This window comes from Mycolicibacterium bacteremicum (assembly GCF_002086115.1).
Taxonomy (GTDB): domain Bacteria; phylum Actinomycetota; class Actinomycetes; order Mycobacteriales; family Mycobacteriaceae; genus Mycobacterium; species Mycobacterium bacteremicum.
Genome location: NZ_MVHJ01000011.1, coordinates 54,926 through 168,077, shown reverse-complemented (window position 1 = coordinate 168,077; position 113,152 = coordinate 54,926). Strand labels below are relative to the sequence as shown.

119 protein-coding genes and 1 tRNA gene (2 of these 120 cut by a window edge) are annotated in these 113,152 nt (G+C 68.3%); 59 read left to right on the top strand and 61 right to left on the bottom strand.

What is annotated here, in order from left to right:
• Positions 1-151, top strand: partial view of an MFS transporter gene (locus BST17_RS15505; RefSeq protein WP_083059550.1) — the final stretch only. 1,220 nt of this gene lie to the left of the window's left edge; only the last 151 of its 1,371 coding nucleotides appear in the window; the start codon falls outside the window, past its left edge; its stop codon occupies positions 149-151.
• Positions 152-196: 45 nt separating this feature from the next.
• The gene (locus tag BST17_RS15500; RefSeq protein WP_083059610.1) at positions 197-1,117 is read left to right on the top strand and encodes a TAXI family TRAP transporter solute-binding subunit; all 921 of its coding nucleotides are present in this window, start codon (positions 197-199) and stop codon (positions 1,115-1,117) included.
• 61 nt (positions 1,118-1,178) lie between these two features.
• Here BST17_RS15500 and BST17_RS15495 read toward each other — a convergent pair whose 3' ends face one another.
• Entirely contained in the window at positions 1,179-1,979 is an 801-nt protein-coding gene (locus tag BST17_RS15495) for a crotonase/enoyl-CoA hydratase family protein (protein ID WP_083059548.1), read from the bottom strand.
• Positions 1,980-2,048: 69 nt separating this feature from the next.
• Between BST17_RS15495 and BST17_RS15490 the strand changes: the two genes are divergently transcribed.
• Genes BST17_RS15490 through BST17_RS15480 form a run of 3 tightly spaced genes read left to right on the top strand, consistent with a single transcriptional unit; the run spans position 2,049 to position 5,432 of the window.
• Complete coding sequence (locus tag BST17_RS15490) at positions 2,049-3,701, top strand: medium/long-chain-fatty-acid--CoA/3-oxocholest-4-en-26-oate--CoA ligase (protein WP_083059547.1); 1,653 nt, start codon at positions 2,049-2,051, stop codon at positions 3,699-3,701.
• Positions 3,698-4,819, top strand: coding sequence for an NAD(P)H-dependent flavin oxidoreductase (locus tag BST17_RS15485; RefSeq protein ID WP_083059545.1), 1,122 nt, complete (start codon positions 3,698-3,700; stop codon positions 4,817-4,819). The genes BST17_RS15490 and BST17_RS15485 overlap by 4 nt, the downstream gene beginning before the upstream one ends.
• 49 nt (positions 4,820-4,868) lie before the next feature.
• Entirely contained in the window at positions 4,869-5,432 is a 564-nt protein-coding gene (locus tag BST17_RS15480) for a helix-turn-helix domain-containing protein (RefSeq protein WP_083059544.1), read from the top strand.
• Here the strand turns inward: BST17_RS15480 and BST17_RS15475 are convergent.
• Complete coding sequence (locus tag BST17_RS15475; protein WP_083059542.1) at positions 5,394-6,368, bottom strand: NAD-dependent epimerase/dehydratase family protein; 975 nt, start codon at positions 6,366-6,368, stop codon at positions 5,394-5,396. The genes BST17_RS15480 and BST17_RS15475 overlap by 39 nt on opposite strands.
• A 27-nt stretch (positions 6,369-6,395) precedes the next feature.
• Between BST17_RS15475 and BST17_RS15470 the strand changes: the two genes are divergently transcribed.
• A complete protein-coding gene (locus BST17_RS15470) occupies positions 6,396-7,577 on the top strand; it encodes an NADH:flavin oxidoreductase (protein ID WP_083059541.1) in 1,182 nt (393 codons plus the stop codon).
• The gene (locus BST17_RS15465) at positions 7,574-8,143 is read left to right on the top strand and encodes a hypothetical protein (RefSeq protein WP_234807690.1); all 570 of its coding nucleotides are present in this window, start codon (positions 7,574-7,576) and stop codon (positions 8,141-8,143) included. The genes BST17_RS15470 and BST17_RS15465 overlap by 4 nt, the downstream gene beginning before the upstream one ends.
• On the opposite strand, the gene BST17_RS15460 is transcribed toward BST17_RS15465, so the two are convergent.
• From BST17_RS15460 to BST17_RS15440, 5 genes are all read right to left on the bottom strand, one after another.
• Positions 8,140-8,859 (bottom strand): envelope biogenesis lipoprotein LpqN, encoded by a 720-nt coding sequence (locus BST17_RS15460; protein WP_083059539.1) that lies wholly within the window; start codon positions 8,857-8,859, stop codon positions 8,140-8,142. The genes BST17_RS15465 and BST17_RS15460 overlap by 4 nt on opposite strands.
• A 151-nt stretch (positions 8,860-9,010) precedes the next feature.
• Positions 9,011-9,826: an SDR family NAD(P)-dependent oxidoreductase gene (locus BST17_RS15455; RefSeq protein ID WP_083059538.1), complete on the bottom strand. Its 816-nt coding sequence runs from the start codon at positions 9,824-9,826 to the stop codon at positions 9,011-9,013.
• 19 nt (positions 9,827-9,845) lie between these two features.
• The gene (gene fadD17 / locus BST17_RS15450) at positions 9,846-11,345 is read right to left on the bottom strand and encodes a long-chain-fatty-acid--CoA ligase FadD17 (RefSeq protein ID WP_234807689.1); all 1,500 of its coding nucleotides are present in this window, start codon (positions 11,343-11,345) and stop codon (positions 9,846-9,848) included.
• A 2-nt stretch (positions 11,346-11,347) separates the two neighbouring features.
• Positions 11,348-12,445, bottom strand: coding sequence for an acyl-CoA dehydrogenase family protein (locus BST17_RS15445; RefSeq protein WP_083059536.1), 1,098 nt, complete (start codon positions 12,443-12,445; stop codon positions 11,348-11,350).
• A gap of 8 nt (positions 12,446-12,453) precedes the next feature.
• The gene (locus tag BST17_RS15440) at positions 12,454-13,635 is read right to left on the bottom strand and encodes an acyl-CoA dehydrogenase family protein (RefSeq protein WP_083059535.1); all 1,182 of its coding nucleotides are present in this window, start codon (positions 13,633-13,635) and stop codon (positions 12,454-12,456) included.
• A gap of 158 nt (positions 13,636-13,793) precedes the next feature.
• Between BST17_RS15440 and BST17_RS15435 the strand changes: the two genes are divergently transcribed.
• From BST17_RS15435 to BST17_RS15380, 12 genes are all read left to right on the top strand, one after another.
• Positions 13,794-13,985: a ferredoxin gene (locus BST17_RS15435; protein ID WP_083059533.1), complete on the top strand. Its 192-nt coding sequence runs from the start codon at positions 13,794-13,796 to the stop codon at positions 13,983-13,985.
• Positions 13,986-13,999: 14 nt separating this feature from the next.
• On the top strand, positions 14,000-14,929 hold the full coding sequence (locus tag BST17_RS15430) for a 3-oxoacyl-ACP reductase (protein WP_083059532.1): 930 nt from the start codon (positions 14,000-14,002) through the stop codon (positions 14,927-14,929).
• 273 nt (positions 14,930-15,202) lie between these two features.
• Complete coding sequence (locus BST17_RS15425; protein WP_083059606.1) at positions 15,203-15,967, top strand: MlaE family ABC transporter permease; 765 nt, start codon at positions 15,203-15,205, stop codon at positions 15,965-15,967.
• Between the two features lie 11 nt (positions 15,968-15,978).
• Positions 15,979-16,821 (top strand): MlaE family ABC transporter permease, encoded by an 843-nt coding sequence (locus BST17_RS15420; protein WP_083059530.1) that lies wholly within the window; start codon positions 15,979-15,981, stop codon positions 16,819-16,821.
• Between the two features lie 7 nt (positions 16,822-16,828).
• A complete protein-coding gene (locus BST17_RS15415) occupies positions 16,829-18,031 on the top strand; it encodes an MCE family protein (protein ID WP_083059529.1) in 1,203 nt (400 codons plus the stop codon).
• 70 nt (positions 18,032-18,101) lie between these two features.
• A complete protein-coding gene (locus BST17_RS15410) occupies positions 18,102-19,139 on the top strand; it encodes an MCE family protein (protein ID WP_083059527.1) in 1,038 nt (345 codons plus the stop codon).
• Positions 19,132-20,190 (top strand): MCE family protein, encoded by a 1,059-nt coding sequence (locus tag BST17_RS15405; RefSeq protein WP_083059526.1) that lies wholly within the window; start codon positions 19,132-19,134, stop codon positions 20,188-20,190. Before BST17_RS15410 ends, BST17_RS15405 begins: the two co-directional genes overlap by 8 nt.
• Positions 20,187-21,572, top strand: coding sequence for an MCE family protein (locus BST17_RS15400; protein ID WP_083059524.1), 1,386 nt, complete (start codon positions 20,187-20,189; stop codon positions 21,570-21,572). The genes BST17_RS15405 and BST17_RS15400 overlap by 4 nt, the downstream gene beginning before the upstream one ends.
• Entirely contained in the window at positions 21,569-22,732 is a 1,164-nt protein-coding gene (locus tag BST17_RS15395; RefSeq protein WP_165762285.1) for an MCE family protein, read from the top strand. Before BST17_RS15400 ends, BST17_RS15395 begins: the two co-directional genes overlap by 4 nt.
• Complete coding sequence (locus tag BST17_RS15390; RefSeq protein ID WP_083059522.1) at positions 22,732-24,513, top strand: MCE family protein; 1,782 nt, start codon at positions 22,732-22,734, stop codon at positions 24,511-24,513. The genes BST17_RS15395 and BST17_RS15390 overlap by 1 nt, the downstream gene beginning before the upstream one ends.
• Positions 24,514-25,218 (top strand): Rv1363c family protein, encoded by a 705-nt coding sequence (locus tag BST17_RS15385; RefSeq protein WP_083059521.1) that lies wholly within the window; start codon positions 24,514-24,516, stop codon positions 25,216-25,218. It begins immediately after the preceding gene.
• Positions 25,218-25,703 (top strand): mammalian cell entry protein, encoded by a 486-nt coding sequence (locus BST17_RS15380; RefSeq protein WP_083059519.1) that lies wholly within the window; start codon positions 25,218-25,220, stop codon positions 25,701-25,703. Before BST17_RS15385 ends, BST17_RS15380 begins: the two co-directional genes overlap by 1 nt.
• Here the strand turns inward: BST17_RS15380 and BST17_RS15375 are convergent.
• Together BST17_RS15375 and BST17_RS28770 are read right to left on the bottom strand one after the other, a co-directional pair.
• Positions 25,700-27,160, bottom strand: a complete 1,461-nt coding sequence (locus BST17_RS15375) for an alpha,alpha-trehalose-phosphate synthase (UDP-forming) (RefSeq protein WP_083059517.1) — start codon at positions 27,158-27,160, stop codon at positions 25,700-25,702. The two genes, BST17_RS15380 and BST17_RS15375, sit on opposite strands and share 4 nt — an antisense overlap.
• Positions 27,161-27,325: a hypothetical protein gene (locus BST17_RS28770; protein ID WP_109750150.1), complete on the bottom strand. Its 165-nt coding sequence runs from the start codon at positions 27,323-27,325 to the stop codon at positions 27,161-27,163.
• Positions 27,326-27,468: 143 nt separating this feature from the next.
• Between BST17_RS28770 and BST17_RS15370 the strand changes: the two genes are divergently transcribed.
• Positions 27,469-28,302 carry an SDR family oxidoreductase gene (locus BST17_RS15370; protein ID WP_083059602.1) on the top strand — a complete coding sequence of 278 codons (834 nt, stop codon included), beginning with the start codon at positions 27,469-27,471 and terminating at the stop codon, positions 28,300-28,302.
• 68 nt (positions 28,303-28,370) lie between these two features.
• On the opposite strand, the gene BST17_RS15365 is transcribed toward BST17_RS15370, so the two are convergent.
• The 6 genes from BST17_RS15365 to BST17_RS15340 form a co-directional block, all read right to left on the bottom strand.
• Positions 28,371-28,691 (bottom strand): DUF732 domain-containing protein, encoded by a 321-nt coding sequence (locus tag BST17_RS15365; protein ID WP_083059516.1) that lies wholly within the window; start codon positions 28,689-28,691, stop codon positions 28,371-28,373.
• A gap of 78 nt (positions 28,692-28,769) precedes the next feature.
• Entirely contained in the window at positions 28,770-29,258 is a 489-nt protein-coding gene (locus BST17_RS15360) for a (2Fe-2S)-binding protein (RefSeq protein WP_083059514.1), read from the bottom strand.
• A complete protein-coding gene (locus BST17_RS15355; RefSeq protein ID WP_083059513.1) occupies positions 29,251-30,126 on the bottom strand; it encodes an FAD binding domain-containing protein in 876 nt (291 codons plus the stop codon). The genes BST17_RS15360 and BST17_RS15355 overlap by 8 nt, the downstream gene beginning before the upstream one ends.
• Positions 30,123-30,812, bottom strand: a complete 690-nt coding sequence (locus tag BST17_RS15350; protein ID WP_083059511.1) for an SRPBCC family protein — start codon at positions 30,810-30,812, stop codon at positions 30,123-30,125. Before BST17_RS15350 ends, BST17_RS15355 begins: the two co-directional genes overlap by 4 nt.
• Before the next feature lie 3 nt (positions 30,813-30,815).
• Positions 30,816-33,140, bottom strand: coding sequence for a xanthine dehydrogenase family protein molybdopterin-binding subunit (locus BST17_RS15345; RefSeq protein WP_083059509.1), 2,325 nt, complete (start codon positions 33,138-33,140; stop codon positions 30,816-30,818).
• A gap of 111 nt (positions 33,141-33,251) precedes the next feature.
• Positions 33,252-34,400 (bottom strand): XdhC family protein, encoded by a 1,149-nt coding sequence (locus BST17_RS15340; RefSeq protein ID WP_083059507.1) that lies wholly within the window; start codon positions 34,398-34,400, stop codon positions 33,252-33,254.
• Positions 34,401-34,446: 46 nt separating this feature from the next.
• Between BST17_RS15340 and BST17_RS15335 the strand changes: the two genes are divergently transcribed.
• Positions 34,447-35,313, top strand: a complete 867-nt coding sequence (locus BST17_RS15335; protein WP_083059506.1) for a DKNYY domain-containing protein — start codon at positions 34,447-34,449, stop codon at positions 35,311-35,313.
• Here the strand turns inward: BST17_RS15335 and BST17_RS15330 are convergent.
• The 8 genes from BST17_RS15330 to BST17_RS15295 form a co-directional block, all read right to left on the bottom strand.
• Positions 35,310-35,774, bottom strand: a complete 465-nt coding sequence (locus BST17_RS15330) for a hypothetical protein (protein ID WP_083059505.1) — start codon at positions 35,772-35,774, stop codon at positions 35,310-35,312. The two genes, BST17_RS15335 and BST17_RS15330, sit on opposite strands and share 4 nt — an antisense overlap.
• Before the next feature lies 1 nt (position 35,775).
• Positions 35,776-37,845, bottom strand: a complete 2,070-nt coding sequence (locus tag BST17_RS15325) for a glycoside hydrolase family 183 protein (protein ID WP_083059503.1) — start codon at positions 37,843-37,845, stop codon at positions 35,776-35,778.
• A gap of 120 nt (positions 37,846-37,965) precedes the next feature.
• Positions 37,966-38,331 carry a hypothetical protein gene (locus tag BST17_RS15320; RefSeq protein ID WP_083059501.1) on the bottom strand — a complete coding sequence of 122 codons (366 nt, stop codon included), beginning with the start codon at positions 38,329-38,331 and terminating at the stop codon, positions 37,966-37,968.
• 39 nt (positions 38,332-38,370) lie between these two features.
• Positions 38,371-39,378, bottom strand: a complete 1,008-nt coding sequence (locus tag BST17_RS15315; protein WP_083059498.1) for a zinc-binding dehydrogenase — start codon at positions 39,376-39,378, stop codon at positions 38,371-38,373.
• Entirely contained in the window at positions 39,354-40,928 is a 1,575-nt protein-coding gene (gene phnE / locus BST17_RS15310) for a phosphonate ABC transporter, permease protein PhnE (RefSeq protein WP_083059496.1), read from the bottom strand. The genes BST17_RS15315 and phnE overlap by 25 nt, the downstream gene beginning before the upstream one ends.
• Entirely contained in the window at positions 40,925-41,725 is an 801-nt protein-coding gene (phnC, locus tag BST17_RS15305) for a phosphonate ABC transporter ATP-binding protein (protein ID WP_083059494.1), read from the bottom strand. The genes phnE and phnC overlap by 4 nt, the downstream gene beginning before the upstream one ends.
• Position 41,726: 1 nt before the next feature.
• Positions 41,727-42,683, bottom strand: a complete 957-nt coding sequence (locus BST17_RS15300; RefSeq protein WP_083059492.1) for a phosphate/phosphite/phosphonate ABC transporter substrate-binding protein — start codon at positions 42,681-42,683, stop codon at positions 41,727-41,729.
• Positions 42,684-42,696: 13 nt separating this feature from the next.
• A complete protein-coding gene (locus tag BST17_RS15295) occupies positions 42,697-43,374 on the bottom strand; it encodes a phosphonatase-like hydrolase (protein ID WP_083059490.1) in 678 nt (225 codons plus the stop codon).
• Positions 43,375-43,482: 108 nt separating this feature from the next.
• On the opposite strand from BST17_RS15295, the gene BST17_RS15290 reads away from it, so the two are divergent.
• Positions 43,483-44,214, top strand: a complete 732-nt coding sequence (locus tag BST17_RS15290; protein ID WP_083059488.1) for a GntR family transcriptional regulator — start codon at positions 43,483-43,485, stop codon at positions 44,212-44,214.
• Positions 44,215-44,243: 29 nt separating this feature from the next.
• Positions 44,244-44,399 carry a hypothetical protein gene (locus tag BST17_RS29310; protein WP_165762284.1) on the top strand — a complete coding sequence of 52 codons (156 nt, stop codon included), beginning with the start codon at positions 44,244-44,246 and terminating at the stop codon, positions 44,397-44,399.
• Here BST17_RS29310 and BST17_RS15285 read toward each other — a convergent pair whose 3' ends face one another.
• From BST17_RS15285 to BST17_RS15275, 3 genes are all read right to left on the bottom strand, one after another.
• Positions 44,400-44,804, bottom strand: a complete 405-nt coding sequence (locus BST17_RS15285) for an HNH endonuclease (protein ID WP_083059486.1) — start codon at positions 44,802-44,804, stop codon at positions 44,400-44,402. It lies immediately after the preceding gene.
• Positions 44,805-44,852: 48 nt separating this feature from the next.
• Positions 44,853-44,924 (bottom strand) — tRNA-Thr (locus BST17_RS15280).
• A gap of 19 nt (positions 44,925-44,943) precedes the next feature.
• Positions 44,944-45,975, bottom strand: a complete 1,032-nt coding sequence (locus BST17_RS15275) for a hypothetical protein (RefSeq protein ID WP_083059484.1) — start codon at positions 45,973-45,975, stop codon at positions 44,944-44,946.
• 108 nt (positions 45,976-46,083) lie between these two features.
• On the opposite strand from BST17_RS15275, the gene BST17_RS15270 reads away from it, so the two are divergent.
• Both BST17_RS15270 and BST17_RS15265 read left to right on the top strand, forming a co-directional pair.
• Positions 46,084-46,812 carry a response regulator transcription factor gene (locus BST17_RS15270; protein WP_083059601.1) on the top strand — a complete coding sequence of 243 codons (729 nt, stop codon included), beginning with the start codon at positions 46,084-46,086 and terminating at the stop codon, positions 46,810-46,812.
• A 14-nt stretch (positions 46,813-46,826) separates the two neighbouring features.
• The gene (locus BST17_RS15265; RefSeq protein WP_083059482.1) at positions 46,827-48,257 is read left to right on the top strand and encodes a sensor histidine kinase; all 1,431 of its coding nucleotides are present in this window, start codon (positions 46,827-46,829) and stop codon (positions 48,255-48,257) included.
• Here BST17_RS15265 and BST17_RS15260 read toward each other — a convergent pair.
• On the bottom strand, positions 48,245-48,649 hold the full coding sequence (locus BST17_RS15260; RefSeq protein ID WP_083059480.1) for an HIT family protein: 405 nt from the start codon (positions 48,647-48,649) through the stop codon (positions 48,245-48,247). The two genes, BST17_RS15265 and BST17_RS15260, sit on opposite strands and share 13 nt — an antisense overlap.
• 63 nt (positions 48,650-48,712) lie before the next feature.
• On the opposite strand from BST17_RS15260, the gene BST17_RS15255 reads away from it, so the two are divergent.
• Positions 48,713-50,356, top strand: coding sequence for a 3-(methylthio)propionyl-CoA ligase (locus tag BST17_RS15255; protein ID WP_083059478.1), 1,644 nt, complete (start codon positions 48,713-48,715; stop codon positions 50,354-50,356).
• Here the strand turns inward: BST17_RS15255 and BST17_RS15250 are convergent.
• The 9 genes from BST17_RS15250 to BST17_RS15210 all read right to left on the bottom strand — a co-directional run bounded on the left by BST17_RS15250 (position 50,349) and on the right by BST17_RS15210 (position 57,700).
• A complete protein-coding gene (locus BST17_RS15250) occupies positions 50,349-51,167 on the bottom strand; it encodes an SDR family NAD(P)-dependent oxidoreductase (protein WP_207573648.1) in 819 nt (272 codons plus the stop codon). The two genes, BST17_RS15255 and BST17_RS15250, sit on opposite strands and share 8 nt — an antisense overlap.
• A 37-nt stretch (positions 51,168-51,204) precedes the next feature.
• A complete protein-coding gene (locus BST17_RS15245) occupies positions 51,205-51,636 on the bottom strand; it encodes a nuclear transport factor 2 family protein (protein ID WP_083059474.1) in 432 nt (143 codons plus the stop codon).
• Between the two features lie 2 nt (positions 51,637-51,638).
• Entirely contained in the window at positions 51,639-52,769 is a 1,131-nt protein-coding gene (locus tag BST17_RS15240) for an NDMA-dependent alcohol dehydrogenase (RefSeq protein ID WP_083059472.1), read from the bottom strand.
• Positions 52,770-52,864: 95 nt separating this feature from the next.
• On the bottom strand, positions 52,865-53,404 hold the full coding sequence (locus BST17_RS15235; protein ID WP_083059470.1) for a nuclear transport factor 2-like protein: 540 nt from the start codon (positions 53,402-53,404) through the stop codon (positions 52,865-52,867).
• Positions 53,405-53,419: 15 nt separating this feature from the next.
• Positions 53,420-53,626, bottom strand: a complete 207-nt coding sequence (locus BST17_RS15230; RefSeq protein WP_083059468.1) for a ferredoxin — start codon at positions 53,624-53,626, stop codon at positions 53,420-53,422.
• A gap of 1 nt (position 53,627) precedes the next feature.
• Positions 53,628-54,986, bottom strand: coding sequence for a lanosterol 14-alpha demethylase (locus tag BST17_RS15225; RefSeq protein ID WP_083059466.1), 1,359 nt, complete (start codon positions 54,984-54,986; stop codon positions 53,628-53,630).
• A complete protein-coding gene (locus tag BST17_RS15220) occupies positions 54,983-55,849 on the bottom strand; it encodes an SDR family oxidoreductase (RefSeq protein ID WP_083059464.1) in 867 nt (288 codons plus the stop codon). The genes BST17_RS15225 and BST17_RS15220 overlap by 4 nt, the downstream gene beginning before the upstream one ends.
• Before the next feature lie 11 nt (positions 55,850-55,860).
• Positions 55,861-57,063, bottom strand: a complete 1,203-nt coding sequence (locus BST17_RS15215; RefSeq protein ID WP_083059462.1) for a cytochrome P450 — start codon at positions 57,061-57,063, stop codon at positions 55,861-55,863.
• 19 nt (positions 57,064-57,082) lie between these two features.
• Positions 57,083-57,700 (bottom strand): TetR family transcriptional regulator, encoded by a 618-nt coding sequence (locus BST17_RS15210; protein ID WP_083059460.1) that lies wholly within the window; start codon positions 57,698-57,700, stop codon positions 57,083-57,085.
• 182 nt (positions 57,701-57,882) lie between these two features.
• On the opposite strand from BST17_RS15210, the gene BST17_RS15205 reads away from it, so the two are divergent.
• The 5 genes from BST17_RS15205 to BST17_RS15185 are packed head-to-tail and all read left to right on the top strand — an operon-like array spanning position 57,883 to position 62,625.
• A complete protein-coding gene (locus tag BST17_RS15205; RefSeq protein ID WP_083059459.1) occupies positions 57,883-59,352 on the top strand; it encodes an aldehyde dehydrogenase in 1,470 nt (489 codons plus the stop codon).
• A 10-nt stretch (positions 59,353-59,362) separates the two neighbouring features.
• Positions 59,363-60,124, top strand: a complete 762-nt coding sequence (locus tag BST17_RS15200; protein WP_083059457.1) for an SDR family oxidoreductase — start codon at positions 59,363-59,365, stop codon at positions 60,122-60,124.
• A complete protein-coding gene (locus tag BST17_RS15195) occupies positions 60,121-60,963 on the top strand; it encodes an NAD(P)-dependent oxidoreductase (protein ID WP_083059454.1) in 843 nt (280 codons plus the stop codon). Before BST17_RS15200 ends, BST17_RS15195 begins: the two co-directional genes overlap by 4 nt.
• Before the next feature lie 2 nt (positions 60,964-60,965).
• The gene (locus BST17_RS15190; protein ID WP_083059452.1) at positions 60,966-61,409 is read left to right on the top strand and encodes a carboxymuconolactone decarboxylase family protein; all 444 of its coding nucleotides are present in this window, start codon (positions 60,966-60,968) and stop codon (positions 61,407-61,409) included.
• Positions 61,399-62,625 carry a hypothetical protein gene (locus BST17_RS15185; protein ID WP_083059450.1) on the top strand — a complete coding sequence of 409 codons (1,227 nt, stop codon included), beginning with the start codon at positions 61,399-61,401 and terminating at the stop codon, positions 62,623-62,625. Before BST17_RS15190 ends, BST17_RS15185 begins: the two co-directional genes overlap by 11 nt.
• Before the next feature lie 60 nt (positions 62,626-62,685).
• Here BST17_RS15185 and BST17_RS15180 read toward each other — a convergent pair whose 3' ends face one another.
• A complete protein-coding gene (locus tag BST17_RS15180) occupies positions 62,686-63,279 on the bottom strand; it encodes a TetR/AcrR family transcriptional regulator (protein ID WP_083059448.1) in 594 nt (197 codons plus the stop codon).
• Between the two features lie 16 nt (positions 63,280-63,295).
• Positions 63,296-64,528, bottom strand: coding sequence for a cytochrome P450 (locus tag BST17_RS15175; RefSeq protein ID WP_083059446.1), 1,233 nt, complete (start codon positions 64,526-64,528; stop codon positions 63,296-63,298).
• A gap of 119 nt (positions 64,529-64,647) precedes the next feature.
• Here BST17_RS15175 and purD point away from each other — a divergent pair, with 119 nt between their 5' ends.
• Positions 64,648-65,916, top strand: coding sequence for a phosphoribosylamine--glycine ligase (purD, locus tag BST17_RS15170; RefSeq protein WP_083059445.1), 1,269 nt, complete (start codon positions 64,648-64,650; stop codon positions 65,914-65,916).
• Here the strand turns inward: purD and BST17_RS15165 are convergent.
• Positions 65,906-66,721 (bottom strand): alpha/beta hydrolase, encoded by an 816-nt coding sequence (locus BST17_RS15165; protein ID WP_083059599.1) that lies wholly within the window; start codon positions 66,719-66,721, stop codon positions 65,906-65,908. The two genes, purD and BST17_RS15165, sit on opposite strands and share 11 nt — an antisense overlap.
• A gap of 96 nt (positions 66,722-66,817) precedes the next feature.
• On the opposite strand from BST17_RS15165, the gene BST17_RS15160 reads away from it, so the two are divergent.
• From BST17_RS15160 to BST17_RS15140, 5 genes are read left to right on the top strand one after another with little or no spacing between them, the layout of a single operon-like run.
• The gene (locus BST17_RS15160; RefSeq protein WP_083059443.1) at positions 66,818-67,447 is read left to right on the top strand and encodes a TetR/AcrR family transcriptional regulator; all 630 of its coding nucleotides are present in this window, start codon (positions 66,818-66,820) and stop codon (positions 67,445-67,447) included.
• Positions 67,448-67,466: 19 nt separating this feature from the next.
• Positions 67,467-68,885, top strand: a complete 1,419-nt coding sequence (locus BST17_RS15155; protein ID WP_083059441.1) for an APC family permease — start codon at positions 67,467-67,469, stop codon at positions 68,883-68,885.
• Between the two features lie 11 nt (positions 68,886-68,896).
• A complete protein-coding gene (purB, locus tag BST17_RS15150) occupies positions 68,897-70,315 on the top strand; it encodes an adenylosuccinate lyase (RefSeq protein WP_083059598.1) in 1,419 nt (472 codons plus the stop codon).
• Positions 70,312-71,529, top strand: coding sequence for a cytochrome P450 (locus BST17_RS15145; RefSeq protein ID WP_083059439.1), 1,218 nt, complete (start codon positions 70,312-70,314; stop codon positions 71,527-71,529). Before purB ends, BST17_RS15145 begins: the two co-directional genes overlap by 4 nt.
• Positions 71,530-71,546: 17 nt before the next feature.
• A complete protein-coding gene (locus BST17_RS15140; RefSeq protein WP_083059437.1) occupies positions 71,547-72,137 on the top strand; it encodes a DUF1707 SHOCT-like domain-containing protein in 591 nt (196 codons plus the stop codon).
• 35 nt (positions 72,138-72,172) lie between these two features.
• On the opposite strand, the gene BST17_RS15135 is transcribed toward BST17_RS15140, so the two are convergent.
• Genes BST17_RS15135 through BST17_RS15120 form a run of 4 tightly spaced genes read right to left on the bottom strand, consistent with a single transcriptional unit; the run spans position 72,173 to position 75,707 of the window.
• The gene (locus tag BST17_RS15135) at positions 72,173-72,976 is read right to left on the bottom strand and encodes an ABC transporter ATP-binding protein (RefSeq protein ID WP_083059435.1); all 804 of its coding nucleotides are present in this window, start codon (positions 72,974-72,976) and stop codon (positions 72,173-72,175) included.
• Positions 72,977-72,986: 10 nt separating this feature from the next.
• Positions 72,987-74,033, bottom strand: coding sequence for a FecCD family ABC transporter permease (locus BST17_RS15130; RefSeq protein ID WP_083059433.1), 1,047 nt, complete (start codon positions 74,031-74,033; stop codon positions 72,987-72,989).
• Entirely contained in the window at positions 74,030-75,049 is a 1,020-nt protein-coding gene (locus tag BST17_RS15125) for a FecCD family ABC transporter permease (protein WP_083059431.1), read from the bottom strand. Before BST17_RS15125 ends, BST17_RS15130 begins: the two co-directional genes overlap by 4 nt.
• Before the next feature lie 46 nt (positions 75,050-75,095).
• Positions 75,096-75,707, bottom strand: a complete 612-nt coding sequence (locus BST17_RS15120) for a hypothetical protein (RefSeq protein ID WP_083059429.1) — start codon at positions 75,705-75,707, stop codon at positions 75,096-75,098.
• Positions 75,708-75,737: 30 nt separating this feature from the next.
• Between BST17_RS15120 and BST17_RS15115 the strand changes: the two genes are divergently transcribed.
• The 5 genes from BST17_RS15115 (at position 75,738) to BST17_RS15095 (ending at position 81,801) form a co-directional block, all read left to right on the top strand.
• Complete coding sequence (locus BST17_RS15115) at positions 75,738-76,625, top strand: phosphoribosylaminoimidazolesuccinocarboxamide synthase (RefSeq protein ID WP_083059427.1); 888 nt, start codon at positions 75,738-75,740, stop codon at positions 76,623-76,625.
• Positions 76,622-78,841, top strand: coding sequence for a S9 family peptidase (locus tag BST17_RS15110; RefSeq protein ID WP_234807688.1), 2,220 nt, complete (start codon positions 76,622-76,624; stop codon positions 78,839-78,841). Before BST17_RS15115 ends, BST17_RS15110 begins: the two co-directional genes overlap by 4 nt.
• A 30-nt stretch (positions 78,842-78,871) precedes the next feature.
• Entirely contained in the window at positions 78,872-79,363 is a 492-nt protein-coding gene (locus BST17_RS15105; RefSeq protein WP_207573647.1) for a glutathione peroxidase, read from the top strand.
• A gap of 72 nt (positions 79,364-79,435) precedes the next feature.
• Positions 79,436-80,140, top strand: a complete 705-nt coding sequence (locus tag BST17_RS15100) for a DUF2334 domain-containing protein (protein ID WP_083059426.1) — start codon at positions 79,436-79,438, stop codon at positions 80,138-80,140.
• Between the two features lie 17 nt (positions 80,141-80,157).
• The gene (locus BST17_RS15095; protein WP_083059425.1) at positions 80,158-81,801 is read left to right on the top strand and encodes an FAD-binding dehydrogenase; all 1,644 of its coding nucleotides are present in this window, start codon (positions 80,158-80,160) and stop codon (positions 81,799-81,801) included.
• Here the strand turns inward: BST17_RS15095 and BST17_RS15090 are convergent.
• On the bottom strand, positions 81,714-82,295 hold the full coding sequence (locus tag BST17_RS15090; protein WP_083059424.1) for a phosphatase PAP2 family protein: 582 nt from the start codon (positions 82,293-82,295) through the stop codon (positions 81,714-81,716). The genes BST17_RS15095 and BST17_RS15090 overlap by 88 nt on opposite strands.
• Positions 82,296-82,342: 47 nt before the next feature.
• Positions 82,343-82,996, bottom strand: coding sequence for an MBL fold metallo-hydrolase (locus tag BST17_RS15085; RefSeq protein ID WP_083059423.1), 654 nt, complete (start codon positions 82,994-82,996; stop codon positions 82,343-82,345).
• Positions 82,997-83,074: 78 nt separating this feature from the next.
• On the opposite strand from BST17_RS15085, the gene purS reads away from it, so the two are divergent.
• Together purS and purQ are read left to right on the top strand one after the other, a co-directional pair.
• Complete coding sequence (purS, locus tag BST17_RS15080; RefSeq protein WP_083059422.1) at positions 83,075-83,314, top strand: phosphoribosylformylglycinamidine synthase subunit PurS; 240 nt, start codon at positions 83,075-83,077, stop codon at positions 83,312-83,314.
• Positions 83,311-83,985 carry a phosphoribosylformylglycinamidine synthase subunit PurQ gene (purQ, locus tag BST17_RS15075; RefSeq protein ID WP_083059421.1) on the top strand — a complete coding sequence of 225 codons (675 nt, stop codon included), beginning with the start codon at positions 83,311-83,313 and terminating at the stop codon, positions 83,983-83,985. The genes purS and purQ overlap by 4 nt, the downstream gene beginning before the upstream one ends.
• Positions 83,986-84,471: 486 nt before the next feature.
• Here the strand turns inward: purQ and BST17_RS15070 are convergent, their stop codons facing one another.
• Positions 84,472-85,269: a family 1 encapsulin nanocompartment shell protein gene (locus BST17_RS15070; protein ID WP_083059420.1), complete on the bottom strand. Its 798-nt coding sequence runs from the start codon at positions 85,267-85,269 to the stop codon at positions 84,472-84,474.
• Entirely contained in the window at positions 85,266-86,297 is a 1,032-nt protein-coding gene (locus BST17_RS15065) for a Dyp-type peroxidase (RefSeq protein ID WP_083059419.1), read from the bottom strand. Before BST17_RS15065 ends, BST17_RS15070 begins: the two co-directional genes overlap by 4 nt.
• A 50-nt stretch (positions 86,298-86,347) precedes the next feature.
• On the opposite strand from BST17_RS15065, the gene BST17_RS15060 reads away from it, so the two are divergent.
• The gene (locus BST17_RS15060; protein WP_083059418.1) at positions 86,348-87,631 is read left to right on the top strand and encodes a M18 family aminopeptidase; all 1,284 of its coding nucleotides are present in this window, start codon (positions 86,348-86,350) and stop codon (positions 87,629-87,631) included.
• 250 nt (positions 87,632-87,881) lie between these two features.
• Here the strand turns inward: BST17_RS15060 and BST17_RS15055 are convergent, their stop codons facing one another.
• The gene (locus BST17_RS15055) at positions 87,882-88,484 is read right to left on the bottom strand and encodes a hypothetical protein (RefSeq protein ID WP_083059417.1); all 603 of its coding nucleotides are present in this window, start codon (positions 88,482-88,484) and stop codon (positions 87,882-87,884) included.
• Between the two features lie 73 nt (positions 88,485-88,557).
• Here BST17_RS15055 and BST17_RS15050 point away from each other — a divergent pair, with 73 nt between their 5' ends.
• The 4 genes from BST17_RS15050 to BST17_RS15035 are packed head-to-tail and all read left to right on the top strand — an operon-like array spanning position 88,558 to position 94,180.
• A complete protein-coding gene (locus BST17_RS15050; RefSeq protein ID WP_083059416.1) occupies positions 88,558-88,905 on the top strand; it encodes a VOC family protein in 348 nt (115 codons plus the stop codon).
• A gap of 47 nt (positions 88,906-88,952) precedes the next feature.
• Complete coding sequence (locus BST17_RS15045; RefSeq protein ID WP_083059415.1) at positions 88,953-90,155, top strand: cation:proton antiporter; 1,203 nt, start codon at positions 88,953-88,955, stop codon at positions 90,153-90,155.
• Between the two features lie 9 nt (positions 90,156-90,164).
• Positions 90,165-92,462: a phosphoribosylformylglycinamidine synthase subunit PurL gene (gene purL / locus BST17_RS15040; protein WP_083059414.1), complete on the top strand. Its 2,298-nt coding sequence runs from the start codon at positions 90,165-90,167 to the stop codon at positions 92,460-92,462.
• Entirely contained in the window at positions 92,459-94,180 is a 1,722-nt protein-coding gene (locus tag BST17_RS15035; protein WP_083059413.1) for an alpha/beta hydrolase, read from the top strand. The genes purL and BST17_RS15035 overlap by 4 nt, the downstream gene beginning before the upstream one ends.
• Here the strand turns inward: BST17_RS15035 and BST17_RS15030 are convergent.
• Positions 94,177-94,599, bottom strand: coding sequence for a PPOX class F420-dependent oxidoreductase (locus BST17_RS15030; RefSeq protein WP_083059412.1), 423 nt, complete (start codon positions 94,597-94,599; stop codon positions 94,177-94,179). The two genes, BST17_RS15035 and BST17_RS15030, sit on opposite strands and share 4 nt — an antisense overlap.
• A 41-nt stretch (positions 94,600-94,640) precedes the next feature.
• Positions 94,641-95,849 carry an MCE family protein gene (locus BST17_RS15025; protein WP_083059410.1) on the bottom strand — a complete coding sequence of 403 codons (1,209 nt, stop codon included), beginning with the start codon at positions 95,847-95,849 and terminating at the stop codon, positions 94,641-94,643.
• A 17-nt stretch (positions 95,850-95,866) separates the two neighbouring features.
• Here BST17_RS15025 and BST17_RS15020 point away from each other — a divergent pair, with 17 nt between their 5' ends.
• Entirely contained in the window at positions 95,867-96,241 is a 375-nt protein-coding gene (locus BST17_RS15020; protein ID WP_083059409.1) for a sterol carrier family protein, read from the top strand.
• Between the two features lie 2 nt (positions 96,242-96,243).
• On the opposite strand, the gene BST17_RS15015 is transcribed toward BST17_RS15020, so the two are convergent.
• Positions 96,244-97,560, bottom strand: a complete 1,317-nt coding sequence (locus BST17_RS15015) for a DoxX family protein (RefSeq protein WP_234807687.1) — start codon at positions 97,558-97,560, stop codon at positions 96,244-96,246.
• A gap of 149 nt (positions 97,561-97,709) precedes the next feature.
• On the opposite strand from BST17_RS15015, the gene purF reads away from it, so the two are divergent.
• A complete protein-coding gene (gene purF / locus BST17_RS15010; protein WP_083059406.1) occupies positions 97,710-99,260 on the top strand; it encodes an amidophosphoribosyltransferase in 1,551 nt (516 codons plus the stop codon).
• Here the strand turns inward: purF and BST17_RS15005 are convergent.
• The gene (locus BST17_RS15005) at positions 99,257-99,676 is read right to left on the bottom strand and encodes a cupin domain-containing protein (protein WP_083059404.1); all 420 of its coding nucleotides are present in this window, start codon (positions 99,674-99,676) and stop codon (positions 99,257-99,259) included. The two genes, purF and BST17_RS15005, sit on opposite strands and share 4 nt — an antisense overlap.
• Positions 99,677-99,795: 119 nt before the next feature.
• On the opposite strand from BST17_RS15005, the gene purM reads away from it, so the two are divergent.
• Complete coding sequence (purM, locus tag BST17_RS15000; RefSeq protein ID WP_083059403.1) at positions 99,796-100,872, top strand: phosphoribosylformylglycinamidine cyclo-ligase; 1,077 nt, start codon at positions 99,796-99,798, stop codon at positions 100,870-100,872.
• A 22-nt stretch (positions 100,873-100,894) separates the two neighbouring features.
• Here the strand turns inward: purM and BST17_RS14995 are convergent, their stop codons facing one another.
• Positions 100,895-101,101: a DUF3073 domain-containing protein gene (locus BST17_RS14995; protein WP_083059401.1), complete on the bottom strand. Its 207-nt coding sequence runs from the start codon at positions 101,099-101,101 to the stop codon at positions 100,895-100,897.
• A 130-nt stretch (positions 101,102-101,231) separates the two neighbouring features.
• The gene (gene ygfZ, locus BST17_RS14990) at positions 101,232-102,302 is read right to left on the bottom strand and encodes a CAF17-like 4Fe-4S cluster assembly/insertion protein YgfZ (RefSeq protein ID WP_083059400.1); all 1,071 of its coding nucleotides are present in this window, start codon (positions 102,300-102,302) and stop codon (positions 101,232-101,234) included.
• Positions 102,303-102,334: 32 nt separating this feature from the next.
• Here ygfZ and BST17_RS14985 point away from each other — a divergent pair, with 32 nt between their 5' ends.
• Positions 102,335-103,132: an aminotransferase class IV gene (locus BST17_RS14985; protein ID WP_083059398.1), complete on the top strand. Its 798-nt coding sequence runs from the start codon at positions 102,335-102,337 to the stop codon at positions 103,130-103,132.
• A gap of 267 nt (positions 103,133-103,399) precedes the next feature.
• Here the strand turns inward: BST17_RS14985 and BST17_RS14980 are convergent, their stop codons facing one another.
• The 7 genes from BST17_RS14980 to lmeA form a co-directional block, all read right to left on the bottom strand.
• Positions 103,400-104,068 (bottom strand): heme-binding beta-barrel domain-containing protein, encoded by a 669-nt coding sequence (locus tag BST17_RS14980; RefSeq protein WP_083059396.1) that lies wholly within the window; start codon positions 104,066-104,068, stop codon positions 103,400-103,402.
• Positions 104,069-104,233: 165 nt separating this feature from the next.
• Positions 104,234-104,536 carry a DUF1416 domain-containing protein gene (locus tag BST17_RS14975; RefSeq protein WP_083059394.1) on the bottom strand — a complete coding sequence of 101 codons (303 nt, stop codon included), beginning with the start codon at positions 104,534-104,536 and terminating at the stop codon, positions 104,234-104,236.
• Position 104,537: 1 nt separating this feature from the next.
• Entirely contained in the window at positions 104,538-105,371 is an 834-nt protein-coding gene (locus BST17_RS14970) for a sulfurtransferase (protein WP_083059392.1), read from the bottom strand.
• A gap of 30 nt (positions 105,372-105,401) precedes the next feature.
• Complete coding sequence (locus BST17_RS14965; protein WP_083059389.1) at positions 105,402-105,854, bottom strand: DUF4395 domain-containing protein; 453 nt, start codon at positions 105,852-105,854, stop codon at positions 105,402-105,404.
• A gap of 91 nt (positions 105,855-105,945) precedes the next feature.
• Positions 105,946-106,038: a putative leader peptide gene (locus tag BST17_RS29970; RefSeq protein ID WP_350355557.1), complete on the bottom strand. Its 93-nt coding sequence runs from the start codon at positions 106,036-106,038 to the stop codon at positions 105,946-105,948.
• A gap of 29 nt (positions 106,039-106,067) precedes the next feature.
• The gene (locus BST17_RS14960; protein ID WP_083059388.1) at positions 106,068-106,490 is read right to left on the bottom strand and encodes a thioredoxin family protein; all 423 of its coding nucleotides are present in this window, start codon (positions 106,488-106,490) and stop codon (positions 106,068-106,070) included.
• Positions 106,487-107,296: a mannan chain length control protein LmeA gene (gene lmeA, locus BST17_RS14955; RefSeq protein ID WP_109750146.1), complete on the bottom strand. Its 810-nt coding sequence runs from the start codon at positions 107,294-107,296 to the stop codon at positions 106,487-106,489. Before lmeA ends, BST17_RS14960 begins: the two co-directional genes overlap by 4 nt.
• A gap of 166 nt (positions 107,297-107,462) precedes the next feature.
• On the opposite strand from lmeA, the gene BST17_RS14950 reads away from it, so the two are divergent.
• The 6 genes from BST17_RS14950 to pstB all read left to right on the top strand — a co-directional run.
• Positions 107,463-108,260 carry a winged helix-turn-helix transcriptional regulator gene (locus BST17_RS14950; RefSeq protein WP_083059387.1) on the top strand — a complete coding sequence of 266 codons (798 nt, stop codon included), beginning with the start codon at positions 107,463-107,465 and terminating at the stop codon, positions 108,258-108,260.
• Positions 108,257-109,114: a mycothiol synthase gene (gene mshD, locus BST17_RS14945; RefSeq protein ID WP_083059386.1), complete on the top strand. Its 858-nt coding sequence runs from the start codon at positions 108,257-108,259 to the stop codon at positions 109,112-109,114. Before BST17_RS14950 ends, mshD begins: the two co-directional genes overlap by 4 nt.
• 120 nt (positions 109,115-109,234) lie before the next feature.
• Entirely contained in the window at positions 109,235-110,338 is a 1,104-nt protein-coding gene (gene pstS, locus BST17_RS14940) for a phosphate ABC transporter substrate-binding protein PstS (RefSeq protein WP_083059591.1), read from the top strand.
• A gap of 47 nt (positions 110,339-110,385) precedes the next feature.
• Positions 110,386-111,459 carry a phosphate ABC transporter permease subunit PstC gene (pstC, locus tag BST17_RS14935; RefSeq protein WP_083059385.1) on the top strand — a complete coding sequence of 358 codons (1,074 nt, stop codon included), beginning with the start codon at positions 110,386-110,388 and terminating at the stop codon, positions 111,457-111,459.
• Positions 111,456-112,370, top strand: a complete 915-nt coding sequence (pstA, locus tag BST17_RS14930; protein ID WP_083059383.1) for a phosphate ABC transporter permease PstA — start codon at positions 111,456-111,458, stop codon at positions 112,368-112,370. The genes pstC and pstA overlap by 4 nt, the downstream gene beginning before the upstream one ends.
• An 11-nt stretch (positions 112,371-112,381) precedes the next feature.
• Positions 112,382-113,152 carry the 5' portion of a phosphate ABC transporter ATP-binding protein PstB gene (gene pstB, locus BST17_RS14925; RefSeq protein ID WP_083059381.1) on the top strand. It continues 6 nt past the right edge of the window, so only the first 771 of its 777 coding nucleotides appear in the window; the start codon lies at positions 112,382-112,384; its stop codon lies off the right edge, out of view.

Below are 113,152 nucleotides of genomic sequence, written 5' to 3'. Positions count from 1 at the left end.
CTACCAGGCGGCCAAGGACGGCGGCCATGTCCCGTGGTTCATCGGTTACGTGACGGTGGTCGTCGCCGTGTCGCTCGCGGTATATGTGTTCCTGCTGAAGAACAAGTCGGAGACACCGTTGGACCGGGAACAGGGCCGCGCGTTCGTCTGACGTCTACGCTGACCCACCGTGACGACCGATCCGTCGGGGCCCCCGGTGCTGGACCGTCGGTCCGCACTGCGGGGCCTCGCGGCGTTGACGGCCGTGCTGACCGTCGTCGGCTGCGGTTCCGCCGACCGGGCGCCGGTGCTGCTGGCGGCGGGCGAGCCCGGCGGCTTCTTCTGGGAGTTCTCCGGTCTGCTGGCCGCCGCGGCGGCCCGGGCGGGTACCGCACGGGTGGAGCCGTTGCGCAGTGGCGGCTCGGCCGAGAACCTCGACCTGTTGCGTTCGGGCCGGGCCGATCTGGCGATCAGCCTCAGTGACACCGCCCAGGACAGCGCCGGGGCGCAGGACCTGCGGGCGGTCGGCCGGGTGTACGAGAACTACTTCCAGGTCGCCGTGCGCCACGACACCGATATCACGTCACTGCCAGGGTTGGCCGGCCGTACCGTCAGCATCGGCGCGGCGGGCTCGGGTGCGACGACGCTGTCCGAGCGGGTGCTCGCCACCGCGGGTCTGTCCGGTCCCGACGCCGTGCGCCGGGTACAACAGCCGATGCGTGCTGCCGCCGCCGCCCTGGCCGACGGCTCGGTGGATGCGGTGATGTGGGCCGGCGGCGTGCCCACCCCCGCCTTCTCCGACGCCGGCGATATTCGGCTGCTGGACCTGACGGCCGCGGTGGCCGCGTTGCGGCAGCGGTACGGAACCTCCTACGAGCCGGTGTCGGTACCGGCCGACGCCTACGGGCGCCACCCCGCGGTGACCACGGTCGGCGTCGCCAACCTGCTGCTGGCCCGCGCCGAAGTGAACGATCAGATCGTCGCCGCGCTGGTCGATCTGCTCCTCGACGACCCGTCCGCGCTGGTGCCCGACCAGGCCATCGGCAGCCAGTTCCTGGATGCGCAATCGCTGATCCAGACCGGTCCGGTCGTCCTGCACCCCGGCGCCGCGGCCGAATACCGGCGCAGGCACGGCTGATACACGGTGATGTGTGGAGTCGCTGTCGGATTCATTCCGACCAGGACGCCACGAATCGCAGCTACTTCATCTGGAAGTTGGGTGCCCGCTTCTCCTTGAAGGCCAGCGGGCCCTCCTTGGCGTCGGCGGACAGGAACACCGGGATGCCGTTGGCCGTATCGGGTTTGAACGCCTCGAGTTCGTGCATACCCTCGGTGTCCCGGATGGTCTTGAGGATGGCCTGCACGGCCAGCGGTCCGTTGTTGTTGATCACCTCGGCGATCTCCAGGGCCTTCTCCAGCGCGGTGCCGTCCGGGACCACATGCCCGATCAGCCCGTACTCCAGCGCCTGGGCCGCGGTGATGTGGCGGCCGGTCAGCAGCATGTCGCAGGCGATGGTGTAGGGGATCTGGCGAACCAGTCGCACTGCGGAACCGCCCATCGGGTACAGGCTCCACTTGGCCTCGGAGATGCCGAACTTCGCGCTCTCCCCGGCCACCCGGATGTCGGTGCCCTGCAGGATCTCGGTGCCGCCGGCGATGGCCGGGCCCTCGACCGCGGCGATCAGCGGCTTGGTGAGACGACGACCCTTCAGCAGACCGTCGATGCGTGACGGGTCGTAGCTACCGTCCTTGAACGAGTCGCCCGGCGGCTTCTTGGTGGCGCCCTTGAGGTCCATGCCGGCGCAGAAGTAGCCGCCCGCGCCGGTGAGGATGCAACTGCGGATCTCGGGATCGCTGTCGACACGGTCCCAGGCCTCGACCATTATCGCGAGCATCTCGCCGGAGAGCGCGTTGCGCGCCTCGGGCCGGTTCAGCGTCACGATGAGGGTGTGTCCGCGCTGCTCGATGAGGGCGTCGGGGCCCTTGGTGGTCTCGCTCATCGGGTGTCGCCTCTCTGCGTTTGTGACCCGGACTTGTCACGAAATGTAACACGTTCTAGTTTAGGTGCCATGGCCCTGAACATCGCCGATCTCGCCGAGCATGCCATCGACGCCGTGCCGGACCGTGTTGCCCTCATCTGTGGTGACGAGCAGCTGACCTACGCCCAGCTCGAGGAGCGGGCCAACCGGCTGGCGCACTATCTCACCGACCAGGGTGTCGGCAAGGACGACAAGGTCGGGCTGTACTGCCGCAATCGCATCGAGATCGTGATCGGCATGCTCGGCATCGTGAAGGCCGGCGCCATCCTGGTCAACGTCAACTTCCGCTATGTCGAGGGTGAGCTGAAGTACCTGTTCGACAACTCCGACATGGTCGCGCTGATCCATGAGCGCCGCTACGCCGACCGGGTGGCCAACGTGCTGCCCGAGACGCCGAACGTCAAGACCGTCCTGGTGGTCGAGGACGGCAGCGACGACGATTTCGCGCGCTACGGTGGCGTGCCGTTCGAGGACGCGCTGGCGCTCGGCTCACCCGAGCGGGACTTCGGCCCGCGCAGCGAGGACGACATCTACCTGCTCTACACCGGCGGGACCACCGGATTCCCCAAGGGCGTGATGTGGCGCCACGAGGACATCTACCGGGTGCTGTTCGGCGGCACCGATTTCGCCACCGGCGAGCCGATCGCCGACGAGTACGACCTGTCCAAGCAGGCCAAGGAGAACGCGCCGATGGTGCGGCTGCCGATCCCGCCGATGATCCACGGCGCGACGCAGTCGGCGACCTGGATGGCGCTCTTCTCCGGCCAGACCGTGGTGCTCACACCGGAATTCGACGCCGATCAGGTGTGGCGCCTGATCCACGACCACAAGGTCAACCTGCTCTTCTTCACCGGCGATGCGATGGCCCGGCCGCTGCTCGACGCGCTGCTCGCGCATCAGGACGAGGGCAACACCTACGACCTGTCATCGTTGTTCCTGTTGGCCAGCACCGCGGCGCTGTTCTCCACCAGCCTCAAGGAGAAGTTCCTGGAGCTCCTGCCCAACCGCGTCATCACCGACTCGATCGGCTCCTCGGAGACCGGATTCGGTGGCACCAGCATCGTGGCCAAGGGCCAGAGCCACACCGGTGGTCCGCGGGTGACCATCGACAAGAACACCAAGGTGCTCGACGAGGACGGCAACGAGGTCGTGCCCGGCTCGGGCGTGCGCGGCATCATCGCCAAGTGCGGGCACATCCCCGTCGGCTACTTCAAGGACGAGAAGAAGACGGCCGAGACGTTCCGCACGTACAACGGTGTGCGGTACGCGATCCCGGGTGACTACGCGGAGGTCGAGGCCGACGGCAGCGTGACGATGCTGGGCCGTGGTTCGGTGTCGATCAACTCCGGCGGGGAGAAGATCTACCCCGAGGAGGTCGAGGCTGCGCTCAAGGGCCACCCCGATGTGTTCGACGCGCTGGTCGTGGGGGTTCCCGACGAACGGTTCGGCCAGCATGTCGCCGCGGTCGTGCAGCCCCGCGAGGGCACCCGGCCGACGCTGGCCTCGCTCGACGCCCATGTCCGGACCGAGATCGCGGGATACAAGGTGCCGCGCAGCCTCTGGCTGGTCGACGAGGTGAAGCGGTCACCCGCCGGCAAACCGGATTACCGCTGGGCCAAGGACACCACCGAGGAGCGTGCCGCCGATGATGTGCACGCCAAGCATGCAGGAGCGGCATCATGAGGACTGAACTCTGCGAGAAGTTCGGTATCGAGTACCCGATCTTCGTCTTCACCCCGTCGGAGAAGGTGGCCGCCGCGGTCAGTAAGGCCGGCGGTCTCGGTGTGCTGGGCTGCGTGCGGTTCAACGACGCCGATGATCTGGAGAACGTCCTGCAGTGGATGGACGCCAACACCGACGGCAAGCCGTACGGCGTCGACATCGTGATGCCGGCCAAGGTGCCAACCGAGGGCACCAGCGTCGACATCAACAAACTCATCCCGCAGGACCACCGCGATTTCGTCGCCAAGACCCTCGCCGATCTCGGAGTGCCGCCGCTGCCCGAGGACGAGGCGAAATCCGAGGGCGTGCTGGGCTGGCTGCACTCGGTGGCGCGCAGCCACGTCGAGGTCGCGCTCAAGCACCCCATCAAGCTGATCGCCAACGCACTGGGCTCACCGCCCAAGGACGTCATCGATCAGGCGCACGCGGCCGGTGTCCCGGTGGCCGCCCTGGCCGGTAGCGCCAAACATGCTCTGCGCCATGCCGAGAACGGTGTCGACATCGTGGTCGCGCAGGGACACGAAGCCGGCGGACACACCGGTGAGATCGGCTCGGTGGTGCTCTGGCCCGAGATCGTCGACGCACTCGACGGGAAGGCGCCGGTGCTGGCCGCCGGCGGTATCGGCACCGGCCGTCAGGTCGCCGCCGCGCTCGCGCTGGGCGCTCAGGGTGTGTGGATGGGCTCGGCGTTCCTGACCTCGGCCGAATACGACCTCGGCATCCGGCAGGCCTCCGGCGTGTCGACCATCCAGCAGGCCATGCTGGAGGCCACCTCGGCGGACACGGTGCGCCGCAAGATCTACACCGGTAAGCCCGCCCGCCTGCTCAAGAGCCGCTGGACCGATGCGTGGGACGCCGACGGTGCCCCGGACCCGCTGCCGATGCCGCTGCAGAACATCCTTGTCAGCGAGGCGCACCAGCGGATGAACGAATCCTCGGACCCGACCGCGGTGGCCATGCCGGTCGGTCAGATCGTAGGCCGGATGAACGAGATCCGACCCGTCGCCGACATCATCGCCGAGCTGGTCAGCGGTTTCGAGGACGCGACCAAGCGCCTCGACGGCATCGCGCAGAGCTGAGCCCGCCCGGCCGGCGCACCGCGTTCGGCCGGTGCGGTTGAATCGGTGCATGACCGGTCGACCACGCGACGCCTCGATCGACGAACGGGTGTTGTCGGTGACCCGCGAACTGCTGGTCGAGGTGGGCTGGGATGACCTCAGCGTGCGGTTGGTCGCCGTCCGGGCCGGGGTCGGGCGGTCCAGCCTGAACCGGCGCTGGTCATCCAAGGCGGAATTGGTGCTGCACGCGATCCTCGGGGAAAACCCGGACATGGCACCGTTTTCCGGCACCGACCGGGCTGGCTGGATCGACTGGGTGGTCCGCGGCAGTCATCAGCTGTTCAGCCGTCCCGACGTCCGGGCGGCGGTGCCGGGGCTGCTGCTGGCGTTGCGGGAGAACCATGAGCTGCGCAAACAGTTGTGGTCGGGCTTCAGCGGCCCGGCCGTGGAACTGTTCGCCCAGGACGGCCACGGTGCCGAACTGGACGCCAGGGCGGCACTGGCGATGGCGGCCGGCGCGGCGTTGTTCGTGACCACGGTGGCCGACGAGGACGACACCCCGCAACTGCAGGACCGGATGGTCGAGCTGTTGACCTCAGCGCTGCAGGCAGGCCAGCATCGCCGACCGCGGTGAGCGCCAGGCCTTGATGCCCAGCGCCGTGCGGGTGTGCGAATCGTCGGTCGGTGTCGCCGACGTGAGCAGCAGGGCCGCCTCATGGCTGATCCCGTCGCCGAGCGGCAGCACCCGGCCGGCCAGGTCCGCGACCCGTCCGATACCGCGAAAAATTCTCGGCGACAACGGTATCCGGCGGATCTTGCGTGCCGAACCGTGTTCCAGCAAATCGATCATCTCGTCGAAGGCCACCATCTCACCGCCGCAGACATAGCGTTGCGGGCCACGCCCGGGCGTCATCGATCGCACATGGACCTCGGCGACGTCGGCGACGTCGATCATCTGCATACCGCCCGGCATCCGGGGGGCCAGACCATGCGCCAGGATCGGTGCCCAGCCGCGTTCGGTCACCCCGGGTGCGGTGTGGCAGGCGGGGCCGACGACGCTGGACGGGTAGCTCACCACCACGGGCGCGCCACGCTCCTGGAGCCCTCGGGCGACCCGGTCCGCGTACGCCTTGGTCTGCGCGTACGGGCTGCGGCCGGGCGCCGGTGGAGTGTTCTCGGTGATGACGCCGTCCGGCGGCGGGAACAGTGCGCTGTAACTACTCACGCAGACAACGGGATCCAGGCCCGCGTCGACGGCCCGCAGCAACAGCATCTCGGTGGCGTGGGCGTTGATCTCCCACATCAGCGCTGAGCGCCGGTGATCGGTACCGACCACTCCTGCCGCGTGCAGTACCGCGTCACAGCCGCGCAGCAACGCGTCGACGGTGGCGATATCGCGCACATCCCCTTCGACCGGTACCAGCACACCCCGGGTGGCGAGGTATTCGATGACCGGGTCGGCGGCCGTTCCCGGCGCCACGAGCAGTCGGATCTGATGTCCGGCGGCGAGCAGGGCGCGCGTGATGTGGGCGCCGAGATATCCGGTGCCACCGGTGATGGCGATGCGCATGCGACCTCCTGCTATATTTCGATGCCAATGGTATCGAAAGCGTTCACGCCGCACCCGCTGGGTCCGCTGACCCTCAAGAACCGGTTCATCAAGGCCGCCACCTTCGAGGGGGTGATGCCGCGCGGTCAGGTGACCGACGAGCTCATCGCGTTCCACACCGAGGTGGCCCGCGGCGGGGCGGCGATGACGACCGTTGCCTACCTGGCGATCTCACCCGGCGGGCGGGTGCACCGCGACACCATCGTGCTGGACGCGGCCCGTGCCGCCGCGCTGCGCAGGCTCACCGACGCCGTGCATGCCGAGGGGGCCACGGTGTGCGCCCAGATCGGGCACGCCGGTCTGGTCGCCAATACGCTGTCGAACCGGCAGTCCACGCTGGCGCCGAGCACGCGGTTCAGCGCACCGGCCATGGGCCGGGTCAGGGCGGCCACAGCCGACCAGCTGGCCACCGTGGTCGACGAGTTCGGTGCTGCCGCGGGCCATGCGGTGTCAGCCGGATTCGATGCGATCGAAATCCACATGGGCCACGGATATCTGCTGAGTTCATTCTTCAGCCCGAACCTCAACAAGCGCCGCGACGCCTTCGGTGGCGACGTGGTACGCCGAGCCGAACTGGCCCGCCGCGTCGCCGAGCGGGTCCGTCGGGTCGTCGGCGATGCGGTCGCGGTCACCGCGAAGTTCAACATGGACGATGGTGTGCCCGGCGGCTTCTGGCTCACCGACAGCCTGGCCACCGCGAAACTGTTGGAGGCCGACGGGCATCTCGATGCCCTGCAACTCACCGGCGGGAGCTCGTTGAGCAATCCGATGTACTACTTCCGCGGGCCGGTGCCGATGGCCGAGTTCATCGCATCGCAGCCCGCACCGGTCGGCCTGGGCCTGCGCGTGATGGGGCGCAGGCTGTTTCGGGAGTATCCCTTCGAGGAAGGCTACTTCGCCACCGCGGCACGGCAGTTCCGCGAGACGCTGCGCATGCCGTTGATCCTGCTCGGCGGCATCAACCGGCTGGCAACGGTCGACACGGCCCTGCAGGACGGGTTCGAGTTCGTCGCGATGGCGCGGGCCCTGCTGCGCGAACCCGACCTGGTGAACCGGTTCGAGCGCGGCACCCGCGCAACAGGTCTGTGCGTGCACTGCATGAAATGCATGCCGACCGTCTACACCGGTACCCGGTGTGTGGTGCGCGCGGGAGCCATAATGCCCGGGTGAGCGATGCCGAGCGGATCATCCTGGTCAGGTGGAGTCCGGCACTGGCGGTCGGTGTGCTCGCGGCGACCGCGACGCTCTGGCTGGTACCGCTGGGTCACCTGCTGGCGGGCTCCTACGTCGGCGCTGATCTGATGCTGCGGTGGCTGGGGGTGGCCGTGCTCGCCGTGCCCTTCGGATGGGTGGCCTGGCGGGTCCCGAAGACGGTGCGCGGTATGGGGCTGACGATCGACTCCGCCGGAATCCATCCGTTCGACGGACGCACCGTGGACACCATCGGTTGGCACGAGATCGCCGGTGTCGGATTCGGTTCGTATATCGGAAGTTACCGCGGCCTGCAGACCAGGACCATGGCCGGTCTGGAGATCTATCTGACCGATACGGCGCAGGCGGCGAACCATCCGCGGCTGGACAACGACTGGCAACGGGTCGGGTCACCGGCCCCGGGCCTGTCGGCCGGCTGCTTCCGCTTCACCGTGTCCCCGTACGGCGATGCCGGCGCCCGCATCGAAGCTGCGGTGCGCCGGCATCGACCACATCTGTGGCTGGGGCCGTTCGCACACGACTAGGGCGTGATCACGGTCTCCGAGTCGATCACATCGGTTGCCGCGCTGACGATATCGGCCTGGTCCTCAAGGCCGTCGGCGTTGAGCTGCAACACGTACAGCCCGTCGCCGCCGGGAATGACCACCGTCTTCTGCGCGACGATCTTGGTCAGGCCGTCCTGCTCCCAGGTGCCGCCCAACTGGAAGGCGTCGAAGCCGCCCAGCTCGCTCTGTGCCCCCTCGTTCCACCCCTCGTAGCCCGGCAGGTTCTCCAGCTCGCCGGGCGCCAGCTCGATGATCTTCTGCGGATCGACATTGCCGGTCAGCTTCGAGACCAACGCCACGATGCTGGGGGTGTACTCCGCTGCCTCGGGCCCGGTGTAGACGATGGCGCCGTAGGCCCACTCGGGGGTGTCCGGGCCGGCGTCCTCCCAGCCCTCGGGGAACGGCAGATCGATGGTGGGCGAACCCGGGTCGCCGCGCTTGACCGGTGTCTCCTGGATGCCGTTGGCCTGGATGTAGCTGGCGATCGTCTCGTTCGGGCCGGGCGCATCCTCGTCGCGCGGGGCGACCTTGGGTTTGGTGGTTTCCGGCTCGGATTCCTCCGTGGCGGACTCCGAGGAGGACGCCGACGCCGTCGGGGTGCCCTCGGTGGTCTTGGTGTCCGATCCGCAGCCGGACAGGATCAGTCCCAGTGTGGTGGCCAGCGCCGCGACACCGGTGAGCGCAGATGTTCTCATCAAAAACCCTCCGTCTTGAGGTCCTTTTCATGGCAAACATCTGCCATGCTCATTCCGTCCGGAAGCGTAGCCCAGTTATCGCCACGACATGGTAGGTAGAACTACTCGAAAATATCGGACGGACAACTCGCGAGGCCGCCAGCAAAGTCTCTTACGATGATCGGCCGGGCCCGAGGGTGTACTCGCCGGTGTCGGGATGGCGGTACCAACCGCCGGCCGCCTGCGTGCCGCCGTCGACGTGCAACGTCTGCCCGGTCAGGTAGGAGGAGAGGTCCGAGGCCAGGAACACTGCGGCACCGGCCATCTCGTCGACGTGACCGGCGCGGCCCAGCGGCACCATGCGGGCCGCATCGTCCAACCGCTGCGGGCTACCCATCGCGGCGAGGCCCTCAGTGAGGGTGAAATCCGGGGCCAGCCCGTTGACCCGGATACCGTGCTCGGCGAGTTCGAGGGCGGCGGTCCTGGTGTAGTTGACGACGCCGGCCTTGGCGGCGGCATATGCGGCGTACCCGGGGGCGGCCCGGACACCCTCGATCGAGGTGACGTTGATGATGCTGCCCGGGTGTCGGGCGGCGACCATCACCCGGGCGACCCGCTGCGTGCACAGCAACACATGCCGCAGGTTGGCCCGGTACAACGCGTCCCAGGCGTTCTCGGAGGTATCCAGCAGTGGCGAGGGAAAGGTACCGCCGGCGTTGTTGACCAGGATGTGCACCGAACCGAACTGCTGCACGGTGCGAGACAGCGCGTCGTCGACGGCGTCGGCATCGCGGACATCGGCGAGCAGTGCCAGGCAGCCGATCTCGGCGGCCGCCGCGGCACCCGCCTCCTCGTCGCGCTCCCAGATGGCCACCTGGGCGCCGAAGGCCGCCAGTCCGGCCGCGATACCGCGACCGATACCGGCGCCGCCACCGGTGACCACCGCGACCCGGCCCTGCAAAGAGACCGCGGACGGGGTGATCGGCATATCCGGACTCTAGGGCACCTCAGCGGGTGATGGGATGCACCGGATCGGCACAGTCCATCCCTTGAGCCGAGAGTTCGCGCTTGAGCACCTTGAAGGTCTCGGTGCGCGGCAGCGCGGTCGCGACCCGCACGAACGACGGCCACTGCTTGGGACCGAGGTCGGGCTGATCGGACAGGAAGGCGTGGAACGCCTCGGCGTCGAAGGTCGCGCCATCGCGCAGCACGACGGCTGCCATCACCCGGTCGCCGACGGCGGGGTCGGGAATCGGGTAGACCGCGACCTCCACGATGTCGAGATGGCGCAGCAGAATCCGTTCGATCGGGGCGGTGCCCAGGTTCTCGCCGTCGACCCGCATCCAGTCGCCGAGCCGGCCGGCGAAATAGATGTAACCCGCCTCGTCGCGATATCCGAGGTCGCCGGAGTGATACACACCGCCGGCCATCCGTTCGGACTCGGCGCCGGGGGAGTTGTAGTAGCCGCGGAACCAGCCGGGGCCGGTCGGGTTGACGATCTCACCCACCACCCCGGGCGGGCATGCCTGCCCGGTCTCGACATCGATGATGGCGACCTCATCGGTCAGCGGCCCCAGCGATCCGTCCGGGGTGTCGGGGGTGCGTGCGATCGCCACCCCGCCCTCGGTCGACCCGAAGCCGTCGACGACGTGCACACCGAACCGTTCGGCGAAGCGCGGCAGGTCGCGCGGCGCACCCTCGTTGCCGTACAGGAACTTCAGTGGATTGTCGGCATCGTCGGGCTGTTCGGGGGTGGCCAGGATGTAGGACAGCGGCTTGCCGACGTAATTGGCGTAGGTGGCGCCGAATCGACGGGCATCTCCGATGAAGCGGGACGCGGAGAACTTACGGCGCAGCGCGATCGACGCCCCGGCGGCGACGCCGACCGCCCAGCCGGCCATGACGGCGTTCGAATGGAACAGCGGCATCGACAGATAGCAGGTGTCGGCCGGTCCCAGCCCGAACCGGTCGGCCAGCATCTTGCCGGGGAAGGCGACCTTGTCATTGGTCACCCGCACGGCCTTCGGGTCACCGCTGGTGCCGGAGGTGAAGATCAGCATGAACAGATCGTCCCCGGACAGCGGCGCGAACGTCACCGGCGTGCCGGCGTGGCAGGCGAGTTCGGCTGCCCAGGATCCGGATTCGACATCGACGGCGGCTACCCCGGCAGGCACCTCGGCACCGGAGTCGGCCAGCACGTACTGGCAGTCGGCGCGCTCGATATCGGCCGCCAGCGCCGCGCCGCGCCGGGTCGGGTTGAGCCCCACCGGCACCACCCCGGACAGGGCGGCCGCAACCAACACCGTGGAGAAGAACGGGGTGTTGCCGAGCAGCACCCCGATATGCGGCGGCCGGTCCGGATCCAGGCGTGATCGCAGCGCGGCGGCCAGTGCGGCACCCGCGGCGATGTGGTCCTGCCACGTCGTGAACGAGTCCTCGTCGTACACGCCACGATCGGTGACGTCGACCAGGGGTGCCAGCAGCTGCGCGACCGTCGGGCCTGCCACCGTCAGACGGGGGTGTCGGCCAGTTCGCGACCGATGCGCAGCAACTGCCCGGTCGCACTGCCGACGGCGAACTCGGTCTGCTTGGCGGCCAGGAAGTAGCGGTGGATCGGGTGGTCCACATCGATCCCGACACCGCCGTGCACGTGCACCGCGGTGTGCACCACGCGGTGCCCGGCGTCGGCGGCCCAGAACGCCGCGCTGGCCACGTCGATATCGGCGGGCAGATCCTCGGACAGCCGCCAGGCGGCCTGGGTCAGCGTCGACCGCAGCGCCTTGACGTCGATATAACCGTCGGCCAGCCGTGCCGACACGGCTTGGAAGCTGCCGATCGGGCGGTCGAACTGCTCGCGCTCGCGCGCATACAGCGCGGTGAGTTCCAGCGCCCGCTCCAGGACGCCCAACTGAAAGGCACTGCGGCCCAGCGCGTGACGCACGGTCAGCCATTCGAGCACCTCGGCGCCGCCGACCAGGCGGTCGGCATCGACTGCGGTGTCGCTCAGTTCCAGGTGGCCGACGGTGCCGTGTCCGGTGGTGTCCAGGGCGGACACCGTGACGCCCGGATCTTGCGCGGTCACCAGGAAGACCCGGGTGCCGCTCTCGGTCTCGGCGGGTAGCAGGAAGGCGTCGGCCACCGGGCCGTAGCCGACCTGGGTGCGCGACCCGGTCAGGCGGTGGCCGCCGTCGGCGGCGCGGGCCTGCACCGGACCCTGGCCCATCTCTGCATCGAGTGCGACGGTGACGATCTTCGCGCCGTTGATCGCAGGCGTCGCCCACTGCTGTTGCAGCGACTCGGATCCGAACTTCGCCAGGGCGCCGGCGGCCAGCACCGCGGACTCCAGATACGGTACGGCGGCCAGCTGCCGGCCCAGGGCGGTCAGCACCGCGGCCTGCTCCAGCACGCCGAACCCGCCGCCGCCAACGGTTTCCGGCGCGGCCGTGGACAGGATGTCGGCTTCGATCAACTTCGCCCACAGATCGCGGTCGAAACGCTGGTCCAGGCCGTCGAGCACGCGCTGGTGCTCATTGGTGACCACGGATTCGGTGATGGTCCGGACCAGGCCGCCCAGATCGACGGAGGCCTCGGTGGGGGTGAAATCCATTGTCGTTCCTATCGATTCACTCGGGGCAGGCCGAGCGCGACCATGCCGATGATGTCACGCTGGATCTCGTTGGTGCCGCCGCCGAAGGTCAGGATCAGGCAGGACCGGTGCATCCGCTCGATCCGGCCGCGCAGCAGCGCGCCCGGGGATCCGGACCGCAGGGTCGCCGACGTGCCGAGCACCTCCATCAGCAGGCGGTAGGCCTCGGTGGCCAGTTCGGTGCCGAACACCTTGGCCGCGGACGCATCCGCGGGCGAGGGCGCCGCGTCGGTGGACGATGCCAGCTCCCAGTTGATCAATTTGAGCACCTCGGCCTTGGCGTGCACCCGGGCCAGGTTCAGCTGCACCCACTCGGAGTCGATGAGACGCTTTCCGTGGACATCCTTGGTGTTCTGTGCCCATTCGCGAACACCGCTGAGTGCGACGAAGATCGGCTGTGCCGAGACCAGGGCGACGCGTTCGTGGTTGAGCTGGTTGGTGACCAGCTTCCAGCCTGCATTCTCCTCACCGACCAACGCGGACTTCGGAACCCGGACGTCCTGGTAGTAGGTGGCGCTGGTGTCGACACCGGACATGGTGTGCACCGGGGTCCAGGAGAACCCCTCGGCGGTGGTCGGCACGATCAGCATCGAGATGCCGCGGTGCTTCTTGGCCTCGGGATTGGTGCGCACCGCCAGCCAGACATAGTCGGCATAGGCGATCAGCGAGGTCCACATCTTCTGGCCGTTGATGACGTAGTCGTCCCCGTCGTGCACCGCGGTGGTGCGCAGCGAGGCCAGGTCGGTACCTGCGCCCGGCTCGGAATAGCCGATGGAGAAATGCAGTTGGCCCGCAGCGATCTTGGGCAGGAAGAACTTCTTCTGCTCCTCGGTGCCGAAGTGCATGATCGTCGGCGCCACCGAGTTGATGGTCAGGAACGGCACCGGCACATTGGCGATCGAGGCTTCGTCGTTGAAGATCAGGCCGTCCATCGGGGGGCGGGCCTGGCCGCCGTACTCGGTCGGCCAGGACAGCGTCAGCCAGCCGTCCTTGCCCATCTGCTCGACGGTTTCGCGGTACACGTTGCCCCGCCCCATCTCACCGTCGCTGGCGGCAAGTGCCTCGGCGCGCTCCGGGGTCATGAGTTTGGTGAAATACGACCGCAGTTCGCGGCGCAGCTCCTCCTGCTCGGCGGTGTAACCGATCCGCATGGCGACATCCTGTCTGTCTGAGGTTGCGGGGCCACCGAACGGTGATCGGTTGCCCGCCGATATGCTCGTTGTAACACGTTCTAGTCTTGCGGTCCAGGGCGGTACCGTTAGCCTGCACATGGGCACACAGCCCGTGCCCGGAGCGCGAGGAGGTTCACATGCACGTAGAAGTCGACCGTGACCGCTGCGAAGGTAATGCGGTGTGTCTCGGGATTGCCCCCGACCTGTTTGATCTCGATGATGACGACTATGCCGTCGTGAAAGCCGACCCGGTACCCGCCGACCAGGAGGACCTGGCCGAGCAGTCGATAGCCGAATGCCCCCGGGCAGCCCTGATCCGAAAAGACTAGAGGTATTCATAACCGTGGCCCCAGAAGCAGCGACGAACTCCAACCCGATCGACCTGTCCGGCAAGGTCGCCGTCGTCACCGGCGCGGCGGCCGGCCTGGGCCGGGCCGAAGCGATAGGCCTGGCCCGCGCCGGCGCGACGGTGGTGGTCAACGACATGGCCGGCGCGTTGGACAACTCCGATGTGCTGGCCGAGATCGAGGCCGCCGGGTCCAAGGGCGTCGCCGTGCCCGGTGACATCAGTGCCCGCAGCACCGCCGACGAACTCGTCGAGACCGCGGACCGCCTGGGCGGGCTGGGCATCGTCGTCAACAACGCCGGCATCACCCGGGACAAGATGCTGTTCAACATGTCCGACGAGGACTGGGACGCGGTGATCGCCGTTCATCTGCGCGGGCATTTCCTGCTGACCCGCAATGCGGCGACGTACTGGAAGGCCAAGGCCAAGGAATCCGCCGATGGTCAGGTGTACGGACGGATCGTCAACACCTCGTCCGAGGCGGGGATCGCCGGCCCGGTCGGGCAGGCCAATTACGGTGCCGCCAAGGCCGGTATCACCGCGTTGACGCTGTCGGCGGCCCGCGGGCTCAGCCGGTACGGGGTACGCGCCAACGCCATCGCCCCGCGGGCCCGCACCGCGATGACCGCCGGTGTGTTCGGCGAGGCGCCGGAACTCGGCGACGGCGAGGTGGACGCGCTGTCCCCGGAACACGTGGTCACGCTGGTGACCTATCTGTCCTCCCCGGCGGCCAAGGATGTCAACGGGCAGTTGTTCATCGTATACGGCCCGACGGTGACGCTGGTCGCCGCGCCGGTGGCCGCCGAGCGCTTCGAGGCTGCCGGCGCAGCATGGGACCCGGCCGCGCTGAGTGCGACCCTCGGGGACTTCTTTGCTGAGAGGGACCCGAATATCGGATTCTCCGCAACTGAGCTCATGGGTTCTTGATTTCGGAGAATGCCGTTTCCAGCCGCCCGGAGGCGGCTAGAACACGTTCTAGAATGACCTCAATCACACTGGCGTTGACCTGCATAAATAGGAGTTTTCCAAGAACTTTGCCGTTTTTTGACACTGTGAACGTGTTCTAGTTACTATGAGCTCGCTCACTAAGGGCAACGTGCAAATCAGGGGTGGAAAGCCCGCCGGAGCGAACAGATTCCCGCTATTGTCGGGTACTTCGCCACGACGGGACGACAGCCCCATTCGAGAATGGAGTCGAGGTTGATCGAACAGCTTTCGGCTCCGGCGCGGGCCGTGGGCGGGTTCGTCGAAATGACCATCGACACCTTCGTCAAGATGTGGCGCAGGCCCTTCCAGTTCCGCGAGTTCCTGGATCAGACCTGGATGATCGCGCGGGTGTCGCTGGTGCCGACGCTACTGGTCTCCATCCCGTTCACCGTGCTGGTCGCCTTCACGCTCAACATCCTGCTCCGCGAGATCGGCGCGGCCGACCTGTCCGGTGCCGGTACGGCTTTCGGTACCATCACCCAGCTCGGGCCGGTGGTGACGGTGCTCGTGGTCGCCGGCGCGGGCGCCACCGCCATCTGTGCCGACCTCGGCGCCCGCACCATCCGCGAGGAGATCGACGCGATGCGGGTGCTGGGCATCGACCCGATCCAACGCCTCGTGGTGCCCCGGGTGCTCGCCTCCACTTTCGTGGCGGTGCTGCTCAACGGGCTGGTCTGCGCCATCGGCCTGTCCGGTGGCTACGTCTTCTCGGTCTTCCTGCAGGGCGTGAACCCGGGTGCGTTCATCAACGGGCTGACCATCCTGACCGGCCTGGGCGAGCTGGTGCTGGCCATGTTCAAGGCCCTGCTGTTCGGTCTGCTGGCCGGCTTGGTCGGCTGCTACCGCGGCCTGACGGTCCAGGGCGGCCCCAAGGGTGTGGGTATCGCGGTGAACGAGACCGTGGTCTACGCCTTCATCTGTCTGTTCGTCGTCAACGTCATCCTGACCGCCGTCGGCGTCCGGGTCCTGGAACGGTAGGGGACCTGGAGATGAGTTACGACGCGACACTTCGACTGCGCCGGTTCTTCCGGGGCGTGCCCCGCACGGTGGACAACATCGGCGAACAGGCGCTGTTCTACGGCGAGTCGATGCGCTACATCCCCAACGCCCTCACCCGCTACCGCAAGGAGACCATCCGGCTGGTCGCCGAAATGACCATGGGCGCGGGCGCACTGGTCATGATCGGTGGCACCGTCGGCGTCGCGGCATTCCTCACGCTGGCCTCCGGCGGCGTCATCGCCGTGCAGGGCTACTCCTCGCTGGGCAACATCGGTATCGAGGCGCTGACCGGCTTCCTGTCGGCATTCCTCAACGTGCGCATCGTCGCGCCGGTCATCGCCGGGATCGCGCTGGCCGCCACCATCGGGGCCGGCACCACGGCACAGTTGGGTGCTATGCGGGTCGCCGAGGAGATCGACGCCGTGGAAGCGATGGCGGTGCACGCGGTTTCGTACCTGGTGTCCACCCGCATCATCGCCGGACTGATCGCCATCGTGCCGCTGTACTCGCTGTCGGTGCTGGCAGCGTTCTTCGCCGCGCGGTTCACCACGGTCTTCATCAACGGCCAGAGCGCCGGCCTGTACGACCACTACTTCAACACCTTCCTGATACCCAGCGATCTGCTGTGGTCGTTCCTGCAGGCGATCGTGATGTCGGTCGCGGTCATGCTGGTGCACACCTACTACGGCTACAACGCTTCCGGTGGTCCGGTCGGGGTGGGCATCGCGGTCGGCCAGGCGGTGCGCACCTCGTTGATCGTCGTCGTCACCATCACCCTGTTCATCTCACTCGCCGTGTACGGCGCGTCCGGCAACTTCAACCTCTCCGGGTAGGTCAGAGATGTCCGACGGAACCGCCAAACGCAGCCACGTCCGGATCGCCGCCGCGATCCTGGCGACCATCGTCGTCATCGCCGTGGTGCTCACCTATCTGTTCTTCACCGCCGCGTTCACCGCGACCGACACCGTCACGGTGACCTCGCAACGGGCCGGTCTGGTGATGGAACGCGATGCCAAGGTGAAATACCGCGGCATCCAGATCGGCAAGGTCGCCAACATCGAGTACGCCGGGGACCAGGCCAAGCTGACGCTGTCGATCGAGCGCAACCAGATGCGCTTCATCCCGTCCAACGCGGTGGTGAAGATCGGCGGTACCACTGTCTTCGGTGCGAAGTCGGTCGAGTTCCTGCCGCCCGAGCAGCCGCGCGACACCACGCTGCAGGCCGGTACCAACATCCAGGCCTCCGACGTCCAGCTCGAGGTCAACACGCTGTTCCAGACGCTGACCGATGTGCTGCACAAGGTGGACCCGGTCAACCTGAACGCCACCGTCACCGCGCTGGGTGAGGGTCTGCGCGGCAACGGCGAGGACCTCGGCGTGGCCATGTCGGGGCTGAACAGCTATCTGGCCCAACTCAACCCGAAGCTCCCGACGGTTCAGGAGGACCTGCGCAAAACGGCCGTCGTCGCCGACATCTACGGTGATGCCGGGCCCGATCTGGCGACTGTCCTGGACAACGCGCCGCGGCTGGCCCAGACCATCGTCGACGAGCAGGACAACTTGAACGCCACCCTGCTGGCTGCGACCGGACTGGCGCAGAACGGCACCGCCACACTGGAACCGGCCGCCGATGACTACATCGCCGCGATCCAGCGGCTGCGGGCCCCGCTCAAGGTCGCCGGGGACTACTCACCGGTGATCGGCTGCCTGCTACAGGGTGTGCGGCAGGCGGTCAACAGATTCGCGCCAATTATTGGCGGTATCCGACCGGGCCTGTTTGTTTCATCTAGCTTCCTACCCGGCGCTCCGGCCTACACCTATCCGGAGAGCCTGCCCATCGTGAACGCCTCCGGCGGGCCGAACTGCCGTGGCCTGCCGAATGTCCCATCGAAGCAATTTGGAGGGAGTTGGTTTCATACGCCGTTCCTGGTCACCGACAACGCCTACGTGCCGTATCAGCCCAACACCGAATTGCAGTTCAACGCGCCTTCCACGCTGCAGTTCCTGTTCAACGGTGCCTTCGCCGAACGGGATGATTTCTGATGATCAGGTTGCGCCGCGATGAGCGCCTGCGCGAAAAGCCACGGGTCGAGAAGAACGAGGGCCGTAGCTAGTGAACAGAGAACGCAGGACCCTGATCAACGTCGCCGTGTTCACCATGGCGATGGTGCTGGTGGCCGCGGGCCTGATCGTCGTGTTCGGTCAGTTCCGGTTCGCGTCCAGCAACCAGTATCACGCGACGTTCGCCGAGGCGTCGCGGCTCAAGACCGGCCAGGACGTCCGGATCGCCGGTGTGCCGGTCGGATCGGTCAGCGCCGTCACCCTGAACCCGGACAACACCGTCGACGTTGCCTTCGACGTCGACAAGCGCTACCAGCTCTACACCTCCACCCGCGCGGTGGTGCGCTACGAGAACCTGGTGGGCGATCGCTACATGGAGATCACCTCGGGCCCTGGCGAACTCAAGAAGCTGCCCGCCGGGTCCACCATCTCCCGCGACAACACCCAGCCTGCGCTGGATCTCGACGCCCTGCTCGGCGGGCTGCGCCCGGTGCTCAAGGGCCTCGACGGTGCGAAGGTCAACGAGGTCAGCAATGCCGTCATCGAGCTGCTGCAGGGCCAGGGCGGGGCGGTGCAGAACCTGCTGTCGAGCACCAGTGCGTTCAGCCAGAACCTCGCGGCCCGTGACGAATTGATCGGCGAGGTGATCACCAACCTGAACACCGTGCTGGGCACCATCGACGAGAAGGGCGATCAGTTCAACGCCAGCGTCGACGAGTTGCAGAAGCTCATCACCGGACTCGCCGAGAATCGCGACCCCATCGCCGGCGCGATCGGACCGCTCGCCTCGGCCGAGAACGATCTGACCGACATGCTGGAGGCATCGCGGCGACCGCTGCAGGGCGTGATCGAGAATGCCCGACCGCTGATGCAGCGCCTCGATGAGCGCAAGGGCGACGTGAACAAGGTGATCGAGCCGCTGGCCGAAAACTATCTGCGGCTGAATGCACTCGGTGCCTACGGCGCGTTCTTCAACATCTACTACTGCTCTATTCGCATGAAGATCAACGGACCGGCGGGCAGCGACATCCTGATCCCGTTCGGTGGCCCACCGGATCCGACGAAGGGGAGGTGCTCGGAGAATGGCTAGCCTAGATCGCAGCAATCCGCTGCGCACCGGAATTCTCGGCATCTTCGTTGTGGCGTGCCTGGTGCTGGTGTCCTTCGGCTACACCGGGTTGCCGTGGTGGCCGCAGGGCCGCAACTACGAGGCCTACTTCACCGACGCCGGCGGTATCACCCCCGGCAACGACGTGAACGTCTCCGGTATCACGGTCGGCAAGGTGAACTCTGTGTCGCTGGCCGGTGACCAGGCCAAGGTCGGTTTCACCGTGGACCGGAACATCAAGGTGGGCAACCAGACCCTGGTGGCCATCAAGACCGACACCGTGCTGGGTCAGAAGTCGTTGTCGGTGACCCCCGGTGGCAGTGGTGATTCCACCGTCATCCCGGTCAACCGCACCACCACGCCCTATACGCTGAACTCGGCGCTGCAGGATCTCGGCGGTAATGTCAGCGAGCTCGACAAGCCGCGGTTCGAGCAGGCGCTGCAGACCCTGACCGACACCCTGCGCGATGCCACCCCGCAATTGCGCGGCGCGCTCGACGGGGTAGCCGACCTGAGCCGCAGCCTCAACAAGCGTGATGCTGCGCTCGAACAGCTGCTGCTGCACGCCAAGAACGTCTCGGACACGCTGGCACAGCGGTCCGGTCAGGTGAACCAGCTGATCACCGACGGTAATCAGCTCTTCGCCGCACTCGACGAGCGCAGGCAGGCGCTGAGCAGGCTGATCGCCGGCATCGACGATGTCTCCCACCAGTTGTCCGGATTCGTCGCCGACAACAAGCGCGAGTTCCTGCCCGTGCTGCAGCGGCTGGACGCGGTCATGGACAACCTGCTGGAGCGCAAGGAACACATCGGTGCGGCGTTGCGCAGGCTGCCACCGTACGCAACTACTCTCGGCGAGGTGGTCGGGTCTGGGTCTGGATTCCACATCAACCTCTACGGTCTGCCGCCGGCGTCCATTTCCGAGGTGCTGCTGGATACCTACTTCCAGCCGGGCAAGCTGCCCGACAGCCTCGCCGACTATCTGCGCGGCATCATCTCCGAGCGCCTACTGGTGAGGCCGAAATCCCCATGACACAACCGAAGTCCAACAGAGGCAGGTGGGTGCGCGCCGGTATCGCGGTCGCACTCGTCGCGCTGCTCGCCGTCGGCGTCTACCTGGTGTGGCCCAACCGCGGCGGCCACAAGATCGTCGCCTACTTCCCGACCGCCGTCGGCCTGTACCCGGGCGACGACGTCCGGGTGGTCGGGGTGCCGGTCGGGCGCATCGACTCGATCCAGCCGCGCGCCAACGACGTCAAGATCACCATGACGGTCTCCGACGACGTGCGGGTGCCCGCCGACGCCCGGGCCATCATCATCGCGCCGAACCTGGTGTCGGCCAGGTTCATCCAGTTGACGCCCGCGTTCACCGGAGGCACCACGATGGCGGACGGCGCCGAGATCGGTATGGACCGCACCGGCGTGCCCGTCGAATGGGACGAGGTCAAGGAACAGCTGACGGCGCTGAGCACCCAACTGGGCCCCCAGGACGGCGGCCTGCAGGGCCCGCTGACCACCTTCGTCAACCAGGCCGCGGACACCTTCGACGGCAACGGCGACTCGTTCCGCCAGGCGCTGCGCGAACTCTCGCAGACCGCAGGCCGGCTGGGGGACTCGCGGTCGGACCTGTTCGGCACCATCCGCAATCTGCAGGTGCTCGTCAACGCGCTGTCCAACAGCAACGAACAGATCGTCCAGTTCACCAACCACGTCGCCTCGGTGTCCCAGGTGCTGGCCGACAGTTCGGCCGATCTGGACAACACCCTCGGCGTGCTCAACACCGCGCTCGGTGATGTCCGGGGCCTGCTCAGCGAGTCGAACTCGTCGTTGATCGAGTCGGTGAGCAGTCTGAGTGAGTTCACCCAGATCCTCACCGACCACAGCGATGACATTGAACAGATCTTGCACGTCACCCCCAACGGGCTGGCCAACTTCTACAACATCTACAACCCGGCACAGGGCACCGTCGGTGGTCTGCTCTCGCTGCCGAACTTCGCCAATCCTGTGCAATTTATCTGCGGCGGCACCTTCGACGTCGGCGCCTCGCCGGATAACTTCAAACGCGCCGAGATCTGCCGCCAGCGGATGGGGCCGGTGCTCAAGCGCATCACGATGAACTACCCGCCGATCCTGTTCCACCCGATCGACAGCATCACCGCGTACAAGGGACAGATCATCTACGACACCCCGGCGACACAGGCCAAGGCCGAGACCCCGGTGCCGTACCTGCAGTGGCAACCGGCCCCGGGCGTGACCCCGCCGACCGTGCCGCCCGGCGGCAATCTCAGCCAGCTCATCCTGCCGCCGCCGGCCGTGCCCGGTCAGATCTCGCCGGCCGGTCCGGTCCCACCGGCACCGCCGATGGGTACGGGTCCGCTACCCGGGCCGGCGCCGACAGAAGGAGCGGGCGGATGACCCCGATCCTGTTGCGCGGCAGCGCGCTCGGCGCCGCGGCGCTGCTGCTGGCCGGATGTCAGTTCGGCGGGTTGAACTCGCTGAACATGCCCGGCACCGCCGGGCACGGGTCGGGATCGTTCTGGATCACCGCCGAACTGCCCGATGTCGCAACGCTGCCGCAGAACTCGCCGGTGATGCTCGACGACGTCACCGTGGGCAGCGTGTCCGGGATCGAGGCGGTGCAACGCCCCGACGGCACCTTCTACGCCGCGGTGCAGCTGTCCCTCGACAGTGACGTCGACCTGCCGGAGAACTCAACGGCCACCGTCGCGCAGACCTCGCTGCTGGGTTCCCAGCACGTCCAGTTGGCGCCGCCGCCCGACGATCCGGTCGGCAGGCTCAAGCAGGGCTCCAACATCCCGCTGGGCGCCGTCGGCCGGTACCCGACCACCGAAGAGGTGCTCTCCGCGCTCGGCGTGGTGGTCAACAAGGGCAATCTCGGTGCACTGCAGGACATCACCGACGAGGCCTATGCCGCCGTGGCCGGCCGCTCCGGCAGCTTCGCCGAACTGCTGCCGCGGCTGGCCGAGCTGACCTCATCCCTGGATCGCCAGACCGACGACATCATCGCCGCGGCCGACGGCCTCAACCGGTTCGCCTCGATCCTGGCGCGCAGCAAGGACAACCTGGGCCGCACGCTGGACACCCTGCCCAATGCGCTGCTGGTGCTCAACACCAACCGGCAGAACATCGTGGACGCCTTCACCGCGTTGCGTGGGTTCGCCGAGGTGGGTTCGCGGGTGCTCTCGGAGACCAAGGACGATTTCGCCGCGGACATCAAGGATCTGTTCCCGGTCATCAAGGCGCTCAACGACAATGCCGACGACTTCATCGAGGATCTGACGTTTCTTCCGACCTTCCCGTTCCACTACAAGTACCTGCGCAACGCGGTCCGCGGCGACTATTTGAACGTGTTCGTGACGTTCGACCTGACCGTGCGCCGGTTGGGTGAGTCGGTGTTCACCACCTCGTTCTTCGACCCGAACATGAAGCGCCTCAACGAGGTGGTCAACCCGCCGGACTTCCTGACCGGGGCGCTGGCGAACCTGTCCGGGCAGGCCGCCGACCCGTTCAAGATCCCGCCGGGCACCGCCACGCAGCACGGGGAGGCACCGTAATGCTGACTCGTCTGACACGCCTGCAGTTGTCGATCTTCGCCGTCGTCACGGTGTTGACCGTCACCGCGATCTCCGCGTTCTATCTGCACGTGCCCGCGGCGCTGGGCATCGGAACCTACAACGTCACCGCGAATTTCGTGGCCGGCGGTGGGCTGTACCAGAACGCCAACGTCACCTACCGCGGTGTCACCATCGGGCGGGTCGAAGAGGTCGGGCTGACCGATGACGGTGTGATCGCCAAGATGCGGCTGAACACCGACACCGATGTGCCGGCCAACGTCACGGCCACCGTCAAGAGCGTGTCGGCGGTCGGCGAGCAGTACATCGACCTGGTTCCGCCCGAGGGTTCGGCCGATGCGCAGTTGCTGCGCAACGGATCGCACATCGGCGTCGACCGCACCGCCATCGGACAGGACATCGCGGGCCTGCTCAAGCAGGCCGACGATCTGGTCAGCAGTGTCGGCGACGCGCGGATCCAGGATCTGCTGTCCGAGACCTTCAAGGCGTTCAACGGATCCGGCCCCGAGCTGGCCCGGCTGATCCAGTCCGGCCGCGATCTGGTCGACGAGGCCAACGCCGCCTACCCGGAGACCGCGCAGCTCATCGATCAGGCCGGGCCGTTCCTGGACGCCCAGATCGAGGCCGGTGACGACATCCGTTCGACCGCGGACGGTCTGGCCCGGCTGACCGCCGAGGTGGCCGATGCCGATCCGCAGCTGCGCTCGGTGCTGCAGACGGTGCCCGGTGCCGCTGCCGAGGCCAACACCACTTTTGAGGGCATCCGGCCGACGTTCCCGGTGCTGGCCGCCAACCTGGCCAACTTCGGCCGGATCGGCGTCATCTACAACAAGTCGATCGAGCAGGCGCTGGTCATCTTCCCAGCTCTGATCGCGGCCCTCAACACAGTCGCTGGTGGCGTTCCCGCCGACGAGGGCGGCAAGTTGGACTTCAAGGTCGACCTCGGCGACTCACCGCCGTGTCTCACCGGATTCATTCCATCGACGGAGATCCGCTCGCCGGCCGACACCACGCTGCGCGAGCTGCCCACCGACCTGTACTGCAAGACGGCCCAGAACGATCCGGCCGTCGTACGCGGTGCGCGCAACTACCCGTGCCAGGAATTCCCCGGCAAGCGTGCACCCACCGTGCAGCTCTGCCGCGATCCGGTCGGCTACGTCCCGATCGGCAGCAACCCGTGGCGCGGCCCGCCGGTGCCCTATGACACCCCGATCACGGATCCGCGGAACATCACCCCGCCGAACAAGTTCCCGAACATCCCGCCGGAGGCGGACTACGACCCGGGTGCGCCCGCGGTGCAGCTGCCCCCGGGTGTGCAACCGGGCCCGGGTCCGGCGCCGAATGCACCCTTCCCGAATCCGGTGCCGCCCAACAACAATGCCCCGGCGCCGCCGTGGCCGTTCTACGCACCGCCGGATCACATCGCGCCGCCCTACGGTCGGCAGGTGCCGCCCGCGCCGGGCGAACCGATCTATCGGCCGCCGGGTTCGCAGTTCCCGGGCGTCCTGGTACCGCCGGGTGCCCCGCTGCCCCCCGGTGTTCCGGCACCGCCCCCGCCGGTCGCGCCGCCTGCGCCCGCGCCGGGTCCGCTGCCCGCCGAACAGCCCCTGGCCAGCGCCTCGCTGACGACCACCTACGATCCGAAGACGGGTGTGTTCGCCGATCCGACGAACGGCGGCACCGGGGTGTTCGCACCCGGGAGCGACGTGTTCACACCCGCGGAGAATTGGGTGGATCTGATGATGGCGCCAAGGCAGATGTAGATGGTTGACGGAGATACGACTGACAACCCCGAAAGCCAGACAACCAGCAAGGTGACGCGCCGGCGCGCCTCCCGGGCGGCCGGCCCCGCCGGTGCCCCGGTCGGCGAGGCGGGCCCGGTGCTGCAGATGTCGGGCCCGACGGTCACCGTGCCCACATCGGTACGGGCCGCTCCGCTGCCGCCGCGCCGGCCGCACCGGGCCATGGTGGGACTGGTGTCCGCGCTGGCGGCGTTCGTGGCCGCCGCCGTGCTGGTGACCGTCGTCGTGGTGCTGACGGTGCAGCGGCGCGATGCCGCGGACACCCAGGCCCGCGAACAACGTTTCGTCGACACCGCGTCGCAGACGGTGATGAACATGTTCAGCTACGACCAGAACAGCATCGACGAGAGCGTGAACCGGTTCGTCGACGGGACCAGCGGGCCGTTGCGCGACATGCTGAGCCAGGACAACAACGTCGACAACCTGAAGGCGATCTTCCGCGACACGAACGCCACCTCGGAGGCCGTGATCAGCGGTGCCGCACTGGAGAAGATCGACGAGATCGGTGGCAACGCCTCGGTGCTGGTGTCGGTGCGGGTCACCGTCACCGATCTCGACGGCGTGAACAAGCCGTCCCAGCCGTACCGGATGCGGGTGATCGTGCACGAGGACGGCAACGGCCACATGACCGGTTACGACCTGAAGTATCCCGAGGGCGGCAACTGATGCGCACCAGACTCATTCAGGCGGCCGCCGTGCTCTTCGCGCTCGGCCTGGTCGCGTTGGCGGCGGTCGCCGGCGGACTGTACTGGGACCGGGTGCAGGCCCGCGCGGCAGCGGCCGCCGAGGCCGAGCTACCCGGACTGGCGATCCAGCAGATCCCGATGGTGTTCGGCTACGACTTCCAGACGGTGGAACGCAGCCTGTCCGAGGCCGCCACCCTGCTCACCCCGGATTATCGGCGCGAGTTCGAGGACCGCGCGACCACGGACATCATCCCGCAGGCCCGGGAGCGTCAGGTCGTCAGCCAGGCGCACGCCGTCGGCGCCGGAATGCTCAGCGCTGAACGGGATTCCGCGTCGGTGCTGGTGTTCATGAACCGCACCGTGACCGACAAGTCCAAGGAGTCGGTCTATGACGGCAGCCGGCTGAAGGTCGACTATCAGAAGATCGACGGTCGCTGGCTGATCAGCTACATCACGCCGATCTAGTCGGTCTTCACCCCGGCCAGGGCGTCCAGGAAGGCGCGGGCCCACCGGTCCACATCGTGGGCCAGCACCTGGCGCCGCAGCGCCCGCATCCGGCGCCTGCCCTCCTCGACGGACTGGTTGAGGGCCTGCTCGATGGCATCCCGCACACCGTCGGTGTGGTGCGGGTTGCACAGGTAGGCGGTACGCAGTTCGGCTGCCGCGCCGGTGAATTCGGACAGCACCAGCGCACCGCCGAGATCGCTGCGGCAGGCCACGTACTCCTTGGCCACCAGGTTCATCCCGTCTCGCAGCGGGGTCACCAGCATGACGTCGGCGGCGACGAAGAACGCGATCAGGTCGTCGCGCGGGACCGGCCGGTGCAGGTAGTGCACCACCGGGTGACCGACCTCGCCGTACTCACCGTTGATGTGCCCGACCTGCCGTTCGATGCCCTCCCGCATCTCGATGTAGCTCTCCACCCGCTCCCGGCTGGGGGTGGCCAGCTGCACGAGCACGGTGTCGCTGCGGTCGGCGCGGTCCGCGGCGAGCAGTTCGGAGAATGCCTTGAGCCGGACGTCGATGCCCTTGGTGTAGTCCAGCCGGTCGACGCCGAGCAGCAGCTTGCGCGGGTTGCCCAGCTCGGCGCGGATCTGCCGGGCCCGCTGCCGGATGCTCTTGTCCCTGGCCTTGCGGTCCAGTTCGGCCGAGTCGATGGAGATCGGGAACGCGCCGACCTTGACCGTGCGGAAGCCCACCTGGACCTCGCCGAAGCGGGCACGCACCCCGATGGTGGCGCGCGAGGTGTTGGCGCCGAGCAGCCGGCGGGCCAGGATCAGGAAGTTCTGGGCGCCGCCGGCCAGGTGGAAACCGACCAGGTCGGCACCCAGCAGCCCCTCGATGATCTCGGTTCGCCAGGGCATCTGCATGAACAGCTCGACCGGCGGGAACGGGATGTGCAGGAAGAAACCGATGGTGAGGTCGGGCCGCAGCATCCGCAGCATCTTGGGCACCAGTTGGAGCTGGTAGTCCTGGATCCAGACGGTGGCGCCGGGGGCGGCGGCCCTCGAGGTGGCCTCGGCGAACCGCCGGTTCACCTCGACGTAGCGGTCCCACCAGTGCCGGTGGTACTGCGGTTTGACGATGACGTCGTGGTACAGCGGCCACAGCGTGGCATTCGAGAAGCCCTCGTAGTAGAGCGCGACATCCTCGGCGGACAACCGCACGGGGTAGAGCTTCAGATCGTCCTGGACGATCGGTTCCTCATCGCTGTCCGGGACTCCCGGCCACCCGATCCAGGCACCACTCTGCTTGCGCAGGATCGGCTCCAGCGCGGTCACCAGGCCGCCGGGGCTGCGCTTCCAGGTGGTCGTGCCGTCGGGGAGGCGCACCTGGTCGATCGGCAGCCGATTGGCCACGACGACGAAGTCGGCATGCCCGGTGTCCGGGGTGGAGTCGTCGGTGTCGACTCCGGTGGCCACCTAGGCCTCGGGCTTTGCGGGTCCGATGCCCAGCATGGCCAGGAAGGTGCGGCACTCGTCGGCGTCGACGGCGTAGGCGGCGACGACGCGGCGCGCCTGGCTGGCGGTGTCGTCGGCGACGGGTTCGACCTCGCCGATGTCGGCGGCTTCTGTTTTGGCAGGCATCCTCCCATGCTAGGCGACCGGCCCGGCCGCCGAACTGCCAGGGAGTGCTCCGTGCCGGGCCGAAACGCCCGCGCCGAGGTCAGCGGTGCCGTATAACTGAAACCTGTTCTAGTTAGTCGGGCTTCTTTTGTGGAGGTATGTCCATGCTGCTGTCGCTGGCGGAGCGCACCTACCTGGTGACCGGAGGTGGCAGCGGTATCGGAAAGGGTGCGGCGGCGGCCATCGTGGCCTCCGGTGGCGATGTGGTGCTGGCCGGGCGCAACGCCGACAAACTGGCGGCCGCGGCCGCCGAACTCGGCGAGATCGAGGGCGGTCAGGTCAACTACGAACCGGCCGACATCACCGACGAGGACGAGGTGGCCCGGCTGGTCGAGGCGGCCACCGCCTGGCACGGCCGGCTGGACGGCGTCGTGCACAGCGCCGGTGGTTCGGAGACCATCGGACCGCTCACCCAGATCGACTCGGCGGCCTGGCGCAACACCGTCGACCTGAACATCAACGGCACGATGTACGTGCTCAAGCACGCGGCCCGGGAGATGGTCCGCGGCGGCGGCGGATCCTTCGTCGGGATCTCGTCGATCGCCTCGAGCAACACCCACCGCTGGTTCGGCGCCTACGGGCCCAGCAAGGCGGCCCTGGACCACCTGATGATGGTGGCCGCCGACGAGCTGGGGCCGTCCTCGGTGCGGGTCAACGGGATCCGGCCCGGGCTGACCCGTACCGACATGGTCGCCCCGATCATCGACACCCCCGCGCTGAGCGAGGACTACGCGTCCTGCACGCCGCTGCCCCGGGTCGGGGAGGTCGAGGATGTCGCCAATCTGGCGGTGTTCCTGCTCAGCGATGCCGCGAGCTTCATCACCGGCCAGGTGATCAACGTCGACGGCGGCCATGGCCTGCGGCGCGGACCGGATCTGTCCGGCATGTTGGAGCCGCTGTTCGGGGCGGACGGTTTGCGTGGCGTGGTGACGAACTAGTTCCGGCGGTTCGGAGGGCAGCGCCCGGGGGATCAGCTTCGGTGGGCTGGAGCGCAGCGACCGGGGGATCAGCTGGGCAGTGCGTCCGGGCAGTACACCCGCGCGGCGATGCCCGCGAACGTCGTGATGCCCTCGTTGCTCAGTTTCGAGTGGTCCTTGATGTAGTAGACGGCCTTCTCGATCTTCTCGTCGCTGCCGTTGCCGAGGATCTTGCACATCCGCTCGGCGAGCTTGATCGCCTCCTCGTCGGTGCCGACCTGCACGCCGTGCTCGGCGATCGCGGCCAGGAACTGTTCCTGGGTGAGCTCCTCGGCGGCGGCCGGGGCGGCCAGCGCGGTCGCGGCGCCGGCGGCGATGATCGCCGCGGTCAGCATGCGCGTGAAGGTCATGTCTTCTCCTGTCCCGTCACCGACGCCGGAGAACGTCAGCAAACGCTGTCATGACTATCGACGGGGTCGGAGTCGACGTTACCGAACGGCGCCCTCGGCCAGCGACTGCGCGGCGCGCTTCACCGCGTTGACGATGCCCTGATAGCCGGTGCACCGGCAGAAGTTCCCGGACAGGCCTTCGCGGATCTCGTGGTCGGTGGGGTCGGGATTGTCGCGCAGCAGCGCGGTGATGGAGGTGACGAATCCGGGCGTGCAGAAGCCGCATTGCAGCCCGTGGCATTCCCGCATGGCCGCCTGCACCGCGGACAGGGTGCCGTCCTCGGCGGCGATGCCCTCGACGGTGGTGACCTCCTGGCCGTCGGCCTGCACGGCCAGCACCAGACAGGAGCGCACCGCCTGACCCTCCAGCAGCACGGTGCAGGCGCCGCATGCGCCGTGCTCGCAGCCCAGGTGCGTTCCGGTCAGGCCGCAGTTCTCGCGCAGGTGGTCGGCCAGGGTGACGCGGGGTTCGACGGTGTCCTGGTAGGGGCGACCGTTGACGGTGATCCCGACCGGCAGTTCATGCATCGAGGGCCTCCCTGGTGGCGTCGGTCCAGGCGCGGGCGACCATCGCCGCGCCCACCCTGGTGCGATAGGCCGCCGAGCCCTGCAGGTCGGCGGGGACGTCGGACAACTCGGACAGGGCCAGCCTGCCGAACTCGTCGGCGGTGACGTCGGTGACGGGCCGACCCGTGACGGCCTGTTCGGCCGGGGTTCCGCGCAGCGGGGTCGACCCCAGTCCCAGCAGGCCCACCGCGCAGCGGCGCACCCGGTCCTCGGCGTCCAGTTCGACGGCCACCGTGGCGCCCGCGATGGCGAAATCGCCGTGCCGGCGCGCGAATTCGTGTACCGCGAAACCGGTGCGTCCCGACCAGACGGGGAAGCGCACTGCGCGCAGCAGTTCGTCGCCGGCCAGCGCGTTCTCCCACAGGCCGGTGAAGAAGTCCGCGGCCGGGATGTGCCGGTTGCCGCGGGTCGAGGCGGCCTCGATGGTGGCGTCCAGTGTCAGTGCCACCGCGGCGAATTCGGCCGCCGGATCGGCGTGGGCGATCGCGCCGCCGAGGGTACCGCGATTGCGGATCTGGAAATGACCGATGTGTGGCGTGGCCAGCGACAGCAGCGGCACCGAATCGGCGACCTCGTCGTCCATGCCCACCAGCGTGTGCGAGGTGCCCGCGCCGACGACGAGTTCGTCGTCGCACAGGTCGATTCCGCACAGCTCGGGCACCCGCGAGATGTCCACCAGGTTCTCGAAATGGGTGAGCCGCATGGCCAGCAACGGGATCAGGCTCTGGCCGCCGGCGAGAACCTTTGCCTCCTCGCCGTATTCGGCGAGTGTCTGTACCGCTTCGGCGACCGACCCGGGGCGGTGGTAGGTGAACGGGGCGGCCTTCACGAGAGCAGCTTCGACAGCGCGGCGATCAGTTCGTCGGTGCCGGTGGCCACCGGGCGTACCGCGGTGCGCCTGCGGCCGGCCACGAATCCCAGGGCGCCGGCCGCCGCCGCGGCGGCCAGCACCGGACCATAGCGCTTGGCGACCGGCACTGCGACAACCTTGAGTAGGTCGACCGAGTCGGCCGCCGGCTGGGCCGCCGCCGCGGCCGTCTCGGCGGTGGGTGCCGCGGTGACCGGCGAGGTGGCCCCGCGCAGTTCGGCTTCCAGGTTGCGGGCGAACTGGGCGATCAGGTTGCCCGACACATCGGCGAGCACCCCGCGGCCGAACTGGGCGGCCTTGCCGGAGATGGCGAGGTCGGTGGAGATCACCACGGTGGTGGCGTCCCCCTCGTCCTTGAGTTGTGCGGTGACGGTGGCCGCGGCGGTGCCGTTGCCGCGGGTCTCCTTGCCCTCGGCCCTGAGCACGAGTCGCTGGGCGGCGGGATCCTTCTCCTGGTAGCGCGCGACGCCCTGGTAGGACACCGTGATCGGGCCGACCTTGACCTTCACCGCACCGGTGAAGTCGTCACCGTCGACGGACAGCAGGGTGGCGCCGGGCAGGCACGGGGCGACCCGTTCGACGTCGGTGAAGACCTCCCAGACCGTCGCGGCCGGCACCGCCACCCGGAATTCGTTGTTGAGTTCCATGTTTCAGCGGTCCTTCCGTTGCGCGGCGTCGATGAGGTCGACGATGGTCGCCGGGGTGGCCGGCATCGAGGTGACGGTGACACCGAGTGGGGCCAGTGCGTCGTTGATGGCGTTGATGACCGCGGGCGGTGACCCGATGGCCCCGCCCTCGCCGGCGCCCTTGTAGCCGCCGACACCCGGTCCGGGGATCTCCACGTGGCCGAACTCGATCGGCGGGACCTCGGTGGCCGTCGGCAGCAGGTAGTCGACGAAGGTGGACGCGACGGGGTTGCCGGCCTCGTCGTAGGCCAGATGCTCCAGCAGCGCACCACCGATGCCCTGGACGGTGCCGCCGGCGACCTGCCCCTCGACCACGTTCGGATTGATCATCGGGCCGACATCCTCGCTGACGATGTAGCGGGTAAGCGAGACCTGTCCGGTGACGGTGTCGACCTCGCAGGTGCAGACGTGGGTGGCGTTGGCCCAGTGGATCATTGCCTGCGAGCTGAACCGGGCGGTGGCCTCCAGGGTGGGGGAGACGCCGCCGAGTTGGGCCGGGTCGTAGTAGGAGCGGTAGGCGATGTCGGCGAAGCTGACCGATTTGTCCGGATCGGAGCGCACCGTGGCCCTGGAGTCGCCGAGGGCGATGCCCTCGGCGTCGGCGCCGAGCATCTGCGCGGCGATCGCGACGATCTGTCCGCGCAGGATGGCGCCCGCCTCGTGCACGGCACCGGCGGTCATGGGACCACTGCGGCTGCCCTGGGTACCGGCGCCGTACGGGGTGACTGCCGTGTCGCCCTGAATGGTGGACACGTCGGCGATGTCGGCGCCCAACGCATCCGCGGTGAGCTGCACGACGGTGGTCTCGATGCTGTTGCCCGCCGAGCCGCCGTTGACGTAGACGTTGATCTTGCCGGTCGACTCCATCCGGATGGTGGCGCCCTCGGTGGCCAGGTGTCCGGTCGCCGCGCCCGTCGGTTCGATGTAGGCCGAGAAGCCCATCCCGATGTAGCGGCCCTGCGCCAGCGCCTCGGCCTGCGCCTTGCGGAAGCCCTCGTGGTCGAGGATCTTCACCGCCTGCTCGAAGGTGTCCGCGGGTGCGCAGTTGTCATACGGCATGCCGTTGGGGTTGAAGAACGGCATCTCGTCCCCGCGCAGGATGTTGATCCGGCGCAGCTCCACCGGGTCCATCCCGATCTTGCGGGCGGCGATGTCGAGAAGCATTTCCCTGGTGAGGGTTTCGTACTGCCAGGGCCCGCGGTAGGCGTGCAGGCCGGGGGTGTTGGAGAACACCGTCTTGTAGTTGAAGCTGGCCTTCGGAACGCGGTAGGGGCCGGGGAAGAACATCCCGATCGCCGCGGTGGTGAGCACCGGGTAAGGCGTCGGGTACGCCCCGATGTCCTGGACGAAGTCGATGTCGGCGGCCAGGATCTTGCCGTCGGCGTCGAAGGCCATCCGGACGGTGCCGTCGACGTGGCGGGACTGACCGGCCGACATCAGGTTCTCGCGGCGGTCCTCGATCCACTTGAGCGGTCCGGGCACCTTGCGGGCGGCCAGCAGGATGCACATGTCCTCGCGCATGGGTACGACCTTCTGGCCGAACCCGCCGCCGGTGTCGCGCACGATGACGCGCACACCCTGGGCCGGGATGCCGAGCAGCCGGGCGGCGAAGGCCCGCAGTTCGTGGGGCGTCTGGGTGGATCCCCACACCGTGAGCTCTGCGGTGGCGGCTGTCCATTCGACGACGATGCCCCGGGTCTCCATCGGGACGGGGACGTACATCTGTTGGTAGATCCGCTCCTGCACGACATGCGCTGCGTTGGCGAAGAGCTCTTCGTCCGGCGGCATGCCCGCCATCCCACCGGCCACGTTGTCCGGATAGGCGTCGTGCACCATCACCTCGGAACCGACGGCCTTGCGGAAGTCGGCGACGGCGGGCAGCGGGGTGTAGTCCACATCGACGAGGTCGACGGCGTCCTCGGCGACGCGGCGACTCTCGGCGATGACCAGGGCGACCGGGTCGCCGACGAATTTCACCTCCCCGTGCGCCAGCGGCGGCCGGGGGGTGTCGGCGACATCCTTTCCGGCCACGGCATGCCACGCCTCGCGCACCTCGGGGTTGATATCGGCCGCGGTGAACACCGCCTGTACCCCCGGCAGCGCCAGCGCGGCGGCGGTGTCGATGCCGTTGACGGTGGCCCGGGCGAACGGACTGCGCACGAAGCAGGCGTGCAGCATGCCGGGGCGTTGGATGTCGTCGACGTACGTGCCCCGGCCGGTCAGCAACCGGGTGTCCTCGACACGGGGGACGCGAGCGCCGGCGTATCGGGTGTCGACGGTTCCCGTCACTGGAGGCTCCTGTCATCCGTCACTTTCGCGCGGAAGTGGGCTGGATCACACGCGACTGTGAGTGTGGTTATCGTACACAGAGAGTTCGCGTTCCAGAAAGGAAGAGTCGCGTTACCGCTGCTCGGCGGCCTGTTCGTGGTGGATGCGACCGTCCACGGCCGCCAGCGGACGTCCGCCGCCGCCCCACCGGCGGGCGATGATCTCGGCGACGATCGAGACCGCGGTCTCCTCCGGCGTGCGTGCGCCCAGGTCGAGCCCGATCGGGCTGGACAGCCGGCCCAGCTCCATCTCGCCCAGACCCGCCTCGGCCAGCCTGGCCATCCTGTCGACATGGGTGCGCCGCGAACCCATCGCGCCGACGTAGCCGACCCGGGGTAACCGCAGCGCCACCTCCAGGGCCGGCACGTCGAACTTGGGATCGTGGGTCAGCACGCAGATGGCGGTCCGCCCGTCGATGGCGTCGGCCTCGGACTGGGCCCGCAGATAGCGGTCGGGCCAGTCGACCACCACCTCGTCGGCCGCCGGGAACCGGGCCGCCGTGGCGAACACCGGACGCGCGTCACACACCGTCACGCGATAGCCCAGGAAGTCGGCCTGGCGGGCCAGCGCGGCGGCGAAGTCGATGGCCCCGACGATCAGCATCCGCGGCCTGGGCGCGTAGCTGGCGACGAACACCTCCATGCCGCGGTCGTCGGTCTCGTCGACGCGTTCGCCGTCCGGACCGTAGGACAGCACCGCGGTCTGTCCGGCCAGCAGGAGGCCGCGCGCATCATCGGCCACCGCGGCATCGGCGCGGGCCGATCCCAGCGAGCCGTCGGACCCGTCGGGTTCGATGACGATCCGGCGCCCGACCCGGGTGCGGTCGGGGTGGGCGATCACGGTGGCCACCGCGATCGGCCGGTGATTCTCGATCGCCTCGGCCACGGCGGACAATTGCGGAAAGGTCTGCTGCGACACCGGTTCGACGAATACGTCGAGGATGCCCCCGCAGGTCAGACCGACGGCGAACGCGTCGTCATCGGTGATCCCGTAGCGCTGCAACTCGGGCACCCCGCCGGCGACCACCTCGGTGGCCAGTTCGTACACCGCACCCTCCACGCAGCCGCCGGACACCGAGCCGGCGACGCTGCCGTCGGGTGCCACCGCCAGCGCGGCCCCGGCCGGTCGTGGCGCGGAGCGGATGGTGCGCACGACGGTGGCCAGCCCGGCGGTACCGCCCGAGCGCCACGTGGCCATCAGATCGTCGAGCACTTCTCGCACGAGTTGAAGTCTAGGTGCGCGACGGCAACTACCGGCATGATGAGCCATGCGCACAATCGTGGCCTTCGCCGCGCTGCTGATGTCGGTGGTGCTGTCCGGTTGCGGAACCGGGGAGCCGAACTCCCTGTTCGACGCCGCCGGCTACCACGTGCGTGACGGTGCCGTCTACTACCTGAATGCGTTTCCCGGCAAGGCGTTTGCCGTCGACGGCGCCGATGCCGGAACCTTCGAGGTGCTGGACCGCAGCTTCGCCCGCGACCGCCACGCCGTATACCTCGACGGGCGGCCGTTGGCCGATGCCGACCCGGCAACCTTTCGCCTGCTGGACCGGGCCGGCTACGCCGCGGATGCACACCGGGTCTTCCTTCGCGATCAGGTGATCAGCACCGATCCCGAGCACTTCGAGCTGCTCGACGGTGACCTGTCCCGCGATGGTGTCGCGGTGTATTGGCCGGACGGCAGTGTGCTCTCCGATGATCCCGAGCATTTCGCGGTCATCTCGAACGCGAATCACTACCTGTTCACCCGGGACAGCGACAGTGTGCACGTCAACGGCAACCGGGTGCTCGGCGCCGATCCGCGCGCCTTCCGGGTCATCGGCGGGGCCTACGCCGTCGATGGTGTGCGGGCCTTCTACTTCGACGGCGCCGTCGCCGGAGCCGACGCGGCGTCGCTGCGGCATCTGGAGGGCGCCTACGCCGCCGACGGGCGTGCTGCCTACTGGATGGGCCGGCCGATCGACGGTGCCGACCCGGTCACCTTCCGGGTGCTCAGCGCGGCGCTGGAATGCTCGGCCGACGCCACCCGCGCCTATCATCGGCGCGACGTGATCCGCGGTGCTGCGCCGGGCATGTTCCCTGCTGGCCGTCCGGTCACCGGGTGCTCGACGGAGCGGATCACGTTCGCGGACTAGCCGTTACGCGTCCACAGACAGTGTCCGGTCATCACGATGTCGAACAGCCGCGGCGCCACCTGCACCGTCAGTGGCCGACCGGGCGCACCTTCGGCGGTCAGCGGTTCGCCGACGACGCCGGCACTCACCACGGCCTGTTGTGTTGCCGTGCAGCGGGTTCCGGGATCCAGCGGGGTGGCCGTCCAGGTGCCCGCCGCCAGATTGGGGTTGCGCAGCCCCTCGCCGTGCAGCGCCATCGCCGGACCGTAGCTGACCCAGCGGTCACTCGGGTCGCCGGGAACCGTCACCGCGCTCCAGCGCCCGGCCGCGCAGACCAGGGGCAGCGACTGCCCGGTGGGCATGGTGGCGGCCCCGGCCAACTCAGGTGTGCACGCCGTACCCGGTTGCGGCGGTTCGGCCTGTGCCGGGGCGGCGGTCGCCAGCACCGCGACCGTCAACGCCACACTCACCCGGGCACGCATGTCACAGCTTCGCGAGGTCGGTCTTGACCAGCCACACGTTGTAGTCGTTCCACACCGAGAGGTTGAAGTACAACTCGGTGCCGGTGCCCAGTGTCGACGGTGACCACGGGTGCATCATCGGAGCGTAGATCCCGCCGCCCTGCTGACCCATCAGCACCGTCGGCGCCGACCAGCCGCCCTCCGGGCGATCCGAGGTGCGCAGGATGACGTTGTTGAACTGATCACCGTGCAGCGCAACGTATTTGCCGAGCTGCTTGTTGTATTGCACCGACATCTCGCTGACCTGGTTACCGGCCTTGCCGACCCCGCAGGCGCCGGTCTCCCGGCCGAAGACCGGCGAGGCCTTGCCCGGATCGTTGCGGTACCAGCCGGCCTTGTAGGCGCCGATGCCGAAGATGCCGCCCTTACTGCCCTTGCTGTAGTACTCGTACTTGGTGACATCGAGGATGTCGGCCTCGGCGACCCGGGAGATGTAGGCCTGGCCCTGCCTGCCGTTGGGGGTGCCGTAGGAGTACACGAAACCGTCACCGGGCCGGACGAGGGCGGCCTGCTGGAAGTTCGCGTTACCGCCGAAGTTGTTGCGCACACTCTTCGGGGAGATGTACCAGTTCTCGCCGTTGTCCTCGGAATAGGCGATCGCCGAATAGTTGGTCGACCACTGCCCGGCCGCGCCCCACTGCTTGACCGAGATGAAGCTGACGTACTGGGTGGCGCCGAACTGGGTACCGGGGGTGGGCACCGAGATCCCCGCGGTGGGGATCAGCGTGACGCCGGTGGGCAGACCGCGGGGCAGGCGCTCGGGCAGGATGATCTGCCGCGCGTAGTGCTCCTCCCACAGCGGTGAGCCGCCGAACATGTTGCCGTTCAACCACTGTCCGCCGGGCACCGCCATCCCGTCGGCCAGGTTGCGGTCCGGGCTGCGGAACAGCGTGTTCAGCCGCCAGGTGCCGGTCATGTTAGGACCGCCGAAGGTGTCACCGAAGGCGATCAGCACCTGGTTCTCGTTGATCGGGGTGCTCGGGTCATCGGGAATGCCGTTGTCCCACATGGTCCCGACGTCGGTGCCCCAGATGCCGTACCGGTTGAAGGTGTCGTTGGGGGCGAAGTTCCCGGTGACCCAGTCCACGAAGCTGGTGGACCCACTGAACTGGTAGCCGCGGGGCGGGAAGTTGGGGCGCGGATTGAGCGCGGCCGCGACCAGTGCCCGCGCCGAGGTGTCGTCGATATCGCTCGCCGCCTCGTGTGCCGGGTCCAGCCGGGTCAGCAGATTGTCGACCTCACGGCGGGCGAACGCCAGCAGGGCCCAGGCCAGCGTCGGGCTGCTCGGCGAGCCGGGGACCACACCTGCCGCCCAGTCGAGCACGTTGGCGACGACCTTGACCACGCCGGTGAGCGGGTGTGCGGCCTGGGTGGCGGGGCGCGCCGGGTTCGCGGTGACGGTGGCGGCGGCCAGGGTACGCGCCGAAGCGAACACCGCGACGGTGTCGGCCTGTGCGAGCGAGTCGGCCGGATCGGCGGCCGCCGGCACGGCCGTGGCAGGTGGTGTTGTCACTGTGCCGGTGCTTGCGGGTGTGGTAGCCGGCGATTCGGTGACCGTCGTCTTCTGATCGGCCGACTTCGTGACGGCCGGTCGGCCGGCCTGGCGCACCGACCGGGGCTTCTTGGGCAGCTGCTGGGCCGGGTGTTCGGCGACGGGCTCGGCGTCGATTCCGGTGTCGGTCTCGGGGTCCGGGTCGGTCGCGGTGCTGTCCTCTGAGTCCGCTGAATCATCGGACTCGGTGTCGGCGTCGGTGTCGTCGGCGTCCTCGGCGTCCTTGCTGTCGGCGTCGTCGGATGCGGGACCGGCCGTCGAGGTGCCGGCGTCCGAAGTTGCGGTCGTGCCGGTGGACCCGGCGGAGCCCGACGATCCCGTAGCGCCGCCGGAGCCGCTCGACGAACTCGACTGGCTCGAGGAACCCGATGATTCGCTGCCCTCGGCAGCGGCGATGCCGTGCCCGGTGGCGATCGCCGTTCCGACGCCGAGGGCGAGGGCCAAGCCCCCCACCCGACCGATATATGCCGCTGAGCCCATGACGCGCCTCCGTGAAGTCCGCCCCCCGGCCCGACAAGTGCCTCCATTAGAACTCAGCAAAGCCCCAGAGGAGGAGGCAATCGCCCCATCGGTCACAGCCGCCGCAACTGACCAGGGGATTCAGTCGATCAGGCCGGCCTCGCGCAGCGCCTCCGTGTAGAGATCGCTGGCCTCGTCGATTCCGTTACCGACCCACGCGTCTACGACGGCCACCCGGTCGGCCACCAGCTGCACCCGATTGGCCCAGCGCTCGAAGTCCGGATCGCGGCGCAGCCGGTCGATCTGGGTCTGGCTGCCCTGGATCAGGAAGAAGCCGCCGAGTTCGGTGGTCTGCGGGCGCAGGATCGTCACGTCGTAGCGTTCGATGCGGCCGGCCTCGGCGAGTTCGGCGAGGAACGCCCGGGATGCCTTCAGCGTCTCCAGCGCCTGCGGTTCGCGGCCCTGCGTGGGCAGACCCCACGCGACCCAGAATCCGGCGTCAGCCATCGTGCACCTCCTAGTCGGTGTCCCGAAGGTACTAGAGCGTCAGGGCCGGATCGCGGTACGCAGCGCCGGCGCCGGCGGCGGCCGCAACGCGTCGGCCAACCGGGACAGCGGTAGCGGCGCGGTGACCAGTGCGGCCCACGGGTACCTGTCGTGGGTGCGGTCCAGGAACCCGACCGCCTGCTGGAGGTGCCGCGGTTCGTAGTTGTGCACCCCGGTGATGGTCAGCCAACGCCGGACCACGGTCTCGGTGTCGACGGGCAGTGCATCGGCGGGCAGCACCGACCCGGCGAGCACCAACCGGCCACCGATGTCGAGCCGGGCCAGCGCGGCCCCGATGGCCGGGGTGGACCCGGTGTAGTCGATCGCCACATCGACCGGGCTGTCGTCACTGCGCCGGGCGCCGAACGCCTCGGCCTGTGCCACGCGGGCGGGGTTGCGGTCGAGCACCTGCACGTCGGCACCGGCCTCCCGGCCCGCCGCGACGGCGGTGAGCCCGAGCATCCCGGCGCCGAGGACGAGTATCCGCCGGCCGGACAACGGACCCGCGGCATCCAGCGTCGCCATCACGGTGGCCGTCGCGCACGCCGCGGGCGCGGCGACCGCATCGGGCATCCGGTCGGGAACCGCGGCGATCGTGGTACCGGCCGGCAAGACGATGTGCTCGGCATAGGAACCCGACAGCGGCCAGTCGCCGTCGAACGGCTCATGCCCGGTCTTGCGCACCGAGGTGCACTTGGCGCTGCGCCCGGCGCGGCAGCGCGTGCAGGCGCCACAGCTGACCGTGACCGACCAGACGATGCGTTGTCCCACAGCCAGACCGGGTCCGGACACCACCTCCCCGACCGCCTCGTGGCCCAGGATCGACGGGTACGGCCCGGGCCGACGGCCCGACACCGTGTGCAGGTCGCTGCCGCACACCGTGGCGAGCCGCACGCGGGCCAGTACGTCGGCGGCGCCCAGCGCGGGGATGTCGACCCGTCGCAGCGAGATGTCCGATCCGCCGGTCCAGACGGCGGCCCGGGTCACACCAGGCGTGAGCGTATCCAACCCGACAGCCTTTCGATGGAATAGACGATGGCGAAGATGACGAGCACGATCGCGCCGGCCACGTCGAAGTTCAGCGTGCGGATCGACTCGAAGAGCAGGAAGCCGATGCCGCCCGCCCCGACGATGCCCAGCACCGTCGAGGTGCGCACGTTGACGTCGAACAGGTACAGGCTGGAGCCGACCATGGCGGGCATCGACTGGGGAAACACGGCCGAGAACAACGTCTTCCACCATCCGCCGCCGACCGACCGGACCGCCTCCATCGGCCCGGGATCGATCTCCTCGACGGCGTCGGCGACAAGTTTGGCCAGGAACCCGACCGATCCGATGGCCAGCGCGCAGGTGCCGGCGATGGGGCCCAGGCCGAGCGCGGCGACGAACACGACGGCCAGGATGAGTTCGGGGACCGCGCGCACCACCAGGATCCAACCGCGGGCCAGCCAGTACAGCGCGGCGTTCGGTGCGATGTTGCGGGCAGCCAGGATGCCGACCGGAATCGAGAGCAACACACCGATGGCGGTGGCCACCACGCCGATCGCGACGGTCTGGACGGCGGCGAAGAACAGGTCGGCGCCCAAGGCGTCGAAGTTCGGCGGGATCATCCGGGTGAATATCCCGACCGACGGGCCGACCCAGGTGAGCAGCGAGAGCGGACTGATCTCCAACACGATGAAGGCGGCCGCGGTGGTGCCGATCAGGAGCCCGGAGAACGAGATTCGGACGGCGCGGTCGCGACGGGGGCGCAGGCCGTCGGAGGTGAGCAGCATCCGGCGGATGAAGATGGCCAGCAGTTCCATCGCGACGATGATCACCAGGATCACCGCGACGATGCCCAGCGCGCGGGGATAGATCAACCCGCGCAGCGCATCCTGTAGTGCGAAGCCGATGCCACCGGCCCCGACGAATCCGAGCACCACCGACATCCGCAGATTGATGTCGACCCGGTAGACGAAGGTTCCGATCCACGAGGGGATGACCTGCGGGACAACCGCGTTGAGCATCTCGCGCAGGTAGCCTGCGCCGGTGCTGCGGACGGCTTCGCGCGGGCCGGGATCGGTCTGTTCGATGGCGTCGGCGAACAGCTTGCCGAGCATCCCGATCGAATGCAGCGCCAGCGCCAGGATGCCGGGCAGCACACCGATGCCGAGGGCGCGGACGAACAGCACCGCGAACAGCAGATCGGGCATGGCGCGGCAGAACGTGATGAAGCCACGGGCGACGGCGTACACCGCGGGATGCGGGGTGGTGTTGCGCGCTGCCAGGAACGCCAGCGGAACAGAGGCGGCCGCCGCCAGTACGGTGCCCAGCACCGCCATCAGCAGCGTTTCGAACGCCAGTCCGGTAATGCGTGCCGGGTCGTCCAGGCGCGGCGGCAGCATCCGCTCGACGAGCGCGACGATCTTGTCGAAGTCCGAGATCAGTGCGGCGGGAACGAATTCGATGGACCAGGCCGCCACCAGGGTGGCCACCAGTGCGGCGACCATCACCAGGTGCAGCAGGCCGGGCAGTGGTGGCCGGGTGCGGTTCGGTCGGGTGAGGGTTGTCGTCATGACCGTTGTCTGGTCTGATCCAGCGCCGGATCCACGCGCTGGTAGATGCCCATGACGTCGTCGCGGGTCATTCCGACCGCGGGCCGGTCGAGCACCTTCTGTCCGTTGCGCAGCCCGACCAGTCGGTGCGCCCACCCCAGTGCCAGATCCACCTGGTGCAGGGTGCACACCACGGTGAGCTTCTCCTCGATGCAGACCCGGAACAGCAGATCCATGACGATGCCTGCATTTTCGGGGTCCAGCGAGGCGACCGGCTCGTCGGCCAGCAGCAGCGCGGGGCGCTGCATGAGGGTGCGGGCGATGGCGACGCGCTGCTGCTGGCCGCCGGACAGGGTGTCGGCGCGGCGTTCGGCGAAATCGGCCAACCCCACCCGGTCGAGGTGTTCCAGCGCCGCGGCGCGCATGTACTTCGGGTAGGTCAGTGCGCCATAGCGGGGCAGGGTGAGGTGACCGAGCCCGCCGATCAGGACGTTCTCCAGGCAGGTGAGGCGGCCGACCAGGTTGAAGTGCTGGAAGACGAAGCCGACCCGGGTGCGCAGGGCGCGCAGCTGCTTGTTCGAGGCCTGGTCGACCCGGGTCCCGCCGACGTCAACGCGGCCGGAGGTGACCGGGTGCAGTCCGTTGAAACACCGTAGCAGCGTGGACTTTCCGGAACCGGACAGGCCGAGCAGCACCAGCAGTTCGCTGCGCCGCACGTCCAGGGATACGGCGTCCAGTGCCAGGGTGTCGCCGAAGCGTTTGGTGACATCGCGGGCGACGATCACCAGATCGTCGCCCGCGACGGCCGTCTCGGTCATGTCAGCCCTTGCACTTCTCGGAGCCGGTGACATCGCAAACGTGTCGGACGCCGTCGTAGTCGGAATCGGCGGCCGGGACGACGCCCCAGGCGCGTTCGTCGGTGACCCGGCAGGCGTCGCCCTCGCAGAAGCCGGCCGCCTGCAGACTCGGTACGTTGACCTTGTCGGTGAAGATGGCCGTGAGCTTGTCGATGGCCTCGGTGCCCAGCGCGTCGTTGGCGGCGAATACCGAGCCGGCGATCATCTCGGACTTCCAGACGGTCTTGAGTTGGCCGGGCTGCAGGTCGCCCTTCTCGATCATGGTCGTGTCGACCATGGTGTCGAAGGCGAAGCCGGCGTCGCAGTCGCCGTTGGCGATGGACAGTGCCGAGGAATCGTGACCGCCGGCGAAGACCGGTGACATGGCGGCCGACACGTCGGCCTCGGAACCGGACTTGATGACGCCCTCTTCGATCAGGCCGGCGGTCGGGTACAGGTAACCCGATGTCGAACCCGGATCGACGAAGCAGACCTTCTTGCCGGCGAAGTCGGGGAGGCCGTTGATGGCGTCGGCGTCGGAGCGGGCCAGGCCGTAGGACTGATAGCCCGGCTTCTCACCCTCGTCGCCGATCACGGCGCCCAGCGGAGTGATCTTGGCGCCGTTGACCTTTGCCACCACGTACGCGAACGGGCCGAAGAAGGCGAGGTCGACGTTGTCGGCGATCATGCCCTCGACGACACCGGCATAGTCGGAGGCCTGGACGAATTCGACCTTGGAGCCGGTCTCGCGCTCCAGCATCTTGATCAACGGGTCGTAGCTGGCCTTGAGGTCCGAGGAGTTCTCGGCCGGAATGGCGGCCAGTGTCAGCGTTTCGGGGAAGCCCTGGGCGTTGGGAGCTGTGGAACCGGGGTCGCTGCTGGAACAACCGGCCAGGGCGAGCGTGGCGACGGCGGCCACGGTGAGAGTGCGAATGATCATGCGGGTGGGCCTTTCAGCGGTGGGAGAGGACGAGGTGGGCGAAGTCGGCGACGGTGGCCACTACGTGGGTGGCTCCGGCGGCGTTCAGGGTGGCGGCATCGTGCGCGCCGGTCAGGGTGCCTGCGACCAGCGAGGCTCCGGCCCGCAGGCCGGAGGTGATGTCGCTGGAGGTGTCGCCGAGCACGGCGACCTTGGCGACATCGTCGATTCCGGTGCGCAACAGGCTGTTCAGCACCAGGTCGGGGTAGGGGCGGCCGCGGCCGCCGGCGCCGGGTGCCAGCACCACGTCGGCCAGGTCGTGCCAGCCGAGCGCGTCGATGATGGCCTGCTGGGTGGCCGGGCTGAAGCCGGTCGTGAGCGCGACCCGCACGCCGGCGGCGCGGAGCTTGGCAATGGCTTCCTCGGCACCGGGGATGGCGGTGACGCCGCGGTCGATGTGGGCGTTGTAGGTCTGTTCGAAGGTGGCGTTCGCCTGCTGGGCGCGGTCCTCGGCGCCGAACAGGTGCCGGAACACCTCGATCTTGGACTGGCCCATGGTGTCGCGGACGTAGGTGCGGGCGGCCTCGCGCTCCGCACCAGATGCCGGAACACCGACGGCGGTGGCCGCGGCGTCGAAGGCGTGCAGCACCAGGCCGTCGTCGGCAACGGTGGTGCCCGCCATGTCCAGGACAGTCAGTTCGATCGGTGGCATGCGGACACCCTGACACTTGGTCTATACCAAGGCGTGTATCGAAGGCGAACGGTCGGTGAACAGGTATCGAGTAATTGGTCTAGACCATGGTCTATGCCAGCGTTTGCTATGGTCAGGCAGGTGATTGGCAATGCCCGTCCGCGGGTTCTCAAACACCAGGTCATCCGCGAGAAGCTGGATCGGATGCTCGACGACATGCAGGTCGGTGACCCATTCCCGGCCGAGCGCGAGATCGCCGAGTTGTTCGACGTGGCCCGCGAGACCGTGCGTCAGGCGGTCCGTGAACTGCTGCTCGCCGGCCGGGTCGAACGCCGCGGCCGCACCACCGTGGTGGCTGCGCCCAAGCTGCTGCAGCCCCTGGGGATGGGCTCCTATACCGAGGCGGCCCGCGAGGAGGGGCATGCCGTCGACCGGTTCCTGGTGGGCTGGACCACCCTGGCGGCCGACGAGACGCTGGCCGAGGTGCTGCGCATCGATGTCGGCGCCGAGGTGCTGCAGCTGGAGCGTGTCTTCACCACCGACGGCGTGCGGGTCGGGCTGGAGACCAGCCGGCTACCGGCGTACCGCTTCCCCGGATTGGTCCAGCACTTCGACTACCGGACCTCCCTGTACGCCGAGATCCGCAGCAGGGGAGTGGTATTCGCCAAGACCGTGGACACCATCGACGCCGCGCTTCCCGATGCGCGGGAGTCGGCGCTACTGACGGTGGACGCCCGCACCCCGATGTTCCTGCTCAACCGGGTGTCCTACGACCAGCGCGGCGTGCCCATCGAACAACGGCGCTCGCTCTACCGCGGCGACCGCATGACGTTCACCATCGTCATGGAGGACAGCGTTTAGTTTCCGGCCCGTGCGGAGAACCCGCAGGCATGGAACAGCGCAACGACCCGCCCGCACACCCCGCGGACGCCACCAAGGCGACCGAGGAGCAGCGCGCGGTCCAGGACCAGCTCGACCGCCGACACGAAGATCCGGACGGACCCGGTCTGCACGAGAGCCGCCACCAGATCGCCGACGAGACGTAGCTAGTAGGACTTGCCGTCGGCGTAGCGCTGTCGTCGGAAGCTGCGGCCGTTGCCGCGGTTGCGGCTCTTGTAGGTCGGCAGCTGCGAGTCGCAGTTCGGGCAGACCAGGCGGAGGTTCTCGCGGCGGTTGTTGTCGGAATTGCCGTCGATGTGGTCGAGGACGAGGGTCAGCGGAAGGCCCTGCCAGCTGCCGGCGCCGCCGCAGAGGGCGCAGCAACCGGATTGCTCGGCGGCGATGTACGAGCGGATGTAGTGACCCTGCAGAGAGCCCGCTCGGCCCTGGCCCGATTCCAGCCACACCTTCGTCCGCGTCGTGCGTCGGAACGCAATCTGACACGAATTGCTACAGAACACCTTCTGGCTGCGTCGCGTGAGTTCAGCTCCGCAGCCCTGACACCGTCTCATGGCCGCACGCTACGTTCCGGGTCCGACAAGCCGTCCCGGGCAAATTTGAGCCCCCGGTCGGGATTGAACCGACGGCCGTCCGCTTACAAGGCGGAAGCTCTACCACTGAGCTACGGAGGCGGGTACTACGCCGGACAGCTTAGCCTTCCTCGTCGATGACTCGTTCGGAGACCACGGCGCGCGGCATGTTGCTGGTGCGCCGGCTGCGCTGACGGCCCAGCGGGATACGTCCGGCGATGTTCGACAGCGGGTTGACCACCTGCGAGAGCGTGATGACGGCCTCGTGCAGCGCATCGATGGTCGGAGCCAGTGCCTCCAGGCCGGGGGCCAACCGGTTGAGGGTGTCGGCGACGTCGGCGAGCTTGAGCAGCGGACCGTCCGGGTCGGTCAGGGTGTCGAGCAGCCCGCCCTCGGACAGCAGGGTGTCCGCGACGCCGTCCTCGCGCAGGATGCGTTCGATCAGGCCGTCGTCGGCGAGCAACTGGTCGGCGAGTCCGCCGGGGGCGATGACCCGCGACAGCGCGCCGCTGTCGGTGGTGAGGCGGTCGATGAGGCCGCCCTCGGCGGTGATCTGGTCGACCAGGCCGCCCTTGGCCAGTGCCCGTCCGACCGGGCCGTTCTGGGAGAGCAGTTGTTCGGCGACCCCGTCCTCGCGCAGCGCCCGCTCGACCAAACCCTCCTCGGCGAGCAACCGGTCGGCCAGGCCGCCGGGGGCGATCACCCGCGACACCACACCACCCTCGGCCGTCAGCCGATCGACCAGTCCGCCCTCGGCGGTGACCTGGTCGATCAGCCCGTTCTCGGCCAGCGCGCGGGCCACCGGCCCGTTCTGGTTGTTGAGCCGGTCCAGCAGACCGCCGGGCGCGGTCAATTGGTCGACCAGCCCGCCCGGGCGCAGTAGTTGGTTGAGCGGACCCTCCGGGGCCAGCGCGCGACCCAGCGGCGCGTCGTCGTCCATCAGCCGGGCCAGCCGGTTGGCGCGGTCGACCGCGTCATCGATGCCGAGCATTGCGGCAAAGCCGGTGGTGCCGGCGGACGGGCTGACCTCATTCAGCGAGCGCTGCACCGCCTTGAGCGTGCCACCTGCGATGTTGAGGCCCAGGTCGGCAACGGCGAGCCCGACCCGCACCGGGGCCGTGGCAACCTGCACGATGGTGTTGCCGAGGTTCATGTCGCCAGTCTAGGGCGGCCGTCGGCGGGCCCTGCCCCGAATGCATTCTCAGAGACTTCACAGCCGGCTTGCAGCTTCGCTTCAACCAGGGAGAGCACTGTGAACTTCATGGCAATGGCAGCGATCTCCGAATCCCGCGACACGATCCCCGAGGCCCGGGTGCTCGTCGTCGACGATGAGACCAACATCGTCGAGCTCCTCTCGGTGAGCCTGAAGTTCCAGGGCTTCGAGGTGCACACCGCCTCCAGCGGCCCGGACGCGCTGGCCAAGGCCCGCGAGATCCGCCCGGACGCGGTCATCCTGGACGTGATGATGCCCGGCATGGACGGCTTCGGCGTGCTGCGCCGGCTGCGCGCCGACGGGATCGACGCCCCCGCGCTGTTCCTCACCGCGCGTGACAACCTGCAGGACAAGATCACCGGGCTGACCCTCGGCGGCGACGACTATGTCACCAAGCCGTTCAGCCTCGAAGAGGTGGTCGCCCGCCTGCGCGTCATCCTGCGCCGCGTCGGCCGCGGCGTGGAGGAGCCCAAGAACGCCCGGCTCAGCTTCGCCGACATCGAACTCGACGAGGAGACCCACGAGGTGTGGAAGGCCGGCGAGCCCGTCTCGCTGTCGCCGACCGAGTTCACCCTGCTGCGCTACTTCATCATCAACGCGGGCACGGTGCTGTCCAAGCCGAAGATCCTCGACCACGTGTGGCGTTACGACTTCGGCGGTGATGTCAACGTCGTCGAGTCGTACGTGTCCTATCTGCGCCGCAAGATCGACACCGGTGACAAGCGCCTGCTGCACACGCTGCGCGGAGTCGGCTACGTGTTGCGCGAACCGCGGTAGACCACCGGGCATCGATGATCGACAGATACCGGCGGGGCGTCCCGCTGCGCGTCGGGCTGGTGGCGGCCACCCTGGTGCTGGTGGCGATCGGGTTGCTCGCCTCCGGCATTGCGGTCACCTCGATCATGCGGCACACCGAGATCGAGCGGGTCGACGACACCCTGCTGGAGGCCTCCGGCGGATGGGCGCGCGCCCCGATGGCCTTCGCCGCGCCGCTGCAGGATCCCAACCCGGCGCACCCGCCGACGAACTTCTACGTCCGCGGCACCGACGCCGACGGCCGGATTCAACTGGCCGTCAACGACAGTTCGGCCGAGCCGGTGCTGCCGGCGAACAACGATGTCGGCCCCGACCCGGTGACGGTCGGTTCGGTCGACGGATCCGATGTGCAGTGGCGGGCGGTGACGGTCGCCGGCCCCGACGGGGAACTGACCACCGTCGCGATCGACCTCACCGATGTCGACTCCAGCGTGCGCGCCCTGATCTGGTCGCAGGTCGGGATCGGCGCCGCGGTACTGCTGGTGCTCGGCGTCGTCGGCTACGCGGTGGTGCACCGTAGCCTGCGTCCGCTGGCCGAGGTGGAGGAGACGGCCGCCGCGATCGCCGACGGCGAGCTGGATCGCCGTGTTCCGCAACGGGACCCGCGTACCGAGGTGGGCAGGCTCTCGCTGGCGCTCAACGGCATGCTCGCCCAGATCCAGCGGGCCATGGCATCCTCGGCGCAATCGGCAGAACTGGCCCAGCAGTCCGAGGAACGCATGCGCCGCTTCATCGCCGACGCCAGCCACGACCTGCGCACCCCGCTGACCACCATCCGCGGTTATGCCGAGTTGTACCGCCAGGGCGCGGCCCGGGACACCGAGATGCTGATGGGCCGCATCGAGAGTGAGGCAGGCCGGATGGGCCTGCTGGTCGAGGATCTGCTGCTGCTGGCCCGCCTCGACGAACAACGCCCGCTGGACCAGCGCCGGGTCGACCTGCTGGCGCTGGCCAGCGATGCGGTGCACGATGCACAGACCGTGGCGCCTGCACGCCCCATCGGCATGCAGGTGTTCGACGGCCCCGGCACCCCGGAGGTCCTCGGCGACGAGGCCCGGCTACGGCAGGTGCTGAGCAATCTGATGGCCAACGCGTTGCAACACACCCCGGAGGCGGCGCGCGTCACGGTGCGCGTCGGCACCGACGGTGACGATGCGGTGATCGAGGTCTGTGACGAGGGTCCCGGCATGAATCCCGAAGACGCACAACGGGTCTTCGAACGTTTCTATCGCGCCGACTCGTCCCGAACCCGGGCCAGCGGCGGGTCCGGGCTGGGCCTGTCGATCGTCGACTCCCTGGTCCTGGCGCATGGCGGCACCGTCTCGGTGGACACCGCGCCCGGACAGGGCTGCCGATTCCGCGTTGCGCTGCCGCGGATCGTCGAGGTGGCTGTTCAGCCCAGCTGAGCCAGCGCAGCCTTGATCTTGGTCTGGGCCTCGTCCAACGATTCCGGTGACGGATTGCGATCGACCGAGGCGAAACCGAAGTCGGTGAGATTGCGCGCCGGGAACACGTGGACGTGCAGATGCGGTACCTCCAGCCCGGCGATGATGACGCCGGCCCGCTCGGTGTCGAACGCCGCGCAGACGGCCTTGCCGATCTTCTGCGATACGGCCATCACCCGGCCGAACAGTGCGGGGTCGAGGTCCTGCCAGTTGTCGACCTCGGCCCGCGGCACCACCAGGGTATGGCCCTGGGTCATCGGTTCGATGGTCAGGAACGCCACGATCTCGTCGTCCTCGTAGACGAATCGGCCCGGGATATCTCCGTTGATGATCATCGTGAACACAGTCGCCATGGCCACGAGGTTAGTCCTTTCGAAGCCCTGCAGTGCGGGGGTGGCACTGGCTAGCCTGGTCGGATGCTGGGTCTCATGCAGGACCGACCGTTGATGATCTCCTCGCTGATCGACCACGCGGCGACCTTCCACGGGGACACCGAGATCGTGTCCCGGCTGCCCGAGGGCGACATCCGGCGCACTACCTGGGCGGCGGTGCGGGACCGCTCCCAACAGGTCGCCAACGCGCTCGCCGAACTGGGCATCGAACCGGGCGACCGGGTCGGCACCCTGGCCTGGAACAGCGACCGCCACCTGTCGCTGTACTACGGCGTCTCCGGATCCGGGGCCATCCTGCACACCGTCAATCCACGGCTGTTCGCCGAGCAGATCATCTACATCATCAACCACGCCGAGGACCGGGTGCTGTTCTTCGACATCACCTTCGCCGCCCTGATCGAACAGATTGCGCCGCAACTGGACACGGTGCGCACCTATATCGCGATGACCGATCGCGCGCACCTGCCCGCCATCGCCGTGGACAACGTGCTGTGCTTCGACGAGCTCATCGACGCCCAGTCCACGTCCTACGACTGGCCGGAATTCGACGAACGCACCGCATCCTCGCTGTGCTACACCTCGGGCACCACCGGAAATCCCAAGGGCGTGCTGTACTCCCACCGCTCGACGGTGTTGCATGCGCTGGGCGCGGTGCCGCGGGACAGCTTCGACCTGCACAGCGCGTCCACCGTCCTGGTGGTGGTGCCGATGTTCCACGCCAACGCCTGGGGCACGCCCTATACCGCGCCGTTGGTGGGCGCCAAGCTGGTGCTTCCCGGCCCACACCTGGATGGCGAGAGCCTCTACGAACTGATGCGCGACGAGCGGGTGAACTTCACCCAGGGCGTCCCCACGGTGTGGATGATGCTGTTCTCCTATCTCGACGATCACCCCGAGATCGACCCGCACGAACTGAATCTCGAGTTCGCCGGCACCGGCGGTGCGGCACTGCCGCAGTCGATGATCGAACGCTTCGAACGAGACTTCGGTTCGGAGGTGGTGCAGGGCTGGGGGATGACCGAGACCAGCCCGCTGTGCGTCATCGGCAAGCTGCAACCCCGGCATGCCGGGTTGTCGGCCGAGGAGAAGATGCATCTCAAACTCAAGCAGGGCCACGCCATCTGGGGTGTCGACATCAAGATCGTCGATGACGACGGCAATCGGCTGCCCTGGGACGGGAAGGCCTTCGGTGAGGTGTTCGTCCGCGGGCCGTGGATCGCCAGCGGCTACTTCAAGGGCGAGGGCGGGGACAAGCTGGACGCCGAAGGCTTCTTCCCGACCGGTGACGTGGCCACCATCGACCCCGACGGCTACCTGCATCTGGTCGACCGCGCCAAGGACGTCATCAAGTCCGGCGGCGAGTGGATCAGTTCGATCGACCTGGAGAACGCCGCCACCGGACATCCGGCGGTGGCCGAGGCAGCGGTGATCGGTGTGCCACATCCCAAGTGGCAGGAACGGCCGCTGCTGCTGGTGGTGCGCAGACCGGGGCAGGACGCAACGCGCGAGGAGATCCTGGCCTACCTCGCCGAACGGGTGGCCAAGTGGTGGCTTCCCAACGACGTGGTCTTCGTCGAGGAACTGCCGCACACCGCGACCGGCAAACTGCTCAAACTGCAGCTGCGCAACGAGTACCGCGACCACCAGCTGCCCGACACGGTCAGCTGACGGCGGCGGCGATCTCCTCGACCGTCCACGGTGGCGCGTCGTGGTGGTCCCGATAGGCCACCAACGCCGGCTGCTGCCGGTCGAACCGGCCGACGAAACCGCCTGCGGCGATGAAGATCTGACCGGTGATGTGTCGGGCGAGGTCGCCGGCCAGATACGCGTACGTCGGAGCGACATACTCCGGCGGCCCGGCGTCCAGCGCCCCCTGGGCGCTCACATCGTCGAGCAGTCCACGCCGGTTCAGCTCCCGGATGTGCTGTTCGTAGTCGTCCCCGGTCGACAGCCGGGTCTTGGCGCCGGGGCACACCACGTTGGCCCGCACCCCGTGCTCGGCGAGCTCGGCGGCGATGGCCGACGTCAGGCTGTTCACTGCGCCCTTGCCTGCGGGATATCCGGTGCCGCCGTAATCACCGAGGTAGGCAAAGGAACTCGTGTTGACGATCGCACCCGATCCCTGCCGCACCATATGCGGCGCGGCGGCGCGGCAGGTCTCGAACACCGTCAGCAGATGCGCGTCGAGCAGGGCCCGGAACTGGGCCGATGTCACGTTGAGGATCGAAGACCCGGTCGGCTCCGCGGTGCCCGCGCAGTTGATCAGGATGTCGATGCGGCCGAACTCGTCGACGCAGCGCCCGATCAGCGCGTCGGCCACCTCGGGGTCGGCCGGCGATCCGGAAAAACCGATACCGGAAACCCGTTCGGCGGCCGCGGAGACGGCGTGCGGCTCCCGGCCGTTGACCACCACGTGGGCGCCGAGCGCGGCCAACAATTCGGCCACGGCCAGGCCGACGCCGCGGGTGCCGCCGACCACGACGGCACAGCTCTCTGCCAGCGGCCGCCCCGGAGTCCTAGCGATCGGAAGCCTCGGTGAACGTCATCGCGTCCATGTTCCAGTAGCCCCGCAGATTGGTGATCAGCCCGTCCTCACCGACCTTGTAGGTGAACACACCGCGCACGCTGGCGACGAACCCGTTGGGGAACGTGGTCTCCAACACCAGGATGTAGGCGATCTCGTGCGGGCTGCTCGACGGGAAGGTCGCCTCGCAGGTGACGCGCAGCTGGTTGGGCCCGATGTTGGTGTCGTAGAACGCGGCAAGGGCCTCCTTGCCGCGCACGCCGGTGCCATCGGGATTGGTGACGGCCTGGCCGATGGGGTCCTCGACGAGGATGTCCTCGGACATCAGCGCCAGCCAGCCGGCCCGGTCGCCGGCCTGCACGCAACGCCAGGAGTTACGTGAGGCGGCGACGACCGGCGACAGGGCCTCTGCGGTATCGGTCATGATCAGCGGTCGGCGTCGGTGTAACGGATCACGCCGCGGATGTTGCGGCCCTCCAGCATGTCCTTGTAGCCGTCGTTGATCTGTTCCAGCTTGTACTGCCGGGTGACCATGTCGTCGAGGTTGAGCCGGCCCGCCTTGTACATCGACAGCAGCTGCGGGATGTCGTGGTGCGGGTTGCCGCCGCCGAAGATGGTGCCCTGCAGGTTCTTCTGCAGCAGCGTCAGCATCGACAGGTTCAGCGTCACATCCGACTTGGCCATGTTGGCCACCGCGGTCACCACGCAGGTGCCGCCCTTGGCGGTGATGTTGAGGTAGTTGTCGATATCCGCGCCGTCCAGCTCACCGGTGGTGATGATGGTCTTGGCGGCCATCCGGCCCTGGGTGACCTCCGCGACCCCACCCATGGCGGTGAAGATGTCCGGGTAGGCGTGGGTGGCGCCGAACTTGAGCGCCTGATCACGCTTCCACTCCACCGGATCGACGGCGAAGATGTTGCGCGCACCGGCGTTCAGCGCACCCTGCAGGGCGCCCATGCCGACACCGCCGATACCGGCGATCACCACGTCGTCACCGGGGCGGACCTCGGCGCTGCGCACCGCGGAGCCGTAGCCGGTGGTGACACCACAGCCGACCAGGCAGGCCACCTCGAACGGGATGGACGGATCGATCTTCACCACCGAGCTCTTGTGCACCACCATGTACGGGCTGAAGGTGCCCAGCAGCGTCATCGGGATGACGGGCACACCGTCGGCGGTGTGGATGCGGTTGGTGTTGTCCGAGACCGCGGTGCCCTGCAGCAGCATGGCGCCCAGGTCGCACAGGTTGCGCAGGCCCGCCTGACAGGACGGACACACGCCACAGGACGGGATGAAGGACAGCACGACGTGGTCACCGGGCTCCAGGCCCTCCACGCCGGGGCCGACCTCGGTGACGACGCCGGCGCCCTCGTGCCCACCGAGCACCGGGAAGCCGGCCATCGGGATGTCCCCGGTCACCAGGTGGTGATCGGAGTGGCACATGCCCGAGGCTTCCATCTGGATCTTGACCTCGTCCTTGACGGGGTCGCCGATCTCGATCTCCTCGATCGACCACGGCTGGTTGAACTCGTAGATGAGAGCGCCTTTTGTCTTCATGCGCGTGTGCCTTCCACTAGAACCGGTGCCCACAGACTAGAGGCATTAGTTACGTGCGTCACACCCACCCCCAAGCAACTGCTTGGCCGGGCGGGTCACCAGATCGGGACGGGTGCCTCACCCAGCGGGTAGTAGCCGGGCAGCTTCTCCCCGGCGAGGGAACGCTCGATGCGCTTCTGCATGGTGGGGGTCAGGTCACCGGATTCGATGAGCTTCAGGAAGGCCTTCTGGACGTGTCCGAAGTCGAAGAAATCCCGCTGCCACTCGATCAGCAGATCGTCATTCAGGCGGAACCAGCTGCCGCCGATACCGTAGATCTCGTCCTTGGTGCCGTCGCTCTTGTTCGCGATCTGCTTCCAGAAGCCGACGATCTCGTTCTGCTTCTCGTCGATGAGGGTCTTCTGGTACTCGTACACCCAGTTCTCCAGACCCTCCATCTCCAATCCGAGTGCGACGTCCCGGATCTCGGCCTTGTTGACGCACATGACGTCTTCCTTCGGGCCGATGTTCCAGCCGTAGGTGGCGTCCTCGGTGTAGAACTCCGCCAACGGTTTCCAGTCACCGGCCGCCTCGGCATCGGCGTTGGCCTTCAACCAGCGCTGGACCCAGTCTTCGAGTGCTTCGCGTGACGCCATGTCAGTCAGTACCTTTCAGTCGTTCTCAACTATTGAGAGTGCTCGGGTGGGGCACATGTCTACGGCCAGCTCCACGGCATCGCGGATCTCATCGGGTGGCTCGGAATCGAGGATCTCGACGACACCGCGCTTGGGCACCTTGAACACATCCGGCGCCTCCAGTTCGCACATGGCATGGCCCTGGCACAGGTCCTCGTCCAGTTCGATGCGGTAGCAGCCCATCTCAGTGCTTTACTCGTCGGCGGTAGCGGACCTTCGCCGGCTGCGCCAGCTGCACCACCATCTTCGAGTGGTCGTTCTGGTAGGTCTCGGCGGGCTGTGACATCTCGAACTCGTATTCGCGCAGCAGGACCGAGAAGATGGCCTTTATCTGCATCTGTGCGAACGCGGCACCCACACAACGGTGTTTGCCCGCGCCGAAGGGAATCCAGGTCCACCGGTTGATGAGATCTTCCTGGCGGGGTTTCTGGTAGCGGTCGGGATCGAAGGTGTCCGGGTCCGGGAAGTCCTCGGGAATCCGGTTGGAGATGGCCGGCGAGGCAGCCACCATCTGTCCCTTGTGGATCGGGTATCCGGCGACCTCGAACTCGTCCTGCGCGACCCGCATCAGGATGATCAGTGGCGGATGCAGGCGCAGCGTCTCCTTCAGCGAGTTGTCCAGCTTCGGGATCTGGCGCAGCGCATGGAAACTCACCTCCTGGCCATCGGCGTAGAGCTCGTCGAGTTCGGCCTGCACCTGGGCGTACACCTGCGGATTGCGCAGCAGTTCGATCAGCGTCCACGACGAGGTGCCCGAGCTGGTGTGGTGCCCGGCGAACATCAGCGAGATGAACATGCCGGTGACCTCGTTGGCGGTGAACCGGGGGTTGCCCTGGTCATCCTTGATCGAGACCAGCACGTCGAGCAGGTCGCGGTCCTCCTTGCCCTTGGGCGGGTCGGCGATCCGGCCGTCCATGATTTCCTGCACCAGGGCAACAAGTTTGACCCGCGACTCGTCGCGGATACGGAAGCTCTCGATGTCGAGGTAGGGATCGACATAGCAGAGCGGATCGGTGCCGCGCTCGAGTTGGTGGTAGTAGTGCGCGAAGCGACTGTCGAGCTGCTCGCGGAACTTCAGACCGATCAGGCACGCCGTCGAGGTGTAGATGGTCAACTCGGAGAAGAAGTCGAGCAACTCGATCTCCCCCTCGTCGCCCCAGTCGGCGATGATCTTCTTGACCTCGTTCTCGATGGTGGCCGCGTGGCCCTTCATCTGCTCGCCGCGCAGCGCGGTGTTGTGCAGCATCTCCGCGCGCCGCTCGGGGTCGGCGTCGAACACCACTCCCTCGCCGAAGATCGGCGTCATGAACGGGTAGGCCTCGGCCTGGTTCAGCTCGTTGTCACTGGACCGGAAGAAGAACTCGTTGGCCTCCGCGCCGGACAGCATGACGACCTGCTTGTCGACGAGCTGGAACCACCCCACGTCGCCGCACTCCGAGCGGACGCGCTGCATCAGACCGATCGGATCGGTGCGGAACTCTTCGAGATGGCCGTGCTCTTCCTCGCCACCTGAAACGCGTTCTACTTCCTTGAGCGTGGTCATTTGCTGCCTTCCCGAGTCGCTTCGCTCCTACCCTCCGAATGGCTCGGCATCCCTTCCTCGCCCAGTGCGAGCTTCTGGCGGTCCTTGGTGTCGGCCAGCGGCGCCTCGGGCTGGAGCTCCATGTTGGCGATGAAGCCGCCGCGCGGTGTCTCCGCGACGAACGTGATGGCCCGCGCCAGGTCGTCGGCACGCAGGAAGTAGTCGTGGCGGGCCTGGCCCCACTTGGCCCAGTCCTCCAGGGCCGGGCCGATCAGCTCGGCGGGCAGGCTCCAGCCCATGGAGGTCTTCGTCGGTCCCGGATGCACGATCGAGGCGCGCACCCCGGTGCCCTCGAGTTCCATCTGGTAGTTGTTCACCATCGCCACCAGGGCTGCCTTGGCTGCGCCGTACGCACCCATGTGCGGACGTTGGCGCAGCGAGACGTCGGAGCCGACGAAGATCAGGTCCCCGCGCTGGCGTTGGATCATGCCGGGCAGCACCGCGGTGGCGACCCGGTTCGCGCCGATCAGGTGGATCTGCACCTGGGATTCGAACTGCTCGGTGCTGATCGAGTCGAGCTTGCCGAAATAGGTGTCACCGGCCCCGGCCACCAGCACCTCGATATCGCCGAGTTCGCCGGTGGTCTGTTCGACGGCGGCCTTCACCGAGTCCGGGTCGGTGACGTCGAGGTGCACGGCGATGGCCTCGCCACCGTCGGCGCGGATCTTGCCGACGATCTCGTCGAGCTTCTCCACCCGGCGGGCGCCGAGCGCGACGGGGAACCCGTTGCGGGCCAGCCGGATCGCGGTGGCCTCGCCGATCCCGGAGGAGGCGCCGGCTACCAGCGCCGGCCGGCGGTCGGGTAGGGGTGAAAAACGTGGCATGCAAGTGCCTTTCAGCGATGCTTGACGGTGATCGGGAGGTGAGCGAATCCGCGGACGCTGCTGGAATGGACGCGGACGGCATTGTCCTCGTCGACCTCGTATCCGCGGATTCGCTTGAACAACTCGGTCAGCGCCACCCGGGCCTCCATGCGCGCCAGGTGGGCGCCGAGGCAGAAGTGGGCGCCGCTGCCGAAACTCACTGTCTTCGATCCGATTTCGCGGTCGATACGGTATTCGTCGGGATTCTCGAACACCCGCTCGTCACGGTTGGCCGAACCGATCAGCAGCACCAGCACATCACCGGCCGGCACGGTGGTGTCGTAGAACGTGAGATCGTCGACGACCGCGCGGGCCAGGATCTGGCTGGACGCGTCATAGCGCAGCGTCTCCTCCACCCACGGGGTGACCAGGTCGAAGTTGTCGAATACCGGCGCCAACTGGCTCGGGTTCTTGTGGCCCCAGTACGCGGCATTGGCCAGCAGTTTGGTGGTCGTCTCGTTGCCGGCGACGACCATCAGGAACAGGAAGGCCATGATCTCGTCGTCGGTGAGCCGGTCACCGTCGATCTCGGCCTCGACCAGCGCCGAGGTCAGGTCGTCGGTGGGACGCTTGCGGCGTTGTTTGACCATGTCGGCGTAGTACATCAGCAGTTCGCCGGAGGCCGCGATGGCCGAATCCGGTACATCGGCCACACCGTCCTCGCGGTGCATCACCGCGTCGGCCTGGGCGCGGATGCGGACCCGGTCCTCTTGCGGAACACCCATCAGCTCGGAGATGACGTCCATCGGTAGCTTGCCGGCGAATTCGTCCACATAGTCGAAATAGTCGGCCTGCAGCGCGGTATCGAGATGCTGGTGGGCGATCTCGGTGACCCGGCCCTCCAGTTCGCGGATACGACGCGGGGTGAACCCCTTCGACACCAGGGTGCGCAGCCGCAGGTGCCCGGGATCGTCGAGGGCCAGGAAGGACATGACCCGGTGGGCCTCGTCGTTGCGCGAGATGGGGTCCAGCGACACGCCGTGCTTGTTGGACAGCGTGACGCTGTTGCGGAATCCGGCGACGACATCCTGATGGCGTGACAGCGCCCAGAATTCGAGGTCCGCGTTGTGGTAGATCGGGGCCTCGTCGCGCAACCGCTTGTAGTACGGGTACGGATCCTCGTGGAAGTCGTAGCTGTAGGGGTCGAGTATCAGATCGACGGTGGGAGAGCTCATGTGGACTCCTTGCCCAGTCTCATGTCTGTTGGTCCTCTCCGAGGATGAGCCCGACGACATAGGTGAGTCGGTCGGCGATCTGGTGGTAGGTGAAGGCGCCGCTGCCGGCGTTGACAAGCGCACCGAAGAACGTCATCTCCAGGGCTGAGACGACTCGCGGGTCGGCGTCGGGGCCGACCGCCGAACGGATGCGCTTGTGGATCTCGGTGCCGATGCGGTCACGTACGGTCCGGACCGCCGGATCGCTGCTGCCGCTGAGCAGCGCGGTGGTGCAGGCCGCGGCCAGGTCGGGTTCGTCGGCCACGACCATGGTCAACGCGCGCACGGCCTTGTCGACACGGGTGGTCATGGAGTCATTGACATCGGTGAAGTAGGGCACCTGCTTGACCAGGTCGAGATACACCTCGGCGATCAGGTGATTCTTGGACGAGAAATAGGTGTAGGCGGTGGCCGGGGCGACCTTGGCGCGGGCGGCGACGGCGCGGACCGTCAGGTCGGCATAGGAGGTCTCGCGCAACATCTCCATGCCTGCGGTCATGACCTTGCGGAAGGTCTCCTCCTGGCGGCGGTTGCGCGTCGTCTCCGCAGTCCCGCCGCCCGAGCCGCCTGTGACAGTCGCCACCGAATCGCTGGACACATGTCCAAGTTATCCGACGACACCGCCCGCAGGCAAGCGTGGTGACCGAATACGCACCACAACAGCGTGTATCCGATATCCAGCCACGCGGAGGTGCACGCCCTTGCCACCGTCGTGATGGTGCGGCTATGGTTCGGAAGAAATCTAGTCGGACACTTGTCCAGGAACTCACGAGGAGTGGGATGTCGATTCTGGCGGATCGCGAAAGCCGATTGCTCATCGACGGCAAGCTCGTCACCGGCAGCGGGGGGACCTTCGAGACGGTCAACCCGGCCACCGAGGAGGTGCTCGGTGTCGCCGCCGATGCCGACGAGGCCGATATGGGTGCGGCGATCGGTGCGGCGCGGGCCGCGTTCGACGACACCGACTGGTCGACCAACACCGAACTGCGGGTGCGCTGCCTGCGCCAGCTCCGCGAAGCTCTGCAGGCCAACATCGAGGACCTTCGTGAGCTGACGATCTCCGAGGTGGGCGCTCCGCGGATGCTGACCTCAGGTGCCCAACTCGAAGGTCCGGTCGACGATCTGGCGTTCTCGGCCGATACCGCGGAGAGCTATCAGTGGCGCACCGATCTCGGATACGCCACCCCGCAGGGCATCCCGACCAATCGGGTCGTTGCCCGTGAGGCGGTCGGCGTGGTCGGGGCCATCACCCCGTGGAACTTCCCGCACCAGATCAATCTGGCCAAGGTCGGTCCGGCGCTGGCCGCCGGCAACACCCTGATTCTCAAGCCTGCGCCCGACACCCCCTGGGCGGCCGCCGTCCTGGGTGAGATCGTGACCGAGCACACCGACTTCCCGCCCGGCGTCTTCAACATCGTCACCTCGAACGACCACGGTGTCGGCGCGCTGCTGTCCAAGGACCCGCGGGTCGACATGGTGTCGTTCACCGGGTCGACCAACACCGGCCGCGCCGTGATGACCGACGCCGCCGTGACCATCAAGAAGGTGTTCCTGGAACTCGGCGGCAAGTCGGCGTTCGTGGTGCTCGACGACGCCGACCTGGGCGGCGCCTGCGCCATGGCCGCATTCACCGTGGCGATGCACGCGGGCCAGGGCTGCGCGATCACCACCCGCCTGGTCGTGCCGCGCGCGAAGTATGACGAGGCGGTCGAGGCCGCCGCGGCGACGCTGGGCGGCATCAAGCCCGGTGACCCGAACAGCAAGCGCACCGTCTGCGGTCCGGTCATCTCGGCCCGCCAGCGTGACCGCATCCAGGCATATCTTGACTCAGCGATCGCCGAGGGGGGCCGGTTCGCCTGTGGTGGCGGCCGTCCGGCCGATCTGGACACCGGCTTCTTCATCGAGCCGACCGTCATTGCCGGACTGGATAATTCGGCCAAGGTGTCGCGCGAGGAGATCTTCGGCCCGGTGCTGACGGTGATCGCCCATGACGGTGACGACGACGCGGTGCGCATCGCCAACGACTCGCCCTATGGGCTGTCGGGCACCGTGTTCTCCGGTGACGACGCCCGCGCCCAGGCGGTGGCCGCACGACTGCGGGTCGGCACCGTCAACGTCAACGGCGGCATCTGGTACTCGGCGGATGCGCCCTTCGGCGGCTACAAGCAATCCGGTGTCGGCCGCGAGATGGGTGTGGCCGGCTTCGAGGAGTACCTGGAGACCAAACTCATCGCCACGCTAGCGAGCTAAGGAGAACACCATGGCGCAGTATGCGGAATTCAAGGACAAGGTCGGCATCGTCACCGGCGCCGGCGGCGGTATCGGCCAGGCCTATGCCGAGGCGCTGGCCCGCGAGGGTGCGGCCGTCGTGGTCGCCGACATCAATCTCGAAGGCGCCCAGAAGGTCGCCGACGCCATCAAGGGCGAGGGCGGCAACGCGCTGGCCGTCCGGGTGGACGTCTCCGACCCGGAGTCCGCGCGCGAGATGGCAGCCCAGACGCTCTCGGAGTTCGGCGGGATCGACTACCTGGTCAACAATGCCGCCATCTTCGGTGGCATGAAACTGGACTTTCTGGTCACCGTCGATCCCGAGTACTACAAGAAGTTCATGAGCGTGAATCTCGACGGTGCGCTGTGGTGTACCCGCGCGGTGTACAAGAAGATGGCCAAGCGCGGCGGCGGCGCCATCGTCAACCAGTCCTCCACGGCCGCATGGCTGTACGCGAACTTCTACGGTCTGGCCAAGGTCGGCGTCAACGGCCTGACCCAGCAGCTCTCCCGCGAACTCGGCGGGCAGAACATCCGGATCAACGCGATCGCCCCGGGCCCGATCGACACCGAGGCCAATCGCACCACCACGCCGCAGGAGATGGTCGCCGACATCGTCAAGGGGATTCCGCTGTCACGCATGGGACAGCCGGAGGATCTGGTCGGCATGTGCCTGTTCCTGCTCAGCGATCAGGCCAAGTGGATCACCGGGCAGATCTTCAACGTCGACGGCGGACAGATCATCCGCTCATGAAGATCGGGTATATCGGGCTGGGCAACCAGGGTGCGCCGATGGCCAAGCGGCTCGCCGACTGGCCGGACGGGCTGATCGTCTTCGACGTGCGCACCGAGGCGATGACGCCGTTGGTGGAGCTGGGTGCCGAAGTGGCCGACAGCGTCGCCGACGTCGCCAAGGCCGATGTCATCAGCGTGACGGTGCTCAACGACGCGCAGGTGCGCGAGGTGGTGGGACAGCTCGGTGAGCATGCCGCGCCCGGCACCGTCATCGCCATCCACTCCACCATCGACCCGGATACTGCGCCTGAACTGGCCGAGCAGCTGGCGCCCAAAGGTATTCACATCGTGGATGCCCCGGTCAGTGGGGGAGCGAGCGCCGCAGACAAGGGCGAACTGGCCGTCATGGTCGGCGCCTCGGAAGAGGCCTACGCATCGGTCAAACCGGTGTTCAAGAAGTGGGCGTCGCTGGTGGTGCGGGCCGGTGAACCGGGTGCGGGCACCCGGATGAAGCTGGCGCGCAACATGTTGACCTTCATCGGGTTTGCCGCCTCCTGCGAGGCGATGGCATTGGCCGAGGCGGCCGGCATCGACCTGCAGAAGCTGGGCCGGGTGGTGCGCCACAGCGACGCCCAGAGCGGCGGGCCCGGAGCGATCATCCTGCGCGATGACACCACGCCGCTGGACCCCGACCACTGGCTGTTCGACATGTTCACCCACACCCGCGGCCTCGGCGAGAAGGATCTGACGCTGGCCCTGGGATTGGGTGAGGCTGTGGGAGTGGATCTTCCGTTGGCGCAGGTGGCGTTGCGCGGCCTGGCCGATGGTCTCGGAGTACCGCACACGAAGGAGCAGTGAGGATGACCGACCGTCGCACGCACGGCCTGCAGAAGATGAACGAGGTCTACGGCTGGGAGATGCCCGACATCCAGGGCGACCCGTATTTCGATCTCACCGTCGAGCACCTGTTCGGCACCATCTGGACCCGGCCCGGCCTGTCGATGCGCGACAAGCGACTGCTGACCCTGGCGGCGGTGACCGCGGTGGGCAACTCTGACCTCGCCGAGATCCAGATCAACGCGGCCCTGCACAACGGGGAGCTGACCGCCGAGGAGCTCAAGGAGGTGGCGGTGTTCATCACGCATTACCTCGGGTTCCCGCTGGGCTCCAAGCTCGACGGCGCGGTGAGCAAGGTGGTCCGGCAGCGCAAGAAGGCCGCCGAGAAGGGGGCCGGAGAGGACAAGCGGGCCAACGTCGATGCCGCGGTGAAGATGCACTCCGGGAAGTCCCTCGATGATGAGTAGATACGCCGCGCTGTCGCGCGAGGAGCTGGCGACCCTGGTTCCCGAGCTGCTGCTGATCGGCCAGTTGATCGACCGGTCCGGAATGGCCTGGTGTATCAGCAATTTCGGTCGTGAGGAAATGCTGCAGATCGCCATCGAGGAGTGGGCGGCCGCCAGCCCGCTCTACACCCGGCGGATGCAGAAGGCGCTGAAGTACGAGGGCGTCGACATCTTCACGCTGTTCAAGGGTTTGCAGCTGGATATCGGGGCGCCACCGCAGTTCATGGATTTCCGCTACATCGTGCACGACCGCTGGCACGGTGAGTTCTACCTCGACCACTGCGGGGCGTTGCTCGACGTCGAGCCGATGGGCCCGGATTACGTCAAGGGCATGTGCCACGACATCGAGGACCCCACCTTCGACGCCACCGCACTGGCCACCAACCGCAAGGCGCAGGTCCGGCCGATCCACCGGCCGCCGCGCACCCCGGCCGATCAGCACCCGCACTGCCGGTGGACGGTCATCATCGACGAGTCCTATCCCGAGGTGCCCTTCATCCCCGAGATGGACCTCGTCGCGGCCACCCACGCGCACGCGGTTGAGCTGGACCCGATCGACCCGGATGACGAAGGCCAGGCCGATTACTCGGGCGAGCTGCTCGCCGACGTCGACTTCGCCGCATTCTCGCATTCGGCGCTGGTGCGGATAGCCGATGAGGTGTGCATCCAGATGCACCTGCTGGTCAAGTCGTTTCAGATCGCCGTGGAGAAGCGGGCCGGCGGCGATACCGAGCTGGCCCGGTCGATCCGCACCAAACAGCTCATCGGCATCGCAGGGGTGGCTGCCGAGCGCATCCATAAGGCCCTGAAGTTGCCGGCCGACGCCGGCGCCGCGTTGCGGGTGCTGGAACTGCATCCGTTGCTCAACCCCGCCGCCTACGTATCGGCCGATGTCGACCCGGGCTTCGTACACGTACGCCGCTCGGCGGCGTATGAGGACGGGTCCTGGATCGCGCTGGTGTCACCCGTCGGCGATGCGCCATTGCAGGCCATCGTCCAGGCCGTCGACCCGCACCTGCGGGCCGAGGTGTCGGGCACCGAATCGGATTGGACCGTGCGGGTCGTCGAGACCGACACGGCCGCCAAGAAACTGCCCGAGGTCGAGGTGTGCGAGTTCAGCGGTGGCGCGTCGTGGGTGTTCGAGGAGCGCAAGTCGCTGCCGCTCACCGTCGTCTAGCACGATTCGTGGAGCCGCACCCGTAATGAGTACGGCTGAGACTCCACACGTCGCAATGGATCAGGGCCGCAGCGCCGGAGCCACCCACCGCCGTAAGTAGGCGCGTAACTGTGCACCCGTGCGCGGCGGCCGGCCGGGGTCGATCACGAACGACTGGATGATGCGCAACAGGTGTTCGGCCAGTTCATCGAGATCATCATCGCCGAAACCCGCCGCCTCCCAGTCGACGTCGAAACGGCGCACCACCGACTGCGCGAACTGCAGGCCGATATCCGAGGTCACCGACTCCGTCAGCGACGGGGTGCGATCCGGGGCCAGCAGCAGCCCGATGTGTTTGTCCTTGGGCAGCCACTCCAGTGCGGTCGCGATGGCCTCGGTCGCGGCGTCCGCCGGATCGGTGATCCCGTCGATGTGCGCGGCCAGCCGTTCCAGGAAGGCGGTGGCGGCCACCACGCCCGCCTGCATCAGCAGCGCATCGGTGCTGGGGAAATAGCGGTACACGGTCTGGCGGGTGACCCCGAGCGTGCGGGCGACGTCGGCGATGGAGAAGTCGGCCCCGCGCTCGTCGATCGCCTTGCCCGCGGCAGCCAGGATGCGGGCGACGGCCTCTTCGTCACTGGCCGGCGCCGCACCCGACCACCCGTGGGTTCGCACGCCGGAATTGTAGCGATCAGCTGTAGGAAACCTGCAGTTCCTTGACACCGTTGATCCAGCCGGACCGAAGCCGCTGCGGCTCAGCCAGTTTGGAGATGTCGGGAATCTGATCGGCGATCTCGTTGAACATCAGCTTGATCTCCATCCGCGCCAGGTTGGCCCCGATGCAGAAATGCGCGCCGTTGCCGCCGAAGGCCAGATGGGGGTTCGGGTTGCGCAGGATATCGAAGCGGAATGGATCGGTGAAGACCTCTTCGTCGTAATTGGCCGAGCTGTAGAACAGCCCCACCCGCTGCCCCTGCCGGATCGCGACACCCCCGACCTCGGTGTCGACCAGGGCGGTGCGCTGGAAGCAGTGCACCGGGCTGGCCCACCGGATGATCTCCTCGACCGCGGTGTCCGGCCGGTCGCGCTTGAAAAGCTCCCACTGATCCGGGTTTTCGAGGAAGGCGTTCATGCCGTGCGTCATTGCATTGCGGGTGGTCTCGTTGCCTGCCACGGCCAACAGGATCACGAAGAAGGCGAATTCCACCTCGGAGATCGATTCGCCGTCGATATCGGCCTGCACCAGCCGGGTGACGATGTCATCGGCCGGGCATGCGCGGCGCTGCTCGGCCATGGTGTACGCGTAGCCCATCAACTCGGCGTTGGCCGTCGTGGGATCGCTGTCGAAGTCCGGGTCGTCGGTGTTCATGATGCAGTTGGACCAGTGGAAGATCTTCTCGCGGTCCTGCTCGGGCACGCCGATCAGGTCGGCTATGGCTTGCAGCGGCAGCGGCATCGCCACGTCGTCGACGAAGTTTCCTGATCCGCGCTCGGCGGCCCTGGCGACGATGTCCCGGGCGGCCACGGCCAGCTTCGCCTCCAGGGCGGCCACCGACCGCGGCGTGAACAGTCGCGAGACCAACTTGCGCAGCCGGGTGTGCTCGGGTGCGTCGTGATTGATCAACAGCGCCTTGGTCAGGTCCAGCTGATCGGCGGTGATGCCGTCGGGCAGCCGCATGACCGCGCCCTTGGCGTTGGTGGACCACACGTCGCCGGTATTACGCGAGATCGCCTTCACGTCCTCGTGCCGGCTGATCACCCAGTAGCCGCCGTCGTCGAAGATCGACTCACGCTGCTCGTTCCACCAGATCGGCGCCGTCTTGCGCAGGTGGGCGAACTCGGTGACCGGGATGCCCGCCAGCAGCACCTCGGGATCAGTGAAGTCGTAGCCCGCCCCGAACGGACAGGCATTCGTCGTCGTCATCGACAGCCCCTTTTGATGTGACCTATTGCACTCGTTCCGTCGACCATACACCCAATCGCAACGTGTATGGCCGTGGACCCGGACACGATCCGCCCTGCGGCCGGATAGTCTTGGCACTCGTGCGCGTCCTCGTCATCGGATCCGGAGCCCGTGAACACGCCCTGCTGCTGGCCCTGCGCCGCGACCCGCAGGTCGACTGGCTGGGGGTGGCCCCCGGTAACGCCGGCACCGCGGCCATCGCCGAGCAACATGACCTCGACATCACCTCCGGTGCCGCAGTTGTCGCGCTCGCGCAGAAGGTCGAGGCCGACCTGGTGGTGGTGGGGCCTGAGGTGCCACTGGTCCTCGGCGTCGCCGACGCCTTGCGGGCCGCGGGCATCGCCTGTTTCGGCCCGTCCAAGGACGCCGCGCGCATCGAGGGATCCAAGGCCTTCGCCAAGGACGTGATGGCCGCCGCGGGGGTGCGCACCGCAGGCAGCGAGATCGTCGACAACCCCGGCCACCTCGACGCCGCGCTCGACCGGTTCGGCCCGCCGGCCGGCCAGGCGGCCTGGGTGGTCAAGGACGACGGTTTGGCCGCCGGCAAGGGAGTGGTCGTCACCACCGACCGCGCCGCCGCCCGTGCGCACGCCGCGGCACTGCTGGATTCCGGCCATCCGGTGCTGCTCGAATCCTTCCTCGACGGCCCCGAGGTCTCGCTGTTCTGTGTCGTCGACGGTGAGACTGTTGTCGCCCTGCTGCCCGCCCAGGACTTCAAACGGGTGGGCGACAACGACACCGGACCCAACACTGGTGGCATGGGCGCCTACACCCCGCTGCCCTGGCTGCCCGCCGAAACCGTCACCCAGATCGTCGATGAGATCGTCAAACCCGTTGCCGCCGAACTGGTCTCGCGGGGCAGTTCATTCTCCGGCCTGCTGTATGCCGGTCTGGCCATCACCTCGGCCGGCCCCTCGGTGGTGGAGTTCAACTGCCGCTTCGGCGATCCGGAGACCCAGGCCGTGCTGGCCCTGCTGGAGTCACCGCTGGGCGGACTGCTCAACGCGGCCGCGACCGGCACCCTGGCCTCCTTCGAGGAGTTGCGCTGGAAGGACGGCGCCGCCGTGACCGTGGTGATCGCGGCCGAGAACTACCCGGGCCGGCCCCGCACCGGCGACGTCATCCTCGGCGCCGAGGCCGACGGGGTGTTGCACGCCGGCACGGCTCGGCGCGAGGACGGTGCGGTGGTCTCGACCGGTGGCCGGGTGCTGTCGGTGGTCGGCACCGGCACCGACCTGGACTCCGCCCGTGCCGCGGTCTATGCCCGGATCGGGGCTATCAAGTTGCCCGGCAGTCACTTTCGCAGGGACATCGGACTGGCCGCGGCCGAGGGCCGAATCAACCTCTGACCAGTAGCGGTGCCAGCCAGGTGATCTCGGCGGGCAACTGGGAACTCCAGAACGCGCCGTCGTGGCCGCCGGGAGAGAACCCGCCCGCCGGCGGAGTCGGCAACTGGTCGATGAACTCGCGTGTCGCCGCGGCGAACGGGTCGCTGTTGCCGCAATCGATGCGCACCGGGATCGACCCCAGGGCGGGCAAGCCCCACACACTGTTGGCGGCGTAATCCGCCGCGTCGTCGAAGGCGCCCGGTGCGGCCGCCCCGGCCGACGTCCACAGCGCCGGGCTGACCGCGCAGATGGCCGCGGTACGCGCAACGCCCAGTCGCGCGCCCAGCAGCAATGCGCCGTACCCGCCCATCGACCAACCGATGAACCCCACCCGCGAGGTGTCCAACCCCCGCCCGGCCAGCATCGGCAGCAGTTCGTCGAGCACCATCGCACCCGCATCGTCCCCGGAGGCCCGCCGGTGCCAATAGCCGCCACCACCGTCGACAGCCACCACCGCGAACGGCGGCAGACCCGCCGCCACGGCCTCGGCAAGACCCTGTTCGACACCGCCCGCCATCACCGTCGCGGCGTCACTACCCTTGCCGTGCAACGCGATCACGGGCCGCAGCGGGCCGGTCTGCCCGGGCGGGCGGGCGATCGCCCAACTGGTCTGAATTCCACCGCGCGCGGCCGAGGCGAATGAACCGGTCTCATAGGTGGGTGCCGGGTCGGCGCGCGCGATCGCGGGAGCCAGCGCGGCGCCGGCGGCCAGACCAAGACCCATCCGTAATACGGCGCGGCGATTCGGGGCAGCCATGCGCGCCATCCTGCCACCGCAGTTGATCTTGGTCGCATCGCGATACATGTGTAATGCCTTAATGATTGCCGAAAACCCCCAAACAACTGGGCCTTTGCTGGCACGATGCAATGCGTGACGGCGGCGGTGACTCCCAAGGGTGAGCGGCGGCGGTGCGCTCTGGTGAGTGCTGCCGCCGACCTGCTGTGTGAGGGCGGCATCGACGCGGTACGCCATCGTGCCGTCGCGGCGCGGGCCGGTCTGCCGCTGGCATCGACCACCTACTACTTCTCGTCACTGGACGATCTGATCGCCAAGGCCGTCGAGTATGTGGGGTTGCGCGAGACCGAACAACTGCGGCTGGCTGTGGCCACCCTGTCCCGGCGACGGCGCGGCGCCGAGTCGACCGCCGACCTGCTGGTCGACCTGTTGGTGGGCGAGGATCCCGGCTCCCAGGTGTCCGAGCAGTTGATCTCGCGCTACGAGCGATTCATCGCCTGCGCCCGGCAACCCGAGCTGCGCGACATCCAGCGCCGCATCCTGCGGCAGCGCACCGATGCCGTGGTCGAGGTCGTCGAACGGTCCGGCCGGGCGGTACGGTCCGAACTCGTCACCGCCCTGGTGTGCGCCGTGGACGGAGCTGTGGTTGCCTCTCTGGTGGACGAAGGGGAGGGCCCCCGCGCCAGCGCCCGGGCGACGTTGATCGACGTGATCGACGTGCTCGCACCAGTCGACGACCGGGCCGTGCACGTCTGAGACCAGTGAGGGGGCGGGCATGACGCAGCCGGAAACCAAGGAGGAACCCCAGCTTCGGCGGGTGATGGGCCCGGGCCTGCTCCTGCTGTTCGTCGTGGGCGACATCCTGGGCACCGGCGTGTACGCGCTGACCGGGCAGGTGGCCAAGGAGGTCGGCGGAGCCGCCTGGCTGCCGTTCCTGGTGGCCTTCGTGATCGCCACGATCACCGCGTTCAGCTATCTGGAACTGGTCACCAAGTATCCGCAGGCCGCGGGCGCCGCGCTTTACGCGCACAAGGCATTCGGTATCCAGTTCGTCACCTTCCTGGTCGCGTTCGTCGTCATGTGTTCCGGAATCACCTCGGCCTCAACGGCTTCGCGATTCTTCGCGGCGAATTTCGATGTCGCCTTCGGTCTGGACTGGGGCAAGGCCGGCGTGGTCGTGGTGGCGCTGTTGTTCATGGGCCTGATCGCGGCGGTGAACTTCCGCGGTGTCAGCGAGAGCGTCAAGCTCAACGTCGTCCTGACCGTCATCGAGATCACCGGTCTGCTGATCGTGATTTTGGTGGGTATGTGGGCCTTCACCGGGGGCGGCGACGTCGACTTCTCCCGGGTCGTGGCCTTCGACACCCCGGAGGACAAGAACACCTTCCTGGCGATCACCGCCGCCACCTCGTTGGCGTTCTTCGCCATGGTCGGCTTCGAGGACTCGGTGAACATGGCCGAGGAGACCAAGGATCCGGTGCGCACCTTCCCCAAGGTGCTGCTGACCGGGCTGGGGATCGCGGGCGTGGTCTATGTCGTGGTGGCGATCATCGCGGTGGCCCTGGTGCCGGTCGGCGACCTGGCGGCCAGCAAGACCCCGTTGATCGACGTCGTGAAGGCCGGCGCGCCGAATCTACCGATCGACGACATCTTCCCGTTCATCTCGATGTTCGCGGTCGCCAACACCGCGCTGATCAACATGCTGATGGCCAGCCGGCTGATCTATGGGATGGCGCGCCAACACGTGCTGCCCCCGGTGCTGGGCACCGTGCACCGCGAGCGGCACACCCCGTGGGTGGCCATCGTGTTCACCACCCTGATCGCCTTCGGCCTGATCTTCTACGTCTCGGCCGTGGCGGACGACGACGCCATCTCGATCCTCGGCGGCACCACCTCACTGCTGCTGCTCGCGGTGTTCGCGATGGTGAACGTCGCCGTGCTCGTCCTGCGTCGCGACGTGCGGGCCACCGGCGGCCACTTCCGGACGCCGACGGCACTGCCGGTGATCGGCTTCTTCGCCTCGGCCTACCTCGTGCTGCCGTTCTCGGGCCGGCCCGGTCAGCAGTACATCCTGGCCGGGGCGCTCATCCTGACCGGCATCGTGCTGTTCTTCATCACCACACTGATCAACAGACAGCTGGGCATCCGCGGCCAGGGCATCACCGATCCGACCCATCTCGGGGACGCACCCTAAGCTGTGTGTCCGTGACGATCCCGAATGTTCTGGCCAACCGCTACGCGAGCGACGAGATGGCCGCGATCTGGTCACCGGAGAACAAGATCATCGCCGAGCGCCGGTTGTGGCTGGCGGTGCTGCGTGGCCAGGCCGAACTGGGTATCGCGGTACCCGACGGCGTGGTGGCCGACTACGAGCGGGTCCTGGACAACGTCGATCTGGCCTCGATCGCGGCCCGCGAGCGGGTGACCCGCCACGACGTGAAGGCACGGATCGAGGAGTTCAACGCGCTGGCCGGGCACGAACACGTGCACAAGGGCATGACCAGTCGCGACCTCACCGAGAACGTCGAGCAGCTGCAGATCCGCCAGTCGCTGGAACTGGTCTTCAGCCATGGGGTGGCCGTCGTCGCGCGGCTGGCCGAGCGAGCGGTGCTCTACCGCGATGTCGTGATGGCGGGCCGCAGCCACAACGTCGCCGCCCAGGCGACCACGCTGGGCAAGCGGTTCGCCTCGGCCGCCGAGGAGACCCTGCTGGCGCTGACCCGGCTGCGCGAGCTCATCGACCGTTACCCGCTGCGCGGGGTCAAGGGCCCGATGGGTACCGCCCAGGACATGCTGGACCTGTTCGACGGTGACGCGGGCAAGCTGGCCGACCTGGAGCGTCGGATCGCCGAATTCCTGGGCTTCACCGACGTTTTCACCAGCGTCGGCCAGGTGTACCCGCGCTCGCTGGATCACGACGTGGTCTCCGCGCTGGTACAGCTGGGTGCCGGCCCGTCCTCCTTCGCCCACACCATCCGGCTGATGGCCGGCCACGAACTGGTGACCGAAGGCTTCGCGCCGGGCCAGGTGGGCTCCTCGGCCATGCCGCACAAGATGAACACCCGCTCGTGCGAACGGGTCAACGGACTGCAGGTGGTCCTGCGGGGTTACGCCTCGATGGCCGCCGAACTGGCCGGTGCACAGTGGAACGAGGGGGACGTGTTCTGCTCGGTGGTGCGCCGGGTGGCCCTGCCCGATGCGTTCTTCGCCATCGACGGCCAGACCGAGACGTTCCTGACCGTGCTCGACGAGTTCGGTGCCTACCCGGCGGTCATTCAACGTGAGCTGGACCGCTACCTGCCGTTCCTGGCCACCACCCGGATCCTGATCGCCGCGGTGCGCGCCGGGGTGGGCCGGGAATCGGCCCACGAGGTCATCAAGGAGCACGCGGTGGCCGTCGCGCTGGCCATGCGGGAAAAGGGCTCCGAGCCCGACCTGCTGGACCGGTTGGCCGCCGACCCGCGGCTGCCACTGGACCGCATCGCGCTGGATGCCGCGCTGGCCGACAAGGCGGCGTTCACCGGTGCCGCCGGTGATCAGGTGGACGCGGTGGTCGCGGCCGTCGACGAACTGGTCGGACGCCACCCGGAGGCGGCCAAGTACACCTCGGGCGCCATTCTGTGACCCTGGCCGACCTCACGGACCTGGACAACTTCGCGCAGGGCTTCCCGCACGAATTGTTCGCGGTGCACCGTCGTGAGGCGCCGGTCTACTGGCACGAACCCACCGAGCACACCCCCGACGGGGAGGGCTTCTGGTCGGTGGCGACCTACGCCGAAACCCTTGCCGTGCTGCGTGATCCGCAGACCTATTCGTCGGTGACCGGAGGTGAGCGGCCCTACGGGGGCACGTTGCTGCAGGACCTGGCCGTCGCCGGCCAGGTGCTGAACATGATGGACGATCCGCGGCACGCGCAGGTCCGTCGGCTGGTCAGCTCCGGGCTGACGCCGCGGATGATCACTCGCGTCGAGGAGGACCTGCGCGGGCGGGCGCGGACGCTGCTCGACACGGTCGAACCCGGTGTGCCACTGGACTTCCTGGTCGAGGTGGCGGCCGAACTACCCATGCAGATGATCTGCATCCTGCTGGGAGTGCCCGACTCCGAACGGCACTGGTTGTTCGAGGCGATCGAGCCACAGTTCGACTTCGGCGGGTCACGCAAGGCATCGGTGGGACAGCTGACGGCCGAGGAGGCCGGGTCCCGGATGTACGCCTACGGGATGGAGTTGATCGCGGCCAAGCGCGCCGAGCCGACCGATGACATGCTCTCGGTGGTCGCCAACGCCTTCCGGGACGACGAGGCCGCGGAGCTCTCTGATCTTGAGCTCTACCTGTTCTTCAGCCTGCTGTTCAGCGCCGGTGCCGAGACGACCCGCAATGCCGTGGCCGGGGGACTGCTCGCCCTCATCGAGCACCCCGACCAGCTGAACCGGCTGCACGCCGATCCCGGCCTGTTGCCCGTGGCGATCGAGGAGATGGTGCGCTGGACGACACCGTCGCCATCGAAGCGCCGGACCGCCACGGTGCCCGTCACGCTGGGCGGATGCGCCATCGGGGCCGGTCAGAAGGTGCAGGTCTGGGAGGGGTCGGCCAACCGCGACCCGGCGGCGTTCGCCGACCCGGACTCCTTCGACATCACCCGTAAACCGAACCCGCACTTGGGATTCGGTCAGGGCGTGCACTACTGCCTGGGTGCCAACCTGGCCCGCCTGGAGCTGCGGGTGCTGTTCGAGGAACTGTTCGCCCGGTTCGGCGCCGCCCGGCTGGCCGCGCCCGTGGAATGGACCCGCAGCAACCGGCACACCGGGATGCGGCACATGCTCGTCGAACTCGGTTGATCGTTACCCTCGCAGGTATGGTTTCTGGCTCCGACGACCACCTGCGAGTCTCCGACGCCGACCGGTCCCGGGTGAACGGGCTGCTGGAGCGCGCCGTCTCCGAGGGCATGCTGACCCTCGACGAGTTCGCCGACCGGACCGACTCCGTGCTGGCCGCGCGTACCCGTGGCGAGCTGCGGGCGGTGCTCTCCGATCTGCCCGCCCAGCAGCTGGGTGTGCCGGCCCGTCCGCACCTGCCGCCCGAGCAGCTGCGCGGCTGGATGACCGCGATCGACCGGCGCGGGACGTGGACTCCGGCGCCGGTGCTCAACCTGCACACCCGGATGTGCAGCACGACGCTCGACTTCACCTCGGCGGTGCTACCCGGGCCGGTCGTGGAGATCGTCATCGACGACTACTGCAGTTCCACGGAGCTGATCGTGCCGCCGGGAAGCACAGCGGACGTGAGCGCCATCGATGCGATGGCCGGCAGCGCGACGCTCAAGGTGCGCGGCACCCCGCGGTCGGATCAGTTGCACGTCATCGTGCGCGGGAAGGTCCGGCTGGGATCGGTCACCGTGCGCCACCCGTTCGGCAGCTGGCTGCGCCGCCTGCACGGTGGCCGATAACGGACTCGATCTCGGTGATCACCCGCTGCGGATGACTACCGGCGGCGGGCCCGGTCCCGGGGCGAGGCCCGCGGGATCACCAGCGGGGTACCGGTTTCCGGGTCGTCGATGATCTGGCACCTCATGCCGTACACATCCTCGACCAGGTCGGCGGTGATCACCTGCGCCGGGTCGCCCTGGGCCACGATCCGGCCGGCCTTCATCGCGATGATCTGATCGGCGAAGCGGCAGGCGTGATTCAGGTCGTGCAGCACCGCGACGATGGTGCGGCCCTGGGTGGCATTCAGCTCGGCGAACAGATCCAGCAGTTCGATCTGATGGGCGATGTCCAGGAACGTGGTGGGCTCGTCGAGCAGGACCAGCGGGGTCTGTTGGGCCAGCACCATCGCCACCCATACCCGTTGGCGCTGACCGCCGGACAGTTCGTCGACGGCGCGCCCCGAGATCGCGGTGACTCCGGTGGCCGCCATCGCATCGGCCACCGCCTGTTCGTCGTCGCGGGAGAACTGGCGCAGCACCCGTTGGTGCGGAAAACGGCCGCGGGCAACCAGATCCGCCACGGTGATGCCCTCCGGTGCGATCGAGGACTGCGGGAGCAGGCCCAGCTTGCGGGCGACCTCCTTGGTGCGCAGCGACGTGATGTCGGCGCCGTCGAGGATCACCTGCCCACCGACCGGTCGCAGCAGCCGGGCCAGTCCGCGCAGCAGGGTCGACTTGCCGCAGGCATTCGGCCCGACGATCGCGGTGATGGCGCCCTCGGTGATCTCGGCGTCCAACCCGGCCACGATCGGCGTGTCGCCGTAACCCAGCGACAGGTCGCTCGCGCGCAGTGTTGCCATGATGTCCTCCCTACTGCCGCCGTGCCTGGACGATCAGCAACCAGACCAGATACAGCCCACCGGCCACCACGGTCACCGCACCCACCGGAAGCTCGGCCGGTGCGAAGATGCGCAGGGCGATCAGATCGCTGGCCAGCAACAGGACTGCGCCCATCACCGCTGAGGAGACCAGTCCGACGCCGGGTGTCGCGGTCAACCGCCGCGCCAGCTGCGGGGCGGCCAGCGCCACGAACGAGATCGGGCCGGCCGCGGCCGTGGCGACCGCGATCAGCAGCACACCGGCCCCGAAATAGGCCAGCCTCGCCCGTTCCGGGTTGACGCCGAGCGCGCCGGCGACGTCATCACCCATCTGCAGCACCGGCAGCTGCGGTCCGATCGCCACCACCCAGAGCAGCGCCGCCGCGACGCAGACCAGCACCGGGGCCACCTGCTCCCAGCGCAGCCCGCTCAGCGTGCCCTGCTGCCAGATGGCGGCCGTCACCGCCTGCTGCAACTTGATCTTCAGGATGATCCACTGGTTCAACGAACTCAGCATGGCGCTGACCGCGATGCCGACGATGATCAACCGGAAACCGGCCAGGCCGTTGCGGTAGGCCAGCAGATACACCGCAGCCGCGGTCAGCAGGCCACCGGCGATGGCGCCGGCCGCGGTGAGGTAGTACCCGCCGCCGAACAGGGCGATGGCCACCAGTGCGCCGGTGTAGGAGCCGAATCCGAACCCGATGACATCCGGGCTGCCCAGCGGGTTGCGCGTCAACGCCTGGAAGATCGCCCCCGAAACACCAAGGGCCGCACCGATCACCAGTGCCGCGACGATGCGCGGCAACCGCCATTCCAACACCACGACGCTGGTGAAACCGTGGTCGGCGCCGGTGAGCACGGCGATGACCTCGGCCGGCGAGACCGGATACTCACCCACTCCCAGCGCCAGCACCGCCAGGACCAGTGCGCCGGCGCCGAGCGCGCCGAGCACCCCGATGCTGCGCCAGGAGGCCCGCAGGGCGACCCGCGATCCGCGCCGGACCACCAACTGTGGGCGGCCGAAATCGACGCTCACAGGGCGCTCGCCCGGCTGCGACGGACCAACCAGATCAGAACGGGTGCGCCGATGAATGCGGTGACGATGCCGGCGGGTAGCTCGGCCGGCGCCACCACGACCCGCCCGACGATATCGGCGGCCAGCAGCAACGCCGGCCCGGCCACCACGCAATAGGCGCAGATCCAGCGCCAGTCCGGGCCGGTGAACCAGCGCACCGCATGAGGGACCATCAACCCGACGAAGCCGATCGGACCGGCCGCCGCGGTGGCGGCACCGGCCAGCAGGGTCACCGCGATCAGCCCCAGCACCCGGGTGCGCATGACGTTGCCGCCCATGGCCACCGCGAGGTCATCGCCCAGCGCGATGGCGTTGAGCCCACGGCTGACGGACAGACACAGCACCGCGCCCGCCACGATGAACGGGGTCACCACCCACACCGCGTCGAGCCCGCGGCCATCGAGGGCGCCGGCGTCCCAGAATCGCATCGAGTCGAAGGCCCGCGGGTTCTGCAGCCGGACGGTGAACGAGATACCGTCGGCAACCGCGCCCACCGCCACCCCGGCCAGCAGCATCCGCACCGGGGTGACCACCGCGCGACCGGTGGCGCCGACCAGATAGACCAGCACCATGGCCACCGCGGCGCCCAGGAAGGCGAACCAGACGTAGGTCAGCAACGAACTCAGGTGCAGGAAGGCGATCGCGGACACCACGAAGAGGCCGGCCACCGACTCGATACCCAGGATCTGACTGTCGGCCAGCGGGTTCCGCGTCAGGCCCTGGATCAGGGCCCCGGACAGGCCGAGCGCCACGCCGACGACGATGCCCAGCACCGTCCGCGGGATACGCAGATCGTGCACGATCCACTGGTTCCCGGTGTCGGTGTAGTCGGTCACCGCCTGCCATACCGTGGCCAGGCCTACGGTCTCGGTGCCGATGGCCAGGCTGAGCACGCACATCACGCCCAACGCTGCGACGGTGAGGATCAGGCCGGCGGGGCGTCGATCTCGCGTGCTGACCGCGACCGCCACCGACATGAGGGCACGCTAACTCACCACCCTGTGAGCCCGCGGGGTCACGTGCCTACAGCCGCACCCCGGCGGCGTGCAGCTCCAGCAGCGCCAGCCCGCGGATCGCCGGCCGGTCGTCGCGGCGCCACGCGCCGATCGGATCGGGATCGACCGCGGTCAGCTTGGCCAGCGGGCGGTTGGCCAGCGCCCGCATGGCCAGCAGTTCCTGCCCGGCGTGCGTGGACGCCAGCGTCAGCACCGTCAGCTTGCGGCGGAAGAACCGGATCCGCAGATAGAGCCACGGCATCGCGACCGCCAGGATCGGGGTGGCCGCCACGGCGAGAGCCAACACCCAGGACAGCCAGGTGGCGGTGGAGTCCAGATTCTGACCGGCCCCGGCAATCTCGGCCGCGGCGTCGCTGGCGGCACGCAGCGGCCCGCTGAGCCCGTTGCCGATCAGGGGTACATCGTCGACGCTGTCGCCGGCCGAGTTCAGGCTGCCCGACACGCCGTCGGCGCCATCCCGCACCTGGCGGCCCACCTCGGCGATGGTGGCGACGGCGGCGTACACCGCGCTGCCCACCATCACCCAGATCGTGGTCCATCCGATGACGACGAGGTCGCTGACGATCTGGGCCAGCAGCCGACCGGGCCTGGTGGCATAGGGCAGGTACCGCAGTCTCATGGGATCGATCCCAGCACATAGGGTGGGTCAATGCGCCCAGCTCTGACCGACTACCAGCATCTGGCCAGCGGCAAGGTACGCGAGTTGTACCGCATCGACGCCGATCATCTGCTGTTCGTCGCCTCCGACCGCATCTCGGCGTTCGACCACATCCTGGACACCGAGATCCCGGACAAGGGCCGGATCCTCACCGCGATGAGCGTGTTCTTCTTCGACCACCTCTCGGTGCCCAACCACCTGGCCGGACCCCCCGACGACGAGCGCATCCCCGACGAGGTGCTGGGCCGTGCCCTGGTGGTCCGGTCGCTGGAGATGGTGCCGGTGGAATGTGTGGCGCGCGGCTACCTGACGGGCTCCGGCCTGCTGGACTATCAGCGCACGGGTTCGGTGTGCGGGATCGAGCTGCCGAGCGGTCTGGTCGAGGCCAGCAAGTTCGCCGAGCCGCTGTTCACCCCGGCCACCAAGGCCGAGATCGGCGCGCACGACGAGAACGTCTCGTTCGACGCGGTCGTCGAGCTGGTGGGCGCCGAGCGGGCCGCCCGGCTGCGCGAGGCGACGCTGAACATCTACTCGCGCGCCGCTGAGCACGCGTTGGGCAAGGGCATCATCGTCGCCGATACGAAGTTCGAGTTCGGTGTGGACGCCGACGGTGAGCTGGTGCTGGCCGACGAGGTGCTGACCCCGGACTCGTCGCGGTACTGGCCGGCGGACTCCTACCAGGAGGGCGTGGTGCAGCCCAGCTATGACAAGCAGTTCGTCCGCAACTGGCTGACCGGTCCGGACTCGGGCTGGGACCGGCACGGCGACACCCCGCCCCCGCCGCTGCCCGCCGAGATCGCCGCGGCCACCCGGGCCCGGTATATCGAGGCCTACGAGAGGATTTCGGGTTTGAGTTTCTCGGATTGGATCGGCGCATGAGCGACGCTCGCGGAGCGAATCAACAGCCGGTGAGTGACGCTCGCGGAGCGAATCAACAGCCACTGAGTGACGCACCGGCCCCGGTGGCCAAGCGGGTCGATCACCGCCGCGAACACCACGGCGATGTCTTCATCGATCCCTACGAATGGTTGCGCGAGAAGGACAATCCGGAGGTCATCGCGCACCTGGAGGCCGAGAACGCCCATACCGAGGCGGCGACCGCGGCACTGGCCCCGTTGCGGCAGCGCATCTTCGACGAGATCAAGGCGCGCACCAAGGAGACCGATCTTTCCATCCCCACCCGGCGCGACAACTGGTGGTACTACGCGCGCAGCTTCGAGGGCAAGCAGTACGGGGTGCACTGCCGGTGCCCGATCAGCGATCCGGATGACTGGACACCGCCGGAACTCGACGAGAACACCGCCGTCGCGGGCGAACAGATCCTGCTGGATGAGAATGTCGAGGCCGAGGGGCACGAGTTCTTCTCCCTGGGTGCGGTCAGCGTCAGCGTCGACGGCAACATCCTGGCCTACTCGGTGGACGTCAAGGGTGACGAGCGGTACACGCTGCGCTTCAAGGACTTACGCACCAACGAGCTCTACGAGGACACCATCGTCGGCATCGGCTCCGGGGTGACCTGGGGCGCCGACAACCACTCGGTGTACTACGTCACCGTCGACGACGCCTGGCGACCCGACACCGTGTGGCGGCACCGGCTGGGCGCCGGGCTGCCCGCGCAGAAGGTGTATCACGAAGCCGACGAACGCTATTGGCTCGGCGTCGGGCGCACCCGTAGCGACAAGTACGTCATCATCGCCGCCGGCAGTGCGATCACCACCGAGATCCGCTACGCCGACGCCGTCGATCCGGAGGCGGAGTTCACCGTGGTGCTGCCGCGGCGCGACGGTGTCGAATACTCCGTCGAGCACGCGGTCGTCGCAGGGGAGGACCGCTTCCTGATCCTGCACAACGACGGTGCGGTCAACTTCACTCTGGTCGACGCGCCGGTCGGCGACCCGACGGCATTCCGCACCCTGATCGAGCACCGCGACGATGTCCGCCTCGATGGGGTCGACGCATTCGCCACGCACCTGGTGGTCAGCTACCGCCGCGAGGCGTTGCCCCGAATTCAGCTGTGGCCCATCGATTCCGATGGCGGTTACGGTGCGCCGGCGGAGATCGAATTCGAATCCGAACTGATGTCGGCGGGCTTGAGTGGCAATCCGAACTGGTCGTCGCCCAAGCTGCGCGTCGGTGCGGTGTCGTGGGTGATCCCGGTGCGCATCTACGACCTGGACCTGGTCACCGGTGAGCGGACACTGCTGCGCGAACAACCCGTGCTGGGTGACTACCGGCCCGAGGACTACGTGGAGCGCCGCGACTGGGCGACCGCCGCCGACGGTGCGCGGATCCCGATCTCGATCGTGCACCGGGCCGGGCTGGCGTTTCCCGCGCCGACCCTGCTGTACGGGTACGGCGCCTACGAATCCTGCGAGGATCCGCGGTTCTCCATCGCGCGGCTGTCGCTGCTGGACCGCGGCATGGTGTTCGCCGTCGCGCACGTCCGGGGCGGGGGCGAGCTGGGCCGGCCCTGGTACGAGGACGGCAAGCTGCTCAAGAAGGCCAACTCCTTCACCGACTTCGTCGCCGTCGCCGAACACCTGGTGCTGACCGATCTGACCCGGCCGGCCAACCTGGTCGCGCTCGGCGGCAGTGCCGGCGGTCTGCTGGTCGGCGCGGTGCTCAACATTGCCCCGCACCTGTTCGCCGGGGTGCTGGCCCAGGTGCCGTTCGTCGACCCGCTCACCACGATCCTGGACCCGTCCCTGCCACTGACCGTCACCGAGTGGGACGAGTGGGGAAATCCGCTGGCGGACAAGGACGTCTACGAGTACATGAAGTCGTACTCGCCCTACGAGAACGTCGCATCCCTGGACTATCCGGCGGTGCTGGCGATGACCTCGCTCAACGACACCCGGGTGTATTACGTGGAGCCGGCCAAATGGGTTGCCGCGCTGCGGCACGCACAGTTGACGCCCGATACCGCGCGGGTGCTGCTCAAGACCGAGATGGTGGCCGGGCACGGCGGCATCAGCGGCCGCTACGAGCGGTGGAAGGAGGCCGCCTTCCAGTACGCCTGGATCCTGGCGACCGCCGACCCGGAGAACCACGCCGAAGGTCAGGTGCACAGCCTGTTCGGCGGGCCCAAACTCTAGCGTCGGGCAAGATCGGCGGCTAGCGTCGAGATGGTGAGCTTGCACAACATCCCGCTGACCACGCTCGATGGCAGCACCACCACGCTCGGTGAATTGTCCGACGGCGCAACGCTGGTGGTCAACGTCGCATCCAAATGCGGTCTGACCCCGCAGTACGCCGCACTGGAGAAGCTGGCGCGCGACTATGCCGCCCGCGGTCTCACCGTGGTGGGCGTGCCGTGTAACCAGTTCATGGGCCAGGAGCCCGGCACCGCCGAGGAGATCCAGACCTTCTGCTCCTCGACCTACGGGGTGACCTTCCCGCTGCTGGCCAAGAGCGATGTCAACGGGGCGGGTCGGCACCCGCTGTACGAGGAGCTGACCAAGGCGGCCGACGCCGACGGAGCGGCCGGTGACATCCAGTGGAACTTCGAGAAGTTCCTGCTGACGCCCGACGGCACCGTGGTCAACCGGTTCCGGCCGCGCACCGAGCCCGACGCCCCCGAGGTGGTCAGCGCCATCGAGGCCGTGTTGCCCCGATAACCGACCGAGATGGCCACGTGCCGTCCGGGTGTTCGCAACCGTCGCGACATCTGACGTTGCCAGACTGGGGGTGTGACTGCCGAACTGATCGTCTCGATCTCCGGGATCAGGGACCGCACCTTGGCCGCCGCCGATGCGTTCTGCGAGGATCTCGACAACCGCGGCATCCCGGTGTCGCTGCTGGTCGCGCCGCGGCTCAAGGGCGACTACCGGCTGGAGCGCGACCCGCGCACAGTGGGCTGGCTAGCCGAGCGCCGGGCCGCCGGGGACGCGATAGTCCTGCACGGGTTCGACGAGGCCGCCACCAAGAAACGCCGCAGCGAGTTCGCCACGCTGCCCGCCCACGAGGCCAACCTGCGGCTGATGGGCGCCGACCGGACGATGGAGCACCTGGGCCTGCGTACCCGGCTGTTCGCCGCCCCCGGCTGGACGATATCCGAGGGCACCGTCGCGGCATTGCCGCGCAATGGTTTCCGGCTGCTGGCCGGCCTCACCAGCGTCACCGACCTGGTCCGTGACCGCACCGAACGCACCCGGGTGCTCGGCATCGGTGCCGGCTTCCTGAGCGAACCCTGGTGGTGCCGCACGCTGGTGCTGTCAACCGAACGCACCGCCCGCCGGGGTGGCACCGTGCGGCTGGTCGTCGCGGCGCGTCAACTGGCCCAGATCGGTCCGCGCCAGGCCGTCGTCGACGCCATCGACCTGGCGCTGCTGCACGGGTGCACGCCCGACACCTACCGCTGGGAGGCCGATCCCGCCCTCACCGACGCGGCCTGACGGCTAGTTTGGTCGGCATGGCAGACGCCGACGTGATCGTGGTGGGTGCGGGACTGGCCGGGCTGGTCGCCGCCGCGGAACTGATCGAACGCGGGCGCCGCGTGCTGATCGTCGATCAGGAGAACGCCGCCAACATCGGCGGGCAGGCGTTCTGGTCGTTCGGCGGGCTGTTCCTGGTCGACAGCCCCGAACAGCGCCGCCTCGGGATCCGCGACAGCCACGAGCTGGCGCTGCAGGACTGGATGGGCAGCGCCGGTTTCGACCGCGAGGAGGACCACTGGCCGCGGCAGTGGGCGCACGCCTATGTGGACTTCGCCGCCGGCGAGAAGCGTAGTTGGCTGCGTGATCGCGGCCTGCAGACCTTCGCGATGGTCGGCTGGGCCGAGCGTGGTGGCTACGGCGCGCTGGGGCACGGCAATTCGGTGCCGCGATTCCACATCACCTGGGGAACCGGTCCGGCGCTGGTCGACCTGTTCGCCCGCCGGTTGCACGGCCAGCCGCGGGTCACCTTCGTCCACCGGCATCGCGTCGACGAGTTGATCGTCGAGAACGGGTCGGTCACCGGGGTGCGCGGGGCGGTGCTGGAGCCCTCGGATGTGCCCCGCGGTGCACCGTCGTCACGCACCACGGTGGGCGAATTCGAATTGCGGGCGCAGGCCGTCATCGTCGCCAGCGGCGGTATCGGCGGCAACCACGAGCTGGTTCGCAAGAACTGGCCGGCCCGGATGGGGCGGGTGCCCGAGCAGCTGCTGTCCGGGGTGCCCGCCCACGTCGACGGCCGGATGATGCAGATCAGCCAGGCCGCCGGCGCCAGCATCATCAACAGCGACCGGATGTGGCACTACACCGAGGGCATCACCAACTACGACCCGGTGTGGCCCAGCCACGGTATCCGCATCTTGCCCGGACCGTCGTCGCTGTGGCTCGACGCCACCGGCAAGCGGCTCCCGGTGCCGCTGTACCCCGGCTTCGACACCCTGGGCACGCTGGAGCACATCACCACCACCGGCCAGGACTACACCTGGTTCGTGCTCAACGCGCGGATCATCGCCAAGGAGTTCGGGCTGTCCGGTCAGGAACAGAATCCGGATCTGACGGGCCGTAGCGTGCGCGATGTGCTGTCGCGCGGACGTGGCGGCGGCCCGGCGCCGGTGCGCGCCTTCGTCGACCGCGGCGTGGACTTCGTCAGCGCAAACTCGTTGCGTGAGTTGGTGTCCAAGATGAACGCCGTCCCCGATGTGCAACCGCTGGATTACGCCACCGTGGAGGCGGAGGTGACGGCACGCGATCGCGAGGTGGTCAACAAGTTCACCAAGGACAGCCAGATCACCGCCATCCGCGGGGCCCGCGAATACCTGCCGGACCGGGTCGCCCGGGTGGTGGCGCCGCACCGGCTCACCGACCCCAAGGCCGGTCCGCTGATCGCGGTGAAGCTGCACATCCTGACCCGGAAGTCGTTGGGCGGGTTGGAGACCGATCTGGACGCCCGGGTGATCACCGCCGGCGGCGCGGTGTTCGACGGGCTGTACGCCGCCGGTGAGGCCGCCGGGTTCGGTGGCGGCGGTGTGCACGGCTACCGGTCGTTGGAGGGCACGTTCCTGGGTGGCTGTGTGTTCTCCGGGCGGGCGGCGGGCCGGGCCGCGGCCGGCGCGACGGCCTGAGGCCCCGCGGCCAGGATCGCCAGACAGACCGTGGCCGACGTCAGGAACATCGAGCCGATGTTGTCGGTCAGATAGTGCAGATCGGTGGCCGCCATGCTGAGGCCGCCGATCACCATGACGACCCCGGCCGCCACCATCAGCCAGACGCGGTAGCCGGCGGCGAGCACCAACATCGACATCACCGTGATGACGACGGTGGTGTGCCCGCTCGGGTACGCCAGCGCATCACCCTTGTACCGGCCGAACAGCGGCTTGAGCACACGCGTCAGGATCAACGAGACCGGCGGGCACAGGGCGACCACCAGGGCGAGCCGCCAGCGTCGGCGGAACAGGGCGATCAGCACGGCGACTGCCAGCGTCACCATCATCGCCAGGCCCCAGCTGAACCACAGCATCCAGTGGGGGTCGGGGCCGAGGATCCACTGCATGACGGTCAGCGCGAAGTCGTCGAACGGGGTCGGTCCGTCGCCGACGATCAGGCCGAGCGCCACCATGGCCGCGATCCCGATCGGCGGCCACCACAGCAGGAACTGGTGCCGGCTCAGAATTGCGTTCCGTTCTCGGGGTCGAGGACCTGGAAGTCGGTGTCGGTCATCTCCGACAGTCGGCCGTAGTAGATGCCGCGGGCGGACGGGTCGATGATGCCTTGGTGGATCGGCACGGCCCGGTTCGGCGCGACGGCGCGCAGGTAGTCGACGGCCTCGGACACCTTCATCCACGGTGCGGCGGCCGGGGTGGCCAGCACGTCCACCGGTTCGCCGGGGACGAACAGGGCGTCGCCGGGGTGCATCAGCCGCGCGGGGTGATCGGCATCGCCGATGACATAGGACGTGTTGTCGATCACCGGCAGCTCGGGGTGGATCACCGCGTGCGTACCGCCCACCCCGCGCACCGTGAGGTGGCCGAGGGTGAAGCTGTCACCGGCGTGCACGGCCTGCCAGCCACCACCGAGCTGCACGGCGGTTTGGGGGTCGGCGTACAGCTTGGCCTGCGGGTTCGCCTCCAGGAGGGCAGGCAGCCGGGCGGTGTCGGCGTGGTCGGGATGCTGGTGGGTGATCATGATCGCGTCGAGCTTGTCGATGCCCTCGAAACCGTGTGAGAAGGTGCCGGGGTCGAACAGCACCGTTGTCTCGGTTCCGGTCCCGTCCGGGAAGCTCGCGAGCAGGCACGAGTGGCCGAAGTGCGTCAGTTGCATGGCTCCATTGTGGCCCGAGTGCGCGCCGGTAGAGTTATGTCCGTTCCAGATCCCGTATCACCCCAAGAAGGAGCGCCCGTGGCCCGCGTCGTTGTGCACGTGATGCCCAAAGCCGAGATCCTCGACCCGCAGGGACAGGCCATCGTCGGCGCGCTGGGCCGGCTCGGCCACGGCGGCGTGGCCGATGTGCGCCAAGGCAAGCGGTTCGAGCTCGAGGTCGACGATTCGGTGTCGGACGAGGCGCTGCACGAGATCGCCGAGTCGCTGCTGGCGAACACCGTCATCGAGGAGTTCTCGGTGAGCCGGGAAAATTCGTGACCGGCAAGATCGGTGTCATCACCTTCCCGGGGACGCTCGACGACATCGACGCCGCGCGGGCGGTCCGGCTGGCAGGCGGGGAGGCCGTCAGCCTGTGGCACGCCGACGCCGACCTCAAGAGTGTGGACGCGGTCGTGGTGCCCGGCGGCTTCTCCTACGGGGACTATTTGCGCGCCGGGGCCATCGCCAGCTTCGCGCCGGTGATGCGGTCGGTGGTCGAGGCGGCCGGCAACGGGTTGCCGGTGCTGGGCATCTGCAACGGTTTTCAGGTGCTCTGCGAGTCCGGTCTGCTGCCGGGCGCGCTGACCCGCAACGAGGGCCTGCATTTCATCTGTCGCGACGTCTGGCTGCAGGTGGCGTCGAACTCGTCGGCGTGGACCACCCGCTACGAGCAGGACGCCGATCTGTTGGTGCCGTTGAAATCCGGTGAGGGCCGCTACGTCGCATCCGAGGAAGTGCTCGACGAGCTCGAGGGCGAGGGGCGCGTGGTGTTCCGCTACCGCGAGAACCTCAACGGCTCGATGCGCGGTATCGCCGGGATCAGCTCGGCCAACGGTCGCGTGGTCGGGTTGATGCCGCATCCCGAGCACGCCACCGAGCCGTTGACGGGTCCGTCCGACGACGGGCTGGGGCTGTTCTACTCGGCACTCGACGCGGTGCTCACGGCCTGACCCCATCCCGGCGAGCGTGCGTGTCTGCAGCCCGGCGCGCCGCGATGGTCGGCAGTTCGCGCACGCTCGCAATATGTCCACCAGGGCCGACCTACCAGATTTCAGTCTGACCTTGTCACCGGTGGCGAGGGCTGAAGACCGGTAGGTTTTCGACCGTGATCGGCTACCTGGTTGCAGCCTGGTCGCCATCCGGGGCAGTGATGCTGAATCTGTGTACGTGGATCGGCGGTCTGGTCTGACCGCCACGCCGCGGTGGCACGTCGCCGATTGGCGCAATAGACCCCGCGATTCTTCATCTCCACCGACTCGGCCGGGCAGGGGAGTCAGTTCGACCTCGGACGAGCCGGCCAACCCGGCAACGTATGTGACGGCGACCAGCTGTTCTCTCTGTTGGCTCCGGCCTGACTCATCCCGGCGAGCGTGCGCATTCTCTGACCTGTACCCGCGTGTCGGGGTGCAGACACGCACGCTCGGCGGGAAGGGGGGCTAGCTGCTCAGGGCGACGACGGCCTCGGCGGTGTACGCCAGGAACGTGAACGTCTCCTGCAGGTACAGCTGCACGGTGTCGGCGTCGTGGGACAGGTAGCCGATCGCCACATCGGTGCCCAGCTGCAGGTCGAAATCGCCTCCGCGGGTAGACAACACGAACGCCCCGTCGATGGCGGGTGCCCAGATGATCTCACCGTCGACCAGTCGGTTGAGGTGCTCGCGGATCGGATAGCCGTGCGCGGTGGTCTCGCTGACCTTGGTGTAGACATCGGCCGACAGCAGCACGCTGTACGGGCCGTCCACACCGGCCAGGCGCAGCTCCGAGAGCGCCTGGCTGATGACGTCGGGGATTTCGCGCGGATCCTCGGGCAGCGCCAGGTTCGGGCACGAGCTGGCCTTGCGGATGCCCTCGATAGACGCTGCGGCGTAACCCTCGAAGATGGCGCGGTCCTCGGCGAAGGCCAGCTTCTTGGCCGCGTCCTTGACCGGATCCCAATCCGAATCCTGCGATCCCCGTTCGACATCGTCGATCTCGCGGCGGTTGATGGTGAACGGCACCCGCAGCCGCACCAGCGGCCGGGCCTCGCGTAAATGGGCGATCACCCCGTCGCCGGGGGAGGCCACGTCCAGCAGATGGCCGGTGCTCACCGCCGCGGTGACCGGACCGCCGGGTGCGCTCACGTCGACCACCCGCCGACCGGCGATATGCCGCTTGAAGGTCCGGGTGGCCTCCAATTCGATCTCGGTCCAGGCTGATTCGGTGATGGGGGCCAGATCGCGGTACAGGTTGTTCATGGACGGATTCCTTTCAGGCTGCCGATCGCAAGCGAGAAGTCGGTACGTGCCGGGCCGGCCGGCTGATCGAGTACGGCGGCCGCCGGCTCCGGAATCGGAAGCGGCGGAGGATTATCGAGGAAATCGATGGTGGGCACGAAGAACATGACGCCGGTGACCGCGGTCGAGAAATCCAGGATCCGGTCGGTGTTGCCGGGCGGGTCGCCGATGAACATGTTGGTCAGCATCTGCTCGGTCACCGCGGGCGTGCGCGAGTACCCGATGAAATACGTGCCGAATTCGCCGTTGCCGACGGTGCCGTAGGGCATGTTGCGACGCACGATCTTCAGCTCGTTGCCCTCGGCATCGGTGATGACGTTCAGCGCGATATGCGAATTCGACGGCTTCACATCGTCATCCATCTCGATATCGTCGAACTTCGTGCGCCCGATCACCCGTTGCTGCTCGTCGACCGGCAACGCCCGCCACGCCGCCATATCGTGTACATAGCGCTGGATGTGCACGTAGCACCCGCCCGCGAACTCGGGGTCTTCGGCGCCGATCCGGGTGGCGTTCTCCGCGGTGGCCCCGGTGGGATTCTCGGTACCGTCGACGAAACCGAGCAGATCACGATTGTCGAAGTAGTTGAACCCGTGCACCTCGTCGACCACGGTCGCCGCGCCGTCGAGCGCCTCGACCAGCCGACCGGCCAGTTCGAAGGCCACGTCCATGGTCTCGGCGCGGATGTGGAACAGCAGATCACCGGGTGTCGCCGGCGCGTGGTGGCGCTCGCCGGTCAGCGGGATGAACGGGTGCAGATCGGCCGGGCGCGGCCCGTCGAACAGCCGGTCCCAGGCGTGTGACCCGATACCGGTCACCACGGAGAGTTTCTTGGACGGATCGCGGAATCCGATGGCGCTGACCATCCCCGAGATCTCGGGCAGCAGATCGCGGGCGGTCTGTTCGCCGCCGTCGTCGATGGTGGCGACCAGAAAGATGGCCGCCGACGTCAACGGATTGACGACTTCCTGGGGCAGCGGCTCAGACACATGGCGACCCTAGCGCCACCCACGGCCGGTGCGCGGGTCAAGATACAAAGATGGCAGCTAGCCCCCAGAGTCTGTGTGCATTCATCGACGCGTCGCCCTCGCCGTTCCACGTCTGCGCCACCGCGGCGCAGCAACTCACCGCGGCCGGGTACACCGAACTGTCCGAGGCCGACGCCTGGCCGGCCGCCGGCAGGTTCTTCGTCATCCGTGCGGGATCGCTGGTCGCCTGGGACTCCAGTGTCGGGGACACGCCCTTCCGCATCGTCGGCGGCCACACCGACAGTCCCAACCTGCGGGTCAAGCAGCACCCCGACCGGGTCGTCGCGGGCTGGCAGGTGGTCGCGTTGCAGCCCTACGGCGGAGCCTGGCTGAACTCCTGGCTGGACCGCGATCTCGGCATCAGCGGCCGGTTGTCGGTGCGGGTCGGCGGGCAGGAGCGAAGCGACCGGGGGATCGGCACAGGCGCGACGATCGAGCACCGCCTGGTCCGCATCGACGAGCCGATCCTGCGCGTGCCACAGCTGGCGATCCACCTCTCCGAGGACCGCAAGGGTGTCAGCCTGGATCCGCAGCGCCACGTCAACGCCGTCTGGGGCACCGGGGATCGGCGTTCCTTCCTCGGCTACGTCGCCGCGCAGGCCGGGGTGGCCGAGCACGATGTGCTGGGTTTCGACCTGATGATCCACGACCTGACCCCGTCGGCGGTCACCGGCGTGGCCGGCGACTTCGTCAGCGCCCCCCGGTTGGACAACCAGGCCACCTGCCATGCCGGGCTGGAAGCGCTGCTGGCCGCCGAGCCGACCGACCAGGTGCCGGTGCTGGCGCTGTTCGACCACGAGGAGGTCGGCTCGCAGTCCGACCACGGCGCCCAGTCCGACCTGCTGCTGACGGTGCTGGAACGGATCACCCTGGTGGCCGGGGGCAACCGGGAGGACTTCCTGCGCCGGCTGTCGCAGTCGATGGTGGCCTCCGGCGACATGGCCCATGCCACCCATCCCAACTACCCGGAGCGTCACGAACCCGGCCACCTCATCGAGGTCAACGGCGGGCCGGTGCTCAAGGTGCAGCCCAACCTGCGCTACGCCACCGACGGCCGCACCGCGGCAGCGTTCGCGCTGGCGTGCGCACAGGCCGGGGTGCCACTGCAACGCTACGAGCACCGCGCCGACCTGCCTTGCGGTTCGACGATCGGGCCGATGACCGCCGCGGGCACCGGCATTCCGACCGTCGACGTCGGCGCGGCGCAGCTGGCCATGCACTCGGCGCGTGAGGTGATGGGCGCCCACGATGTCGCTGCCTACTCCGCGGCGCTGCAGGCCTTCCTCACGCCGTAAGCGCGCGGCGTACCCGGCGGCAGGTATCGCGCTGGACGCTTGCGCGAGATCGACACCAGGGTCGTGGACTGCGCTCCACCCGCCGGATCGGACGACCGTGAGACGGAACTCGCCGCGAGACCGGCCCCATGGTTGTCGATCGGCCCGGATCCTGTGGACCGGCGACCCTCACGTCGATCTCGCTCAAGGGACTCGGCAAGCATCTTTCTCGGACTGCCGCCCGCGCCGCGCACGTCGGCGATCACGACGATCAGGGCAGGTCGATCGTCGTGGTCACGGACACCAGCTGCGGATCCGTCGGCGCCGAGGAGAACCCGAACGCCACCGGCGGGTGCAGGTCGGCATACCCGCCCAGCGCGGTGCCCTCGAACGTCCCCGACACCGACTCGATGCGCCGGGTGCGGTGCACCCCGTAGTACTCCCGGCGGCCGTTTCCCGCGGTGCCCGCGGTGTGCACGCCGGGCACCAGCACCCCGGCGATCGGGTTGATCACCCGCAGCCACCACGGTGCGCGTGCCAACGGCGCGGGCACCAGCCGCAGCAGCCCGTCGAACCGGGCCGGGCCACCCAGGCCCACCGCGACATCGAGTTCGGCGGTGCGCACCGTGAGCCGGCCGGCCTGTAGATCGGCCGTGACGGGGCCGACCTGCACGGAGTCGAAGGAGTAGGTGGCCGAGACGAACTCGGCCACCTCGTCGCTGGGGGCCAGCAGGACGCGTACATCGTCGGTGGTCTGCACCATCACGTCGGCGAAGCCGCCGAACGGCGAGGACCGCCACACCCCGACCACGAACCGCACCCCGGCCTCGGTACCGAAACCCGCGATGTGTCCGTCGAAGACCAGCCGTTGCATGCTCGGTTAGTGCCCACCGGCGGCACCGCCCAATCCAGCTGAGGTTGTCACCGGGGTGTCCTAGGGTCATGCCATGACCCTGAGTGTGGAGATGATCACGTTCGATTGCGTCGACCCCGATGGCCTGGCCGACTGGTGGTCCAAGGCCGCCGGCGGTGACGTGAATGCCGTCGCCCCAGGCGAATTCGTCATGGTGGCCCAGGAGGGTCGCCCGGCGCTGGGCTTCCAGCGGGTGCCCGACCCGACGCCCGGCAAGAACAAGGTGCACCTGGACCTGCACGCCGCCGACAAGGAGGCCGAGGTCGCACGACTGGTCGCCCTGGGCGCCACGGAGACCGGTCGCAACAGCTTCGGCGAGGAGTTCCAGTGGGTGACGCTGACCGACCCGGAGGGCAACGCCTTCTGCGTGTCCGGAGGCTGACACCACTTCCGCGGTGAACGGCGGCGCGCGCTGGCAAGATCGCACGCGTGCTGCTGTCGTTCGTCATCGTCTCGGGCGTGCTGGCCGCATGGGCGCTGTCGGCCCGACGGCTGCGTCAGTGGCGGATCACCGCGCCGCTGTTCCTTGTCGTCGCCGGTGCGCTGGTCGAGTACTTCACCCACGGCTCGCTGGCCGACACCCTCAACTCCGAGACCGCCCAGCACGCGGCCGAGATCATCCTGGCCGTGCTGCTGTTCGTCGACGCCAACGCCATCCGCGACGGCATGTTCGGCGCGCACCCGCGGGCGGCCACCCGGCTGCTGTTCGTGGCGCTGCCGCTGAGCATGGGGCTGGCCGTGCTGCTCGGTGCCTGGTTGCTGCCCGGGCTCTCGCTGGCCACCCTGGTCGTCGTCGCCTGCATCGTGGTGCCGATCGACTTCGCGCCGGCACCCTCGATCGTGCGGGACCGGCTGATCCCCAGCCGGGTCCGGGACCTGCTGAACGTCGAGGCCGGCTACAGCGACGGCATCATCTCGCCGATCTTCGTCTTCGCGCTCATCGTCGCCGACGTGGAAGCCGACGCGGGCACGGCGTGGGAGGCGGTGGGCGACGCGTTCCCGCACACCGCCAAGGCCATCGTGGTCGGATTGTGCGTGGGCGGGGGACTGGCGTTGGCCGCCAACGCGGCCCAGCGCCGCGGCCTGATGACCGGGCAGTCGGCCCGCATCCTGACCGTCGCCACACCGGCCCTGGCGTACACCCTGAGCCTGGGTGTGCACGCCAACGGCTTCGTGGCGGCCTTCCTGTGCGGTATCGGCTATCACTACTTCCGCAGGACCGAGGACGCCGAACGTGATCTCGAACTCATCGAGGACGTCAGTTTCCTACTGACCGCGCTGATGTGGTTCGTCTTCGGCGGCGTCCTGCTGATCGCCTATTGGCGGTCGGGTCTGACCGCGGGCGTCGTGGTGTTCTGCGTGCTGGCCCTGACGCTGGTCCGGATGCTGCCGGTCGCGGTGGCGATGATCGGTTCGCAGTTCAGCTGGCCCGAGCGCCTGCTGCTCGGCTGGCTGGGGCCGCGCGGTGCCGCGGCCATCGTGCTGGGGTTGCTGGCGTTCAACGTGCTCGACGATCCGGACGAGCACATCGTCCTGCTCACCATGGTGGTGATGGTGCTGGGCAGCGTCCTGCTGCACGGGTTCGGGGCCCCGGTGGCGGCGCGGGCGTTCGCCCGGACGCGGAGCGAATAAACTGTCCCGGTGACATCCGCGCACCCGCAGGAAATCGACACCGTTGAGCGCGCCGCGGCGTCGCCCGATCAACCGCAGCCGTTCCGTGAGCTCGGCCTCAAGGAGGACGAGTACCAGCGGATCCGCGAGATCCTGGGCCGCCGCCCCACCGACGCCGAGTTGGCGATGTACTCGGTGATGTGGAGCGAGCACTGCTCCTACAAGTCCTCCAAGGTGCACCTGCGCTATTTCGGTGAGACCACCACCGACGAGATGCGCGCCGGGATGCTGGCCGGTATCGGCGAGAACGCCGGCGTGGTCGACATCGGCGACGGCTGGGCCGTCACCTTCAAGGTCGAATCGCACAACCACCCGTCCTATGTGGAGCCCTACCAGGGGGCGGCCACCGGTGTCGGCGGCATCGTGCGCGACATCATGGCCATGGGCGCCCGCCCGGTCGCGGTGATGGATCAGTTGCGCTTCGGCGCGGCCGACGCCCCCGACACCCGCCGGGTGCTCGACGGCGTGGTCCGCGGCATCGGCGGCTACGGCAACTCCCTGGGCCTGCCCAACATCGGCGGCGAGACGGTGTTCGACGCCTCCTACGCCGGCAACCCGCTGGTGAACGCGTTGTGCGTGGGCGTGCTGCGCAAGGAGGACCTGCACCTGGCCTTCGCCTCCGGCACCGGCAACAAGATCATCCTGTTCGGTGCCCGCACCGGCCTGGACGGTATCGGCGGGGTGTCGGTGCTGGCCAGTGAGACCTTCGGCGGTGACGAGGGCTCCGGCCCGGGCCGCAAGAAGCTGCCCGCCGTGCAGGTCGGCGACCCGTTCATGGAGAAGGTGCTCATCGAGTGCTGCCTGGAGCTCTACGCAGCCGACCTGGTGGTCGGCATCCAGGACCTCGGCGGTGCCGGACTGTCCTGTGCCACTTCCGAATTGGCCTCCGCGGGCGACGGCGGCATGCGCGTCGAACTGGATGCCGTGCCACAGCGCGCCGCCGACATGACCCCGGCCGAGATCCTGTCCAGCGAATCGCAGGAGCGCATGTGCGCGGTCGTGACGCCGGAGAACGTGGACAAGTTCCTGGCCGTCTGCCGCAAGTGGGAGGTGCTGGCCAGCGTCATCGGTGAGGTCACCGACGGCGATCGGCTCGAGATCACCTGGCGCGGCGAGACCGTCGTCGATGTGCCGCCGCGCACGGTCGCCCACGAGGGCCCGGTCTACCAGCGACCCGTCGCCCGCCCGGACAGCCAGGACGCGCTGATCGCCGACACCTCCGCCAAGCTGGCCCGCCCGGCCACCGGCGACGAGCTCAAGGCGACTCTGGTTGCGCTGCTGGGCAGCCCGCATCTGTGCAGCCGTGCCTTCATCACCGAGCAGTACGACCGCTACGTGCGCGGCAACACCGTGCTGGCCGAACACGCCGACGGCGGTGTGCTCCGCATCGACGAGGCCACCGGACGCGGTGTCGCGGTGTCCACCGATGCCTCGGGCCGCTACACCCAGCTCGACCCGTACACCGGTGCGCAGTTGGCGCTCGCCGAGGCCTACCGCAACGTCGCGGTCACCGGCGCCACCCCCGTGGCCGTGACCAACTGCCTGAACTTCGGCTCGCCCGAGGATCCCGGCGTCATGTGGCAGTTCTCCCAGGCGGTCCGCGGACTCGCCGACGGCTGTGCGGCGCTGGGGATCCCGGTCACCGGCGGCAACGTCAGCTTCTACAACCAGACCGGCAGCACCCCGATCCTGCCGACCCCGGTGGTGGGCGTGCTCGGGGTGATCGACGATGTCGCCCGGCGCATCCCGACCGGGTTGGGCAACGAGCCCGGTGAGACCCTGCTGCTGCTCGGGGACACCCGCGACGAGTTCGACGGCTCGATCTGGGCGCAGGTCACCGGTGACCACCTCGGCGGGGTGCCCCCGAAGGTGGACCTGGCCCGCGAGAAGCTGCTGGCCGAGGTACTGACCGCGGCGTCCCGGGACGGATTGGTGTCGGCCGCACACGATCTGAGCGAGGGCGGCCTGATCCAGGCCATCGTGGAGGCCGCGCTGGCCGGCGAGACCGGGGCGCGGGTGGTGCTGCCCGAGGGTGTCGACCCGTTCGTCTTCCTGTTCTCCGAATCGGCCGGACGCGTCCTGGTGGCGGTGCCGCGCACCGAGGAGAGCCGGTTCCGGTCCATGTGCGAGGCACGCGGACTTCCGGTGGACCGGGTGGGCGTGTCCGACGAGGGCAGCACATCGCTGGAGGTTCAGGGGCAGTTCACCATCACCCTCGACGAATTGCGGGCCACCTCCGAGGGCGTGCTGCCCGGGCTGTTCGGGTGACTGACCGGACCTCCATCCGGCATCCCTTCCTGGTCTGGGCCTGGAGCCTGGTCCGACTCGACTTCGTCGGCGTCGCCGTCGGCGCGGTGTTCTTCTGCCTGTCCCTGACGCCGTCGCTGCTGCCCAGGGACTGGCTCTTCGCCGGGCTGATCGGCGGCATCAATGCCGCCATCGGCTACGGCCTCGGTGTTTTGCTGGCACAGCTGTTGCGCCGCTTCGTGTTACGCGGACGATCCTGGTGGCCGCCGAGCGCGCGGGTGCTGCGCACCGCCAAGGTGGCGGTGGTGGCGGGTGCGCTGACGGCGCCGATCCTGATGCTGGTCCCCGCCGCCCGCTGGCAGCGCCAGGTGTCGACCCTGATGGGGATCGAGGGGCCCGCGACACCGGGATACCTGCGCACCGCCGTGGTGGCCGTGCTCGTCGGCGCCGCCTGCATCTCGCTGTGGCGGGTGCTCAAGGATCTGGTGAAACTGATCGCCCGCAAGCTGATCCGGCGCTGGCACCTGCACAGCGAGGTGGCGTTCTTCATCGGCACCGCGATCGTGGTGGTGCTGTTCGTCATGCTGGTCAACGGGGTGCTCTACCGCGGATTCCTGGCCGGGGCCAGCCAGATCTTCCAGCCGCAGAACGCCACCAGCGCGGCCGGGGTCACCCAGCCGTCGGCGCCGGAGCGTTCGGGCAGCCCGGCGTCATTCGCGTCCTGGGACTCGCTGGGCTATCAGGGTCGCAGCTTCGTTTCGGGTGGTCCCGACGCGGCGGACCTCACCCGACTCAACGGCCGTCCCGCGCCCGAGCCCATCCGGGTCTACGCCGGCCTGGCGACCGCCGACACCGATGAGGCGCGGGTGGCGGTGTTGCTCAGCGACCTGGAGCGGACCGGTGCGTTCGAGCGCGAGGTGCTGGTCATCATCCCGACCACCGGCACCGGGTGGGTCAACCCGATTGCCGCGCAGGCCATCGAGTCGATGTACAACGGCGACACCGCCCTGGTCGCCATGCAGTATTCGTATCTGCCGAGCTGGATCTCGTTCCTGGGTGACCGGGAGAAGTCCGTCGACTCGGCGCGCGCCATGATCGACGGGATCCACACGCGCTGGGACGCACTGCCCGAAGGCGACCGCCCGAGGTTGCTGCTGTACGGCGAGAGCCTGGGATCCTTCGGCGGCCAGGGTGCCTTCGACTGGCTACCCGATATCGCCGAGATGGATTTCTCCGGTGTGCTCTGGGTCGGTCCGCCGCATGAGAGTTCGCTCTGGAGTGGGCTGGTACAACGCCGCGACCCCGGCACGCCCGAAGTTCAACCGCGCTATGACAACGGCCGCACCGTGCGGTTCTCCCCGGCCTCCGATCCGGCCGACGTGGCCGCCACCGCCGCGCCGCCCTGGGAGGGCACGCGGGTGCTGTTCCTGCAGCACGCCTCCGACCCGGTGGTGTGGTGGTCGCCGAATCTGCTTTTCGCCCGGCCGGATTGGCTGACCGAGCCGCGCGGGGCGGACCGCACCGCCTCGATGCGCTGGTATCCGATCGTCACGTTCTGGCAGGTGAGCGCGGACATGACGAATGCGTCCGGGGTACCGGACGGGCACGGACACAACTACGGCGACACCGTGCTCGACGGCTGGGCGGCGGTGGCGCCACCGCCCGGGTGGACGCCGGCCGACACCGAGCGGGTCCGGGCCGAACTGGAGCGCACCTCCGACCGTGACGACGCAGGCTAGGCGTCCCGGCTATCGGCCACCAGATCGTGTGGTGGCGTCTCGGTGTCGTCGATGCCGAAGCTGATGATGCGCGTCGGGGTGATCCGGATGATGGCCTCGTCGAGCGGATCGCCCGAGCCGCCGATGGCCGCCGGCACCTGTGCCTGCTCGGCGGTCCCGCGGATCTCCAGGCACCGCACCCGCCACGGGTCGCGGGAGAAGATATCGTCGACGACGAACGCCACCTTCGGATTCCGTCCGATATTGCGGTACTTCTGACTGGCGGACATGTGGAATCCGGCGATGTCGATGGTGCCCAATTCCTCGTTGAAACTGAACCCGACCGGGCTGTTCTGCGGTGTGCCGTCGGGTCGAACGGTGGCCAGCCTGCCCAGATCGGCCTGCTGCAGATAGGCGATTTCGTGTGGTTTGAAGGTCATGTCGCCACGGTAGAACCTCAATGTATGTTGAGGTCAACTGATCACGGGTTGATGGTCGGCGCACCGATCTGGCGGCCCCAGACGTACTCCGTGAAGATCGGCGAGCCCAGTTCGACATGGTTGTACGGCGCGATCGACAACCCGGTGTCCATCACCAGATACGGTGCGGGCCAGAGCTCCCGTGTGATCTTCTGCCAGCAGCCCGGCCGCCCGCCCGGACCGCCGCGGGCGTTCACCCGCGGCAGGTTGTCCGGGTAGACATAGGGATTGCCCACTCCGCCGAGGCCGAAGATGGTGCCCGCCGACGCCAGCGAGAACCCGTTGTCGCCGCCGAACACCTGAGCCATCAACGGCGCGGCGTCGTGATAGTTGCGCAGCGTGCAGAACAACTGCGGGCTGTAGTAGTCGAACAGCGTGGCGGTGGGGAGCAGATCCTGCGCACCGCGCACCAGGTACGGGCCTCCGCGTTCAAAGATGTCGGCACCGGTGTCGCCGACACCGATCGCCGCCATCAGTGCCCGGTCGACGGCACCGCGGGCGTCGTCCAGGGTGGCCGCGGTGTCGGCCGCCGCGGCCAGCCCGTCGAAGAGATCCGGTCCGGCGTCGGCGTAGATGTCCGCCAGCGCCGTCAGTCCGCGCACGTCCCGCCGGAACTGTGGGAACTGTTCGTTGGCGGCGGCCAGGACGGCGTCGGCGTCCTCCAGTGACCGGCCGAAGCCCGCGCCCATCCCGTCGAGCGCCTGTGCCGCCGCGGTCAGCGTCTGGTTCAGCAGCACCGGGTCCACCTGCTCGGCGATCGCGAGCACCGTCTCGAACAGCGAGTTGAACTCGGTGCTGACCCACGTCGCGGTGATCTCCCGCTGTCCGTCGACCCGCTGTGCCACAGGGTTTCTCGGCGATGTCAGGGCCACGTACTTGTTGCCGAAGACGGTGGTGGCCTTGATCTCGGCGTCGACGTTGACCGGCAGCAGAGCCAGGTACCGGGGGTCGACCCGCAGGGTCAGCCGGGCCTGCCCGGCCGGGGTGCCCGCGATCCGACTGACCCGGCCGATCTCGACACCGTTGAGGGTGACCTTCGAGCCGGGGTCCACCACCAGACCCGCCCGTGGCGAGAGCAGCGTCAGGTCGACACGGGACCGGAATTCACCGCGGAATTGCTGGTGGAGAAGCACACCGGCCACGGTCAGTAGCACCAGCGCGATCGCGCCCGCCGTCCGGTACGGCGGTGCCGACCGGTCGACGAAAGCCACTTTGCGACACTAATCCGATGGTGGCCCGTCGCACTGCCGATCCGGCAGAGACACGCGCCGCGGTACTGGCCGTGGCGACCTGGCTGCGCGACGACGCGCAGCCGGATCCGGCGCGGGCCGAGATCGCGGCGGCCGTGCGGCTGACCGCACGCACCCTGGCCGCGGCTGCGCCGGGCGCCAGCGTCGAGGTGCGGGTGCCGCCGTTCGTCGCCGTGCAGTGCATCGCGGGCCCCCGGCACACCCGCGGCACCCCGCCCAATGTGGTGGAGACCGATCCGCGGACCTGGCTGCGGCTCGTCACCGGGCTGACCGGGATGGACGATTCGGCGTTGCATCTGTCGGGTTCGCGCGCCGCCGAGATCGGCGAGGCGCTGCCCCTGGTCACGCTCTGAGGTCAGCGCAGATACGGATACTCCTGCACCCAGTGGAACCCGCGGCTGCGCAACGGGAAGCTCGACAGATCCACCGCGTCCAGCGTCATGCTGACCGGGCGACCCTGCACCGTGCCGGTCAGCTCCAGGCGCTTCGGAGCCGGCCGGTCGACGGTGAACTCGGCAAACGGTGCCGGGTCCGGCGTCGGGGCGCTCCTGCCGTCCGGCAGCGGCAGTGGTGTCGTCATCACGATGCGGCCGCCCGGAATGTCCACCTGCACCGGCGCGTCGCGCAGGCTGCCGTCCATCCGCTGGATGGTGACCAGCTCCTGATTGTCGAAAACCACTTTCTGCCAACGGAACTCATCGGTGATTAGCGGCGGGGACGGGCGGCCGTCGACACGGAATTCGGTGACGGTCCAGATGCCGTAGAGCTCGGGCTTGGTCCGGCCGTCGCCGTAATCGTGCCAGGACTGCCACCCCACCGCCGCGAAGCCGATCGCGACCCAGACGCCCAGTGCCACCTGGACGGCGACGGCGATCCGGTTCGAGCGTTCCGACCCGAACAGCCGCGCCGGCGGCGCCGGATCGCTACGCCGGTTGCGCACAAGCACATTCATCAGGTGCGGCAGGTGCGGTGCGAGCAGCACCAGGCTGATCAGCAGCAGGTGCGAGGACAGGATCTTCACCGGCACGTCGAAGGACATGTTCAGCAGGAACACCTGCCCCATGCTGAGCGCACTCAACAACGAACCCAGCAGCGCGGTCCGCGGCCAGAACAGCAGCGCGCCGGCGGCGACCTCCACCGCACCGAGGGCCATCTCGTAGGGGTGGGAGGTGCCGACCTGCAACCACAGCACCGACATCGGGCTGAGCTGCCCGAACGGCTGTAGCAGCGCCGCCAGGGGCGGGGCGGGCATCTGGGTGGGGATCAGTTTGGCGAAGCCGTAGAGCAGCATCTGCCCGCCCAGGCACAGCCGCAGGAACACCGTGAACCACACGGCCAGCCGGGCGTAGTCCGTGCGTCGACGGTCCAGGACCGACCAGACCAGGGTGCCGACGAGGGCAATCAGTAGCAGGCCGGCCAGCGACACCCAGATCACGGCCTGGTCCCCGCTGCCGGAATCGAGGCGCAGCGGCGCGTCGACGCCGAACGCCGTGCGGCCGAGCCACTCGACGACCGGTGCGGTCAGCGTCATCTGCCAGATCACGGCCTGCGGTGGCAGCCAGAGCGCCAGCACGCCGGCGAACGCGAACGTGATCTGGGCGAACCACAGGCAGAACACACCGAAGTACAGGAAGCAGAACCGGAATGCGACCTTCGTCACTGGATGCCACACGGGTGCCGACGGTAGTTGCCTGGCCCGGGCACGTACATGGGGCTGCCCCCCGTACCGGCAGTGACGAAAACCATCGCCGGAGTTGAGTGTTTGGCCTCGGATGACCGTAGACTGGCCTCGTCACCCCCAGCCCCCAGGGAGCAGCCATCGTGACCTTCGAGCCTGAACAGCCGGAAGAGAACGAACCGAAAGAAGAATGCGGCGTCTTCGGCGTCTGGGCACCTGGCGAGGATGTGGCCAAGCTCACCTACTACGGGCTGTATGCGCTGCAGCACCGTGGCCAGGAAGCCGCGGGTATCGCTGTCGCGGACGGCTCCCAGGTGTTGGTGTTCAAGGATCTCGGGCTGGTCAGTCAGGTCTTCGACGAGCAGACGCTGGCCGCCATGCACGGCCACGTCGCCGTCGGACACTGCCGTTACTCGACCACCGGATCGACCACCTGGGAGAACGCCCAGCCGGTCTTCCGTAACACCGCGGCCGGCACCGGGGTGGCGCTGGGCCACAACGGAAACCTGGTGAACACCGCCGAACTGGCGACCCGGGCCCGCGAGGCCGGCCTGATCGAGACCCGCGGGGCCCCCGCGGCCACCACCGATTCCGACATCCTGGGCGCGCTGCTGGCCCACGGCGCCGCCGACTCCTCACTGGAGCAGGCCGCCCTGGAACTGCTGCCGACCGTGCGCGGCGCGTTCTGCCTGACCTTCATGGATGAGAACACCCTCTACGCCGCGCGTGACCCGCACGGGGTGCGCCCGCTGTCGCTGGGGCGGCTGGACCGCGGCTGGGTGGTCGCCTCCGAGACCGCCGCCCTCGACATCGTCGGCGCCTCCTTCGTCCGGGACATCGAACCCGGTGAGCTGCTGGCCATCGACGCCGACGGGGTGCGTTCCACCCGCTTCGCGAACCCGACCCCCAAGGGTTGTGTCTTCGAGTACGTCTACCTGGCCCGCCCGGACAGCGTCATCGGCGGCCGGTCCGTGCACGCCACCCGCGTCGACATCGGGCGGCGGTTGGCCGCCGAGAACCCCGTCGACGCCGATCTCGTCATCGGTGTTCCCGAGTCCGGCATTCCCGCTGCCGTCGGCTACGCCCAGGGTTCGGGCATCGCGTACGGCCAGGGCCTGATGAAGAACGCCTATGTCGGGCGCACCTTCATCCAGCCCTCGCAGACCATCCGCCAGCTGGGCATTCGGCTCAAGCTGAACCCGCTCAAGGAGGTCATCCGCGGTAAGCGGCTGATCGTCGTGGACGACTCGATCGTGCGCGGCAACACCCAGCGGGCGCTGATCCGGATGCTGCGCGAGGCCGGCGCGGTCGAGGTGCACGTGCGGATCGCCTCGCCGCCGGTCAAATGGCCGTGCTTCTACGGCATCGACTTCGCGACCCCGGCCGAGCTGATCGCCAACTCGGCGAGCAACTCCGCCGATGAGTCGGAGATGCTCGAGGGGGTGCGCCGTGCCATCGGTGCCGACACCCTGGGCTACATCAGCCACCACGGCATGGTCGCGGCCACCGAACAGCCCGCCTCACGGTTGTGCTCGGCATGTTTCGACGGTCAGTACCCGATCGAGCTGCCCGGCGAATCGGCGCTCGGCAAGAACGTCATCGAGCACATGCTGGCCAATGCGGCCCGCAACGGCATCCCGCTGGAGTCGGCGAAGGCCGGTGGGGACAACGCCGACGCGCTGCGCCGGCCCTAGCCGGGGCACCCCGGGTCCGGGGCGTCGACCGCCAGCGCGGAACCGGTGGGCACGATGTAGCCCACCCACATCACCAGCGGGTCGGGGCCCAGATTGCGGCCCATGTGGACATAGCCGGGCCCGGTCTGTTCGGTGATGGGACTGCCGGCCGGATAGACACCGTCGACCGCGCAGTTCGCCGAGTAGTGCGTCAGCGTGCCGGACCGCACCACGCCGTACACCTGACCGGGATGCCAGTGCCAGCCGGTGCTGCCGCCCGGGGCGATGGTCAGCTCCTTGGTGACGTAGTCGGAGCCGTCGCCGTTGGACTGCACCAAGATCCGCGCCTGCACCCCGACCCCCGGGGTGGCCCCCGCGGTCGGCGCCACCGACACCGCACATACGCCGACGAGCAGGGCCGCACACAATCTGGTCATGACCGGTCACGCTCTCACAATGACGGGGCGGGCGGGACCGGTCTGCACGATGCGGTGCGCCGACGCTGACCGGGTAGCCTTGGGCGCGATGAGCGAGCTTCAACGGGCGGGTCGCTGACATGGGTCAGGGGCACGACGAACAACAGGGCATCTCGTATGCAACGGCCGGAGTGGACATCGAGGCGGGCGATCGCGCCGTCGAACTGTTCAAGCCACTGGCGAAGCGGGCGACCCGGCCCGAGGTCCGCGGCGGTCTCGGCGGATTCGCCGGGCTGTTCGCGCTGCGCGACGGCTACCGTGAGCCGCTGCTGGCGTCCTCGACCGACGGCGTGGGCACCAAGCTGGCCATCGCCCAGGCGATGGACAAGCACGACACCGTCGGCCTCGACCTGGTCGCCATGGTCGTCGACGACCTGGTGGTGTGCGGTGCCGAGCCGCTGTTCCTGCAGGACTACATCGCCGTGGGCCGCACCGTGCCCGAGCGGGTCGCCGCGATCGTCTCGGGTATCGCCGACGGCTGCGTGCTGGCCGGCTGCGCGCTGCTGGGCGGGGAAACCGCCGAGCACCCCGGCCTGATGGAGCCCGATCACTACGACATCTCGGCCACCGGCGTCGGCGTCGTGGAGGCCGACAACGTGCTCGGCCCGGAACGGGTCCGGCCCGGCGACGTCATCATCGCGATGGCGTCCACCGGCCTGCATTCCAACGGCTACTCACTGGCCCGCAAGGTGCTCCTCGAGATCGACCGGATGGACCTGTCTGGCCATGTCGAGGAGTTCGGCCGCACCCTCGGCGAGGAGCTGCTGGAGCCCACCTACATCTACGCCAAGGACTGCCTGGCGCTGGCCGCCGAGACCCAGGTGCGCACGTTCTGCCACATCACCGGCGGCGGCTTCGCGGGCAACCTGGAACGCATCATCCCGCCCGGCCTGGTCGCAGAACTGGACCGCGGCACGTGGACCCCGGCGCCCGTCTTCGGCATGATCGCCCAGCGCGGTCGCATCGAGCGCGCCGAGATGGAGAAGACGTTCAACATGGGCGTCGGCATGGTCGCCATCGTCGCGCCGGAGGACACCGACCGCGCGTTGGCGATTCTGACCGCTCGTCACCTGGCGTGCTGGACGGTCGGAACCGTAACCAAGGGCGCCAAGGATGGGGTACGAGCTCAGCTCGTCGGACGACACCCGCGGTTCTGATCGGCCGCGGGGCCGGCGCGCGTCAGCGGCGCCAGTCGTCCTCGTCGGCATAGCGATCGGCGGGTCCACCGAAATCATCGGCGCCGCCGCTGAAGTCGTCGGAGCTGCCGTTGCTGTGACCGCTGTTGGACAGTTCGCGCTGAAGCCGCTCGAAATCAGTCTCTGGCGTGTTGTATTTCAGGTCTCGAGCAACCTTGGTCTGCTTTGCCTTAGCCCGGCCGCGGCCCATAGGGGACCCCCTCGCGCAATAACGGAGCGGCCCAACCTGCAGGCGGCTCCGATCTGAGTGTGTTTATTGTCCTGCCGATACTTTACCGTGCCGCGGGGCGGACCGCTGGTAGGCCCTACCTGGCGCGGTTTCAGCGCCCGCTGCGCAGCCTTTCGACCGCCAGTCTGCCCGCGCCGACATGCTCGGTGTCGGGCACGGAGTCGGCCTCGATGGCCGCGGCCACCGCGATCTGGCCGCCGGTGACCAGCGGTGTGTCGGTCGGGATGGCCCGCTTGACCAGGGCCAGGGCGATGGGGCCGTCGTCGACGTGGTCGACCACCGTGCCGAGTCGGCCCACGGCGCGACCGCCGGCCAGCAGCGGATCCCCGGTGATCGGCCGCTCGGTGGAGCCGTCCAACTGCACCAGCACCAGCATGCGGGGCGGTTTACCCAGGTTGTGCACCCGGGCGACGGTCTCCTGCCCGCGGTAGCAGCCCTTGTCCAGGTGCACCGCACCCAGGCCGGGCCCGCCGATCCAGCCGACCTCGTGCGGGATGGTGCGCTCGTCGGTGTCCACGCCCAACCGCGGTCGCAGCGCGCTCACCCGGTGCGCCTCGTAGGTCCAGACCCCGGCCGACTGCACGCCCACCCCGTGCAGGCGGGCCCGCCAGTCCGCCGCGCTCGCCCGTGGGACCACCAGGTCGTACTCGTCGGCGAACACCGTCCGCAGGAAGCCGCCGTCGGGCAGGGCCACGGCGGTCCACGGCGCGGTCGGCACCACCAGGCCCAGATCAGCCAGCGCTTTCGGCGCGGCCGGCCCGAGCAGCGACAGCACCGCCAGGTCGGCGGGCTCGACCGCCACGTCGGCCCAGAACACCATCTTGCGCAGGAACGCCGTCAGCGGTTCGCCGCGCCAGGGCTCGGTGTCCAGCACGGTGACCCCGTCGAGCTGGGTCTGCAGCCAGTGATCTTCCACACGCCCCTGACCGTCCAGGCTCAGATTCTCGGCCACCGCGCCGTCGGGTAGCTCGCTGACGTGCTGGCTGGAGATGGTGTGCAGCCAGCTCTTGCGGTCGCCTCCGGTCAGCGTCAGGGTGGCCCGGTGCGAGCGGTCCACCACCACCGCCGCGGTGGCTGCGGTGCGTTGCTCGCCGAGCGGATCCCCGTAGTGCCAGATCGCGCCGGCGTCCGGACCTGACTCGGGAGCGGGAACAGCAGACATGCAGCCATGCTACGGCCGCTACGCTTCCCCGGATGGGCCCCCGATCCGCCGATGTGGTGGTGACGCTGGACGGCACCGTGCGGGCGCCCGACGACCCGCTGGTGTGCCCGGTCGATCCCATGCTGACCCGCGGTGCCGGGGTGTTCGAGACCATGCTGGTGCGGACCGGCGGGCCCTGCCTGCTCGACGATCACCTGGATCGGCTGGTCGCATCGTCGGCGGTGGTCGGGCTGCCCGTGCCGGACCCCGCCCGCTGGCGGGCGGCCGTGGCCGCAGCGATGGCGCGCTGGGCCGGCGACGGCGTGCTGCGGCTGGTGCACGGGCCGCGGATATCGTTCGTGACGGTCTCTGATCTGCCGGAGCGTGTCCTGCGCGCGCGGCGCGACGGGGTGGCGGCGATAACCCTCGATCCCGGTCCCCGCGGCCCGCTCACGCGGGCGAAATCACTGTCCTATGCCGCGAACTCGGCGGCGTTGCGGGAGGCACACCGTCGTGGCGCGGACGATGTCATCTACGTCGACGCGGCGGGTGCGGTGCTGGAGGGGCCCCGCTCATCGGTCGTGATCGCTATGGGCGAAACCCTGGTGAGTCCGCCCCCGGCGGCGCTACCGATCCTGCCGGGGACCACCGTCGCTGCCTTGTTCGGCGCGGCCGCCGACTGCGCCTACCGGCCGCTGCACGTCACGGATCTTATTGCTGCCCAGGGTGTTTGGTTGGTTTCCGCGGTGACGCTGGCTGCCCGGGTGCACACGCTCGACGGCGTCGCGCTGGCCGACGCGCCGCGCGCAACCGAGATGACCCGGCTCATCGATACCGCCATCACCCGCTAAATCGGTTGTCGGACCCCGGTTTCGGGAGTACGGTCGGCCGTACACAAGAAGGGAGGTGGTCCGAGAAATTGATAGACATACGGACAAGTGAGGTGGCTGCTAGCTAGCAGCACCAGGAGTGTGACGAGCTTCTTGGCTCTTCGCACACGCGTTTCGCGCAACCTGCGAGCGCTGGCGAATCCCAAGCAGCCACCCGGCCCCCGAGCCCTTGGTTGGTCCAACCAAGATCAAACGGCTCGGGGGCTGCTCCGTTTCCGGGGTCGGTGTTCAGCCGATGAAGCGGGTGAGGCGCGCCGACAGATGCGGGACCAGCCCACCGTCGGCGTCCACGCGCTCCTCGACATAGGCCAGATCGCCGCCCTCGACGATGCCGTACAGCCGCTTGGCGCCACCGACCAGTTCACCGGACTTGCTGCGCGCCAGGGCGTCGGTGGCCAGCTCCCAGGACGCCTGGTTGAGCGGGCTGCCGTAGAAGAGTTCGATGAAACCGGACGAGTGGGCCAACAGCAGTTCGATGGCCTGAGTCTCGTCGGGATCGGCCGGGTCGCTGACGAAGCGCCAGAAACCGGTCTCGCGCAGGCTGGAACCCAGATAATCGCCGGTCTCCGACAGCCGCCACGACCGGGAATCCCAGGTCAGATAGTCATTGCCGTCATGAGAGACGATGATCTGCTGGCCGAAGCGGTAGTCACCCTCGGCGTCGCGGCCCTCGCCCTCGCCGCGCCACACACCGACCAGCGGTAACAGCGCCAGCAGTCGACCATCGAGATCGGCGCCCTCGCGCAGATTGGCGGTGTCCGCGGGAATCGGAAGGTCGTCGAAGGCAGGGATGTTGCGGGCCGCGGTCACCTTGGCCCGTTCGGCCGCAGCCGCTACCGCCCGGTCGCCCGAGCCGGGCGCGACCGACTCGCCGTCCGAAGGCGTCGGGCCGCTCACCCCTCGTCGGTGACGAGCCGGTAGACGGCGTACAGCGCGAACCACGTGATGACGACGACGGCCACCACGAGCAGGAATTCGAAGAACAGCACCACGAGAATGATCCTAACCGCCGACGGTCACCGCGCTCGAGTCGAGGCCCGGGCGCGGTGACCACCGTGCTGCTCAGGCGACCTTGACGTCGACCTCGTGGATGCCGGCACCGGTCGGGCTGATGCTGGCGTCACCGTTGCCGGCGGGCGACAGCGCGCGCAACGTCCAGCTGCCCGGCGCCGCGAAGAACCGGAAGTCACCGGTGGCCGACGCGACGACCTCGGCGGTGAACTCGTCCGAGCCGTCCAGCAGCCGGACGAAGGCGCCGCCCACGGCCTGGCCGGAACCGTCGACCACACGACCGGTGATGACGGTTTCCTTCTCCAGGTCGACGCCGGCGGGCAACGTCAGTCCTTGTTTCGGGGCAGAGCACATATCAACTTCCCAACTCGATCGGGGCACCCACCAGGGAGCCGTATTCCGTCCAACTACCGTCGTAGTTCTTGACGTTCTTGTGGCCGAGCAGCTCCTGCAGCACGAACCAGGTGTGCGAGGAACGCTCGCCGATGCGGCAGTAGGCGATGGTCAGCTTGTCGCCGTCCAGGCCCGCCTCGGCGTAGAGCTTGGCCAGGTCCTCATCCGACTTGAAGGTGCCGTCCTCGTTGGCCGCCTTGCTCCACGGCACGTTGATGGCGGTCGGGATGTGACCGGCGCGCTGGCTCTGCTCCTGCGGCAGGTGCGCCGGGGCGAGGATCTTGCCGGAGAACTCGTCGGGGGAGCGCACGTCGACCAGGTTCTTCTCACCGATGGCGGCGATGACCTCGTCACGGAAGGCGCGGATGTCGTTGTTGGGCGCCTTGGCCGAGTAGGTGGTGGCGGCGCGGTCTTTGACCTCGGTCACCAGGGGGCGGCCGTCGAGCTCCCACTTCTTGCGGCCGCCGTCGAGCAGCTTGACGTTCTCGTGGCCGTACAGCTTGAAGTACCAGTAGGCGTAGGCGGCGAACCAGTTGTTGTTGCCGCCGTAGAGGATGACGGTGTCGTCGTTGGCGATGCCTTTGTCCGACAGCAGCTTCGAGAACTGCTCCTGGTCGACGAAATCGCGCTTGACCTGATCCTGGAGCTCGGTCTTCCAGTCGATGCGGACGGCGCCGGCGATGTGCCCGCCCTCATAGGCGGAGGTGTCCTCGTCGACCTCGACGAACACCGTGTTCGGTGCGTCGAGATTGCTCTCGGCCCAGTCGGTGGAGACCAGGACGTCGGAGCGTGCCATGAAGTATTCCTTTCGGTTGAACTACGGGGGTCAAGCGGGAACGCGGCGGAACCGCGCGACGAGCGGGTAGATCTGGCAGCCCAGGCAGATGCCGAAGGCCGCGTTGAGAAACGCTGCGAACAGCGCGAAGGCGGTGGCCACCAGGCCGACCGCCGGTGCGCCGAGCGCGAAGCCCAGCGTCCCGACGAGTGCGAAGACGAATCCGACGAGCTGGGCGAACTTCAGTGGCGGGACCGGTTCGGTCTCGGTGGCCGGGCCCCGACGCGGGGCGATCAGCGCACCGTAGACCCTGCCGCAGGGGTGGCGGCGCGGCCCCAGCGTGGCGCCGACGGCGAACACCAGGGTCTGCAACCCGAGGATGGCCGCGGCGGCAGGAACGCTCACGGCCGAGACGACGAGCGTGACGATCAGTACCGCGGTGGTGACCCAGGCGACGAACCGCGGACCGCGGACGTCCACCTGGTCGACCTGATCGATTGGCATGTGCGTGCTCCTGTTGCTTGGCTGGACCGGATTGGGGCAGGCCACGAGGGCGCCTCCGAGAGCATGCGCACCAGAAAACGGGTGCGGCTACTCAGCAGCTACGACAACAACAGCAACAACCCGCGGTGCGGCACAGATCGACTGTGCGGCGTTTCGTGAGCAGCAGCTCAAGACGGGCGGTCACGTCGGACACAATACCCGCACCCACCGCCGTCAGGCCAATAGAGGTTCCAAGGCCGAGCGCAGGTCAGCGGCCTTGGGGACGCCGGTGGTGCGGTAGCGCGGATGCCCGTCGGCGTCGAAGATCAGCGTCGTCGGCAGGCTCAGCACCGAAAGTCGCCGCGCCGCCTCGGGATTCTGGTCCATGTCGATCTCCACGTGCGCGACCGCGGGAAGATCGGCGACGACCTGATCGACGACCCGGCGGACCGCCGCGCAGGGACCGCACCAGGTGGCGGTGAAATGCAGGATGGTCGGTCCGTCGGTGGACAGGCCGAGATCGCTGGTGTCGACGTTGGCGGCCTCGTCGGCCGCGCGCAGCATCCCCGAGCGCAACGAGATCAGCTTGCCGACGATGTAGCCGAGGCCGAGCACGGCGATCACCACCACGATCACGATCGTCATCGAAGTGTTCATGACTGTCTGAACCCGTCCAGGCTGATGGTCTGTCCGTCGGCGATGCCCTCGATGATGAGGTCGGAGCCGCGGGCGCCCGCGGTGGTGGGCCGCAGTCCGAACGGTAGCCGCTGGCCCGGGATACGCCCGGCGAACGCCTTGAGCACGGCGGCGGTGTCGTCCTCGGCCACCGGCACATCGGCGGTGCCGGGCCCGGTCAGCACGCCGGTGGGCGTCATCACCAGCGTGGTGTCACCGGGATCGGCCAGCGTCAGGTCCACGGCCACGCTGACGCGCTCGTCGAAACCGTCGGGGGTGCCGGTGAAAACCAGATCCCGGCCGCTGGAGATGCCCGACTCGGTCACCCCGGTGAAGCCGTCCTCGGTCTCCCGGGTCGGCGCCTCGACCAGCAGATCCTTCATACCGATGTAGCGGCCGATGTGGGTGGAGTCCAGGATGATGCGGCTTTCCACCTTGCCGACCGGCAGCACGGCCTGCGGGCCGATCAGCCAGCCCGATTCGGTCAGGTCGATCTGGTGCAGCGTCGCCTCCAGGGACACCTTGCCCGTCACCGGGTGCTCGACGCCGGCGGCGCGGATCTCCAGCTCGTCGTAGCGGTGCGCGCGGGCCTGGGTGCTGAATGGGAATCCCAGGATGCTCACCCACGGGTCGAAGGACAGGTGGTTGGCCGTGCGCACGCTGCGGGCCAGTCGGTACTCCGCGTAGATGGCCGCCCCGAAGTCGGTGCCGACGGCGCCGACGATGACCGCGACGACGGTCGAGATGACACCGATCAGGAGCTTGCGCACCCGATCATTCTGGCCCACCCGCGCCGCCGGCTCCGGGCGCCCGTGCGTTCGGGTCTGCTAAGTGCCAGGTGGCACGGTATTGTTGGGCGATCGTCGGTCGTAACGGTTACATGTCCGGCATGAATCTCCGAAGTTGCCTCCGACACCGATGTCCCGGGGACGATCCAGGACGCAGGAGGAACTTTTGGAACTGTTACTTCTGACAGTCGATCCGCATCCCGACACCGTGCTGCCGTCATTGTCCCTGCTGGCGCACAACGTCCGGACCGCGCCCACCGAGGTGTCCTCCCTGTTGGAGGCCGGTAGCGCCGATGTGGCGATCGTGGACGCCCGCACCGATCTGGCGGCCGCCCGCGGCCTGTGCCGGTTGCTCGGCACCACCGGCACCTCGATCCCGGTGGTCGCCGTGGTCAACGAGGGCGGTCTGGTCGCGGTCAACGTGGAATGGGGTCTGGACGAGATCCTGCTGCCCGGCACCGGCCCGGCCGAGATCGACGCGCGGCTGCGCCTGCTGATCGGGCGCCGCGGCGGCGTGGCCGACCAGGAGAGCGTCGGCAAGGTCACCCTGGGTGAGCTGGTCATCGACGAGGGCACCTACACCGCCCGGCTGCGCGGCCGCCCGCTCGACCTCACCTACAAGGAGTTCGAGCTGCTCAAGTACCTGGCCCAGCACGCCGGCCGGGTGTTCACCCGGGCGCAGCTGCTGCAGGAGGTGTGGGGTTACGACTTCTTCGGCGGCACCCGCACCGTGGACGTCCACGTGCGACGGCTGCGCGCCAAGCTCGGACCCGAATACGAGGCGCTGATCGGCACCGTGCGCAACGTCGGCTACAAGGCGGTCCGGCCGGCCCGCGGCCGTGGTGCTCCCGCACCGAGCGCCGACGAACTCGACGAGGAGTTCGACGGCGAGCTCGACGGTGATCTCGGGGAATCCGAATTCGGTTCGGCGACAAACTCACTCGGCCCGATGCGCGGCCAGTGATCGATTGGCGTCGCGGGCTCTCCGCGCAGGACCGGGCGCGGATCACCGAGTTGATCGGCATCGCCACCGATCGTGACGGGGTGGCGCCGGTGGGAGACCAGGTGCTGCGCGAACTCGATCGCGATGACACCCGCCACCTGCTGGCCGTCGAGGGCGACGCGGTGGTGGGCTATCTGAATCTGACTCCGGACATGGCCGAGGCCGTGGTGCACCCGGATCACCGTCGCCGCGGGATCGGGGCGCAGCTCATCGGCACCGGACTAGCCGCCGGTGACGCCGGGACCCGGATCTGGGCGCACGGCGATCTGCCTGCGGCCCGGGCCACCGCGGCCGCGCTCGGCCTGCACCCGGTCCGCGAGTTGTTGCAGATGCGTCGCCCGCTGGCCGGCCTGCCTCCGCTGACACCGCAACACGAGGTTCGCACGTACGCCGGGAGCAGTGACGATGCGGAGTTGCTACGCGTCAACAACGCGGCATTCTCCTGGCACCCGGAGCAGGGCGGCTGGACCGAGGCCGAGATCGCCGAACGGCGGGCCGAATCCTGGTTCGACCCGCAGGGCCTGTTCCTGGCCTTCGAAGGTGCCAGGTTGTTGGGCTTTCACTGGACCAAGGTGCACAACCCCGCGCTGGGCGAGGTGTACGTCGTCGGTGTCGACCCGGCCGCCCAGGGCCGTGGTCTCGGCGCGGAATTGACTTTGCTGGGGCTGCATCATCTGGCCCGCCGCCTGGGTCCTGAGGCCGATGTCACACTGTACGTCGAGGGCAACAACACAGCGGCCGTGAAAACGTACCGCCGCCTCGGGTTTGACGTATTCAGCGCGGATATAGCGTACGCCCGCGCAGCTGTGAACTAGCTGTACCTGTTCACCCCTCGTTCACTTTCCGTCCCCAGACCGTCCATCGCGGCCGAATACGTTGCCACGGAGTCTGAAGCCGTCAATAGGAAAGTGGGATTCGTGAAGCTCAACATCGGCATGGCACTGTCGGCGACCGCAATCGCCGCCCTCACGCTGACCGCGTGCGGTAGCGACAACAACGCCGGCACCACGGCGGGCAGCGGTTCGGAGACCGGCTCCGCGTCGGCCGCCGACTGCGGCGGCAAGAACTCGATCACCGCCGAGGGCTCGACCGCCCAGCAGAACGCCATCGCGCTGTTCAACCAGGTGTGGAGCCAGAAGTGCCAGGGCAAGAACCTGTCCTACAACCCGACCGGCTCCGGTGCCGGCCGCGAGCAGTTCGTCGCGGGCAACGTCGATTTCGCCGGCTCGGACTCGGCGATCAAGGAAGAGCAGGCCCAGCAGGCCGCCCAGCGCTGCGGTGGCAACGAGGCGTGGAACCTGCCGCTGGTCTTCGGGCCCATCGCGATGGCCTACAACATCGAGGGCGTCGACGGGCTGGTGCTCAACGGTGACCTGCTGGCCAAGATCTTCCAGGGCCAGATCACCAAGTGGAACGATCCCGCCATCACCGCGCTGAACGAGGGCAAGACCCTGCCCGACACCAACATCACCCCCATCTTCCGCTCCGACTCCTCGGGCACCACCGACAACTTCCAGAAGTACCTGGAGGCGGCTTCGGGCGGCGCCTGGACCAAGGGTGACGGCAGCGAGTTCCAGGGCGGCGCCGGCGAGGGCGCGCAGAAGTCCGCGGGCGTCGCGCAGGCCGTGCAGGCCACCCCGGGCGCCATCGGTTACGTCGAGAAGGGCTTCGCCGACCAGGCCGGCATTCCCTACGCCCAGATCGACAACGGCAGCGGCGCGGTGGAACTGACCGACGAGTCCGCGGGCAAGGCGATCGACGCCGCCAAGTTCGCCGCCGAGGGCAACGATCTGACCCTGGATCTGGCCTCGCTGTACGGCACCCAGGAGTCCGGTGCCTACCCGCTGGTGCTGGCCACCTACGAGGTCGTCTGCTCCAACGGCTACGACGCCGAGACCGCCGCGGCCGTCAAGTCCTTCCTGACGGTGGCCGCCAACGACGGCCAGGCCGGCCTGTCCGACGCCGGCTACGTGCCGCTGCCCGAGAAGTTCAAGGAGCGTCTGCTGACCTCCATCGAGGCCATCGGGCCGGCTGCCTAGTTCACTGGCACATCGGCGAATTCGAGGCGAGGATGGGTGCCTGACGCATGACTTTCAAAGGTATCGACAAGGGTTCAGACGGGAACTCAGTGACTATTCCGAATCCAGCCGACTCGGGGTCGGGTGAGGCACTGGCCGCACCCTTCCCCGAGCCCACCCCGATCTCGACGAATCCGTCGAAGAACGCCAAGGTGCGCCCGGGCGACCGCATCTTCAGCGGCCTGGCCACCGGCTCCGGCGTCCTGATCATCGCGATCATCGCCGCGATCGGCTTCTTCCTGCTGTGGCGCGCGATCCCGGCGCTGCAGCGCAACGAGGAGAACTTCTTCCTCTTCGGTGGCAACTGGGTCACCACCGACACCTCGGCGATGAGCTTCGGCATCCTGGACCTGCTCCAGGTCACCGTGTTCGTGTCGGTGTTCGCCCTGGTGATCGCGATGCCCATCGCCCTGGGCATCGCGATCTACCTGACCAACTACGCGCACAAGCGGGTCAAGGGCCCGCTGGCCTACATGGTCGACCTGCTGGCCGCGGTGCCCTCGATCATCTACGGCGTGTGGGGCCTCTACGTGCTGGCGCCGGCCATCAAGCCGGTCGCGGTGTGGCTCAACGAGAACATGAGCTGGCTGTTCCTGTTCTCCACCGGTAACGCCTCGGTCGCCGGTGGCGGCACCATCTTCACCGCCGGCATCGTGCTGGCGGTGATGATCCTGCCGATCATCACCGCGGTCACCCGCGAGGTGTTCGTCCAGACGCCGCGCGGTCAGATCGAGGCCGCGTTGGCGCTCGGCGCCACCCGCTGGGAGGTCGTGCGGACCACGGTGCTGCCGTTCGGCATGTCCGGCTACATCTCCGGCGCCATGCTGGGCCTGGGTCGCGCACTCGGCGAGACGATTGCGCTGCTGATCATCCTGCGCGGCACCCAGACCGCCTTCGGCTGGTCGCTGTTCGACGGTGGCTTCACCTTCGCCAGCAAGATCGCCTCGGCGGCATCGGAATTCAACGACCAGTACAAGGCGGGCGCCTATATCGCGGCCGGCCTGGTGCTGTTCATCCTCACGTTCGTGGTGAACTCGCTGGCGCGTGCCGCGGTCTCCGGAAAGGACAGGTCCGCATCATGACCGCAGCGCTGGAGAAGCCGGTCAAGGCACCCACCTTCCAGGGGGTCAGCGGCCGACGCAAGTTCACCGACAACCTGGCCACGGTGCTGGTCACCGCCTCGGTCGTCATCGCGATCATCCCGCTGATCTGGGTGCTGTGGACCGTGGTGTCCAAGGGCATCGGGGTGGTCACCTCGAGCACCTGGTGGATGAATTCGCAGGCCGGTATGACGGCCTTCGCCGCCGGTGGTGGCGCCTACCACGCGATCGTCGGCTCGCTGCTGCAGGCGCTGATCTGCGCGATCATCTCCATCCCGATCGGCATCTTCGTCGCCATCTATCTGGTGGAGTACGGCGGCGGGACGCGCCTGGGCAAGATCACCACCTTCATGGTCGACATCCTCACCGGTGTGCCCTCGATCGTGGCGGCGCTGTTCATCTACGCGCTGTGGGTGGCCACCTTCGGCTTCCAGCGTTCGGGCTTCGCGGTCTCGTTGGCGCTGGTGCTGCTGATGATCCCGGTGATCGTGCGTTCCACCGAGGAGATGCTGCGCATCGTGCCGATGGACCTGCGCGAGGCCAGTTATGCACTGGGCGTGCCGAAGTGGAAGACCATCTCGGCGATCGTGGTGCCGACCGCGCTGTCGGGCATCGTCACCGGCATCCTGCTGTCGTTGGCCCGTGTCATGGGTGAGACCGCGCCGCTGCTGATCCTGGTGGGCTACGCACAGGCCATCAACTTCGACATGTTCAGCGGTTTCATGGGCTCGCTGCCCGGCATGATGTTCGACCAGACATCGGCCGGCGCCGGTGCCAACCCGGTCCCGACCGACCGGCTCTGGGGCGCGGCGCTCACGCTCGTCGTCCTGATCGCACTGCTCAATGTCGGCGCGCGATTCATCGCCAAGTTCTTTGCCCCGAAAAAGGTTTAGGAGTATCTGAGATGGCCAAGCGCCTCGATCTGAAAGACGTCAACATCTACTACGGCGCCTTCCACGCCGTGCAGAACGTCTCGCTGTCGGTGGAACCGCGCAGCGTGACCGCGTTCATCGGCCCCTCGGGCTGCGGTAAGTCGACCGTGCTGCGCACGCTCAACCGCATGCACGAGGTCATCCCGGGTGCCTACGTCAAGGGCTCGGTGCTGCTCGACGGCGACGACATCTACGGCTCGGGTGTCGACCCGGTGGGTGTGCGTAAGACCATCGGCATGGTGTTCCAGCGCCCGAACCCGTTCCCCACCATGTCGATTCGTGACAACGTGGTGGCCGGGCTGAAGCTGCAGGGGGTGCGCAGCAAGAAGACCCTCGACGAGGTCACCGAGCGCTCGCTCAAGGGCGCCAACCTGTGGAACGAGGTCAAGGACCGCCTCGACAAGCCCGGTGGCGGCCTGTCCGGTGGTCAGCAGCAGCGGCTCTGCATCGCCCGTGCCATCGCCGTGCAGCCCGATGTGCTGCTGATGGACGAGCCGTGTTCGGCCCTGGATCCCATCTCGACGCTGGCGATCGAGGATCTGATCTCGGAGCTCAAGCAGGACTTCACCATCGTGATCGTCACGCACAACATGCAGCAGGCCGCCCGGGTTTCCGATCAGACGGCGTTCTTCAACCTCGAGGCCACCGGTAAGCCCGGACAGCTCATCGAGATCGACGACACCGAGAAGATCTTCTCCAACCCGACCAAGAAGGCGACCGAGGACTACATCTCGGGCCGGTTC

Coding starts and splice junctions, on each gene's coding strand:
- BST17_RS15495 (WP_083059548.1), bottom strand. CDS start 1,979: ATGAGCGAGACCACCAAGGGCCCCGACGCCCTCATCGAGCAGCGCGGA.
- BST17_RS15490 (WP_083059547.1), top strand. CDS start 2,049: ATGGCCCTGAACATCGCCGATCTCGCCGAGCATGCCATCGACGCCGTG.
- BST17_RS15485 (WP_083059545.1), top strand. CDS start 3,698: ATGAGGACTGAACTCTGCGAGAAGTTCGGTATCGAGTACCCGATCTTC.
- BST17_RS15480 (WP_083059544.1), top strand. CDS start 4,869: ATGACCGGTCGACCACGCGACGCCTCGATCGACGAACGGGTGTTGTCG.
- BST17_RS15475 (WP_083059542.1), bottom strand. CDS start 6,368: ATGCGCATCGCCATCACCGGTGGCACCGGATATCTCGGCGCCCACATC.
- BST17_RS15470 (WP_083059541.1), top strand. CDS start 6,396: ATGGTATCGAAAGCGTTCACGCCGCACCCGCTGGGTCCGCTGACCCTC.
- BST17_RS15460 (WP_083059539.1), bottom strand. CDS start 8,859: ATGAGAACATCTGCGCTCACCGGTGTCGCGGCGCTGGCCACCACACTG.
- BST17_RS15455 (WP_083059538.1), bottom strand. CDS start 9,826: ATGCCGATCACCCCGTCCGCGGTCTCTTTGCAGGGCCGGGTCGCGGTG.
- BST17_RS15445 (WP_083059536.1), bottom strand. CDS start 12,445: ATGGATTTCACCCCCACCGAGGCCTCCGTCGATCTGGGCGGCCTGGTC.
- BST17_RS15440 (WP_083059535.1), bottom strand. CDS start 13,635: ATGCGGATCGGTTACACCGCCGAGCAGGAGGAGCTGCGCCGCGAACTG.
- BST17_RS15435 (WP_083059533.1), top strand. CDS start 13,794: ATGCACGTAGAAGTCGACCGTGACCGCTGCGAAGGTAATGCGGTGTGT.
- BST17_RS15420 (WP_083059530.1), top strand. CDS start 15,979: ATGAGTTACGACGCGACACTTCGACTGCGCCGGTTCTTCCGGGGCGTG.
- BST17_RS15415 (WP_083059529.1), top strand. CDS start 16,829: ATGTCCGACGGAACCGCCAAACGCAGCCACGTCCGGATCGCCGCCGCG.
- BST17_RS15405 (WP_083059526.1), top strand. CDS start 19,132: ATGGCTAGCCTAGATCGCAGCAATCCGCTGCGCACCGGAATTCTCGGC.
- BST17_RS15400 (WP_083059524.1), top strand. CDS start 20,187: ATGACACAACCGAAGTCCAACAGAGGCAGGTGGGTGCGCGCCGGTATC.
- BST17_RS15395 (WP_165762285.1), top strand. CDS start 21,569: ATGACCCCGATCCTGTTGCGCGGCAGCGCGCTCGGCGCCGCGGCGCTG.
- BST17_RS15390 (WP_083059522.1), top strand. CDS start 22,732: ATGCTGACTCGTCTGACACGCCTGCAGTTGTCGATCTTCGCCGTCGTC.
- BST17_RS15385 (WP_083059521.1), top strand. CDS start 24,514: ATGGTTGACGGAGATACGACTGACAACCCCGAAAGCCAGACAACCAGC.
- BST17_RS15380 (WP_083059519.1), top strand. CDS start 25,218: ATGCGCACCAGACTCATTCAGGCGGCCGCCGTGCTCTTCGCGCTCGGC.
- BST17_RS28770 (WP_109750150.1), bottom strand. CDS start 27,325: ATGCCTGCCAAAACAGAAGCCGCCGACATCGGCGAGGTCGAACCCGTC.
- BST17_RS15370 (WP_083059602.1), top strand. CDS start 27,469: ATGCTGCTGTCGCTGGCGGAGCGCACCTACCTGGTGACCGGAGGTGGC.
- BST17_RS15365 (WP_083059516.1), bottom strand. CDS start 28,691: ATGACCTTCACGCGCATGCTGACCGCGGCGATCATCGCCGCCGGCGCC.
- BST17_RS15360 (WP_083059514.1), bottom strand. CDS start 29,258: ATGCATGAACTGCCGGTCGGGATCACCGTCAACGGTCGCCCCTACCAG.
- BST17_RS15350 (WP_083059511.1), bottom strand. CDS start 30,812: ATGGAACTCAACAACGAATTCCGGGTGGCGGTGCCGGCCGCGACGGTC.
- BST17_RS15335 (WP_083059506.1), top strand. CDS start 34,447: ATGCGCACAATCGTGGCCTTCGCCGCGCTGCTGATGTCGGTGGTGCTG.
- BST17_RS15330 (WP_083059505.1), bottom strand. CDS start 35,774: ATGCGTGCCCGGGTGAGTGTGGCGTTGACGGTCGCGGTGCTGGCGACC.
- BST17_RS15325 (WP_083059503.1), bottom strand. CDS start 37,845: ATGGGCTCAGCGGCATATATCGGTCGGGTGGGGGGCTTGGCCCTCGCC.
- BST17_RS15320 (WP_083059501.1), bottom strand. CDS start 38,331: ATGGCTGACGCCGGATTCTGGGTCGCGTGGGGTCTGCCCACGCAGGGC.
- phnE (WP_083059496.1), bottom strand. CDS start 40,928: ATGACGACAACCCTCACCCGACCGAACCGCACCCGGCCACCACTGCCC.
- phnC (WP_083059494.1), bottom strand. CDS start 41,725: ATGACCGAGACGGCCGTCGCGGGCGACGATCTGGTGATCGTCGCCCGC.
- BST17_RS15300 (WP_083059492.1), bottom strand. CDS start 42,683: ATGATCATTCGCACTCTCACCGTGGCCGCCGTCGCCACGCTCGCCCTG.
- BST17_RS15295 (WP_083059490.1), bottom strand. CDS start 43,374: ATGCCACCGATCGAACTGACTGTCCTGGACATGGCGGGCACCACCGTT.
- BST17_RS15290 (WP_083059488.1), top strand. CDS start 43,483: ATGGTCAGGCAGGTGATTGGCAATGCCCGTCCGCGGGTTCTCAAACAC.
- BST17_RS29310 (WP_165762284.1), top strand. CDS start 44,244: ATGGAACAGCGCAACGACCCGCCCGCACACCCCGCGGACGCCACCAAG.
- BST17_RS15285 (WP_083059486.1), bottom strand. CDS start 44,804: ATGAGACGGTGTCAGGGCTGCGGAGCTGAACTCACGCGACGCAGCCAG.
- BST17_RS15275 (WP_083059484.1), bottom strand. CDS start 45,975: ATGAACCTCGGCAACACCATCGTGCAGGTTGCCACGGCCCCGGTGCGG.
- BST17_RS15270 (WP_083059601.1), top strand. CDS start 46,084: ATGGCAATGGCAGCGATCTCCGAATCCCGCGACACGATCCCCGAGGCC.
- BST17_RS15265 (WP_083059482.1), top strand. CDS start 46,827: ATGATCGACAGATACCGGCGGGGCGTCCCGCTGCGCGTCGGGCTGGTG.
- BST17_RS15260 (WP_083059480.1), bottom strand. CDS start 48,649: ATGGCGACTGTGTTCACGATGATCATCAACGGAGATATCCCGGGCCGA.
- BST17_RS15255 (WP_083059478.1), top strand. CDS start 48,713: ATGCTGGGTCTCATGCAGGACCGACCGTTGATGATCTCCTCGCTGATC.
- BST17_RS15245 (WP_083059474.1), bottom strand. CDS start 51,636: ATGACCGATACCGCAGAGGCCCTGTCGCCGGTCGTCGCCGCCTCACGT.
- BST17_RS15240 (WP_083059472.1), bottom strand. CDS start 52,769: ATGAAGACAAAAGGCGCTCTCATCTACGAGTTCAACCAGCCGTGGTCG.
- BST17_RS15235 (WP_083059470.1), bottom strand. CDS start 53,404: ATGGCGTCACGCGAAGCACTCGAAGACTGGGTCCAGCGCTGGTTGAAG.
- BST17_RS15230 (WP_083059468.1), bottom strand. CDS start 53,626: ATGGGCTGCTACCGCATCGAACTGGACGAGGACCTGTGCCAGGGCCAT.
- BST17_RS15225 (WP_083059466.1), bottom strand. CDS start 54,986: ATGACCACGCTCAAGGAAGTAGAACGCGTTTCAGGTGGCGAGGAAGAG.
- BST17_RS15220 (WP_083059464.1), bottom strand. CDS start 55,849: ATGCCACGTTTTTCACCCCTACCCGACCGCCGGCCGGCGCTGGTAGCC.
- BST17_RS15215 (WP_083059462.1), bottom strand. CDS start 57,063: ATGAGCTCTCCCACCGTCGATCTGATACTCGACCCCTACAGCTACGAC.
- BST17_RS15205 (WP_083059459.1), top strand. CDS start 57,883: ATGTCGATTCTGGCGGATCGCGAAAGCCGATTGCTCATCGACGGCAAG.
- BST17_RS15200 (WP_083059457.1), top strand. CDS start 59,363: ATGGCGCAGTATGCGGAATTCAAGGACAAGGTCGGCATCGTCACCGGC.
- BST17_RS15195 (WP_083059454.1), top strand. CDS start 60,121: ATGAAGATCGGGTATATCGGGCTGGGCAACCAGGGTGCGCCGATGGCC.
- BST17_RS15190 (WP_083059452.1), top strand. CDS start 60,966: ATGACCGACCGTCGCACGCACGGCCTGCAGAAGATGAACGAGGTCTAC.
- BST17_RS15185 (WP_083059450.1), top strand. CDS start 61,399: ATGATGAGTAGATACGCCGCGCTGTCGCGCGAGGAGCTGGCGACCCTG.
- BST17_RS15175 (WP_083059446.1), bottom strand. CDS start 64,528: ATGACGACGACGAATGCCTGTCCGTTCGGGGCGGGCTACGACTTCACT.
- BST17_RS15165 (WP_083059599.1), bottom strand. CDS start 66,721: ATGGCGCGCATGGCTGCCCCGAATCGCCGCGCCGTATTACGGATGGGT.
- BST17_RS15160 (WP_083059443.1), top strand. CDS start 66,818: ATGCAATGCGTGACGGCGGCGGTGACTCCCAAGGGTGAGCGGCGGCGG.
- BST17_RS15155 (WP_083059441.1), top strand. CDS start 67,467: ATGACGCAGCCGGAAACCAAGGAGGAACCCCAGCTTCGGCGGGTGATG.
- BST17_RS15140 (WP_083059437.1), top strand. CDS start 71,547: ATGGTTTCTGGCTCCGACGACCACCTGCGAGTCTCCGACGCCGACCGG.
- BST17_RS15135 (WP_083059435.1), bottom strand. CDS start 72,976: ATGGCAACACTGCGCGCGAGCGACCTGTCGCTGGGTTACGGCGACACG.
- BST17_RS15125 (WP_083059431.1), bottom strand. CDS start 75,049: ATGTCGGTGGCGGTCGCGGTCAGCACGCGAGATCGACGCCCCGCCGGC.
- BST17_RS15120 (WP_083059429.1), bottom strand. CDS start 75,707: ATGAGACTGCGGTACCTGCCCTATGCCACCAGGCCCGGTCGGCTGCTG.
- BST17_RS15115 (WP_083059427.1), top strand. CDS start 75,738: ATGCGCCCAGCTCTGACCGACTACCAGCATCTGGCCAGCGGCAAGGTA.
- BST17_RS15110 (WP_234807688.1), top strand. CDS start 76,622: ATGAGCGACGCTCGCGGAGCGAATCAACAGCCGGTGAGTGACGCTCGC.
- BST17_RS15105 (WP_207573647.1), top strand. CDS start 78,872: ATGGTGAGCTTGCACAACATCCCGCTGACCACGCTCGATGGCAGCACC.
- BST17_RS15095 (WP_083059425.1), top strand. CDS start 80,158: ATGGCAGACGCCGACGTGATCGTGGTGGGTGCGGGACTGGCCGGGCTG.
- BST17_RS15090 (WP_083059424.1), bottom strand. CDS start 82,295: ATGGTGGCGCTCGGCCTGATCGTCGGCGACGGACCGACCCCGTTCGAC.
- BST17_RS15085 (WP_083059423.1), bottom strand. CDS start 82,996: ATGCAACTGACGCACTTCGGCCACTCGTGCCTGCTCGCGAGCTTCCCG.
- BST17_RS15070 (WP_083059420.1), bottom strand. CDS start 85,269: ATGAACAACCTGTACCGCGATCTGGCCCCCATCACCGAATCAGCCTGG.
- BST17_RS15060 (WP_083059418.1), top strand. CDS start 86,348: ATGGCAGCTAGCCCCCAGAGTCTGTGTGCATTCATCGACGCGTCGCCC.
- BST17_RS15055 (WP_083059417.1), bottom strand. CDS start 88,484: ATGCAACGGCTGGTCTTCGACGGACACATCGCGGGTTTCGGTACCGAG.
- BST17_RS15050 (WP_083059416.1), top strand. CDS start 88,558: ATGACCCTGAGTGTGGAGATGATCACGTTCGATTGCGTCGACCCCGAT.
- BST17_RS15030 (WP_083059412.1), bottom strand. CDS start 94,599: ATGACCTTCAAACCACACGAAATCGCCTATCTGCAGCAGGCCGATCTG.
- BST17_RS15020 (WP_083059409.1), top strand. CDS start 95,867: ATGGTGGCCCGTCGCACTGCCGATCCGGCAGAGACACGCGCCGCGGTA.
- BST17_RS15005 (WP_083059404.1), bottom strand. CDS start 99,676: ATGACCAGATTGTGTGCGGCCCTGCTCGTCGGCGTATGTGCGGTGTCG.
- purM (WP_083059403.1), top strand. CDS start 99,796: ATGGGTCAGGGGCACGACGAACAACAGGGCATCTCGTATGCAACGGCC.
- BST17_RS14995 (WP_083059401.1), bottom strand. CDS start 101,101: ATGGGCCGCGGCCGGGCTAAGGCAAAGCAGACCAAGGTTGCTCGAGAC.
- ygfZ (WP_083059400.1), bottom strand. CDS start 102,302: ATGTCTGCTGTTCCCGCTCCCGAGTCAGGTCCGGACGCCGGCGCGATC.
- BST17_RS14985 (WP_083059398.1), top strand. CDS start 102,335: ATGGGCCCCCGATCCGCCGATGTGGTGGTGACGCTGGACGGCACCGTG.
- BST17_RS14975 (WP_083059394.1), bottom strand. CDS start 104,536: ATGTGCTCTGCCCCGAAACAAGGACTGACGTTGCCCGCCGGCGTCGAC.
- BST17_RS14970 (WP_083059392.1), bottom strand. CDS start 105,371: ATGGCACGCTCCGACGTCCTGGTCTCCACCGACTGGGCCGAGAGCAAT.
- BST17_RS14965 (WP_083059389.1), bottom strand. CDS start 105,854: ATGCCAATCGATCAGGTCGACCAGGTGGACGTCCGCGGTCCGCGGTTC.
- BST17_RS14960 (WP_083059388.1), bottom strand. CDS start 106,490: ATGAACACTTCGATGACGATCGTGATCGTGGTGGTGATCGCCGTGCTC.
- pstS (WP_083059591.1), top strand. CDS start 109,235: ATGGCACTGTCGGCGACCGCAATCGCCGCCCTCACGCTGACCGCGTGC.
- pstC (WP_083059385.1), top strand. CDS start 110,386: ATGACTTTCAAAGGTATCGACAAGGGTTCAGACGGGAACTCAGTGACT.
- pstA (WP_083059383.1), top strand. CDS start 111,456: ATGACCGCAGCGCTGGAGAAGCCGGTCAAGGCACCCACCTTCCAGGGG.